This is a genomic window from Falsirhodobacter sp. alg1 (assembly GCF_000739715.2).
In the GTDB taxonomy this organism is placed as follows: Bacteria; Pseudomonadota; Alphaproteobacteria; order Rhodobacterales; family Rhodobacteraceae; genus Falsirhodobacter.
In genome coordinates this window covers 111,762-224,836 of the sequence record NZ_BBJC02000004.1, presented here as the reverse complement: position 1 = coordinate 224,836, position 113,075 = coordinate 111,762, and the positions used below count along the sequence as shown (strand labels likewise).

Sequence of the window (113,075 nt, the reverse complement as noted above, 5' to 3'; positions counted from 1 at the left end):
CGCGGCATCGCCGATGCCCGACAGCATCAACAGCTTGGGCGAATTGATCGAAGAGGCCGCAAGAATCACTTCCTTCGCCGCGCGGATCACCTCTATCGCGCCGCGCCGGGCGATCTCGACCCCCACGGCCCGGCCATCCTCGATCACCACGCGGCGCGCCATGCCGCGGATCAGCCGCACCCGACCCGTCTTCAGGGCCGGACGCAGATATGCATTGGCTGCGGACCAGCGCCGCCCCTGCCAGATGGTCGCCTCCATCGGGCCGAAGCCTTCCTGCTGCTTGCCGTTGTAATCCTCGGTCAACGGATAGCCGGCCTGTACGCCGGCCTGAATGAAGGCGTCGAACAGTGGGTTCGATCGCGGCCCCCGCGTAATATGCATCGGCCCTGCATCACCGCGCCATTCATCCCCGTCGGGATTCGGGCCGTGCCATGTTTCCATCCGCCGGAAATAGGGCAGAACATCGGCAAAGGACCACCCCTCGGCCCCCGTTTCCGCCCAATGGTCGAAATCGCGGGCATGGCCACGGACATAGACCATGCCGTTGATAGAAGAAGAGCCCCCCAGAACCTTCCCGCGCGGGGTCACAAGTTCCCGCCCGCCAAGGTGCGGTTCGGGCTGCGACTTCAATCCCCAGTCATACATCGGCATGTTCATGGGAAACGACAGTGCGCCCGGCATCTGGATCAATGGTCCGGCATCTGAACCGCCGTATTCGATCACCGTTACCGTCCGGCCCGCCTCGGCCAGCCGGTAGGCCATGACGCAGCCAGCAGAACCGGCACCGACGATAACGTAATCAGTAGGGTGCATCGACTGGCCCCATTCCGACATATACCGATTTCAGCTGTGTATAATGCTCGATCGCGGCCTTGCCGTTCTCCCGCCCGACCCCTGACAGTTTGACCCCCCCGAACGAGGATTCAACCGGTGTCAGATTATAGGCGTTGATCCAGCAGGTTCCCGCCTGCAAGGCGGCGACCACCCGGTGCGCCCGCGTCAGATCGGCCGTGAACACGCCCGCTGCAAGGCCGAATTCCGTGGCATTGGCACGTGCCACGACCTCGTCTTCATCCTCGAAATCCAGCACGGCCATGACGGGGCCGAACACCTCTTCGCACGCAAGGGTCATGCCGTCCGTCACATCGGCGAACACCGTCGGCTGCACGAATGCCCCCGAAGCCCCGCCACCGGTAATCAGGCGGGCACCATCGGCCTTGGCCTGCTCCACATAGGCCATGACCTTAGCGTGCTGTTCGGGGCTGACAAGCGGCCCCATCTGGGTGGCGGGATCCAGCGGATCGCCCATGATGATCGCCTCGGCGCGGGTTTTCAGCCGGGCCAGAAACGCCTCCTTGATGCTGCGGTGCACAAACACCCGCGTTCCGTTGGAACAGATCTGGCCCGCGGAATAGAAATTGCCCAGCATCGCCGCACCCACCGCGGAATCGATATCCGCATCCCCGAATACGATCAGCGGGGATTTCCCCCCAAGCTCCATCGTCACGTGGCGAATGCCCTCGGCAGCGGCGGCATAAACCTTGCGCCCCGTCGGGACCGATCCCGTCAGCGATACCTTGGCCACACGCGCATCGGTCACCAGTTGCGCGCCCACGCCACCCCGCCCCTGAACCACGTTGAACAGCCCCGCAGGGGCCCCGGCCTCCATCAGGATCTCTGCCAGTTTCAGCGCGCCCAAAGGGGTGACCTCTGACGGTTTGAACACCATGGCGTTGCCCATGGCCAAGGCAGGGGCCGCCTTCCAGCAGGCAATCTGGCTGGGATAGTTCCACGCACCGATCCCGACGCAAACCCCCAGAGGCTCGCGCAGCGAATAGGCGAAATCCGCCCCCAGCGGTACGGTCTCTCCTGTTACGGTCGGGGCAAGGCCCGCAAAATACTCCAGCGCATCAGCGCCCGATGGCCAATCCGCAACCTCTGTTTCCTGTATGGGTTTACCGGTATCCAACGTCTCCAGTCGGGATAGCTCGGCATTGCGGTCACGGATCATGTCCGATGCGCGACGCAGGACACGAGCACGCTCCACCGGCATCAATCGCGCCCATGCCTTCTGCGCGACAGTGGCCGCTGCAAGGGCGGCATCCACGATTGCGGGCGTTGCCTCATGCAATGTGGCGATCACCGCGCCGGTGGCCGGATTCAATACATCCAGCGGTACGCCCGCCTCGTCCTCGACATAGGCACCATTGATGAAATGGCTGGCACGGGGCTGCGTATTCATTGCAAATCTCCTTCAAGCTCGGACTGGATCAGCACAAAGACCATGTTGACGGATGCGGCCGGATTGGGGATAACGTCGCTCAACGCATGACGCAGATACACGCCGTCAATCAACGCGCCCGCACTGGCCGCAATGGCCGTCGCGCGATGGCCCGCACGGGGGCGCAGACAATCAACAAGGTTCGAATGCAGGCGCCGCTGATAAATCACGAGCAAGCGTTTTGCTTCGGGCACCGTCTGGGCCAGAACGTAGAAATTCAGCCATGCGCTGATCGTTTCATGGCTGAAATTCTCGGGCGAAAAGGATGCGTTCAGAATGGCCTGCAACCGCGCCACAGGATCAGGCCCCGCATCACGCAAGGCTATCCGGACACCGGCCCCGTAGGTCGCCAGAACATTGCGCATCGCAGCAAGGAACAGATCCTCTTTGCCCCCGAAATAGTGATGCGCCAGCGCAGAGGAAACGCCCGCGCGTTTCGCAATGCGCCCGACCGTGACATCCAGCGTTCCGGCGACTCCGATTTCCTCGATCGTCGCCCTTATCAATGCGGCCCGTCGAACAGGCTCCATTCCGGTTTTTGGCATGGTCATATCCTGTTTGCGGGGCACGCCCCGATATTACCGAACCCTTGATTGACTCATCAGTCAATAAAAANCAACCCCTCGGGAGATCACATATGCCCACTATCAAATCCGCATTTCTGGCCTCGGTAACGGCGCTCGCCCTGGCGGGTCCGGCACTGGCACAATCGCAATGCACCTCGGTTCGCATGTCGGATGTGGGCTGGACGGACATCACCGCCACCACCTCGTTGACGCGCCAGATGCTGGAGGCGTTGGGCTATGACGTGGATGTCGACGTTCTGGGCGTTCCGGTCACCTTTGCATCGGTTGCCGCAGGCGATCTGGACGTGTTTCTGGGCAACTGGATGCCATCGCAGGATTCGGCCATTTCCGGTTATCTGGCCGCAGGCACGATCGAAACGGTAAAGACCAATCTGCAAGGTACGAAGTTCAATCTTGCCGTGCCGAAATACCTGTCGGCGCAGGGCCTCAGGACATATGAGGATCTGCCGAAGTTCGCGGATCAGCTGGACAGCACGATCTACGGAATCGAACCGGGCAACGAAAGCAACGAATACATCATCAGCCTGACCCAGCCCGGAAAATTGCTGGAAGGCTGGACGCTTGTCCAATCGTCCGAACAGGGGATGCTGGCGCAGGTTTCACGGTTCTACCCACGTGAAAAACCGGTCGTGTTCATCGGTTGGGCGCCGCATCCGATGAACACCACGTTCGACATCGACTATCTTCAGGGCGGAGCAGAATTCTTTGGCGAAGAGGGCGTGGTGAACACCATCGTCCGCAAGGGTTTCCAGCAGGAATGCCCCAATGTGATCAGGCTCCTGTCCCAGCAGGAATTCACCCTGCCCATGGAAAACGAAATGATGGCCTATATCCTTGATGACGGAATGGACGCCGATGATGCCACGGTGAAATGGGTTTCCGAACATCCCGAAGTGATCGAACCATGGCTGGCCGGCGTGACCACCGTTGACGGCCAGGACGGTCTGGCGGTCGTGAAAGAGGCTTTCGGCCTTTAAACCTGACGGCCCCGCATCAGGCGGGGCCCTTCTGACCGCAACAACTCTGGATACCGGATGCTCGACTGGCTGACTGATTATAAAATCCCCGTAGGAAAATTCGCCAAGACATTGTTCGACTGGCTGACCGCGAATGGCGGCCCGGTTTTCGACGTTATTTCCGACGTGATGGATGCGCTGATCGAAGCTGTCCTGTTTGCCCTGCAATGGCCGCATCCGCTGGTCGTGATCGGAATACTGGTGGCCATCACATGGGGTATCCAGCACAACTGGAAAACCTGCCTTCTGGTATCGCTTGGATTTCTGTTCGTTCTGAACCAGGGCTATTGGGAGGCGATGACCGAAAGCCTGGCGCTGATCGTGATCGCCTGTGCGACCTGCATGCTGATCGGCGTTCCCATCGGCATCGCCGCCGCGCATCGCCCGCGGCTGCAACAAGCGCTGACACCCGTTCTGGATCTGATGCAGACCTTGCCCACCTTTGTGTACCTGATCCCGGCAATCGTCTTCTTCGGTCTGGGAATGGTGCCCGGATTGCTGGCCACGGTCATCTTCGTGCTGCCGGCCCCGATCCGGCTGACGGCTCTCGGCATCGCTTCTACTCCCGTTGCCCTGATGGAAGCGGCGGAAAGTTTCGGGGCCACCAACAGCCAGAGGCTCTGGAAAGTGGAGCTGCCGTGGGCCCTGCCCCAGATCATGGCCGGGCTGACGCAGGCAATCATGCTGTCCCTGTCGATGGTGGTGATCGCGGCACTGGTCGGGGCAGATGGCCTTGGCGTGCCGGTGGTCCGTGCGCTGAATACGGTCAATACCTCCCTCGGGTTTGAATCAGGCATCATCATTGTTGTGGTGGCCATCATTCTGGACCGCATGCTGAAGGTGACCCGCACATGACATCGGTTGTTTTCGATAACGTTTCGGTTGTTTTCGGCACGGCCCCCGAAACCGCCCTGCCCCTGATGGATGCCGGCAAATCCCGCACGGAAATAGAAGCGGCGACAGGCCAGATCCTTGGCGTCCACAACTGTTCCTTGACGGTGGAGGAGGGGGAGATCCTCGTGCTGATGGGGCTGTCCGGCTCCGGGAAATCCACTTTGCTGCGGGGGGTAAACGGTTTGAACCCCGTCGTGCGCGGAGAAGTGCGGATCAATGACGGGAACAGGATGGTTTCCGTTACCAATGCCACATCACGCGATCTGCGGCAGCTGCGCCTGTCCCGCGTGGCCATGGTCTTTCAAGGTTTCGGCCTGCTGCCATGGCGGACCGTCCGGGAAAATGTCGGGCTGGGGCTGGAACTGGCCGGCATTTCTGCCAAGGAACGCCGCAAACGGGTGGATGAACAGCTTCGGCTGGTGAACCTGACGCAATGGGCGGACCGGCGGGTTGAGGAGCTTTCGGGCGGAATGCGGCAGCGCGTGGGTCTGGCCCGCGCCTTTGTCACCGAAGCACCGATCCTGCTGATGGACGAACCCTTTTCGGCGCTGGACCCGCTGATCCGTGCGCGCCTTCAGGATGAATTGCTGGAACTGCAATCGGACCTCAAGCGCACCATCATATTCGTCAGCCATGATCTGGACGAAGCGTTCAAGATCGGCAACCGGATTGCCCTGATGGACGGCGGGCGGATCGTGCAATGCGGCACGGCCCGCGAGATCATCGCCAACCCAGTGTCGGATTATGTTGCCGATTTCGTGGCCCATATGAACCCACTGTCGGTGCTGCGGGCGCGTGATGTGATGACCGCAGGAACGGCAGAGAGCGCCCCCACGGTCGACGCCGAGCAGCCCGTTAAACAGGTCATGCAACTGCTGCGGGATGGTGTGGAAACACTTTCCGTCCTTGATCAGGGCCAGCCTATCGGCGTGATCCGTGCCAGCACGGTCATGGCGCGGCTTCTGGATCCGCGCAGCTGACGGTAACCGGAAAATGAAGACGGGGGCCTGATTGGCCCCCGTTCTTAGTCTTCGGACGGTTTTTCTGCCTTCGGCTTGGCAGGCGCCTTCTTTGCCGCGGGTTTCTTCGCGGCAGGGGCCTTTTCAGCAGCCGTTTTCGTCGTAGCCGCCTTTTTCGCGGCCGTTTTCTTGGCTGCAGGCTTCTTGGCAGCAGGCTTTTTCGCTGCCGCCTTCTTGGGTGCCGCCTTTTTCTTGCCACCCTTCGCGGCCTTCTCGTTCACCAGAACAAGCGCCTCTTCCAGAGTGATGGTCTCTGGTGCCAACTCCTTCGGCAGGGTCGCGTTCACCTTTTCCCATTTGACATAGGGGCCATAGCGACCGGCCATGACGCTAAGCGCGCCCCCGTCCGGGTGGTCCCCCAGCTGGCGCAATGGCTCTGCTGCTGCGGCGCGCCCCCGCACCACTTTCTGGGCCAGAACCTCGACTGCACGGTTCATCCCGATCTCGAACACTTCCTCCACATCAGGCAGGTTCGCATATTTGGAGCCATGCTTGACATAGGGGCCGAAGCGGCCAATCCCCGCCTCGACCAGTTCACCATCCTCGGGGTGCGGGCCGATCGGGCGCGGCAGATCCAGCAGACGAAGCGCCCTTTCCAGATCCATATTCGCGGGCGACCACCCTTTGGGCAGGCTGGCACGCGGGGGTTTCGGCACGTCCTCGGTCGCCTCGCCCTTCTGGACATAGGGGCCGAAGCGGCCCGTTTTCAGCCAGACCGGCACGCCGGCAGGGTCCTCTCCCAGCACACGTTCCCCGACCGCCTCACCATCGCCCGCCACGGAAATCGGGCGCGTGTAGCGGCATTCGGGGTAATTGCCGCAACCGATGAATGCCCCGCCACCGCGAGAGGTTTTCAGGTTCAGCCGCCCTTCGTGGCAAACGGGGCAGACACGAGGGTCCGATCCGTCTTCGCGCGCGGGGTACAGGTGCGGCGCAAGAAAATCATCGATCGTGGTCAGAACCTCACCGATCCGAAGGTCGGCTGTTTCCGCGATCGCTGCCGAGAAATCCCGCCAGAAACGTGCCAGAACCTCCTTGTAGTTCCTGTCACCGGCCGACACATCGTCCAGCTCGGCCTCAAGATCGGCGGTGAAATCATATTCCACATACCGCTTGAAGTAATTGGTCAGAAAGGCCGTGACCAACCGCCCCTTGTCCTCGGGGAACAGACGGTTCTTGTCCTTGCGAACGTATTCACGGTCCTGAATCGTGGTCAGCACGCTGGCATAGGTAGACGGACGGCCGATCCCCAGCTCTTCCATGCGCTTGACCAGGGTCGCCTCGGTATACCGGGGCGGCGGCTGGGTGAAATGCTGCTCTGGCGTAACGGATTGCTTCTTGGCCGCTTCCCCTTGGGTGATCTGCGGCAGACGGCCGTCATCCTCTCCGTCATCATCGCGTCCCTCTTCATAGATCGCGATGAAACCGTCAAACACCACAACCTGCCCGGTCGCGCGCAACACCACCTGCCCGTCATCACTGCCGACATCAACGGTCGTCCGTTCGAACCGGGCGGCCGCCATCTGGCTGGCCAATGTCCGCTTCCAGATCAGGTCATAAAGCTTGCGCTGATCCGCCTCCAGCCGCAGCTTTTCAGGAGAGGCGGCCATATCCGTGGGGCGGATACATTCATGCGCTTCCTGTGCGTTCTTGGCCTTGTTCTTGTACATGCGCGGCGAGGGTGGAACATAATCATTCCCGAAGCGGCGCTTGATCTCGTCCCGCGCCTCCATCACGGCTTCGGGGGCCATGTCGATGCCGTCGGTCCGCATATAGGTGATATGCCCCGCCTCGTACAAACGCTGGGCTGTGGACATGCAGACCTTCGCCCCCATGCCGAACTTGCGGCTGGCCTCCTGCTGCAGGGTCGACGTCATGAACGGCGCCGAGGGGTTCCGCGTGGCGGGCTTCGCCTCTACCGACTGCACCTTCAGATCGCGCGAGGTGACCGCCTGCACGGCCAGCTCTGCCGCTTCGGCTGTCGCAATATCGTAACGATCCAGCTTCTTGCCGCCCAGAACCGTCAGGCGCGCGTCGAATTCCGCCCCGCGCGGTGTCAGCAGCCCTGCCTTCACACTCCAGTATTCGCGGGCGCGAAAGGCTTCGATCTCCATCTCCCGCTCAACGATCAATCGCAGGCAGACCGACTGCACACGACCTGCGGATTTGGCCCCCGGCAGCTTGCGCCACAATACGGGTGAAAGGTTGAAACCCACCAGATAATCCAGCGCGCGGCGGGCCAAGTAGGCCTCTACCAATGGCGCGTCGATATCACGCGGGTTCGCCATGGCCTCCAGCACAGCAGCCTTGGTGATGGCGTTGAAGGTGACGCGACGAATCGTCTTGCCCTTCTTCAACGAAGACGCAAGCGCCTCCTGCAGGTGCCATGAAATCGCCTCCCCTTCCCTGTCGGGGTCGGTCGCAAGGATCAATGTGTCGTCGGTCTTGAGGGCATCGGTAATGGCACGGATATGTTTCTTGCTATCCGCGGCCACCTCCCATTTCATGGCGAATTCATCATCGGTATCCACCGATCCGTCCTTGGGCGGCAGATCGCGGACGTGACCGTAGGAGGCCAGAACCGTGTAGTCCGACCCCAGATATTTGTTGATCGTCTTGGCCTTGGCCGGTGATTCAACGACAACGACAGCCATGTATAATTCCCTTCGACAGCGGGCTTAGATGTGGGCGATTGCCCACCATTGTCAATGCATGAGCCGCGCAAGCATGCCGCCGGGCTGTCTTTCCACCCTTCCTTCCAGCTCCAGTTGCAGCAATTCCGCCGCAACCGCACTGGCAGGGGCGGCCACATCCCGGATCAGCTGATCCTCGGGGATCGGGCTGGCCCCAAGCCTGTCAAGAATACGCGCCGCAAGCCCACCGGCAGCAACCGGCATAGCCTGCGGCAGGGTGCGGGCAGGCCTGGCTGTCGCAGGTACCATCCGCCGCGGGGCGGGCACATGCTCCAGAATGTCGCGCGTCTCGGCAATCAATGTCGCGCCCTCGCGGATTAGGCGGTTGCACCCGGCCGCCCGCGCATCAAAGGGATGACCCGGAACGGCAAAGACCTCTCGCCCCTGCTCCAGCGCCATTCTGGCTGTCAGCAAGCTGCCGGACCGCGCCGCCGCCTCCACCACCACAACAGCGCGGGACAGCCCCGAGACGATCCGGTTGCGCAGCGGGAAATGGCGGGCCTGCGGCTCTACCCCCGGGGGCTGCTCGCTGATCAGGCAGCCGTGGCGGGCAATGCGCATGGCCAATTCGGCGTTTTCCGATGGATAGATCACATCGATCCCACCCGCCATGACCGCCACCGTGCCGTGATCCAGCGCTACGGAATGCGCCTCGGAATCAATCCCACGCGCCAGCCCCGACACCACCACATGGCCCGCCTCCCCCAACCCGAACGCCAGCTTCCGTGCCATCCTCACCCCGAGGCTGGAGGCATTTCGCGCCCCCACGAGGGCCACCATGGACCGCGCCAGCAGATCCGTATCCCCCATGGCCCATAGCACCGGCGGCGCATCTGGAATGGCCGACAGCCCGGCAGGGTAATCCGCATCCCCCCACACGATCAGGCGGGCGCCGGCAGCCTCTCCCTTGCGGATCTCGGCCTCGGCCACGGCAAGGGGGCAGGCCTCATAGGCCTCCACCCCCGATGAACGGGCAATCTGCGGCAAAGCGGCAAGGGCAGCCCGTGCAGAACCATGCTCTTCCATCAGCCGATGGAATGTCACGGGCCCCACCCTGCGGGACCGGATCAGGCGAAGGGCATCACGGGTTGCATCCATTCCGGCCTTTTGCCGCCAAATGGTTAATGTGTATTTAACCTGCTACGGACTAGACAATCGCGCCACACAGGGCCGGAGGAACATGAACGGCATAAAGATCACCGATGCGGAATTTGCCGTTCAGGGACGCACGATCCTGCACGGCATAAACCTGCATCTGACCGAACAGCGGATCGCCATTCTGGGCCGGAACGGCTCTGGCAAGACAACACTGCTGCGGCTGATGGCAGGGCTGATCGCACCTACTGCGGGCAAGGTCACCGTCGATGGCATCGACCCCGAGAACCGCCGCAAGATCCTGCCCCACATCGGAATCCTGTTTCAGAACCCCGAACACCAGATCATCTTCCCCACGGTAGAGGAGGAGCTGGCCTTCGGCTTGCGGCAGATGGGGCAAAGCACCGCCGAGGCAAATCGTGCCGCCCTTGCCATGCTGCAGCAAGAGGGGCGGTCCGATTGGGCAGGCAGGCTGGTCCACACCCTGTCGCAGGGGCAGAAACAATTGCTGTGCCTGATGGCCGTCACGATGATGGCCCCGCGAACATTGCTTCTGGACGAACCTTTTGCCGCGCTGGACCTGCCCACCCGCCTGCGCCTGCAACGGCGTCTGGCCACCCTGCCGCAGCGGCTGATCACGATTACCCATGATCCAGCTTCGGCCCAGGGGTGCGCCCGCGTCTTATGGCTGGAGGACGGGCAGATCCACGACGACGGCCCGCCCGAACGTGTGGTCCCTGCCTTCACCCGCGCCATGGAACAGATCGCCGAAAGGGAAGATCCGTGATTTCCCTGACCTATCCGCTGCCCACCCCCCTGCACGGCTTTCGCGCGGGGCCGAAGCTGTTGGCCCTGATGGGGCTGACGGCGGTCGTGCTGGTCATGGACCGTGCGGGGCCGCTGGCGCTGATGCTGCTGGCCGTCGGCACAGCCTATGCCTCAGGGGGGCGCGCATTCACCATTGCCGGGGTACGGGTGCTGCGGCCCCTTTGGCCGCTGATCGTTGTGGTTTGCCTGTGGCACCTGTGGCTGGGGGCACCGCGCGAAGGGCTGGTCATGGCCCTGCGGCTGACGGTGGCCATGGCGGCGGCCAATCTGGTCACCATGACAACGCGGCTGGATGCATTGATTGCCGTGCTGACGCGGGTCACCTTTCCCCTGCGCCATATCGGCATTCCGCCCCATGCGCTTGCGTTGGCGGTGGCGTTGACACTGCGGACGGTACCCGTCCTTGCCCTGCGTTATGCCCGCGCGGGCGATGCGTGGCGGGCACGGTCCCCCCGTCGTGCCGGATGGCGCACGGTCAACCCTACCCTGCTGGCTGTTCTGGATGAATCCGAGCATGTTGCAGATGCCTTGCGCGCGCGCGGCGGTCTGTCATAAGCGTGATCTTACCGGAGGAGAAACCATGGAACGCAACGTTACTCTGATTGCCCTGTTTGCCGCCTTGATCGCTGCACTCAGCACTGTCCCGCAGATCCATTTGCCACTGGGCATTCCGATCACGGCTCAGAGCCTCGGGATCATGTTGTGCGGAACCGTTCTGGGTGCCCGTCGCGGCGCGCTGGCCGTGCTGCTGTATCTGGCCGTGGCCGCAATGGGCCTGCCGATTCTTGCCGGTGGCCGGGGCGGACTGGCTCCCTTCGTCGGCCCGAGCGCGGGCTTCCTTCTGGGCTTTCCGGTTGCGGCCTTCGTGATCGGGGCCATCATGCGCGCATGGAAGGGGCAGGTTCTGCTGGTATCAGCCTTTGCTGGCGTTATCGGCGGGATCGTCGTGCTTTATGCCTGCGGAATTTTCGGCCTGTGGCTCTATTCCCCCGAAGAAACCGCGATGGCGACGATTGCCGCCTCCATGGCTGTCTTCTTGCCCGGTGATCTGATCAAGGTCGGTCTGGCCGCGTTGATCACCCAAAGCCTTGCGCGGGCGCGTCCGCACGTCCTGCTTTCCCGCAACTGAAGACGGCAGTTCCCCGCCCACAAAATTAATTGCATTACGCGCGCCCTCTCCACCCGCTACACTCAGGAAAAAACGAGGGCAGATTTTATGGGCAGGAAATTTCTGGCAGTGGCATCACTGCTGTTTCTGGCATCATGCGCGGGGAACGTCTCGCAACCAAGCAATACAGACAACGCCTGCAGCATCCTGAGCGAACGTCGCGACTACGCCCATGCCATGGAGGCATCCGAACGGAAATGGGGGGTGCCGATCTACGTCCAGATGGCCGTGATCTATCAGGAATCCGCCTTTGTCGGGGATGCCCGCCCGCCCCGTAAATGGTTTCTGGGCATCTTTCCCGCCGGGCGTGTCAGCTCGTCCTATGGCTACACGCAGGCGCTGGACGGTACGTGGGAAGAGTATCAGGCCAAAGAAGGCGGAAGCTGGTCGCGGCGTGACCGTATCTATGCATCGGCCGATTTCGTCGGCTGGTACGCGGATGGCACGACACGCGCGCTTGGCATTTCCAAAACCGACGTGAAGAACCAGTATCTTGCATATCATGAGGGGCGCACCGGCTACAGCCGGGGCACCTATCGCAACAAGGCATGGTTGATAAACGTGGCCCAGCGGGTGGCAGCGCGGGCAGACCGCTACCGCACCCAACTGGCCAGCTGCCGCTGATTACTCGGCGGCGCGGATGCGCTGCAACAGGGGCATGACATCGCCCATGTCGGGGCCATGCGCCTGCCCCGTCAGGGCCTTGCGCAGGGGCATGAACAGGCCCTTGCCCTTGCGGCCCGTTGCTTCCTTCACCTTTGCCGTCCACTCGGACCATGTGGCCGATGTATGGGGCGCAGGAGGCAGCAGGGTCAGCGCCTCGGCCACGAACTCCGCATCCTCGGGGTCGATCAGCGGCTCGGCGCCATCACGAAACAGTACCCACCACCCCTCCAGATCATCCAGAACGGTGATGTTGTCCTTCGCCACGCGCCAGAAGCCTTCGGCCAGATGGTCCGGCACACCAAGCGCTGCGATCCGCGCGGCTACGGCATCGAACGGACGCCCCTGCACCCATTGCTTGGTCAGCGGGAACAGATCCTCGGCGTCGAACTTGGTCGGTGCGGCCCCGAAGCTGCCAATGTCGAACCCGTCCATCAGCTCTGTCAGATCCTCGACCACCTCAATCGGCTTGGACGATCCCAGCCGGGCCATCAACGACAACAGCGCCATCGGCTCCACGCCCCGCGCCCGCAGATCACGCAAGGACAGCACGCCGAAACGCTTGGACAGCGCCTCGCCCTGCGGGCCGGTCAGCAGCGAGTGGTGCGCAAAATCGGGAACCTTGCCGCCCATCGCCTCCATGATCTGGATCTGCGTGGCGGTATTGGTCACATGGTCCGCACCGCGCACAATAAAGCTGACGCCCATGTCGATGTCATCGACCGAAGAGGCGAAGGTATAAAGCACCTGCCCGTCCTGCCGGATCAGGACCGGGTCCGAAACGCTGGCCGCATCAATGGAGATGTCGCCAAGGATGCCGTCTTTCCATTCGATACGCTGCTGGTCCAGCTGGAAACGCCAATAGCCCCCACGCTCTGCCCGCAGGCGATCCGCCTCCTTGGGCGAAAGGGCCAGCGCCGCACGGTCATAGACCGGCGGACGGCCCATGTTCAGCTGTTTCTTGCGCTTCAGGTCCAGTTCGGTGGGCGTTTCGAAGCATTCGTAGAACTTCCCCTTTTCGCGCAGGTCGGCGGCAGCCTCGGCATAACGCTCAAGACGCAGGGACTGGCGTTCCTCGACATCCCATGTCAGGCCCAGCCATTCCAGATCTTCTTTGAGCGCGTCCACATACTCCTGCTTGGACCTTTCCTGGTCGGTATCGTCCAGTCGCAGAATGAACTTGCCGCCCGCCTTACGGGCGATCATCCAGTTCATCAGCGCGGTACGCAGGTTGCCCACATGGATATAACCTGTGGGGGAAGGGGCAAAACGGGTGACGACGGGCATCAGGAAAACCTCCGGTTCTGTGGCGAACCTGTTTCATGAAAGCAGCACCTTGTCCATATCGTGTGGCCCGGCATTGCAAGGCACGGGGTGCCGGATATACTCCTGCAAAAGAACAAGAGAGAGCAGCATGCAACCCACAGAATGGCGCGCACATATCCTGTCGCAGCCCGAACTTGTGCTTGAAGACGCAGATGTGATGCGCGCCCTGATCGCCGCAGGTGATGCACAGCGTGGCCATAATGTCATCGATCTGCGGGGCGCCGCGATGCAGCGGCTGACGTCGGAACTGGACACGCTGCAAGACACCCACCGCCATGTGATCGCGGCCGCCTATGAAAACGTGGCAGGCACGGCCCAGATCCACAGGGCCATTCTGCAACTGCTGGACCCGCCATCCTTTCCCGCGCTGCTGACCACGCTGGAACATGACATGGCGCAGACCCTGCGGGTCGACAGCCTGCGTCTTGTACTGGAAACCAGCGAGGATGAGCCTGATCCTGCGCTGGACAAATTCGACAATGTGCTGTGCACCGCCCCCGCCGGCTTCATTGCCGATTACGCGGGTCGGGAGGGGCCGGTCATCCTGCGTCCTGCATCCGGCGGGGTCGAAACGATCTATGGTGACCGCACTCGCTGGATCAAATCCGAGGCGCTGCTGCTTCTGGATCTGGGTCAGGGCCGCCTGCCGGGTATGCTTGCCCTCGGGGCCGCGGACGAAGGGCAGTTCCATTCCGGACAGGGGTCGGAGCTGCTGACGTTCTTCACCGGCGTTTTCCAGCGTGTGATGCGCCGCTGGCTGTCATGACCCTTGCCATACCGCCGGCTGCCCGCGATGCTCTGACACGCTGGCTGTCGCATCTGTCCGCAATCGACAATGCATCTCCGGCAACGGTTACGGCCTATCGCACCGATGTGGCGTGCTGGATGAATTTTCTGGCGCGGCATCGGGCCGAAGGCTACGGGCTGGCGGATCTGGTCACCGTACCGCAGACGGATCTGCGGGCCTTCATGGCGGCCGAGCGTGGCAAGGGACTGGCGTCGCGGTCGCTGGCGCGGCGGTTATCGGCCATCAAATCCTTTACCCACTGGCTGAATGATCGTGAGGGGGGGGATGCAACCGTCATCCTCTCGGCGCGTGCCCCGCGTTACAAACGCTCCCTGCCCCGCCCGATCCCCGAAGCTCCTGCCCGGGCCATGCTGACCGAGGTCGCGGTCCACCCCGAAGCCTGGATCGCCGCCCGCGATCAGGCCGTCATCACCCTTCTGTACGGTTGCGGCCTGCGGATATCCGAAGCACTCGGGCTGACCGCCGAGGCCTCCCCCCTGCCCGATGTGTTGCGGGTAACGGGCAAGGGCGGCAAGGAACGCCTGATCCCCACGCTGCCGGTCGCACAACAGGCGGTGGCGCATTACGTCGCACTCTGCCCCCATGATCTGGCGGGTGGCGTGCTGTTTCGCGGGGCTCGCGGCGGCCCGCTCAACCCGCGGATCGTGGCAAAAACGGTCGAACTCGCACGAGAACGCCTCGGCCTGCCGTCTTCCGCCACGCCGCATGCGTTCCGCCACTCCTTTGCCACGCACTTGCTGGGCAAAGGCGGCGATCTACGTACCATCCAGACATTGCTGGGCCATGGGTCGCTTTCCTCTACCCAGGTCTATACGGGGGTGGATACAGCACGGATCATGGAGGTCTATGCCCGCGCCCACCCACGCGCATAACCGATCCCGGTTATACCACGATTGCCGAAAGGACCGATCCCGCCCATGGATCTTCGACTAAAAGCTTTATCCGTTCACCTGCTGACCGCCACGGGCGCCATCCTGTCGATGCTGGCCATGCTGGCCGCCGTCGAGGAAAAATGGGGCCTGATGTTCTCGTGGCTGGTGGTGGCCCTGATCGTGGACGGTATCGATGGACCGCTGGCCCGCCGCTATGACGTAAAAAAGAACTGGCCCACATATGACGGGGTGATGATGGATATGATCATCGACTACCTGACCTATGTGTTCATCCCGGCCTATGCCCTGTTCAAGTCGGGGCTTCTGGATGGATGGGAAGGGTGGCTCACCCTGCTGGTGATCGTCTATGCCTCGGTCATCTATTTCGTCGATACGCGGATGAAGACGAAGGATAATTCCTTTGCGGGCTTTCCCGGATGCTGGAACATGTACATTCTGGTGGTTTTCGCCGCGCGCCCGCATGAAACCCTGATCCTGATCATGACGCTGATGCTGGCCATCGCGATGTTCACCAACCTCAAGTTCATCCATCCCGTCCGGACCGAACGTTGGCGGGTACTGTCCCTGCCCGTTGCAATCGCATGGATCGTTTTTGCCGGATGGGCGGCCATGGTGTCCTTCGATCCACAAAGTCTGGCACATTGGGGGCTGATCGCCACATCGCTATACCTTCTGCTGGCGGGCATCGCGCAGCAGCTTGTGCCGCAGCGGCGCTGACCCCATCCGCCGGAATGCAAAAAAGGCGCCCTTTGCAGGGCGCCTTTTCCGTTGGCCTTCTGGCACAATCACCCCAGTACGGAGTTGCAGCGGGCACAGGTTGCCGGATGTGCATGGGTTCCGACATCGGGCAGGATCTGCCAGCAACGGGCACATTTCTCACCCTCGGCCTCGTGGAACACGACGGCGACGCCCGGCACCTCGGGCAGAGTGAACGCACCTTCCGGAGCGGTGTCACCGCTTAGCGTCAACGCCGAGGTGATGCACAGTTCGGCAAAATCCACCGACCGGAGCGAGGCCAGCAGGGCCGCATCCGCGACATAAACCGTCGGGGCGGCCTCGAGGCTGGCACCGATGACCTTGGCCGTGCGCTGCACCTCCAGCGCTGCCGTCACCGCGCGGCGGGCCGAACGGATGCCCTGCCATTTCGCCGCCAGATCGGCATCCGCCCAGGCGGCGGGCGTTTCCGGCATGTCCTGCAGGTGCACCGAGGAATCATCCCCCGGATAGCGCGACAGCCACACATCCTCGGTCGTGAACACGAGGATAGGGGCCAGCCATGTCACCAGACGGTGGAACACGATGTCCAGCACGCTGCGCGCAGCCCGGCGGCGCAAGCTGTCGGCGGCATCGCAATACAGCGCATCCTTGCGGATGTCGAAATAGATCGCCGACAGATCGGTGGTGCAGAAGGTGAACAACTTCTGGAACACACCCTGGAAATCGAACGCGGCATAACCGCGACGGACCTCGCCATCCAGCTCCGACAGGCGGTGCAGTACCCAGCGCTCCAGCTCGGGCATTTCGGCAGGTGCCACCCGCTCGATCTCCTCGAACCCCTTCAGCGCGCCCAGAAGGAACCGCAAGGTGTTGCGCAGACGGCGATAGCTGTCGGCGGTGCCCTTCAGGATCTCTTTTCCGATCCGCTGGTCGGCGGTGTAATCGGCCTGCGCCACCCACAACCGCAGGATATCCGCGCCGTATTCCTTGACGATCTTTTCCGGCACCACGGTATTGCCGACCGATTTGGACATTTTCATGCCCTTTTCGTCCAGCGTGAAGCCGTGGGTGACGACGTTGCGATAGGGCGCGCGCCCCATCGTACCGCAGCCCTGCAACAGCGAGGAATGGAACCAGCCACGGTGCTGGTCCGTCCCTTCCATATAGACGTCCGCAATACCGTCCTCGGAGCCATCGGCCCGGTCACGCAATACGAACGCATGGGTGGATCCGGAATCGAACCAGACGTCCAGCACGTCGAACACCTGCTCGTAGCTCTCGGCCAGATCGCCCAGCATCTCGGCCTTGAAGCCGTCCTTGTACCAGACATCGGCACCTTCGGCCTCGAACGCCGCCACGATTCGGGCATTGATGGCCGCATCGCGCAGCAAGAAGTCGTCATCCTCGGGCTTTGCACCCTTCTTGACGAAACAGGTCAGCGGAACGCCCCATGCCCGCTGGCGCGACAGCACCCAGTCCGGGCGCGCCTCGATCATCGAATGCAGACGGTTGCGGCCCGATTGCGGCGTGAATTTCACCAGCCGTTCAATGGAGGCAAGCGCACGTTCCCGGATGGTATTGCCGTAATCGCCCGTGCCGTCGTTCAACGGGCGGTCGATCCCTGCGAACCATTGCGGGGTGTTGCGATAGATGACCGGGGCCTTCGACCGCCACGAGTGCGGATAGGAGTGCTTCAGCTTGCCCTTGGCCAGCAACGCCCCCGCCCCCGCAAGAGCCTTGATGTTGGAAACATTGGCCGGTCCTTCCTTGCCATCGGCAAGAATGATGTGCTGGCCTGCGAACAACGGCAGATCCGCCCGGTAGGATCCGTCCGGCTCCACGTTGTAGGTCATCTTCAGGTTGAACTTGAGGCCGACCTGATAGTCGTCATCACCATGGCTGGGTGCCGTATGGACAAAGCCCGTTCCCGCATCATCGGTCACATGGTCACCCGGCAGCAGCGGAACATCGTAATCCCATTCACCCGCCCCGCCCTCGATACCGGCATAGGGGTGCGCCAGAGTGACGCCTTCCAGCTCGGAGGCAGCCACGTCGCGCAGGCGGGTAAAGCCCTGCACCTTCGCCTGCGCCATCACGGCTTCGGCCAGCGCATCTGCCAGCAGAAGATGTTCCCCCGCCCGGGCCATCGCGTTTTCCGCAACTTCATCCACGCGGTAGAGGCCGTAGGCGACCGTGGGGTTATAGGCCACGGCACGGTTCTGCGGAATGGTCCAGGGCGTCGTGGTCCAGATGACGACGGAGGCATCGCGCAGATCCTCGGCAACATCGCCGGCCACGCTGCCGGACCGGCGCTTGAACCGCACCCAGATCGTATGGCTCGTGTGGTCGTGATATTCCACTTCGGCCTCGGCAAGGGCCGTCTTTTCAACGGGCGACCACATGACAGGCTTCGATCCGCGATACAGCGTGCCGTTCATCAGGAACTTCATGAATTCGTCGGCGATCACCGCTTCGGCATGGAAATCCATGGTCAGATAGGGATCGGCCCAATTCCCGGTAACACCAAGGCGCTTGAACTCCTCGCGTTGGATATCGACCCAGCCCTTGGCAAACGCGCGGCATTCCTGACGGAAATCGACGATATCGACATCGTCCTTGTTCAGACCCTTGGCGCGATACTGCTCCTCGATCTTCCATTCGATCGGCAGGCCGTGGCAATCCCACCCCGGAATATAGCGCGCGTCAAAGCCCATCATCTGGTGGCTGCGCACGATCATGTCCTTGATCGTCTTGTTCAGCGCGTGGCCGATATGCAAATTGCCGTTCGCATAGGGAGGGCCGTCATGCAGGGTAAAGGGCGTGCGCCCCGCCTTTTCACGCAGGCGGTCATAGATCCCGATCCGCGCCCAATGATCCAGCCAGCCCTGTTCACGCGTGGGCAGGCCACCGCGCATCGGGAAGTCTGTTTCGGGCAGGAATACGGTATCGCGGTAGTCGGGGGTCGTATCGGCGCTCATGGAGGCGCTCCTCATCTTCATCAGGGCAGGAAAAGGCCGTGCGGGGTCATCCCGGTACGCTGCGGGCAGTCAGCGCACCGGGCCGCTAATTCGACGAAGGGGGGGTATGGTATGAAACATGGCGCGGGTTATACGATTGACCGCGCCATGGGTCCAGAGCGAGTTGCACTATGCCCCTAAGGGATCAGCCACGTATTTTGCCGCTGATTTCCACCAGCCGGCGTGCCTGATGGCCGATCGCGGCCGTCACATCCGCCGTGAACTCCGCACCTTGGGTATGGGCATAGCCATAGGGATTGCCACCTGCCTTTGCCACCGATTCGTCGGTAAAGCCCGGCGCCACGATGATGCACCCCCAATGCATGAAGGTGGTATAAAGCCCGAGGGTCGTCGCCTCCTGCCCCGCATGGGGGGACTGGGATGATGTCATGACGCTGACGCCCTTGTTCGCCAGCTTGCCCGCAAACCACAATCCGCCCAGCGTATCGATGAAGGCGCGCATCTGGCTGGGGGCACCCCCGAAACGCGTGGGCGCCGAAAAGAGATAGGCATCCGCCCATTCCATATCTTCGGGCGTCGCTACGGGGATATGTGCCGTTTTCTCGACCAGGGCCTTCCAGGCATCCTGACTGTTCACGACGGCTTCGGGCGCGGTTTCCGCCACCTTCAAGAGGCGCACCTCAGCCCCCGCCGCGCGGGCGGCATCGGCTGCAATTTCGGCCATCTGGTAGTTGGTGCCATAGGTCGAATAATAAATCACGGCAAGTTTGGTCATCATCACTCCTTCACAGGTTTTGACAGACAATAGCCTGTCCGGCGGGGCGGGAAATTACGCATGATGCGCCGGATGGCTGTGCATCTGCGCACGAAATCCTTCCACGCTTGCGACAGGCTCGCCGGATTACTAAGGTTCGCGAAACGCGGAGGGATATTGCGATGGTCAAACAACTGTGGATCGGCGGAGCGATCGTGCTGGCAATGGCCGGGGCGGGGCTGGCGCAGGATGGCCGGCAAACCATGCAATATGATGACGGTTCTTCGTACGAGGGGGATTTCCGCAACGGCCTGCAGCATGGCACCGGCACATACCGGATGCCGAACGGCTATGAATACACCGGCAACTGGGTGGATGGCACGATCGAAGGGGCCGGTGTTGCCCGCTATCCCAATGGCTCGGTCTATGAAGGGATGTTCGTGGCCGGACGCCCCGATGGCGAAGGCAAGATCACCTTTGCAGATGGCTCGACCTATGTCGGGGACTGGAAGGAAGGGCAGCGCACCGGACAGGGCGAGGCAACCTATGCCAACGGTTCGCGGTATTCCGGCGGCTTCCTGAACGGCCAACCCAGCGGTGATGGCCAGATCGTGGCGGCGGATGGCTACAAATACGAAGGCCAATGGGCCAACGGGGAAAAGGAAGGCGAAGGTGTAATCACCTATGCCAACGGTTCGGAATATCGCGGAACGCTCGTTGCCGGGAAACCGTCGGGCAAAGGGACCCTGCAGACGGCCGAAGGGCTGACCTATACCGGCGAATGGGTCGAAGGCCGGATCGAAGGATCCGGGACCCTGACCCAGAGCAATGGCGATATCTATGAAGGCGGCTTCATTGCCGGGCGTCGCACCGGCGAGGGCCGCGTGACCTACGCCAGTGGCGAAGTCTATGAGGGCGGCTTTGTCGATGATCAGCGCGAAGGCCATGGCACGCTGACCCGCCCCGACGGATACCGGTACGAGGGCGAATGGAAGGCCGGCCAGATGGAGGGGGCGGGAACCGCAACCTATGCCGATGGTGCGGTCTACGAAGGCGCCTTTGCCGCCGGCCGTCCCGATGGGCAGGGAACGATCACCTATGCCGACAGCTCCACCTATCAGGGCGGCTGGTCCGCTGGCGAGATCGAAGGTCAGGGGCAGGCCCGGCAGGCCGATGGCACGACATATGAAGGTGGCTTCAAGGCAGGCCGCTATCATGGTTCGGGCACGCTGGTCCGCCCCGACGGCTACCGTTACGAAGGCGAATGGGCCGAGGGCGAACGCAACGGACGGGGCACCGCAACCTATGCCGATGGCACGGTCTATGAGGGCAGCTTCGTGAATGGCCAGCGGGAGGGCGAGGGTGAGCTGAGCCGCGCCGACGGCTATGAATACACCGGCAGTTGGGCCGCGGGCGCATTTTCCGGGCAAGGCAGCCTGACATATGCATCGGGTGACAAATACGAAGGCGGTTTCCAGAACAACCTGCCGCATGGGACCGGCACAATGACATATGCTTCCGGCCAGGTGGCCAGCGGCACGTGGGAAGAAGGGCGGCTGGTCGGCCCCGCAAACTGATCTGCGACAATTCGCGCGTTGAACCCGCGGGGGGCGCGGGGCGTTTCTTTCGGTACCCAGCACCCGGAGGACCGTCATGACACGTACCCCGCTTCGCCTCGCCACCACCACAGTTGCCGCACTTCTGCTGCCCTTGCCGTTGATGGCGCAGGATCTGCGCCCTCCGGTCCAGACCGCACCGCCGAATGCAACGGATCAGACCCCGGCGTTTGAGGGGCAGACCCGTGCGAACCAGCCCGCCACGCCAACTGCCGTGACCACTAGCGTGGTGGCCGAGGGGCTGCCGCAGCTATGGGCGATGGAATTCCTGCCGGATGGCCGAATGCTGGTCACCGCCAAAGAGGGCACCATGCATATCCTGACAGATGGCACCCCCGGCCCTGCCATTGCCGGCGTCCCCGAGGTGGATGCCAGCGGCCAGGGCGGCCTTTTGGATGTGGCCCTGGCCAATGATTTCGCAACCAGCGGCACGATCTTCTTCTCCTTTGCCGAACCACGCGCGGATGGCAACGGAACCGCCCTTGCCCGCGCCACACTGGTCGAAGACGGCGATGCCCCCCGGCTGGAAGATGTGGAAGTGATCTTCAGCCAGCGCCCCACCTATGATGGCAACAAGCACTTCGGCTCGCGCATCGTTCAGGATGCGGATGACATCATCTGGCTGACCGTGGGTGAGCGGTCCGACGATGAACCGCGGGTACAGGCTCAGGATCCGGCCAGCCATTTCGGCAAGGTGATCCGGCTGAACGCCGATGGCACCCCTCCCGATGACAACCCGTTCATCGGTATGGAAGGCGCGGCCCCCGAGGTCTGGAGCCTGGGCCACAGGAACGCGCAATCCGCAGCCCTCGGCCCCGATGGTCATGTCTGGGTCATCGAACACGGTCCCAAGGGCGGGGATGAACTGAACCGCCCCGAGGCCGGGCGGAACTATGGCTGGCCCGAGGTGACCTATGGCATCGAATACAGCGGGGACGCGGTGGGCGACGGAATCACCCAGAGCGCGCAAACGCAGCAGCCGCTGTATTACTGGGATCCCGTCATCGCCCCGTCCGGCATGGATTTCTACAGGGGCGACATGTTTCCCGAACTGGATGGCGCGATCCTTGTCGGGGGACTGGTGGTGCAAAGCGTCGTCGTGCTGACGATGGACGGGGAAAGGGTCGCAACCGAGGAACACATCCCGCTGAATGCGCGGGTCCGCGATGTTCGCGTCGGGCCGGAAGGCGCAATCTACGCCATTACCGAGGACCGGGGCGCCGGCACATCCGAGATCGTGCGGATCACACCTTCGGAAGGCTGAAGGATCATGCTTGCCTGCGGCTACGGCTGCGGGCACATCATCCTGTATGATAGAGCATCACATCCTTCGCGACGGACAGCTTCATATCGGCAATGGCGTGCCTTCTTCGTTGCAGGGGGTGCTCTGGGTCGATCTGTGCAACCCGACCACCGAGGAAGAGGGCCGGATCGAAGCCTCGCTTGGCGTCAAGGTGCCCAGCCTCGACGAGATGACGGATATCGAGGATTCGTCGCGCATGTATATCGAGGGGCAGGCCATGGTGATGACCGTGGCTGTGATCGAAGGGGCAACGGCGGGACGCCCCCGCCGCGCCCAGATCACATTCGTGCTTCTTCCTGACCGGCTGATCACCGTGCGCTATGCCAACCCCCTGCCCCTTCGGACCATTGCGCAGCGCGTGGCCCGCCATCCGGGCGAATCCGACACTGCCCCGCGCCTGATGGCCACAATGATCGAGGCAATTGTCGAACGCATCGCCGATGTGCTTGAACGCAGCGCGGCCGATCTGGGAGAGATTTCGGAAGAGGTGTTCTTTGCCCCCGATCAGGCAGCAGGGACCGCGGAACACGACCTGCAAAAACTGCTGCGCCGGCTTGGCCGCATCAACCGGACCCTGTCCATCCTGAGGGAAAGCGTGCTGAGCCTTGGCCGCATGATCCCGTTCCTGCGCGATGCCACCAGCGGCAAAGCCGCCCGGACCGAAGATGAAACCCTGCCCCCTCTCGCCCGCCTGTCGCCCAAGGGCACCGCGCGGCTAAAGGCGATCGAACGGGATCTCGGCTCGCTTTCAGCCTTTCAGGGGCAGGTGGAGCAGGAACTGTCGTTTCTGCATTCCGCAACGATCGGCCTGATCGGGATCGAGCAGAGCCAGATCATCAAGGTTCTGTCCGTGGCCACGGCGCTGTTCCTGCCGCCGACACTGGTCGGAACGATCTACGGCATGAACTTTGCCCATATGCCGGAACTGCAGTGGTTCATCGGCTATCCGCTGGCCTTGGCGGCAATGGCGGTTTCGGCCGTGCTTCCGTATCTATGGTTCCGCCGGAAAAAATGGCTTTAGGACAGCTTTTCTGCCATTTATTAGGGGTTGTCAGCGCGTTAACCGTCCTTATAGTCCGCAATATGGTACGGGAAACACATATCACATCGCAGGGCATCGCCCTGATCCGCCCCCGCGGCCTGCTTCTTCTTAGCTGCCTCTGAGCGTGCCCTAGGGCGCGACCGCTCAGAGGTGACCAGCGCCCGCCCCCAAGCAAACCGCAAAGAAGAAGCACATGGCACAAGACAAAGTATTCATTTTCGACACAACCCTGCGTGACGGCGAGCAATCGCCCGGCGCGACGATGACCCACACCGAAAAGCTGGAGATCGCCTCCATGCTGGACGAAATGGGCGTGGACATCATCGAAGCCGGTTTTCCCATCGCGTCCGAAGGGGATTTCGAGGCGGTAAGCGCCATCGCCAAGGCATCCCGCAATTCCGTGATCTGCGGTCTGTCACGCGCCAATTTCCGTGATATCGACCGCGCGTGGGAGGCCGTTAAACATGCCGCCCGCCCGCGGATCCATACCTTTATCGGCACATCGCCCCTGCACCGGGCCATTCCCAATTTGGACATGGACCAGATGGCCGAACGCATCCACGACACCGTCACGCATGCGCGCAATCTGTGCGGCGATGTGCAATGGTCCCCCATGGATGCCACGCGGACCGAGCATGATTACCTGTGCCGCGTGATCGAAATCGCGATCAAGGCCGGCGCCACGACGATCAACATTCCTGATACGGTGGGTTACACCGCCCCACGCGAATCCGCCGACCTGATCCGCATGCTGCTGGAACGCGTACCCGGCGCGGATGAGATCATTTTCGCAACGCACTGCCATAACGATCTGGGCATGGCGACGGCAAACTCGCTGGCCGCGGTGGAGGCTGGCGCCCGCCAGATCGAATGCACGATCAACGGGCTGGGCGAACGCGCAGGCAATACCGCGCTGGAAGAAGTCGTGATGGCCATGAAGGTCCGCAACGACATCATGCCCTATACGACCGGCATCGATTCCACCAAGCTGACGGCGATCAGCCGCAAGGTGGCGACCGTGTCCGGCTTTGCCGTGCAGTTCAACAAGGCCATCGTGGGCAAGAACGCCTTTGCACATGAATCCGGCATCCATCAGGACGGCATGCTGAAGAATGCCGAGACCTTCGAAATCATGCGTCCGACCGATGTGGGCCTGTCGGAAACCAGCCTCGTTCTGGGCAAACACTCGGGCCGTGCGGCCCTGCGCTCCAAGCTGAAGGATCTGGGCTTCGATGTGGCCGACAACCAGCTGGCCGATGTTTTCGTGCGGTTCAAAACGCTCGCCGACCGCAAGAAAGAGGTCTACGACGAGGATCTGCTGGCTCTGATGCAGGATGTCGATACGACAGCGGCCTATGACAAGCTGGTGATCCGCCGCCTGCGTGTGGTGTGCGGGACCGATGGCCCCCAGGAGGCACAGCTGACCCTGTCGATCGACGGCACCGACCATATGGCCGAGGCCACCGGCGACGGCCCCGTGGATGCGGCCTTCAACGCCATCAATTCGCTGGTCGAGCACAAGGCGCGTCTGGCGCTGTATCAGGTGCATGCGATCACCGAAGGTACGGATGCGCAGGCCACCGTCAGCGTCCGGCTGGAAGAGGACGGCAAGATCGCCACCGGACAGGCTGCCGATACCGATACCGTGGTCGCCTCGGCCCGCGCCTATGTGAACGCGCTGAACCGTCTGATCCTGCGCCGCGAGAAGAACGCGCCGGATCACGACAAGAAGGCCGTGAACTACCGCGACGCCAGCTGAACTCACATAATTGTGCGGGGGCAATCGGCCTGTCCCCGCGCAAGACCCCGCGCATTCTGCGGATTGATGCTTTATTGCCGTTAACCCGCACTTTCCCTTCGAATCCGGCCTTTCTATAAGAGGCCGCGCGTCCTCCATCGAATCGGGGGGCAATCAGCGGCACGGGACAGGGACGGACCAGAATGGCATTCGCGGGTATCTTTTCGTCGGACATGGCTATCGACCTCGGCACGGCGAATACACTCGTCTATGTCAAAGGGCGCGGGATCATTTTGAATGAACCCTCGGTGGTGGCCTATCATGTGAAAGACGGCAAACGGCAGGTTCTGGCCGTAGGTGAGGATGCAAAGCTGATGCTGGGCCGGACACCGGGCAGCATCGAGGCAATCCGCCCGCTGCGCGACGGCGTCATCGCCGATTTCGACACCGCCGAGGAAATGATCAAGCATTTCATCCGCAAGGTGCACAAGCGTACGACCTTCTCGAAGCCCAAGATCATCGTCTGCGTTCCCTATGGGGCGACGCCGGTTGAAAAGCGGGCCATCCGCCAATCCGTCCTTTCGGCCGGCGCACGCCGCGCGGGCCTGATCGCGGAACCGATCGCGGCGGCCATCGGTGCCGGCCTGCCCATCACCGAGCCGACCGGCAACATGGTGGTGGATATCGGGGGCGGCACCACAGAGGTGGCTGTCCTGTCCTTGGGCGATATCGTCTATGCCCGCTCCATCCGTGTGGGTGGTGACCGGATGGATGAGGCGATCGTATCCTACCTGCGCCGCCAGCAGAACCTGCTGATCGGTGAGGCGACCGCCGAACGCATCAAGACCTCCATCGGGACCGCGCGCATGCCCGACGACGGACGCGGCACCTCGATGCTGATCCGTGGGCGTGACCTGCTGAACGGCGTCCCCAAGGAGGTGGAGATCAATCAGGCACAGGTCGCCGAGGCATTGGCCGAGCCCGTGCAATCCATTTGCGATGCCGTGATGCAGGCACTGGAAACGACACCGCCCGATCTGGCCGCCGATATCGTGGACCGGGGCGTGATGCTGACCGGCGGCGGTGCATTGCTTGGCGATCTGGATCTGGCGCTGCGCGAACAGACCGGCCTTTCGATTTCGGTCGCGAACGAGCCGCTGAACTGCGTTGCCCTGGGCACCGGCAAGGCGCTGGAATACCAGAAGCAGCTGCGCCACGTTATCGATTACGACACCTGATCTACCCTGAGAGGCCATAGTGGCACGCGACCGCAACGGACCGGACCAGTTTACCCGCCCCCTGCGCCGCTTGCTGGCAGCAGGCGTGATTCTGGTGCTCATGGCGATCTTCCTGATCTGGCGGATCGACAGCGTCAGGGTCGAACAATTGCGCGCTGCGATGATGGACCGCTTTGTGCCCAGCTTCGGCTGGGCCATGGCCCCCGTCACCAAGGCTGCCGATATGATCGACAACGCCCAATCCTATGTTCGCATCTACGAACAGAACCAGGATCTGCGGCGCGAACTGCAGCAGATGCGGGCGTGGAAAGAGGCGGCAATGCAGCTGGCGCAGCAGAATGCCAAGCTGCTGGGGCTGAACCAGGTCCGGCTGGACCCGCAGCTGACCCATGTGACCGGCGTCGTTCTGGCCGACAGCGGATCGCCATTTCGCCAATCCGTGCTTTTGAACGTGGGCCGGCGCGACGGCATCCGCACGGGCTGGGCCACGATGGACGGCGTGGGTCTTGTGGGCCGCATCGCAGGAGTGGGTGAAGAGACCAGCCGTGTCATTCTGCTGAGCGATTCCAACAGCCGCATTCCCGTCATCGTGCAGCCATCGGGTCAGCGTGCCATCCTGACCGGTGACAACACCATGATGCCTACACTGGAGTTTCTGGACAAGCCGGACCTGATCCGCCCCGGTGACCGGGTCGTCACCTCAGGTGACGGCGCCGTGTTTCCCGCCGACCTGCTGGTGGGCGAGGTCGCCCAGAGCCCCGATCGCCGCCTGCGGGTGCGGCTGGCGGCCGATTACGGACGGTTGGAGTATCTGCGCGTCCTGCGGGCCACCGAGCGGCCGGTTCCCACCGATCCGGGCGATCTGATCACCCCGGCCTTGCCGCCCTCCCCCGAGATTCCGCCCCTGCCCTCACAGGCCCCGGAATGAGCCAGGCCTTGCGGGCGCGGCGCTGGATCTACCGCGCAGCCTATGTCGTTCTGGCGCTGGTCATCGTGCTGTTGCACCTGATGCCCCTTGGAGGGCAGGCAGGGGATTGGCCCGGCCCGGATGTGCTGCTGTGCATCACCCTGGCCTGGACGTTGCGCCGGCCGCAGGCCATGGCCCTCTGGCTGATCGTGATCGTCCTGTTCGCCGAAGACCTGCTGCTGATGCGCCCCCCCGGCCTGTGGACCGCCGTGGTCATTGCCGGAACGGAATTCCTGCGCACACGCATGGCATTCACACGAGAGTTGAACCTTTTCAGCGAATGGCTGATGATGGCCGGACTGATCGTGACCATGAAGCTTGTTTACCGTTTCGTGTTCGGCATAGCCCTTCTGCCGCAGGTGCCTTTGGGGTATTCCATGATCGAAGCCCTGGCCACGATCTTGTGCTATCCTGTGGTCGTGCTGGCATCGGCCATCATCATGGGGCTGCATAAGCCCGCCACCGGCGAAATCGACGCCTATGGGAGACGGATGTGAGACGGATCGTCCATCGTGACCGCGACGAAAGCACACGCAAGATCACGCGCCGCGCCCTGTTCATGGGCGGTGCGATGTCGGCTGTGGTGGCGGTACTGGGCGCGCGCCTGCGGTACATGCAGGTGGATGAGGCTGATCAGTATCGCACATTGGCCGAAGAGAACCGCATCTCCATCCGGCTGATTCCCCCGAACCGGGGCCAGATATTCGATCGGAACGGGCGGCTGATCGCGGGGAACGAACAGAACTACCGCGTCACGATCACCCGCGAGGATGCTGGCGATGTGCCCGAGATCCTGCACCGCCTACAGCGTGTCATACCCCTGACCGATGCGGAACTGGCCCGTACCGCCGAAGAAGTCCGCAAACGGTCCGCCTTCGTGTCCGTGGTCGTGGCCGACCGCATTTCCTGGGATGAAATGTCACGCGTGGCGGTCAACGCCCCGTCCCTGCCCGGTGTCACGCCCGAGGTGGGACTGTCGCGCATCTATCCGCTGGATACCGACTTTGCCCATATCGTGGGTTATGTCGGCCCCGTTTCCGAACGCGACCTTGCCGCCCAGAAAAACCCTGATCCGCTGCTTCAGATTCCGCAATTCCAGATCGGCAAGATCGGGGTCGAAACGTGGATGGAAGACGAGCTGCGCGGCCAGGCCGGCAGCAAACGGATCGAGGTGAATGCGGTCGGGCGCGTCATGCGGGAGCTGGACCGTGTCGAGGGCCAGCCCGGCGCCGACCTGCATCTGACGATCGATGCAGAGGTACAGAATTTCGCGCAGGCCCGGCTGGGCGGCGAAAGTGCATCCGTCGTCGCCATCGATGTGAATACCGGTGATATCCTCGCCGCCGCTTCGGCCCCCAGCTTCGATCCGAACCTGTTCGTCCGCGGCATTTCCTATACCGATTATGCCAAGCTGACCGAAAACGACCATCGCCCCCTGTCGAACAAGGCGGTTCAGGGCACATATCCGCCCGGATCGACCTTCAAGATCATCACCGCTCTTGCCGCCCTAGAGGCAGGGGTGATCGACAGCGAATCCACCGTCTATTGCCCCGGATATTACGAGATCGGCGGACGGCGTTTCCACTGCTGGTCCCGCTGGGGGCATGGCCACATGAACCTTGACGGGGCCATGGGCAAAAGCTGCGACGTTTATTTCTACGATGTCTCGCAGCGTGTCGGGATCGACAAGATTGCCGAGATGGGCCGCCGGATGGGCCTTGGCCAGCGGCATGATCTGCCCATGTCGGCCATTGCCGAAGGTGTGATGCCCGACAAGGACTGGAAGCGCCGCAGCTATGATCAGGAATGGCGGATCGGCGATACGATCAACGCCTCGATCGGACAGGGCTATGTTCTGGCCTCACCGTTGCAGCTTGCGCTCATGACGGCGCGGCTTGCCTCGGGCCGTGCGGTTACCCCGCGTCTCGTGAAATCGATCGGGGGTGTGGAAGATACCCCGCCCGAGCCGCCCATGATGGATGTGAACCCGGCCCTGCTACGGATGGTGCGTCATGGCATGTACACAGTGTCGAACAAGCTGGGAATGACAGGCTACAACAGCCGCATCGTGGATCCGGCAATGACGATGGCGGGGAAATCCGGCACATCGCAGGTGCGGAACATCAGCGCCGCCGAACGGGCCCGTGGTGTGATCGGCAACGATGATCTGCCCTGGAACCGGCGGGACCATGCCCTGTTCGTGGGCTTTGCCCCCTATGATGCCCCGAAGGTGGCGGTGGCCTGCGTCGTCGAACATGGCGGCGGCGGATCCACGGTGGCCGCTCCGATCGTGCGGGATCTTCTGCTGCGCATCCTGACGGGAAAGATGCCACCGCTTGCCGCCTATCCCGAAAGCCAGCGCGCGCGCATCCAGACCGCCCTTTCCGAAATGAGCCTGCGTGATTTCAGCGCGCTGGCCTCCGCAACCGGTGTACAGGGCCGCGCATGAGCTTTCTCGAATACCGCATCCAGACTGTCCCCACCGGGTTACGCAAGGCGCTTTATCTGAACTGGCCCCTGGTACTGCTGCTGACCTCGGTCTGCGCTGTGGGCTGGCTGATGCTGTATTCGGTGGCGGGCGGGGATATCACCGTCTGGGCCGAACCGCAGATGAAGCGCTTCGTGGCCGGCCTGTCCATCATGCTGGTGATGGCGTTCATTCCCATCTGGTTCTGGCGCAATATTTCGGGCGTCATCTATCTGGGGGCGGTCGGGCTTCTGGTGGCCGTGGATGTGATGGGCCATGTGGGCATGGGCGCGCAGCGCTGGCTGAACCTGGGGTTCATCATGCTGCAACCGTCCGAGGTGATGAAGATCGCCCTCGTGATGATGTTGGCCGCCTATTATGACTGGCTCCCCCCGAATAAGGTGTCCCATCCGCTTTGGGTGGCCGTACCGCTGGTCCTGATCCTGCTGCCGGTTTTTCTTGTGATGGTGCAACCGGATCTGGGCACCGCGATCCTGCTGATGGGCGGCGGGGCCGTGGTGATGTTCTGCGCCGGTGTCAGCCTGTGGTATTTCGCAGTGGTACTGGGCGCGGGCGTAGGCCTTGTAACCGTGGTGCTGGCAAGCCGCGGGAAAAGCTGGCAGTTGCTGCGCGATTACCAGTTCAAACGGATCGACACCTTTCTGGACCCGTCCACCGATCCACTGGGGGCCGGCTATCACATCACGCAGGCCAAGATCGCGCTCGGCTCGGGCGGCTGGACGGGGCGCGGCTTCATGCAGGGTACGCAAAGCCGGCTCAACTTCCTGCCCGAAAAACATACCGATTTCATCTTTACCGTCATCGCCGAAGAACTGGGCTTCATCGGGGCCTGTTCCCTGCTGATCCTCTATGTGCTGATCATCGCGTTCTGCATTGCATCGGCGGTGCAGATGAAGGACCGGTTTGCCGCCCTTGTGACCTTGGGCATTGCCGCCAGCTTCTTCTTCCTGTTCGCCGTGAACATGCTGATGGTGATGGGCCTTGCGCCGGTTGTGGGTGTTCCGCTGCCATTGGTCAGCTATGGTGGATCGGCAATGATGGTCTTGCTGACCGCATTCGGAATCGTGCAAAGCGCGCATGTCCACCGCGCAAGGGACAGATAGATGACCGTCGTATTCTTTGCCGCAGGGCCCCGCGCGTGGGAACAATACCGGGACTGTCTACCCGAGGCGCTGGCGGCCGCGGGCGTGGACGCGCGGATCGTGACCGAGGTCGAGGCTGCGGATCGGGCGGCGGTGGATTACATCGTCTTTGCCCCCGGGGGCGTGATCGAGGATTTCGGCCGCTATCCCAACGCCAAGGCCGTGCTGAACCTGTGGGCGGGCGTCGAGCGGCTGGTCGGCAATGATACCCTGACCCAACCGCTGTGCCGCATGGTCGATCCCAGCCTGACCGAAGGCATGGTCGAATGGGCCACAGGGCATGTCCTGCGCCATCACCTTGGCATGGATCGATATATCACAGCGGATGCACCGCATTGGGATCAGGCATTCGCACCACTGGCACGCGAACGGCGTGTCACGATTCTGGGAACGGGCGCATTGGGGGCGGCCTGCGGCCAGGCCCTTGCCCGGCTGAACTTTCCGGTAACGGGATGGAGCAGGACCGCCAAACAGATCGAGGGGCTGACCTGTGTTACCTCCTTGGAACAGGCGCTGGACGGGGCCGAAATTGTCGTGGCCCTGCTTCCCGATACGCCCGATACGACCAATTTGCTGGATGCACCGGCCTTGGCACGGCTGGCTTCGGGGGCGGTGGTGATCAATCCGGGCCGTGGTCCGCTGATCGATGACGAGGCGCTGCTGGATGCATTGGACAGCGGCCGGATCAGCCATGCCACGCTGGATGTCTTCCGGACCGAACCCCTGCCCCCCGAACATGCGTTCTGGGCCCATCCGCGCATTACCGTCACGCCGCATGTGGCGGCAGCCACCCGCCCCCGGACGGCCTCCGTGCAGGTTGCCGAGAATATCCGCAGGGGTGAGGCCGGTTTGCCGTTCATCAACCTTGTTGACCGGACGCGGGGCTACTGACACATGGGCAGCTTGTCTGGATACAACGGCAACGAAGGATGCTCGCCATGAAGGGATTGATCCGCGCCATTCTGGTGGCAGGGCTGCTTGCAGGCGGCATGGCCAGCGCACAGGAACTGGGGGCTGATGACAGCCCGCAGGAAACAACCGCGCAATCGGCCGACCCGAATGTCGGCGCTGTGACCCATCTGCCGCTGCCCCGTTACGTTACCCTGAAAACGCGCGAGGGGAATGCCCGGCGCGGACCCAGCCTGACCCACCGGATCGACTGGGTATTCGCGCGGGATGGAATGCCGCTGAAGATCACGGCCGAATACGGCCACTGGCGCCGGGTCGAGGATTCCGAGGGCATGGGCGGATGGATGCACTATGCCCTGCTGTCCGGCACCCGCAGCGTCATGATAACCGCCGATATCGCCGACCTTCATACAAGCCCCAGCGATGATGCCGCGATCGTTGTCCGCGCGGAAAAGGACGTGATTGCCCGTCTGATGCAATGCACCCCCAATTGGTGCCGTGTCCGCATAGGTGACCAGAACGGCTGGGTCAGCAAGACCGAAATCTGGGGGGTGGACCCCGGCGAGACGGTGGAATGAGCGGGGGCCACCCCTCTCGTGACAGGCTGACGCTTCAGGCCGGGCTGGCCTCCATAACCGTGGCCACCATTCTTGTCGCGCTGAAGCTGTGGGCCGTGGCCGCTACCAGCGCGCTGTCGGTTGCAGCCTCCCTTGCAGATAGCGCGATGGACCTGATCGTGTCGCTGGGAGCGATGGCAGCCATCGTCTATGCGCAGCGACCCGCGGATGAGGACCATGCCTTCGGCCATACCTCTGCCGAGGATATCGCAGCCCTGGGGCAATCGTTCTTCATCATGCTGTCTGCCATCATTATTGGCGGTGCCTCTGTTCTGCGGTTGCTGTCGAATGCCCCCAGCCCGCTGCGGGATGAGACGGGCGGTATGGTGGTGATGGTCATTTCCATCGTGCTGACCTTGCTCTTGGTGTGGTGGCAGGGCCGGATTGCCCGCATGACAGGCAGCCGCGTGGTTTCGGCCGACAGGTTGCACTATCTCGGGGATCTGATTCCCAATTTCGGGGCGCTGATTTCCCTGCTTGCGGCGGGTCGCCTGAATCTGCCGCAGGTGGACAGCCTTGTTGCGCTGTTCGCCGCCGCGATCATGGCGCGGGGTGCGCTGAAGATCGGGCGCGGCGCCTTCGATGCCCTGATGGACCGGCAAGCCGATCCCGAAGTACTGCGCGGCATTGCAACGCTCAGCCAGAATTGGCCGGGGGTGCAGGGGCATCACGACCTCAAGAGCCGCGTTGCCGGCAGCCGTGTATTCATCCACCTGCATATCGAACTGGATGGCGACCTTTCCCTGCGCGACGCACATGAGATCGGCGCTGGTCTGAAGCGCACAATCATGCTTGCCTATCCCCAAGTGGATATCATCATTCATAAGGACGTTGCATGATTGCCCCATCCGGTGCCTGCCCGACCGAGGCCGAGACTTTTCTTGCGGCCCATCCCCATATCAATGCCATCGATCTGGTCCTGTCGGACGTAAACGGCATTGCCCGGGGAAAGATCATCCGGCGGCACGAACTGATGGCCCTGTATCGCGACGGTCGTCTGCTTCCTGCCTCGATCCTGGGGCTGGATATCTGCGGCGAGGATGTGCACGAAACCGGACTCGTCTGGGAATGCGGCGATGGTGATGTGCGCGCGTGGCCCGTGGCAGGATCGCTGGTGCCGCTGCATGGCACCACGCGGGCCGAGGTGCTGCTGCAGGTGCATCATCTGGACGGATCGCCGATGCTGGCTGATCCTCGGCATGCATTGCAACGGCAGGTCGATCTTCTGGCAGCCGATGGCCTGCATCCCGCCGCCGCATTCGAGCTGGAGTTCTTTCTTCTGGATCCGAACCGTGGCCCGGATGGGGCCCTGCGCCCAGCCCCGGCAGTGCTGGACGGGCGCACCAGCCACCGGACCGAAGTCTATTCCGTCGATCACCTGCAAGGCATGATCCCGCTGTTCGACGACATCTATGCCGGTGCCGAACTGGCGGGGATCAAGGCTGAAACCATGATCTCGGAGTTCGCGCCGGGACAATACGAGCTGACGCTGGCCTATCGCACCTCGGTCGTGAAGGCTGCGGATGATCTGGCGCGGATGAAACGGATCGTGCGGGCACAGGCACGGGCACATGGCGTGGTCGCCTGCTTCATGGCCAAGCCCTTTGCCGGTGTCTCCGGTTCAGGCATGCACCTGCACATCTCGTTGAACGATGACGAGGGGCGCAACATGTTTGCCGAAACGGCGGAGGGCGAATGGTCTGACCGTATCCGCCATGCCATCGGGGGGTTGCAGGCAACGATGGATGAATCGATGCTGGTCTTTGCCCCGCACGCCAATTCATGGCGCAGGTTCACCGCCGAAAGCTATGCCCCTATCGCGCCGACTTGGGGGGTGAACAACCGGTCGGTTGCCTTCCGCATTCCGGCAGGGGGCAAGAACGCACGGCGGATCGAACATCGCCCCTCGGGGGTGGATGCCCAACCCACGCTGGTGGCCGCCACCGTGCTTGCGGCCATGCGTCATGGGATGACAGCGCACATCGATCCGGGGCCGGAAGTGACGGGCAACGGCTATGCCAATCCGCCATCGCCGACCATGCCCGCCGACTGGCGAGAGGCGATCGGCGCGGCGCAACGCTCCGCCTTTCTGCGCGATGCCTTGGGGCACGAGCTGCATCGCGTGTTCTGCGCAATCAAATCGGCTGAACTGGCACGGGTATCCGCGATCATTCCTGATGTCGATCTGGACCTTTACATGCACTCTGTCTGACGCAGGGCACGGGCGATCAGCGCAGGCACAGCCGGATCCAGACCGATCGGGGAAAGGCGCGGGCCTGCAAAGCCAGCAGCATCCAGTGCCTGTGGCAGATCATCTATCACATGCCCCCCGCGTGCTGCAAAGAACGGCAGGCAGGCGGCATCCGGCATGTCCTGCGCGATATCGGCGATCTGCGGCGATTGATCGATGAACCCCGCACGGCAAGGCATGCCCGTTGCCGCAACGATCCGTGCAGCCATATCATCCGCGATCTGCGCCGGAACCGGGCTTCGGAACGATCCGTGGGCTGCCAGCAGGATCGGGCGGTTCTGGGCTGCCGCGACCGCCAGTGTCAGATCGATCAGGGCCGGATCGGACCCGAACGGCGGCAGGATACGCCACCCCTCGCCCCCGGATTGGGCCAACCGTTCAGGCAGATGCACGCGGGTGAACCAGCCCTCCGCCATGAATAGCGGATAGATGACGCCCGTGCGCCCCGCCACCCCTCGGGCCAGGGCATCCTGTTCGGCCAATGTGGCGCTTTGAACATCCCAATCGGGCAAATGCGCCTGAACGCGGGCGGCAAGGGCCGCAATTTCTGCGGCGGCGGGTTCGGGGTCGGAGGGTTGGCCATGAGCCACGATCAGGGCGTGATATGTCATATACGGCAATCTGGTGCGGTTGGGCAGGATGACCACCTGTCATCAATGCGTCACAGATTATTTTTCTTTATGACAAGACGCCACGTAATTGTAACAGCAACATGTCAAATGGTCGCATAAAATCCTAGGTCAGCCCATTGCCGATTCAAAGGACTGCGTCATGCCCACCCCCAATTTCAGCGTTATCGCCCGAACCATCGCCATTCTGACGCTTGGGTATCTGGTGATCTCGGCGGCTGAGGTCTCGGATCTCCACCTGTTCTTCAAAGAGGGGCACGGCGTGGAAGAGGCATCGCTGGGCATGCTGGTAGGCTCGATCTGCCTGTGGTTCTGGCTGGCAGGTCCCTATCGCTGGTCGGAATGGCAGATCCCCGCAGTGATGCTGCTGATGCTGGCACGCGAAATGGATGCCGACAAGCGGTTCACCGAACACGGGCTGCTGAAGCTGACAACCTACACACATCCGGCCCCCCTTGCGGATAAGCTGATTGGCGGCGCAGCCATCCTGTTCGTGCTGTATGTTTCCTATCGCCTGATCCGCCGCAATGGCCCCTTGTGGTGGGCGCGCCTGCGGATGATGCGGCTGGATGCTGTGCTGATCACGATCGCCTTCATCTGCGGCGTATTTGCTAAGACATTCGATGGCCTTGGCCGCAAGCTGGCCCCCATGGGCATCGACATATCCGTGCAACTGAACGATCTGGCGGGGCAAGGCGAAGAAGTGCTGGAGCTGGCCTGCTACTGGCTGATCGCCGTGGCCATTGCCCGCCTGGCCACGCCGGAGTTCCGGCGCAATGTAGTCATGGATCACGTACCAGCCGAATAAGAGATTCAAACAATACCCGGGTGCCCCTGCGGGCACCCTTTGGTCATTCCGGCTGGCGCGCCGCGATATCGCCCAATGCCTCGATGATACGGCTTGTCGGATAGGGCTTGGGAAAGAATGCCACCCCTTCCGGCAGGTTGCGGTCATTCGCGTTCACGATACCCGATGCCACGATGATCCCGACCGCAGGCCAACGCCCCTGCACATAGGCCGCCAGTTTCAACCCATCCATCGATCCGGGCATATCCACATCCGTAAACAGGATGCCGATATCGTCATGGCTTTCCAGAATGGTGATCGCCGCATCGGCGGATTTGGCACTATAGGTGCTGAATCCGGCGTCCTCGATCATGTCCACCGCTTCCATACGGATCAGGGGTTCGTCCTCGACCACAAGAACTGCGGGAGGAGATTTGGGAATACTGGTCATTCTTGCTTCTATTCACACATAGGGTTGATAGCCTATTCGCCGGTCGTCAGGCCCGTGACCGGAGCTATCAGGTTGAATCGCAAACCCCCGACATCGTAGTCGAGTTCCGCCGACCCATCGAAATATCCTGCCAGTGCCTGTTCGATCATGCGGCTGCCGAACCCCTTGCGCGCGGGCGGGGCCACCGGCGGGCCACCCGTTTCGATCCATGAAAGGTGGAATTGTGCGTCGGCCATTTCCCATTTCAGATGCACATGCCCCCCTGCAACCGATAATGCGCCATATTTGACGGCATTGGTTGCCAATTCGTGAAGCGCCATCGTCAGGGCCAGTGCCTGCTTGGACCCGACAGGAAGGTTCGGCCCTTTCACGATGAACCGCGCCTCGCCGTTGCGATGGGGGGCCAGCGCTGCATCGATGACATCAAGAATATGCGCCTCGGTCCAGCTGGACTGCACCAGCCGATCATGTGCCTGCGACAGCATTCCGATCCGCGACTGGATTGCCGCCCGCGCATCCTCCAGATTCTCGGCCTGACGCAGGGTCTGCGAGACGATTGCATGCACCATCGCCAAGGAGTTCTTCACCCGGTGGTTCATCTCGGCCAGCATCAGCTGCCGCTGCTCTTCGGCGGTTTTCATGCGGTGGATATCGGTGCAGCTCCCATACCAGCGGATGATCCTGCCATCCACGTTCCGCACGGGCTGCGCGCGGCCCAGCACCCATCGGTAATCGCCGCTGCGGTGCTTCAGCCGATACTCAATCTCATAATGATCGCCGGTGCCGAGGCTGTGGCGCCAGCGCCGCCAAATGTTATCCTGATCGTCAGGGTGGAACAGTTCGGCCCATGCCTCCCCATCCGTGGAGCCATAGGGAACACCGGTAAATTCATACCAGCGACGGTTGAAATAGTCATGAAAGCCTGTTGGGGTGGTGGACCAGATCATCTGGTCCACGGAATCCGCAATGGCGTGAAACTGCGCTTCGCTCTCGAAAAGCTGCTTTTCCCGAAGCCGCAGCTCTTCCATCCGTTTGCGGGCATCGTGCTGACGGCCGCGGGCCGTCAGTGCAGAGCGGACGGAGCGGACCAGTTCCTCTGCATGCAGCGGACGTGACAGCAGAACGGCATTTCGCAAGGAATCCATCCGGCGGATCGCCCTGTCCGACCGGTTGCTGACCGTGCCGTTCGCCAGCACGACAAAGGGCACATCCGACCAGGCAGGCTGATCCTGCAAAACCCGCAGCAAGCGCTCTTCGTCCGGGCCTGCCAATGCTTCTTCGGTGATCAGAACCGCGCCGACACGCTGCTCGATCAGCGCGGCCAGCCGGTCCAATCCGGAAACAATGATCGTCCCGATACCTTCCTTGTGCAGAAGCTGCGCAGCCACCACCGCATCCCGCCCGCGGGGGGCCAGGATCGCGACGGCGCCGGTCGGATCGGACCCTGCCCCCGTCACCGCAGCGGGGGGCCATTCCGGCGTCATTGCGAATTACCCTCCAGCGGCAGGAGCGCGCCCTGCTCTGGATGATAGATCGGCACGCCGGACAGGATGCCCCTGAAGTTGCGCAGGGGCTGGCCCACCAGAAGGCCGCCCTGGTCGATGCGGAATTCGCGGATGCTGCGTTCATGATCCGAGGTCCGCGTCTTGATGACGGAGATGGATTTGCGAACCTCCCCTTCCGCCTCGAAAAAGCGCAGCATCATGACCGTATCAGCAAGATAGCTGATGTCGATGTCGGACCGCAGATCCCCTGTCACGCCATGCTGGCCAAGGATCATCATCGATACGACACCCTGCTGCGCCAGATAGCTGAGCAATTCGTGCATCTGCAGGACAAGGTAGTTATCGCTTGGCATGGCGTGCAGATAGGCATTCAGGCTGTCGATCACGACAATCCCGACATCCCCCTCTTCCACCGCTGACCGGACCGCGCTGGCGAACTGCCCCGGCGACAGTTCCGCCGGATCGATCTGGCGGATCTGCAGCAGGCCCGAATCCAGATAGGGCTGCAAATCCATGTTCAGGGCCCTAGACCGGATCAGTAGGGTAGACAGACGTTCGTCGAACAGGAAATACGCCGCCTTCTGCCCGCGTTGCAGCGCTGCAATCATGCATCGCACCGCCGTGGTGGTTTTTCCCACGCCCGCAGGTCCGGCCAGCAGCGTGTTCGTACCGGGGAACAGTCCCTCTCCCAGCAGGGCATCCAGTCCCTCAAGCCCCGTTGTGACAGGCAGGCTGGAGAATGTGCGATGGTGATGGGCTGCTATCAGGCGCGGGTACACACGGATACCGCCGCGCTCGATGGTCAGATCGTGGAACCCGCCATGATACTGCAACCCCCGCATCTTTATCACCCGCAGGCGGCGACGCTCGGCCCCGAAATCGCTTGCGGAATGCTCCAGAGAGATGACGCCATGCGCAATGGAGTGCAGCTGCAGATCGCCCGGCTCGGCGGTCCGGTCATCCAGCATCCAGACGGTACAGTTCCGGCGGGCGAAGAAATGCTTCAATGCCAGTATCTGGCGGCGGTACCGCAGCGGATTCTGCGCCAGAAGCCGCAGCTCCGAAAGGCTGTCCAGCACAACCCGCCGGGGATTGATCCGTTCGACCAGATCAATGATGCCGCGCACGGTTTCGCCCAGCTCCACCTCGCTGGGATGCAGCAGCGTCTGTTCATGTGCCGCGCTGAATTCATCCTCGGCCACCATCTCGAACAGGGTAACCCCGTCAAGCGACCACCCGTGGGAAAGCGCCACCGCCTGCAGTTCGTTTTCCGTTTCGGAAAGGGTGATATACAGCGCCCGATCCCCCGCCTGACGCCCCTCCAGCAAAAAGCGCAGCGCCAGCGTCGTCTTGCCCGATCCGGGCGTTCCTTCTACCAGATACAGCCGCGAAGGCGTCAGCCCACCCCGCAACACATCATCAAGGCCAGGTGTACCGGTCAGAATTCTGGTTTGGGGATCGCTCCCGGTTGTGCCGTGCATATTGTCACTTCTCCGAGCAGCAACCCAACGCGATCCAGCACGCGACAGGTGTTCTTGTATGGTTCATGCTGTAATATGACTCACGCCCCCAAGCAATTCGCTTTGATAGTTCTTCGGGTCCAAATCCCGGCGGTCATATTGATTGCACGGGGCTTTGGTCCAGTTATGGGGGATGAACGCCATTTCCCCCCTTCCCCACAGCTGGTTCGACAGGCCGGCCCCTTTGGTCGCCCATGATCTGATAGGGGCGCGGCTGATGCTGCGCGGCGCGGGGGGGACGATCGTCGAAACCGAGGCCTATACCCTCGATGATCCGGCATCGCACAGCTTTTCAGGAATAAGGCCGCGAAATCGGGCTATGTTCGGCCCTGCCGGAATGGCCTATGTCTACCGATCCTACGGGATACACTGGTGCCTGAATGTGGTGTGCCGCCCGGGTGACGCTGTTTTGTTCCGCGCGCTGGAACCCCTGTGCGGCATCGGGCAGATGGCAACCCGGCGGGGCCTTGATGATCCAAGGCGCCTATGTGCCGGTCCGGGGCGTCTGGGTCAGGCACTGGGGATCGGGCCCGCGGACGATGGAACCGACATCCTTCGCATAGAGCGTGGGGGCGATGTACAGGTCATGAGCGGCCCGCGGATCGGAATATCGCGGGCGGTGGATCAGCCATGGCGGTTCGGGTTGGCAGGATCACGCTTCCTGTCGCGGCGGTTTGCGGGAACTTGAACACGGGTTGCATGGTTGCCTTCACAGAATGAAGGAGGATGTTATGACCGACCTGACCCAGATGATTGGCGTACCGAACCCCGGCGACACCCCGCCAGACATGCCACCACCGGCCCCCGGCCCCGACACCACCCCGGATCCGATGCCGGACCCTGCCCCCATCCCGCCGGCCGAGGATCCGATCCCACCGCAGCCGGGCGAGATCACGCCGCCGATCCACAGCTGATCCCGGCGGAATGGCTGTGCGTCTAAGCCCTCAGCAGCCCCAGCATCCGGCGTTCATCCGCCCGCAGGGCGCTGTCACCCTCGGTTGGCAGCGCCTGCATCATTTCGTGGCGCACATCCGCATCCATTTCCGCCAGTTCCAGAACCTTCGGGTGGATATAGGATTTTCTGGCGATGCTTGGGGTATTTGCCAGCGTTTCGGCAGCAGCCTCGGCCATGGATCTGATAGACAGACAAGCGTCACCGGCAGCTCTTGCCTCGGTAAAGGCGGCGAGCGAACCGCCCCATGTCCGGAATGTCTTGGCCGAAGCCCCCTCAACCCCTGAAGCCTCGGCAATGTATTCATTCAGATTGTTAGAAGATACCGGATGCGAAACTCCCGCATCATCAAGCCAGGTGAACAACTGGCGACCGGGCAGATCGCCGATCACATGCATGATCTTGTGCAGCCGCTTGTCATGCAGGGTACGGTTGACGGTCTTGCCCCCCTTCGCCCGGAACTTCAGGCGTACACGTCCGTCCGACAGGCTCAGGTGGCGGGCCAGCAGGGTGGTAGCACCAAAAGTGCGGTTCTCCAGCGCGTAGGACGGATTTCCGGCCCGCAGATGTGTCCGGTCGATCAGCAGGACCATTGCGGCAAGGCTGAAGGTCATATCCCCCGCCTCGCCCTTCAGGTCGCGATCAACCCGGCGCCGTAAACGGCCAAGTCCTTCGCCGAATTCCGGAAGATGGCCATATTTCGCCTCGGACCGCCAAAGCGCCCAATCAGCGTGGTAACGGTACTGTTTCCGCCCGCGCGCATCAAAACCGGTGGCTTGCAAATGCCCATTGGGCAACGCGCAAATCCACACATTTTCGTATGCAGGAGGAACGGCGAGTTTCAGGCACCGGGCACGCATTTCCCCTTTCAGCGTCAGACCGTCGGGGCCAACGAAGCGGAACCCCCTGCCGGATTTGTGCCGCCGGATTCCCGGCATCCTGTCATCCACATAAACCAGCCCTTCGGGGACCTGTACGTCATTCGGCATTTCCAACGCTCCTTTGGCGCGGATCAACCTGTGGCAGGTCAGAGCGGTTCCGTACCGCAGTCGGGGCACCCTGCCTTGCGGGTGACAGAGATGGTGCGTGCATCCATATGCAGGGCATCAAACAGGAACAGCCGGTTCCGCAGGGGCGTGCCTGCCCCTGACAGATATTTCACTGCCTCTGCCGCCATCATGGTTCCGATAATGCCCGGTAGTGGGCCCAGAACCCCCGCCTCGGCGCAGGTAGGGGCATCGCCCGCTTTGGGGGGATTCGGAAACACGCAACGATAGCAGGCCGAGCCATCTGCATGATACAGCCCGATCTGCCCGTCCCATTGCGCGATGGAGGCTGCAAGCAATGGACGATCCGCTGCCACGCAAAGTGCATTCAGCAGGTATCGTGTAGAAACGGAATCCGTACCATCAATCACAAGATCATGCGCCGCGACCAAGGGCGCATCCGCATCCTCAAAATGGTGGGAACAGGCGGTATATGCCGGTAGCGGATTGAGGGCCGCCAGCTGCGCGATGGCGGATTCCGCCTTGTTTTGTCCGATTGCGGCAGTGGTATGAATGATCTGCCGCTGCAGATTGGACAGATCCACCACATCCCCGTCAAACACGGTAATCGCCCCGACACCTGCGGCCGCCAGATAGGGTAACAGACCCGACCCCAGCCCGCCCGCACCGATGACCAGCACCTTGGCAGCCAAGAGACGCATCTGCCCGGCCCCGCCGATATCATGCAGCAGCATGTGGCGCGAATATCGCTCCAAGGCGTCAGGTGTCATCCGGTTGATCCGAACCCACCTGCCCCGCGTTCGGTCTGCGCAGAAAATTCCGCGACCACGTGCAGGTCCGGGCGCAGAACGGGAACAAACATCAGTTGGGCCACGCGCTCCCCCGGCTCGATCACGATGGGGGGTGAACCTGCCGCATTGCGGTTCCAGACGCTCATCTGGATGCCACCGGTATAGTCGGGATCGATCAGACCGACGAGATTGCCCAGAACCAGCCCCTTCTTATGGCCAGCGCCCGAGCGAGGCAGCACAAGGGCCGCCATTTCATTCGTATTCATGAACAGCGCGATACCTGATGGAACCAGAACCGCCTTGTCTCCAGGCTCAATCGTCAGCGGGGCATCCAGGCAGGCAAACAGGTCAAGCGCGGCCGAGCCTTCGGTCTGATATGCGGGCAGCCCCCATTCATGGATACGTTCGTCAAGAATCTTTACTTCGACCGTCATGCCCATTGCCGCTTCCTTCTATATTCCACCCGCAAAGGTAACGGAGCAGACCCGCACCGGCAACTAGTTGGCAGGCAGGACAGGCGCGCCTTCGACTGCATCATTCGTAGCGGATATGACAAGGGAATATGCCGCAGCCTCGATGCCGGGGGCAGCCGCAACGGCAACGGTGTAATCGCCCGTCTCGCTCAGCATCGCGGAAAAGGATTGGCCGTTGCACCCGCCGGTAAAGGTCGGAGCGGCTTTATCTGCACTGTCAGGGGTATAAAGCGTAAAGCATGCCCCCATATCCGGCGAAACCAGATTGATATCAAGGATCTGCCCCTCACCGGCATTCACCACATAGCGGACGGCCTCGGGCGCGGCCTGCCCTTCAAGCGTCACATGGGTGGCACCTTCGGGAAAATTGACACGCTGCGGCACCGCTTGGGCGAAGGCAGCGGATCCGGCCATCAAGGCCATGCTCAGCGTCAGCAGCGTGATACGGGGCATAGGAAACCCTCCTTTACAGAACACCCTGCCAACGCCCGAACGTAAATCAAGGTTCCCCGGCCAGCGTATCCGCAATGGAGCGGGCCAGACGGCTGGCTACCATATCCTTGGTCATGCGCGGCCACACTTCGGCCCCGTCCGGCCTGATGACCGTCACCTCATTTTCCGTGCCCCCCATAATTCCGGTGGCAGGCGATACATCATTGGCCACGATCCAGTCACACCCTTTGCGAAGCCGTTTTGCGGTGGCATGGGCGATCACATCATCCGTTTCCGCAGCAAACCCGACAACCAACGCCGGCCGGTCTGCGCCTTTTGATACGGTTGCCAGAATATCCGGGTTTTCGATCAGGGACAGCACAGGCAAGGTGCCGTTCTTCTTTATCTTGTGGTCCGTTGCATCTGCGGTGCGCCAATCGGCAACCGCAGCGGCAAAGACGGCAGCATCGGCAGGAAGTGCCGATTGGACCGCATCCAGCATCTGTCGCGCCGTTTCGACACGGATCACCCTTGTCCCTTCGGGTGCCGCCACATCGGCAGGACCGGTGATGAATGTCACATCCGCGCCCAGCGCGGCCAATGCACGGCCGATCGCGCTTCCCTGTGCCCCCGAAGACCGGTTGGCGATATATCTCACCGGATCGATGGGTTCATGGGTGGGGCCGGATGTGACGATGATGTGGCGCCCCTTTAGCGGACCGTCGGCCAAGGCAGCCTCGATCGCCGCAACAATCGCAAGCGGTTCGGCCAGCCGGCCCGGCCCGAATTCACCACAAGCCATCGACCCTTCGTCCGGGCCCACGAACCGGATGCCATCCTGTTGCAGAACCGCCAGATTACGCCGCGTGGCAGGGTGATCCCACATCCGCATATTCATGGCTGGCGCAACGAGAACCGGTGTATCCGTTGCCAGCAACAGGGTAGACGCTAGATCATCCGCCCGCCCCTGCGCCATTTTCGCCATCAGATCCGCGGTGGCAGGCGCCACGACGACAAGATCGGCCGAGCGCGAGAGCTGGATATGCCCCATCTCGGCCTCATCGGTCAGATCGAACAATTCCCGATGGACCTTGTGGCCGGATAGTGCCGCTACGGACATCGGGGTCACGAATTCCGCACCCGCGCGGGTCAGGACCGGCACCACCTGTGCCCCACGTTCGCGAAGGCGCCGGATCAGATCCAGCGCCTTGTATGCGGCTATTCCGCCACCGATAATCAGAAGAAGCCGTTTTCCGTGAAGCATGGTACCCTCCTGCTCGGGGTAACCTTAACTCTACGGCAGCACCCCCTCAAGCAGATCAGAGGAAGTGATGCACTTCGCGGTTCTGCGTTTCCAGATTCCGGCGCATCTTGTTGAAGGCAGCAGCCTCCAACTGGCGAACGCGCTCTTTCGACAACCCCAGTTCTTCACCCAGGGATTCCAGCGTGCGGGGAGATTCGCGCAACTTGCGCTCCGTCACGATGAAACGCTCACGCGGGTTCAGATTTTGAATAGCTGAAATCAGCCAAGTGCGCAGATGTGCCGCATCATGCGACCCTTCGACCTGTTCGGCAGCCTGAATGGTGTCGTCTTCCAGTGCATCGATCCATTCACGACCATCTTCGTCGGCAGACTGCGTCGAATTCAACGAGAAATCGGACCCGGACAACCGGCCTTCCATCATTTCCACATCTGCCAACGGCACACCCACTTCGGTGGCGATCATGTGGCGCAGTTGATAACCGTCCAGCTTTTCGCCGCGGGCTTCGGCCTCACGCTCCAGCTTGGCTTGCACACGGCGGAGATTAAAAAACAGGGCTTTCTGCGAAGATGTCGATCCGGTGCGGACCATCGACCAGTTGCGCATGACATAATCCTGAATCGACGCCTTGATCCACCAGACGGCATAGGTGGAAAAACGGACGCCGCGATCAGGATCGAACTTCTCGGCAGCTTTCATCAGACCGAGGCTGGCCTCTTGGATCAGGTCGTTCATAGGCGCGCCATACCGGCGAAACTTGGCGGCCATCGAAATTGCCAGACGCATATATGCAGTGATCAGCCGATGCAGGGCCTGTTCGTCCCGGTTATCCCGCCAAGCATAGGCAAGGCGCAATTCCGTATCCGCATCAAGAAGTTCGGCCTTCATAGCGCGGCGCGACATCATCTGATCGCTGGACATATCAAGTGGCATGATCCGAACCCTCTCTTTTTTGTGGTCCCGATCCAAGGGCGCACCCCCTTGACCCGGGAAGTTTCCGCCACAGATTATAAATCACATGCGGCAGGACCTGTTTTCTGAGGGGTTAACGACGCGTGCGGGCTTTAGTTCCGCAAAAACTTTCGGCAAGATCTATTTTTTCAACAATTGCTTCAGGCAAGGATCTTGGTGATGGCGCCCTATACGCTAGCCATTGGCGACAAAAGCTTTTCCAGCTGGAGCCTTCGGGCATGGCTGGCCTTTGACAAGGCGGGAATTCCGGTATCCACCCTTCAGGCTCCGCTTTATCAAGACGCCTTTGCCGAAGTGCTGAAGGCTTTTGCCCCGGCCCGGACGGTTCCCGCCCTGCGCCTGCCCGACGGCACAGTGATCTGGGACAGTATCGCCATTGCCGAAGAATTGCACAGCCGCCATCCTGAGGCAGGTCTCTGGCCGACCGATGCTGCGTTGCGCGCCACAGGCCGGGCCTTGGTTGCCGAAATGCATTCAGGCTTTGCGGCATTGCGCAGCCATTGCCCCATGAACCTGCGAATTGCCTATCGCGACGTGCCGGTGCCCGATGCCGCAGCACAGGATCTGGCGCGGGTCGAACGGCTCTGGTCGCATGCGCTCGATATCTCGGGAGGGCCATGGCTGCTGGGAGAATGGTCGCTGGCCGATGCCGCCTATGCGCCGCTTGCCATGCGGGTCGCAGGCTATGACCTGCCCGTCGGCAAGGTTGCACATGCCTATGTCGCGCAACATCTGGCAGATAACAGCATTCGTCGCTGGCGGGCCATGGGATTGGTGCGGGACAGTGATCTTGTGCAATACCACAAGGATTGGCCACGCCGTACCTGGCCATTCCCCACGCCACTGGCCGCACGCGCAGTGGATGGAACCGAGGCCGAGAATGACACCTGCCCCTACTCAGGGGATCCCGTGACCCATGTTCTGGAAATGGACGGGCGGCGGTGGGGGTTCTGCAATCCCACATGCCGTGACAAGACCGTTGCCGATCCTGCCGCCTGGCCTGCCTTCATGGCGATGATCGGGCGTTAATCATCCGCTAACCATGCGCGGCTAGGGCTGGCACATCGTCAGTCGGGGAAGACCATGGTCGCGCGTGTATATACGGTTGCTTTTGACGGCATAGAGGCGCGGCTGGTAGAGGTGCAATGCGCCCTTTCCCCCGGCCTGCCCGCCTTTACGATTGTCGGCCTTCCCGACAAGGCAGTGTCCGAGGCGAAGGAACGCATTCGCGCCGCGCTTGATGCCATGTCTATTGCCCTGCCATCGCGGCGCATCGCCATCAACCTTGCGCCTGCCGATCTGCCGAAAGAGGGAGCGCATTTCGATCTGCCCATCGCGCTGGCACTGCTGACCGCCATGCAGATCCTGCCGGCCGAAGATGTGGAACGGACGGTTTCCCTCGGGGAGCTGTCGCTGGACGGGCGGTTGATGCCCGTCATAGGCGCCCTGCCCGCCGCAATGACCGCCGCCGCAGAGGATCGCGCGCTGATCTGCCCCAAGGATTGCGGCCCCGAAGCGGCTTGGGTAGGTGCAACGCAAGTTCTTGCCGCCCGTACGCTGACCGAGGTACTGCGGCATTTCACCGGCCAATCCCCCATTACCCCCGCCGAGGCCTCAATTCCGGCAAACACCACCGCAGTGCCGGACCTGCGGGACGTGCGCGGCCACGAACGCGCCAAGCGGGCGCTGGAAATTGCTGCCGCCGGTCGGCACCATCTGCTGATGGTCGGGCAACCGGGATCGGGGAAATCCATGCTGGCCGCGCGGCTGCCCGGCATTCTTCCCCCGCTCAGCCCGCTCGAGGCGCTGGAGACATCGACCATCCATTCGGTTGCAGGGTTGCTGAAGGACGGATTCTGCCGTGACCGCCCGTTCCGCACCCCGCACCATTCGGCCAGCCCGCCTGCCATCACCGGCGGAGGGCGCAGCGCCAAACCCGGTGAACTGAGCCTTGCCCATAACGGCGTGCTGTTTCTGGACGAACTGCCCGAGTTTTCACGCATCGTACTTGAAACCCTGCGCCAGCCGCTGGAAACGGGTGATATCGTCGTGGCCCGGGCCAATGCCCATGTCCGCTATCCCTGCCGCTTTCTGCTGGTTGCTGCTGCGAACCCCTGTCGTTGCGGCCATATGGCCGATGCAGCGCGGGCCTGCGCAAGGGCGCCGATATGCGGTACGGATTACATGGGTAAAATATCGGGCCCGCTTCTGGACAGGTTCGATCTGCGGATCGACATGCCCGCCGTGAACTGGACCGAACTGGACGGCGCCCCCAACGGTGAACATTCTGCCACCATCGCCGCGCGCGTGGCGGCAGCGCGGCAGGTACAGACCCGCCGGTTTGACGGCCTTCCCGTCCGCACGAATGCCGAGGCCGACGGGGCGCTGCTGGATGATATCGCAACCCCGGACGCCGAGGGGCGCGCCCTTCTGGGCCGCGTGGCCGAACGGTTCGGCCTGTCGGCGCGCGGTTATCACCGTATACGGCGCGTGGCCCGGACCATCGCCGATCTGGATGGCAGCGATCAGGTCCGCCTGCCACATATTGCCGAGGCCGTCGGCTATCGCCTGAATACCGCCTGACCCTTTTTCCCCGACCGGCAACGCCCTAGGTTGCACATGAACAAGAAAGGGCGTTCGATGTTTATCCCGCTGATCATAGGCCTGATCGCGTTCTTCATCCTGTCATGGATATGGAAACGGTCCCGCACCCTGACCCGCGATTGCCGCTGGCGCGAGGACCGGCAGCAGGCCGGTCCTGACGAATCCTTCTTTCACTGCGTTACCTGCGGGGCAGAGACCCGTCTCCCCAAGGGGGATGAACCGCGCCATTGCCTCAGAGGTCAGCAGTAACGTTCCACATTCTGCATCTGATGGTCGCCATAACGATCACCCCATGCAAAGCCGGCAGGCAGGATCGCCTCTATGGCTGCCAGATCATCCGCCTCCAGCCTTGGCGGACCCAGCCATTCCCGCAGGTGGTCGGCGGTCCGGGTTCCCGGAATGGCCACGATGTTCTCCCCCTGCGCCAGCACCCATGCCAGCGCCGTACCGGCCACGGTCCACCCGCGTTCGGCACAGAAGCTGCGGAACGGTGCAATGGCTGCAAGGTTGGCCGCAAAGTTCGGCTCGCAGAACCGCGGGTTGGTATGGCGGAAATCAATGCCCGAGCGGAAATCCTCGCGCCGCAAAGGCAGTTCACCGAACATGCCCCGCGCCAAGGGCGAAAACGCCACGAATGTCGTACCCAGCTCTGCACATGTGCGGATCAGTCCCAGTTCGGGCTGACGGGTCCAAAGCGAATATTCATTCTGCACTGCCATGACCGGATGTACGGCATGGGCGCGTCGCAGGGTGGCGGGCGCAATCTCGGACAGGCCGTAACCACCGATCTTCCCCTCTGCCACCAGTCGCGCCATGGTCTCGGCAAGCTCCTCGACCGGAACACCCGGATCGCGGCGGTGGATATAATAGAGGTCGATGTGGTCCACCTTCAGCCGCCGAAGCGATTCTTCCAGGCAGGTCCGGATATATGGTTCGGAATTATCCACGCTGCGGGGGGGACCGCTGACGATGCCGCATTTCGTGGCGATGCGCATGCCATGGCGCCCTTGCCATCCGCCGATGATCTGCTCCGATACGCCAAGGCCGTAGATATTGGCCGTATCGATGAAATTCATTCCCCCTTCGGCTGCGGCACCCAGACAGGCCAGGGATGTCGCCTCGTCCGTTGCCCCGAACATGCCGCCAAAGCTCATCGCGCCAAGGCCGATCGCGCTGATCATAGGGCCATCGGCCCCCAGTTTCCGCATTTCCATCGCGCGCTCCTTTGTTTCTGACATCTCGCCGCACCCCTACAAGAAATGCGGCGTCAGGTTCGTTCCCAGCCTGCAAGATGGCGCAATCCTTGGGTAACATCCGTGCGGATGGCAAGGCGCAAGCCCGGCTCGTCCCCCGCACGCAGGGCCGCCAGAATATGGCGGTGATGGATCGGCGGCTCGTTCCGCCGCAAATGGCTGTAAAGTGCGCGCATCGTCGGCCCCAATTGCAGCCAGACCGTTTCGGTCAGGGCCAGCATTGCAGGGGCCTGTGCCCGCAGATACAGGGTCCGGTGGAATTCGAGGTTCGTCCGGATGTAGCCGACCGCATCCCCCTTCACCACGGCCTCTGCATTCGCGGCGTTGATCGCGGTCAACCGATCGATCAGGGCGAAATGCGCACGCGGCAGGGCACGACTGGCCAGATCCGGCTCCAGCAGCGCCCGAATGGACGCCAGCTCCTCGATCCGTTCGGGCGTCAGCTCGGGGGTGGCCACCCGCCCCGAGGAGGAAAGCGTCAGCGCTCCCTCTGCCACCAAGCGGCGAACAGCCTCTCTGGCCGGGGTCATGGATACATTCTGGTCCCGCCCGATTCCGCGCAACGTCAGCGCCTGCCCAGGCGCCACCTCACCATGCATGATGCGCGTTCGCAGCGCACGGTACACGCGTTCATGCGCAGGAGTGGTATCGATACGGGGCCGGATCATGCGAATCTCCAGGATTGCAGCGCCTGCCCGTCCGGGCCGCGAAGCCATGCACGACAGGTTCTGTACTCGGGACATAACCCCTCGACAACATTCCAGAAAGCCTGCGAATGGTTCATTTCTGCGAGATGCGCCACTTCATGCGCCGCAACGTAATCCAGAATGCGTGGCGGGGCCATGATCAGCCGCCAGCTGAACATGAGGGCCCCGTTGGCAGTGCAGCTTCCCCATCGGCTGCGGGTATCGCGCAGCGTCAGGCGGGAATAGGGCAGCCCCAATGCCGCCGAATGGCGGTCACATGCCTCGGCCAACCGCCCCCGCGCCAATGTGCGCAACCAGCCCGCCGCACGGGCCGCCGGGGCCGAGACGGGCAGGATCAACGATTCGCCTTCTATCCGTACAGGCCCCTTGCCCGGGCAAAGGGTAAGGCTTCGCCCTTCCACCGGCAGGACAGTGCCGAACCCCACCAGTGTCGGCGGTGCAATATCCGCCAGAACTTCCTGCAGCCAATCTTTGTGCCTGACGGCAAAAGCCATCCCGTCGGCCAGAGGCGCCCGCAACGGCATCGAAAGCGTCACACGCCCGTCAAGCTGCGAGACACGCAATGAAAACCGGCGGCTGCGGGCCGATCGGCGGATCACCAGCACGACATCCGGCAGCCCGGGCAGGGAAGGAACGGCAACATCCATCATCAACCGCCACTCTATTCTTGCAATTCCACGGCGTAACCCCCAATTGGGTGTATCCGAAAGCCTTTGACACCCGCACCGCCCTGTGGCAAGCGACTGCGACTCTGGACCCGCCAGCCTTTGAAGGAATTTGACATGCCCAAAGAGGATTGGGGCACGAAGCGCCTTTGCCCCACCACCGGCAAACGCTTTTACGACCTGAATCAAAACCCGATCGTCAGCCCCTACACGGGTGAGATCGTGGATATCGAATCCGCCCGCCGCAAGGCGGCCTCTGTCGTGATCTCTCGCGCCAAAGAGGAAAAGGATGACCAAACCGTGGTCGAGGATCTGGACGGCGACGATCTGCTGGATGACGACACCGGCAACGACACCGATGATGATCTGCTTGAAGACGACAACGACGACAACGTCTCGTTGGACGAACTGGCCGATGTGGCCGGCGACGACGACGAAAGCTGATTTTTTTAAAACTGGTCCCGGCGGGAATGCTTTTTTCTCTTGCACCCCGCCGCGCCCTCTTCTAGAAGGCCCAAACGAACCGGAAACGGAACGTACCCGGTGGGGTCATAGCTCAGTTGGGAGAGCGCTTGAATGGCATTCAAGAGGTCGGCGGTTCGATCCCGCCTGGCTCCACCAAATTAAACTATTGAAAAACGGTAAGTAATTCCGATCTTTTCTTTAGCTTAATTTACTCTGCCATGCAGAGATACATTCCCCCATTTGAAATTATCATGCGCTAATGCGCGATCATTGCATGCTGATCGCTGTGTGGCCTTCTCTCTCAACGCACTCGGCGGTGCATGAGCGACCATTTCTTCGCCCCAATGAGTGACCCCAGGTTCAGGTTCTGCGACTGCTACTTCATTCCGAAGCCGGGCGCGCCACCAACCGCCAAAGGGGAAGCGCGGATACCAAGGGACGGTGATAGGCACGCGACATCCGTATGCCCGGACGAATGAAGGCTGGCTGTAATCGACTATGATCCCAGCCACGCATTCTTGATGCTTGATCGGCATAAACCAATGGCATTGGCCAAAAATGCGAGCCGACATTTGCAATCAGCCTCCATACAATGGCTGCATCCATCACTCGGATGAACGCAGCCCGATATTGTTGTCCCAGCTACCCGAAAACTTGCGACAGCGATGCCAGTACATTCCCGTCGCCTGACGACAGGAATTTGCTGTCGACACGTTCATCGGCGCCTTCGGGACCGGACTGATCTTTTGGGGATTACGGGAAACGCAGACGTTGATCCCCATCTACACCACACCCCGCAAAACCTGCGCCGCGCCCCCCGGATCAACGTCAAATGGAAAATACCCTCAATCGGCGCTGATGCGCGACAGCTCGCGGCTCATTTCATTCCCGGATTACCGACATCACGGCGCTGCCGATCTGCTGAAGGGCGGCGTTGCGTGTGCTTGAATCCGCATCGACGTCCGAAATGAAGATCGTAACAATCCATGGAGAGCCGCCTTCGGGAATGACCACCGCAACGATGTTGCGCGTGTGGCTTCCACCACCCGACTTGTCCAGAATAATCCACCCTTCAGGCGCGTCGGCGCGCAGCAGGTTGCCTGTCACCCCGCCAATGCTCATCCATTCCGCAAGTTGCTTACCCGATTCCGATGACAGTGCGTTCCCTAGCAGCAGCCGACGCAGTGTTTCGGTCATGGCAGCGGGAGTTGTCGTATCGCGCGGATCCCCGGACAGAAAATTATTCAACTCCGGCTCGCGCCGGTCAAGCCGACTTAGTTCATCTCCCGTGCCTCGTAGAAAATCTGTCACCGCCTGCGGCCCGCCAATATGATCGACCAGCATGTTCGCGGCCGTATTATCGCTCATATCGATCGCGGCCAGGCAAAGGTCTGCAAGGCTCATCCCTGCCCCGACCGTTTTTTCGGTAACGGGTGCATAGGACAGGATATCCTCTTGGTTAACGCGCAGAATATCCGACAGCGACAACTTCCCCGCATCGCGACGGGCAAGCACAGTGGCACAGATCGGAACTTTCACCGTGCTGTTCATCGGAAATCGTTCGTCTTTGCGATAGGTCCACGACCGCCCCGAACCGGTTTCGATGAGTGACAGGCCGATACGGCCGTCAAGACGCGCTTCGATCTGCGCCACGGTGGGCAACAGCGTATCGGCAGATGGCTGGGCGAATGATGTCGGGGCTAATAACAGACCAAAAGCAAAAGCTGCCGCCACGCGCGACAGGATGGAGGTGTAAAACCGCACAGGATCATCCTTTTGTAACGAAAGATGCCCGAGGCACCGGATCGGCAATATCAATTCACATAACGGGCTTTGTGTAAGATGCCTTGGAGGAAAGCCTCAAACGGCAAATACCGTTCCCTGCCAGCACCCGGGCTAATGCGATGAATGCCCGGCCTGCCGCGCACCGCCCTGCGGGCCTTCGATATGGCCATGTTCAGAAACCGGATTGTGCCGGGTCGTTTGTGCAGTCTTTCAGGATCACAGCGTCGGCGGGCGCATGGGCCGAAGCGGTGCGGCGGCAGATACGGCAAAGCTGACCGAAAAAGACAACTGGCTCCGGTATGGCAAGCGATGCGTTGACAAGGATGCGCCACGAATCCCGAGGCGCAGCCGCCCTAACGCATTCCGGGCGAAAGCGCCTTGCGCATCTGCGTCCGCTCCAACCCCAGCCGCTGCTCTCGCCAGATGATGAAGCAGCCGGACCCGATCACGATGGCCGCCCCCAGCAGCATCGTATGCGTCGGCGTTTCATCAAAGATGAAATAGCCGATTCCCAGGGCGAACAGCATGGATGCATAATCGAATGGCGCAATCACGGAGGCATCCGCCTCCCGGAATGCCTGCGTCAGAAATATCTGTGCGATTCCCCCCAGAATACCGGCGATAATCAGCAGCCCCACGTACTCCCAGCCGGGCCATACCCAGCCGAAGGGAATGGTGGCCAGCGACAATACGGTAGAGGTAAGCGAGAAATAAAAGACGATGGAGGCCGTACTCTCGATCGCGACCATCTTGCGGATGAACACGGATGCCATTGCCGCGAATGTTGCCCCGATCAGGGCCAGCATCGCCCCCAGTGTGGCGGCGTTGCCGATTCCGTCGGCGCCGATGGTCATTCGCGGCCACAGGATGACCATGACACCGGTCAACCCCAGGCCGACGGCTGTCAGGCGGAAGGCGCGAACCTCCTCTCCCAGAAACATCGCGGCAAAGATGACCGTCAGCAACGGTGTGGCATAGGCCAGGGCCGTTACTTCGGGAAGCGGCAGATAGCCAAGAGCCGAAAACCCGCACCCCATGGCCATCGTCCCCACCACGCCGCGCCAGACATGGCCCATGATGTTATTGGCGCGCAACCCTGTCCGCAGTTCCTGACGCATGGCAAGCCACACCAGAATGACCGGAATTGCAAAGGCGGAACGGAAGAACACGGCCTCCCCCGCAGGCACCACATCGGAGGTGACCTTGATCAACGAGGACATAACCACGAATATAAGAACCGAGCACGTTTTTAGCGTGATACCGCGCAAAGGACGTTCAGATACCGGGGGCATAACAATAACCTTGGGAACAGGGTACGTCCCAGTCACCATTGTTTGCCCGCCAAGGCAAGGCAGAGAGGCCGAAATGAGTAAATTGACCAATCGCATCGATCAGGGGCGCGGGCTGGAACCGGCCGATCTGGTGCTGAAGAACGGCCGCATCCTCGATCTGGTCACCGGTGAACTGATCGAGGGCGACGTGGCGATCTGCGGTGATACCATCGTCGGCGTCTATGACACTTATGAAGGCAAGCGCGAGATCGACTGCACGGGCCGCATTCTCGTTCCCGGTTTCATCGACACGCATCTGCACATCGAATCCTCGCTGGTGACGCCGTTCGAATTCGACCGCTGCGTCACTCCGCGCGGCATCACCACGGCCATATGCGATCCGCACGAACTGGCGAATGTCTGCGGCACGACGGGGATCAGATACTTCCTCGATGCGTCTCCGCATCTGGTGATGGACCTGCGGGTGAACCTGTCTTCATGCGTGCCATCCACCCATATGGAAACTGCGGGGGCCGTGCTGGAGGCTGCGGATCTGGCGCCGATGGCCGATCACCCGCGCGTTCTGGGTCTGGCGGAATTCATGAATTTCCCCGGCGTTCTGTTCAAGGACCCCGGCTGCATGGCCAAGCTTGAGGCCTTCGAGGGGCGGCACATCGACGGGCATGCCCCCCTGTTGGGCGGGCGTGACCTGAACGCCTATATCGCCGCCGGTATCCGGACGGAGCATGAGGCGACTACGGCCACCGAAGCCACGGAGAAACTGCGCAAGGGGATGCGCGTGCTGATCCGCGAAGGGTCGGTTTCCCGGGACATGGCGGCCTTGGCACCGGTTCTGACCGAACGCACCTCTCCCTACATGTGTCTTTGTACGGATGACAGGAATCCGCTGGATATCCATGAGCATGGTCATCTGGATTACATGATCCGCAGCCTGATCGCCTCGGGTTGCCCCCCGCTGGCCGTGTATCGCGCTGCAAGCCTTTCCGCCGCCGAGGCGTTCGGCCTGAAGGACCGCGGCCAGATCACCCCCGGCAAACGGGCCGACATCGTCGTGCTGGACAGCCTTGAAAGATGCCACGCGCAGATCGTGCTGGCAGGCGGCGTGATCGTGGACGAAACGGCCTTTGCCGCGCGCACCACCATTCCAGCGGTAGCCCGCAATTCGGTACATGCCCGCACCGTCACCGCGGATTCTTTCCGCTGGGAGCGGGCTTCAGGGGTCGAAACACCTGTAATCGGCGTGCTGCCGGGCAAGATCATCACCGAATATTTGCGCGAAGATGTGCCCTTGGTGGCAGGGGATGCAGCCCCGGCAAACGGGTTGGCCCGCGTATCGGTGATCGAGCGTCACGGCGTAAACGGAAACATCTCCCGCGGGTTGGTGCGCGGCTTCGGCATGACATCAGGGGCCATCGCCTCGACCGTCAGCCATGACCATCACAACATCGGCGTGGTCGGCATCGATTATGACGACATGGCGTTGGCCGTGAACCGTCTGGGTGAAATCGAGGGCGGCTTTGTCGTAGTCGAAGGCGGCAAGGTTCTGGCAGAACTGGCGTTGCCATTGGGCGGCCTGATGAGTCTGGAACCCTTCGAGACGGTCCAGAGCGATCTTGTCGCCCTGCGCGCTGCCGCCCGCAGCCTCGGGGTGACGCTGGAAGAGCCATTCCTGCAACTGGCCTTCCTTGCGCTGCCCGTGATCCCGCATCTCAAGATCACCGATCACGGGCTGGTCGACGTGGATCGCTTTGCCCTTCTGGACTAGGCCCGCCCCGCCGCAGGGGACAGCAGCACCGGATCGATGCCAAGGGCGCGAAGGTGCTGCGTCCATTTCTGCCCATCCTCGGCCGCGAATATCAGATCGGCCGAGGCATTGGGCAGAACCAGCCAGTCATTCCGCGCAAGCTCGTCCTCCAGCTGCCCGGGCCCCNAACCCGAATAGCCCAGGGCCAGCAGGGCCTGCGCCGGCCCCTGCCCTTCGGCCATGGCCTGCAGGATATCGCGCGTAGCCGTCATGCCGAACCCTCCGCCGATCGGCATGGTTGACCCATCCATGTCGTAATCCGGGGAATGCAGCACGAATCCACGCCCCCGCTCTACCGGGCCGCCCATATGCACACGGATATCGCGGCCTGCCTCGCTTGCCTCTATGTCCAGCTGCTCCAACAACGACGACAGATGCAGATCATCGGCCGGCTTGTTGATGACAAGGCCCATGGCCCCCTCATCGGAATGGGAACAGATAAAGACGACCGAATGGTCGAACCTGTCATCCCCGAGGTTCGGCATGGCAATCAGCACGGCGCCGGTGAAATTCATCTCTTGATCCATAACAGGGATATGTAATCCGCAGGCGCCCCTCTCAAGGGGCAGGCTTGTTGCATAAACGCCACTGTCTCCTGAATGTGATTTTCAATCAAGGGTCCGATGCCCGTAACCTTTTCATATGTTCAGATCCCTTTTCCTCACCCTTGGCCTTGCGTGCCTGCCAGCTGTGGTCGGCGCGCAACCCATACCGGACAACCTTGTAAGAGCAGAGGTTTTGCCCGGCTGGCAGGACCGTGACGGAACACGGATGACTGCATTGCACGTCACGCTGGCTGACGGGTGGAAGACCTACTGGCGTAGTCCGGGCGATGCCGGCATCCCGCCAGAGTTCGATTGGGCAAATTCACAAAATGTTGCCTCGGTTCAGTTCATCTGGCCGACACCTGATGTTTTCAGCACCAATGGCATGCGGACGATCGGCTATCATAAAGAGCTGGTCCTGCCGATCAGGGTCACGCCGCGCGATCCCTCACGCCCCGTGGTACTGAACGCACATATCGAAATGGGCGTCTGCAGCGACATCTGCGTGCCGACCTTTGTGGATATCAACAACACCCTGCAAGGGACCGGAAGCCATGACCCCCGGATCACCGATGCCCTGGCCCATGGCCCTGTCTCTGGCCGCACCGGTGGGATAAGCCGGCTGTCCTGTTCGGTCACACCGATTGCGGACGGCATGCGCGTTACCGCCCGGTTCGACATGCCACCGCAAGGCCGCCACGAAATTGTGGTGATGGAGCCTGGAAACGCCGACATATGGGCATCCGAGGCAAGGGTGGCCCGTCATGGGCGAAGCATCATCGCAACCTCGGATATGGTCGGCCCCTCGGGTGCGCCCTTTGCCCTTGATCGCGGGGCAATCAACCTGACAGTTCTGGGCGGGCCGCGCGCGGTGGAATTGCAGGGCTGCCCCGCCGGCTGACCCTGCACCAGGGCAGGAACAGGCGGCGCGGCCTCTTAGCCGTTACCGTTCTGTCAGGCGTGGCATGATTTCAACCAGATTGCAGGGCGCGTTCCGGCTATCCAGCTGCTGGACCAGAATTTCATCCCATGCATCCTTGCACGCGCCCGAGCTGCCGGGCAGCGCGAACAGGAATGTACCGTTCCGGATTCCGCCTGTCGCACGGCTCTGGATGGCCGATGTTCCGACCGTGCGCGTGGACACCATCGCAAACACGGATGCAAAGGCCTCGATTTCCTTTTCGTACACGTCGCGATGCGCCTCAACGGTAACATCCCGCCCCGTCAGCCCCGTGCCACCGGTCGAGATGATGACCTGAACCAGCGGATCATCGCTCCAGCGGCGCAGCTGTTCCGAAATGGCTGCACGATCATCGCGCAGGATCATCCGGTCAGCCACCCCATGTCCGGCTTTGGCAATACGCTCCGCCAGAACGTCACCCGATTTGTCGGTCTCAAGGGTGCGTGTGTCCGATACCGTCAGCACGGCAATTCGGACGGGTTGAAAACTGCGTTCGGTCATTGGGAAAGCCTTGCCTGAATGTCCAATAGGTCGGCCCAAGCCTCTCGCTTGGCGGCCGGATTGCGTAAGAGATAGGCCGGATGGCACATCGGCATAACCGGCAGACCGAAACCTTGCCCCCAGGTTCCACGCAGGCGGGTGATTCCCGTCTGGCCCAGCACTGCCTTGGCCGAGGTATTGCCCATCACCACCAGAATGTCCGGGGCCACCAGTTCCACATGCCGGGTCAGGAACGGCAGCATCATCTCCACCTCCTGCGGCAGCGGATCGCGGTTCTGCGGGGGGCGCCATGGAAGCACGTTGGTGATATAGACCGCGCGGGCCGGATCGGGGGTGTCACGCGACAATCCGATGGCCGCCAGCATCCGGTCCAGAAGCGCACCCGCGCGACCGATGAACGGACGACCCGCCTGATCCTCCTCGCGGCCCGGTGCCTCACCGATCACCATGATGCGCGCACCGGCGTGCCCGTCGGAAAACACGGTATTGCGCGCGCCCCGGCGCAATTCGCAGTGGGGAAAGGCATCGACAGCCGCTCGCAGTGCTGCCAGATCGGGAGATGCCGCCGCCATAGCCGCGGCTTCGGCCACAGGATCGGGGGCCGCAGGCGCGGCGGGCGCCGATACCACGGGGGATGCGGGCCGTACAACAGCCGCCGGCAGATCATATCTGTTCAGCGGCTCGTCCCCGATCACCTCGGTCGCGCCCAGATCGACCTGCCATGCCAGCATGGCCGTCGCCGTTTCCCAATCCAGATCCGCTACATCAATGCCCATCCGGCAAAGGTATCCCCCTGCCCCCGCCTGAACAAGGGCCGAACAGTGCTTGCCCGATCCACTGCCCTTTCCTATAAGCAGCCCCAACCCCGATCCGAGAGGAGCCGCCGATGAGTTTTCGCGCACGTCACCTTCTGGGGATCGAGCATTTGGCGCCGGACGAAATCCGCACCATTCTTGATCTTGCCGATCGTTATGTCGAATTTTCCCGTCGCACGGTGAAAAAATCCGACGCATTGGCGGGGATGACCCAGATCAACATGTTCTTCGAGAATTCCACCCGCACGCAAGCCAGCTTTGAACTGGCGGGCAAACGCCTGGGCGCGGATGTGATGAACATGTCCGTCGCCCAATCCAGCGTAAAAAAGGGTGAGACGCTGATCGACACCGCCCTGACGCTGAATGCGATGCACCCGGATCTGCTGGTGGTCCGGCACCATGCCTCGGGGGCGGTGAACCTGCTGGCGGAAAAGGTGAATTGCGCCGTCCTGAACGCCGGTGACGGCCGCCACGAACATCCGACACAGGCCCTGCTGGACGCGCTAACGATCCGTCGCGCCAAAGGCCGCATCCAGGGGCTGACCGTGGCCATCTGCGGCGACATCCAGCACAGCCGGGTCGCCCGTTCGAACCTGCTGCTTCTGGGCAAGATGGACAACCGCGTGCGCCTGATCGGCCCACCCACCCTGATGCCATCGGGCGTGGCCGAATTCGGCTGCGAAGTGTTCGACGACATGAAGGCGGGCCTTGCGGGTGTGGATGTGGTGATGATGCTGCGCCTCCAGAAGGAACGCATGGATGGCGGCTTCATCCCGTCCGAACGCGAATATTTCCATCGTTTCGGTCTGGATGCCGACAAGCTGGCCCATGCCAAGGAGGATGCGATCGTCATGCACCCCGGCCCCATGAACCGGGGCGTGGAAATCGACGGGACCATCGCCGATGACATCCAGCGCTCGGTCATTCAGGAACAGGTTGAAATGGGCGTGGCCGTCCGCATGGCCTGCATCGACCTGCTGGCCCAGAACCTGCGCGCCGAACGCGGGCGTGCCGCCGTTGAGGCGGATGTATGAATGACGCCTACACCTATGCGGTGATTGCGGGCTTTGCGGGGCTGATGCTGGGCTGGCTGCTGCGCCGCCCCGATACCGCAAGGGCCGAATCATTGGCAGCCGACCTTGCGCGGGCGCAGTCCGATCTGGACCACGTCACCCGCGCGCGGGACGAAGGGTTGCAGACCCTGTCCGACGAGCGGCGGCAGGTATCGGCCCTGCGCGACCATGGCAACAAGCTGGCCGCGCAAACCGCCGCATTGGAATCCGACCTGAGGGCCGCCGAAAGGCGCGCCGGTGAGATCGATCACCGTTACCGCGCCCTCCTGGAAGACTTTGCGGATGCGCGCGACGAGGTTGCGGATGCCCGCGCCCAGCTTTCGCATCTGAACGCCACACTGGAAAACGAACGTATCGCGGCGCAGGAAAAGATCGAGCTGCTGTCGGCTGTCCGTGAGGACATGGAAACGCGGTTCAAGCAGCTTGCTGCCGAAAGCCTGCGGCTGAACGGCGAAGAGAGCAGGCAGCGCCTTGATGCCGCCCTGGCCCCGCTGAAGCAGCATGTAGAGCATTTCCAGCTGGAACTGCGCAATGTCCATGACGGGGCGCTCAAGGATCGTGCGGCACTCAAGGCCGAGATCGACACATTGACCCGCCGTTCGGAACAGGTCAGCCGCGAAGCCATCAACCTGACCCGCGCCCTGAAGGGTGACAAGCAGCGGCAAGGGGCCTGGGGCGAGATGATCCTCGAATCCCTGCTGGAGAAATCCGGCCTCCGCAAGGGAGAGGAATATCACGTCCAGCAGCACCGTGTGGATGATGACGGTGCCCGATATCGCCCGGATGTCGTGGTGCATATGCCCGATGGCAAACGGCTGGTCATCGACAGCAAGGTTTCGCTGGTGGATTATGAAACCTGCGTCAATTCCGATGATGAGACCGAAAGCGCGCTGGCCCGCGCCCGCCACGTGCGCGCCCTGAAGACCCATATCAATACCCTGTCGGACAAGGCCTATCACCGGATGGAGGATGGCTCTGTCGATTATGTGGTGATGTTCATCCCGATCGAGGGGGCCCTGTCCGAAGCCCTGCGCGAAGTGGGCGATCTGACCACGCTGGCCTTCGAGAAATCCGTCACCATCGCCACGCCCACCACGCTGATGATGGCGCTGCGCACGATCTCCAACGTCTGGACCATCGAGCGTCGCAACCAGAATGCCGAAAACATCGCCAGCCGGGCGGGCCTGCTGTATGATAAGGTGGCAGGCTTCGTGGATGATATGGAAAAGGTCGGCAAATCGCTGGACACCGCCAGCCAGACCTATGGCGAAGCGATGGGCAAACTGGCGAACGGACGCGGCAATGTTCTGTCGCAGATCGAAACGCTGAAAAACCTGGGTGCGCGAACGCAAAAGACGTTCCGCACCGACTTTGACCACGATGCGGCCCTCCCCCAACCCCAAGACGCGGCGGAATGACATGACCCTGTTCCTGACCAACGCACGGTTGATCGACCCCGAGGCGATGACTGTTACCGAAGGCTCCCTTCTCATCGAAGACGGCCGGATCACCGGGCGCGATGTTGCCCCCCCCGAAGGGGCCGAGGTGATAGATTGCGGAGGCAAATATCTTGCCCCCGGCATCGTCGATCTGGGCGTCAGCCTTGGCGAACCCGGGGCGCGCCACAAGGAAAGCTTCCGCAGCGCGGGCCTTGCAGCGGCAGCGGGCGGTGTCACCACGCTTGTGGCCCGCCCGGATACCACGCCCCCGCTCGACACCCCGGAAATGCTGGAATTCGTAACCCGCCGCGCCCGCGATGCCGCCCCCGTGCGCATCCTGCACATGGCCGCGCTCACCAAGAACAGCGACGGGCGCGAGATGACGGAAATCGGCTTTCTGCTGGATGCGGGGGCCGTCGCCTTCACCGATGCAGAGCGGGTCTGCACCGATACGAAGGTGATGAACCGTGCGCTGACCTATGCCCGCAGCCTTGGCGCACTGGTGATCGGCCACCCACAGGATCCGGGCCTGTCCAAGGGCGCCGCTGTGACCAAGGGAAAATTTGCCAGCCTTCGCGGCCTGCCCGATGTGCATGTCATGGCCGAACGGATGGCGTTCGACCGGGATATGGCCTTGGTCGAAATGACCGGCGCCCGTTATCATGCCGACCAGATCACCTGCGCGCGCACCCTGCCCGCGCTGGAACGCGCAAAATCCAACGGCCTTGATGTGACGGCGGGTGTCTCGATCCACCACCTGACATTGAACGAACTGGATGTAGGCGATTACCGCACCTTCTTCAAACTGGTGCCGCCATTGCGGTCCGAAGATGATCGCATGGCGATGATCGAAGCGGTGGCGACGGGCGTGATCGATATCATCGGCTCCATGCACCTACCGCAAGATGAGGAATCCAAGCGCCTGCCCTTCGAAGAGGCCGCTGCGGGGGCTGTCGGCCTTGAAACCCTGCTACCTGCCGCGATGCGTCTGTATCACGCCGGTATGCTGGATCTGCCGCAGCTGTTCCGCGCCATGTCGCTGAACCCGGCCAGACGCCTAGGGTTGCCGCAAGGGCGGCTGTCCGATGGCGCCCCCGCGGATCTGGTGCTATTCGATCCGGATGCGCCCTTCGTGCTGGATCGCTTTGCCCTGCGATCGAAATCCAAGAATACCCCGTTCGACGGCCAACGGATGGAGGGGCGCGTTCTGGCGACCTTTGTCGACGGGCGGAGGATCTATGATGCCGGTCTTTGAAACAGCCCTGCCCCTTCTGATCGTTGCGGCGGTATTCGGCTATCTTCTGGGTTCCGTCCCCTTCGGGCTGGTGATTACCCGCGCCATGGGGCTGGGGGATCTGCGCCAGATCGGATCCGGCAATATCGGGGCCACCAATGTCCTGCGTACGGGTAACAAGCCTGCGGCTGCTGCGACATTGATCCTGGATGCAGCCAAAGGCGGGATCGCTGTGCTGGTCATCCGGGCGCTGGTCGGACCGGATGCGGCCCAGATTGCGGGATTTGCGGCCTTTCTGGGCCATCTATTTCCCGTCTGGCTGGGCTTTCGCGGGGGCAAGGGGGTCGCGACATTTCTGGGGACGGTGCTTGCGCTGGCATGGCCTGTCGGGCTGCTTTGCTGCCTTACATGGCTGGTCACGGCAAAACTGTTCCGCATCTCCTCGCTTGCCGCCCTGGTGGCCGCTGCCAGCGCCCCGTTATGGATGCTGGCCCTGGGTCAGACACAGATGGTTTTGCTGGGCGGGCTGCTAGCGGCGCTGGTATTCATCCGGCACCGCAGCAATATTGCCCGTCTGCGGGCAGGCACCGAACCCCTGATCGGCAAGAAGGCCTAAAGCGCCGCCGCCTCGTAGACGCGGGACAAATCCCCCGCCCATTCGCCGTTATAGGCGGCAATCAGATCGTCAGCGGGTACACGACCGGTGGCGATGCTGTCTTCCAGAACATCCAGATAGCCGCCTTCATCCAGCCCCCGCGCGGCAAGCCCGCCGCGCGACAGGCGCAGCGCCTCACGCGCCAGATCATGCAGCTTCACGCCCCCGGCCTCACCCTGCAGGGCCGAGACCGACGCCGCCACGCGTAGCCCTTCGCGGGTTTCCGCATCGAAGTGTTTCACCAGATCCCAGGCCGCATCCAGGGCCGCACCATCATACATCAGCCCGACCCAGAATGCCGGCAGCGCCGTCATATGGGTTTCGGGGCCGCAATCGGCTCCGCGCATCTCGATGTATTTCTTGACCCGTGCTTCGGGGAAGACGGTTGTCATGTGATCTGCCCAATCGGACAGGGTCGGTTTCTCTCCAGGCAGGGCCGGCAGTTCACCCTTCAGAAAATCACGGAACGACTGGCCAAGCGCATCGATATACTGGCCGTCGCGGTACACGAAGTACATCGGCACATCAAGAACCCAATCGACATACCGTTCAAACCCCATACCGTCCTCGAACACGAACGGCAGCATACCCGTCCGGCTGTCATCCAGCCCGCGCCAGATGCGCGACCGCCAGCTTTTGTGGCCGTTCAGCGCACCGTCAAAGAAAGGAGAGGACGCGAACAAGGCCGTCGCCACAGGTTGCAGGGCCAGCCCCACACGCAACTTCTTCACCATGTCCGCTTCGGATGCGAAATCGAGGTTCACCTGCACGGTAGAGGTGCGATACATCATCTGCGTACCATGGGTGCCGACGCGCCCCATGTAATCCGTCATCAACCGGTACCTGCCCTTCGGCATCACCGGCATATCCTGATGGTGCCATTCCGGTGCGGCCCCGATCCCCATGAAGCGGCCCGTGCCATCCAGAACCTGCGCCACCTCGGACAGGTGCTGGTGGATTTCATCACGGGTCTGATGGAGCGTTTCCAGAGGCGCTCCCGACAGCTCGAACTGACCGCCCGGCTCCAAGGACACATTTGCGCCATCGCGGGTCAGGCCGATCAGTTTTCCGGCCTCGGTGACAGGTGTCCAGCCAAAGCGGGTCATGCCCTGCATCAGATCATGGATGGCCTGATAGGACATCGGGCGATGATCGGCCGTAAAGCCGAATTTCTCATGCTCTGTGCCAATGCGCCATTGGTCTGCAGGCTTGGACCCTTCGGCCATATAAGCGGCAAGTTGGGAATAATCTTCAATCGGGCCGCCGCCCTGTTGGGGAATGGACATATACGCCTCGGCCAAATCATCGGAGTTGGAGACGTGTCCCTTCACATCCCCCAAGTCAAGCCCGCGGGGGATATTTACCAGTCGCCCAGTGTCGATTGCCACAGTGTAAGTGCCGAAACTGCCGCAGTATCCGCCCTCAGAATGCGCGGGCCAAGGCTGATCGGCAGAACCTGCGGCATCGCCCGCAGACGCTCCCGCTCCGGTTCGGAAAAGCCCCCCTCCGGCCCGATCAGAATGGCCCAGGGCCCCGGCGCAGCGGTTTCCAGCGAGGCCCGCGCACCGACAAGGCTTTCGTCCGCCCAAAGGATACGGCGGTCGGCAGGCCAGTTCGCAAGAACCTTTTCCAGTGGGGCCAGTTCGGCCACCTCGGGCACGAAGGTTCCGCCGCATTGCTCCGCAGCCTCCAGCGCATGGGCGCACAGCTTGTCATGGCGAATACGATCGGCGTTGGTGAATCGCGTCTGCACGGGCATGATCCGCGCCGCGCCCAACTCGGTCGCCTTTTCCACGATGAAATCGGTACGCGCCTTCTTGATCGGCGCAAACAGCAGCCAGAGGTCGGGGGGCAGTTGCAGCGGACGGGTCTGCGCGGTGCAGACGAGCATCCCCGCCTTCTTGGCCGCATGCGCCACCTCGGCCCGCCATTCACCGTCCCGACCGTTGAAAAGCAGCACGGCTGCCCCCACCGTCAACCGCATGACGGCGAACAGGTAATGCGCCTGATCGGGTGTCAGTGGCACCGCGGCATCAGGGGTCAGGTGGGCATCGACGAAAAGGCGTATCTTGGCATCACTCATACCGCCCAGCCTATCGGGTTGGCGGGCGGCGCGCCATAGCCTAGAAACACCTCCAAACGGGGAGGCAGGTCTATGCAAACACCATTGTCCGGCGAAGTGGCCGATGCGGTTTCAGGCAATTGGGTGGACCGTCTGGCCCCTGCCCGCTGGCGCCCCTATCTGCGTCTGTCGCGTGCGGATCGCCCTGCCGGAACATGGCTGCTTCTGATCCCGTGCTGGTGGGCGCTGGCGATGGCCGCTGCCGCCGATCCTGCGGGGTCGGGCCTGTTCGATCTGTGGATTCTGGTGGGAAGCGCCGTCGGTGCGTTTCTGATGCGCGGCGCAGGCTGTACATGGAATGACCTGACAGACCGCAAGATCGACGCAAGCGTGGCACGTACACGGTCGCGACCACTGCCCTCGGGGCAGGTTACCCCACGGCAGGCCGTGATCTGGATGGCTGCGCAAATGGCCGTCGCGGCCCTGATACTGCTAACCCTGGGCCCGGTCGCAATTGTTCTGGGCCTCGTTTCCCTGGGGCCGGTCGCCATTTATCCCTTTGCCAAGCGCTTCACATGGTGGCCGCAGGTGTTCCTGGGAATCGCGTTCAACTGGGGGGTCTGGGTCATCTGGGCCGCCCATGGCAGTCCGCTTGGCTGGGGGACAGCCATGCTGTATCTTTCGGGCCTGGTCTGGACGTTGTTCTACGACACCATCTATGCCCATCAGGACAAGGAGGATGACGCCCTCATCGGCGTGAAATCCACGGCACGGCTGTTCGGCCGGGCAACCGCCCATTGGCTGCTCGCCTTCCTGATCCTTTCGGCAGGGCTGATGGCCGCTGCGGCATTGGCGGTCTTGTCGGGCGCCTCGCTTGTGCTGGGCCTTCTGGCCGCGGCGGTATTCGCGGGCCATATGGCCTGGCAGATGCATGCGCTGGATATCGATGATCCGGATCGCTGCCTCACGCTATTTCGATCAAATCGTGATGCCGGATTGTTGGCTGCGCTGTTTCTTGCCGGTGCGGCATTGGTGTAATTGATGCGCTGCACGCAGGGGCGTAAATCTCCCCCCTGCTCCGCGAAAGGATCCGCCTGATGCGTCTCTCACGCAAAATCGTCATCCCTGCCATGTTCGTCAGCGCTGCGGCCCTTGCCGCAGGCGGTGCCGCCCTGACGGCCGAGGTGATCGAGACACGCTCCACCGCCGCGGTCGAATCGCGGCTGGCCGAGGCGGGCATCACCTTTGCCACCGTGACCGCCGATGGCCTGAACGTCCACCTGTCGGGAACGGCCCCGGACGAAGCAACGCATTTCCGGGTCATCAATCTTGCCGGTGGTGTGATCGATCCGTCGCGGATCCGCGATGATCTGACGGTTTTGCCAACCCGCGCCATCGAGGCCCCCGCCTTCGAGATGGAGCTGCTGCGCAATGATGATGGTGTTTCGCTGATCGGGCTGATCCCGAAAAGTTCTGAGGGGATGATGGCCGATACCGCAGGGCTGGTGGGCGGCGGCGTGCAGGTATCCGATATGCTTGAAACCGCTGATTATCCCGCGCCCGATACATGGCATGCGGCCATGAACTTCGGAATAGAGGCGCTGAAGCTGCTGCCGCGTTCCAAGATCTCGGTCTCGGCGGATACGGTCACGATCAACGCCATTGCCGACAGTGCTGACGAAAAGGCCTCGCTTGAAGGGCGATTGGCCCGGTTGCAGACCGAGGGTGTGCAGGCGGATATCACCATTACCGCGCCGCGCCCTGTCCTGACGCCCTTTGTGTTCCGCGCCGTTCGGACAGATGCGGGCACGACACTGGAAGCCTGTTCGTCCACGACGGATGAGGAGCGGACCCAACTGCTGCAGGCTGCCACAGCCGTTGGCGTGCCCGATGGTGCCGAATGCACCGTGGGTCTTGGCGCGCCATCTCCAGAATGGGGTCAGGCAGCCGAAGCGGGCTTGCAGGCGCTGGCCGCATTGCCAGCAGGAAGCATTTCGATATCCGACGCCGATATCCTGCTGACAGGTGCACCGGGCATGGACAGTGCCGTCTTCGAAACCGCCGCAGGCACGTTGAAAACCGCCCTGCCGGCCGGGTTCTCGCTGACCGCGTCCCTGCCCCCTGCCCCGGTCGCCCCCGAAGAAGGCCCCCTGACCTTCACCACCGAAATCACCGATATGGGAGAGGCGCGGATCGACGGACGGGTACGGGACGCGCTTGGTCAGGATGCCATCACCTCCTTTGCCCGTGCCCAGTTTGGCGCGGATTCCGTGACCGGCAGCCCTATCGTGGACGACAGCGTTCCGACAGGCTGGACCACCCGCGTACTGACCGGCCTGCGTGGCCTGTCCCAACTGGAACAGGGCAAGCTGGAGGTTACGGCCGAGACCATCAGTATCGAGGGCCGGACCGGATCGCGTGCTGCGGAAACCGAAATTGCGCAGATGATGACCGCCGAACTTGGCGCGGATGCGGCGGTCGATCTGAACGTGACCTATGATGAGGATCTGGACCCTTATGCCGCCCTGCCCGCCCCCGAGGTCTGCACGGCGCGGATCAACAAGGCGATGGAAACGCAAAAGATCAACTTCGCCCCCGGTTCGGCCGAAATCGACGGCTCCGCTCGCGCGACACTGGACGAGCTGACGGATACACTGCTGGATTGCAGCAACCTCAGCTTCGAGATCCAGGGCTATACCGACAGCCAGGGCAGCGAAGGGGGCAACCAGGCGCTGAGCCAGGCCCGGGCCGAGGCCGTCATGGTCACCCTGCAGGGCCGCCGCGTGCCCGCCGCACGCCTGACCGCCGTTGGCTATGGTGAGGCTGACCCCATTGCGGACAACAGCACCGAGGAAGGCCGCGAGGCCAATCGCCGGATCGAATTCAAGCTGACAAACGTCGCCCCCGATCCGAATGCCCCCGTCGAACCGGAGGTAGCCACCCCCGAGGTTGCGGCCACCGCAGCCGTGGCGGACGTTCTGGGCGAGGATGACAGCTACTACGAAACGGTCGAAGTGCCCGATGATCTGCCCGAAGGTTCGGGCGATGGCGATCCGGAGGACGGCGAATATGACGAGGATGGCGACATGGACACGGAAGAGGTTGACGACAGCCCCTCTTTCGCGCCAACAGATCCTACGGTCCGGCCGGAAACACGCCCGGATGACCTGAACTAAGACCGGAGCGCCCCTTGGATCGCAGCACGCTCATCCTTGTCACGACACTGATCCTGTTCGTGGCCTTTGCCCTTGGCTGGTTTGCCCGCTGGCTGATGACGCGCCTGTCGCCCATCGAGAACGGAAACATGACCGAAGTGGACCGGCTTGCACAGGCGCTGCATGACGCCGAGGAAACCCGCGATCAGGCCATCGTCTATGGCGAGGAACGGGAGCGTCAGTTGATGAATCAGCTGACCCAGACCGATGCCGAATTGCGCGCGATCATGGAAAGTCTGGGCGAGGCCCGCGCCGAAGTGGAGATGATGCAGGCAGAGATCGAACGCCTGCAGGCCTGAGGCCCGAAATTTTCCCTCGACGTGGCGCGGTATCAAACCTACTCTTGACTGACCGCTGCAAGGCTGCGGTTCTTCGGGGTACGCCCCGATGACCACCACCCATAGGGAACACAGTGTACCTCGAAATCCTGATCGTCGCCGTTTTGATCATCATTAACGGCGCTTTGGCTATGTCGGAAATGGCCGTCGTATCTTCTCGCCCCGCGCGTCTTCGCACATTGGCAGAGGGGGGCAGCAAAGGTGCCGAAATTGCGCTGCGCCTTTCACAGGATCCCGGCCGCTTCCTGTCCACAGTCCAGATCGGCATTACCTTGGTCGGCGTTCTGTCCGGTGCCTTTTCGGGGGCAACCCTTGGTGCGCGTTTTGCCGGCTATCTGGCCGAACGCAACGTACCTGCCGCCGATACGATCGGTGTCGGTTCGGTCGTCATCCTGCTGACCTATCTGTCGCTGATCGTCGGAGAGCTGGTTCCCAAGCAGATCGCCCTGAAGAATTCCGAGGGCGTGGCGGCCAAGGTCGCCCCCGCGATGTTCATCCTGTCGCGCGTTGCGGCACCGGTGGTGTTCATCCTCGATCTGTCCGGCCGTGCGCTGCTGAAGCTGCTGCGGATGGAGAACGAGGAGAAAAGCCGCGTCACCGACGAGGAGGTTCGCACCATCCTCGCCGAGGCGCATGGAGACGGCACCATCGAAACCGGTGAGCGCCACATGCTGACCAGTGTCATGCGCCTTGCCGACCGCTCTGCGTCACAGCTGATGACCCAACGGCGTGATGTGGTTTCGATCGATCTGGGGGCCAGCGCCGAAGAGGTGATGGAGATCATCCGCACATCTGGCCGCGCCCGCCTGCCCGTCCATCGCCATGATACCGAGGAATATGTGGGCGTGCTGTATGTCACCGACGCATTTTCCGCCCTGTCGCGCGGCGAGGCGCTGGATATTACGGCGTTGATGCGCGAGGTTCCCGTGGTTTCCGATGCTGCCGATGCGCTGCAGGTCATCGAGATCCTGCGCGCCTCTCCGAACCACATGGCGCTGGTCTATGATGAATACGGCAGCTTCGAAGGGATCATCACCACCGGTGATATTCTGGAGGCCATTACTGGAACATTCCGCGAGCATGTCTCCGAAGAGCCTGCGATCGTGGAACGCGAGGATGGCTCCTATCTCGTATCGGGCTGGATGCCGGTGGATGAATTCTGCGAGATGCTGAAGATTCCGCAGGCCTTGGCAGGTGATTATGAAACCGTGGCCGGCCTGATGCTCAATCAACTGCGGCGAATGCCCGATCTGGGCGATACGTTCATGCGCGATGGCTGGGTGTTCGAGGTGATCGATCTGGACGACCGCCGGATCGACAAGATCCTTGTCAGCCGGTTGGCCGAAAAGACCGAATGATGAAAAGGGCGCGCCACCACGGCGCGCCCTTTTCAAGTCATGCAGGCTCTGCCTTCAATGCAGCCGGCTTGGCCCCGCCGATCTGGATACGGCGCGGCTTCAGCGCCTCGGGGGTTTCGCGGGTCAGATCGATATGCAGCATCCCGTTTTCATGGGTTGCACCTGTCACACGCACATGGTCGGCCAAGGCAAAGCGCCGCTCGAACGCGCGGGTGGCGATACCGCGATGAAGGAAGGTCCGTTCCTCGTCATCCGCGGCCTTGTTGGCCGAGATGTAAAGGGCGTTTTCCTTTACCTCCACGCTCAGGTCATCGGGGGCAAACCCGGCAACCGCTACCGAGATGCGATAGGACGCATCTGCGGTTTTCTCGATGTTGTAAGGGGGGTAGCCGGGCTGGGGCACATCGGCGCTCAGGACACGGTCCATAAGGTCGGCAATGCGGTCAAAGCCGACGGTTGCACGGTAAAGTGGCGCGAAATCATAACCACGCATATCATCCTCCAAGAGCGATGTTCGGGTACCTCCCAGAAAACTGGCAAGGCACAGGGGACTGCGCCGACCCGACGATGCGGCACCGGCGCCTTGGCAGATGTGGGAAGCGATGCATAGCCGTTCAAGTGGTGCTTGCCGCAGCATCCACCGCTTGGTAGCAGCATGAAAAAGCCGTCGTCCCCTGCAGCAACCGGATGCTAGATTGGTCGTCATGGAATTGATCCCACGCCTTGCCCCCCTTGGAATTTCGGATGCATTCGCGCTTGGCATCCTGATCATCGCGTTCTTTTCCATCGGCTGGCTGGTGGAAAACCCGCCCAAGGATCGGCCGTCGATGTCGATCCTCCTCGCATCCTACAGGCGTGACTGGATGCGCGAATTCGTGACGCGCCAACAGAAGATCTTCGATGCCACCGTCATCACCAGCCTGCGTCAGGCAACATCCTTCTTCATCTCGGGCACCATGCTGTCGATTGGCGGCTGTATCGCGCTGGTCGGCAATCCGGACAGGCTGGTGCTGGTGGCTGAGGATCTGACGGTCAGCGCGCAGGCCGTGGTGGTGGAGGTCAAGGTGATCCTCGTGATCCTGTTCCTTGCCAACGCGTTTTTGAAATTCATCTGGTCGCACCGCCTGTTCGGCTATTGCGCCGTCCTTATGGGATCGGTGCCGAATGACGATTCTCCGCTGGCCTTTCACCGGGCCTCGCAGGCAGCGGATGTGAACGTAACCGCAGCCCGCAGCTACAACCGCGGGCTGCGGTCGATCTATTTCGCGCTGGCGTCGCTGGGCTGGCTGCTGGGACCATGGACATTGATCATCGCCACGATCGTTACATCGATCACCCTGCTGCGGCGGGAATTCATGTCCCATTCCCGCGTGGCAGTTCTGGACCGTGAGGGCGTCTGAAACGCCCCTCGCGCAGCCATGCCAGAACGATCAACCCTGCCGCGAGGACCAACCAGAGCCATCCCGGCAGCAGCGGTGCCACAGTTACCCCTTGGGTTGAAAAAGCACCCCGCGGGGTGATCCCCAACCAGCCCCGCCCTTCGGCGGTCCGTCCTTCGCCAATGCGCCGCACATCGAAATCCGCATCGGCCGCCAGCCTCAGGACCCCACCACCCGAAGCATCGATAGCCCCTGACATGGGCTGCCCCGAGGCAATCGTCGTCTCGAATTCCCTGGGGGCCGAGGGACCGACCGCGAATACCGAGGCCAGATCGCCCTGCGCCACCCGGTACAGCCCCAATTCCGTAGCCTCGAATTCGGCGCGATACCGTCCGGGCTGCACTTCGGTCAGGGGAACGGTCGCCTCGCTTCCATCGGGGCCTGTGACAAGGGCATCGCCCGGCGGGGTTTCGGACACCGTGCGCCGTTCCAGCGTGACATGCGATCCATCAGCCTGTCCGGTCAGCGCCTCTTCTTCCAGTTCCGGCTCTTTCAGCATCCAATGTGCCAACCGGCGCGTCAATTCCAGCTGCGGGCCACCCCCTTCGTAACCACGCCCCCACAGCCAAAGCTGATCCGTACCCAATACGGCGATACGCCCTTCGCCCACGCGGTCCAGCACCAAGAGCGGCCTGCCCCCGATGCCGTTCATCAACACCTCTCCCTCGGTCGGCAACAGTTCTACCTGACGCAGAAAGCTGCCCCAACCGCCTTCGACAGGTCCGTCATCCAGACCTTCGGTAACGGGATGGCGTCGCCCCGTTTCGGTCAGCGTGGCGCGATAGGGTTCCTCCAGCACACGGCCCGTTGCAGTTACGGGCATGATTTCCCCCAAGGGGGATCGTGCAAGGCTTTCGACACCGGCAAACTCCGGCCCGGCCGCCACCAGAACCGTCCCGCCGCGCCGGACGTAATCGCGCACATTCTCCAGATACAGGCCGGGCAGAATGCCCCGCAGACGATACCGGTCAAAGATGATCAGATCGAAATCGTCGATCTTCTCCATGAACAGCTCGCGCGTGGGAAAGGCGATCAGCGACATTTCTTCAACCGGTGTGCCATCCAGCTTTTCCGGAGGGCGCAAAATGGTGAAATGCACCAGATCCACCGAAGGATCGGATTTCAGCAGGTTACGCCAGACACGTTCGCCTGCATGCGGCTCTCCGGACACCAGCAGCACCCGAAGGCGGTCGCGGACGCCGTTGATCTGCACGATCTGGGCGTTGTTCCGGTCCGTCAGCTCTCCCTCGGCGGGGGCTACGGCAATCTGTACCACGTTCATGCCGCCATGGCTCAGCTTCAGCGGCAGCTCCAGATTCTGGTTGATGGGCACCTGAACCGTCAGCGAGGTATCGGCCCCCAGTGTCAGCGTTACGGCAGCAGTGGCGCCCGCATCGGCTGGAACAGCGCCCTGATCCTCGATCCGCAGGGTCAGCCGGACTTCTTCCCCGATAATCCCGAAAGCCGGCGCGTTTTTCACGATCAGGCGTCGGTCCCAGTCCTGCGGATGCCCCGTCTGCAGCAAATGCATCGGGGCCGGCATGTCGGGGGCCGCTGCCATGTCATGCACCTGCCCATCCGAAATCACAAAAGCACCGGCAATCCGTGCCCGCGGCTCTTCGGCCATTGCCTGGGCCAAAGCCTCCATCAGGCGGGTGCCGCCGTTGTCGGGCGCATCCCCCACGCGGATCACACGCAGGTCTGTATCGGGCATGGCCGCCACCTCGGCAGTCAGACGGTCCAATGCGGCGGAGGTCTGATCGGCCCGATCCGCGATCCGCTGGCTGGCACTGGCATCCACCACCGCCAGCACGATATCCGACAACGGGGCCCGATCCTCCCGCTCGACCGAGGGGTTGGCAAGCGCCACCAGCAACACCACGAGGGACAAACCGCGCAGCCACCAGCCCCCCAACCCGCGCATCAGGGCAAACAGGATGATCAGCGCGGCCAGAACGGCCAGAACAATCAGCGCGATATCCGGCAGGAACGGATCAAACACGATAGAGCGGGTCAATTTCCCAGCCTTTCCAGCAGCGCAGGCACATGGACCTGATCGCTTTTGTAATTTCCCGTCAGCACATACATGATCAGATTGATGCCGAAGCGTGTCGCGATTTCGCGCTGGCGTTCACCGCCAAATCCCCGACCGACCGGCAGACTGGAAAAGCCCTGTTTGTCCACGGCCCAGGCGGCGGCCCAATCGTTGCTGCCGATCACCACGGGTGTCACCCCGTCATTCAGATGGCGGAATGGCTGGCCCTCAGCCAGTGCGGCATCGGGGGGGGCGGCCTCTACCCATAGGGCAGGATTGTTGTAACGGCCCGGAAAATCCTGCAGCAGATAGAATGTCCGGGTCAGCACGTGATCCGGAGGGATCCGTTCCAGCGGAGGTATATCAAGGCCGGCCGTGATGCGCTGCAAGGCACGCCCCTCGGGGGTGCCCCCCGATATGCCGGAAACGTCGCCGTCGCGCGTATCGAACAGGATCAGCCCGCCCGTACGCAGATAATCGTTCAATCGAGCAAAGGTGTCACCGGACGGTGTGGCCATATCTGCGGTCACAGGCCAATAGAGGAACGGATAGAATGCCAGCTCGTCGTTCCGGATATCGACCCCGGCGGGGGCCCCCGGTTCGATCGTCGTCCGCTCTGTCAGGCGGGCAGACAATCCCCGCAATCCGGCCTCTGACAAATCGTCTACCGCCGCATCCCCGGTCAGCACATAGGCCAGACGCAGGGTACTTGTGGCCTCTACCGCATTCTGCGCCTGCGCCTTTGGCGAGGGGACAAGCGCCAGTGCCAGAACCACGGCAACCGCAGCCCCCTTCAGCCGCCCCGACAGGGCCAGCGCCGCCAGAACATCCAGCATCAACGCCATCATGGCCAGCGCCAGCACGATCCCCCGCAGCGGGCGTTCGGGGCTTGTGTCCAACCCTTCCACCTGCAGGCCGTCCGGCCAGACGGCTGGCTGCAGCTCTGTTGCGGGGCCGATCACGTTCATCGCAACACGCGAGGCCCCTTCGGCATAAATTCCGGGCGGAACATCTGATGAAATCACCCCCGCGGCAAGATCGCTGCCAGCCACACCGGCCCGTGTTCCGGCATCTGACATACCGCCGAACGCATCCATCACCCGGTCTGGTGACCATATCCGGCCTGTCAGGTCGGTACGGTCCGCCGTGGCGCGGCTGGAAATGGCCAGCCGGTCCAGCATCTGAACGAACAGCCCCGAAAGCGGCAGGTCCGACCATTCGGCATTGGCGGTCACATGGAACAGAACCACCTGCCCCTGCCCGACCACCCTGCGTGTGACAAGGGGTGTCCCGTCTTCCAGCGCGGCAATTGTGCGCGCCGTCAGGTCGGGTCCGGGCTGTGCCAATACCTGCTCACGCACAGTTACCTCCGGTGGGATGACCAGCCCGGCAAAGGGGGACGCCTCGGGGAATGGCGCAAGCTGCTGCGGTTCCCCCCAGCTGAGCTGGCCACCGATCGCCCGTCCGCCATCCCGCAGGGGCACAGGCAGCAAGGGATCTTCAGCCGAGGGGGCCGCCGCCAGTCGTGGCCCGGCAAACCGCAGCAACAAGCCGCCGTTCTGGACCCATTCCATCAGCCCCGCCATATCCGAAGGCCCAAGGCGGGCCACATCGGCCAGAACAATCACATCGGGGTTTGCCGGCAGAACATCCCCCAGCGATCCATCGATCAGATCCACCGTAGGGGACAGGGCCTGACGCAAATAGAACAGCGGGTCCAGCAGCGTGGCCCCTTCGGCCTGCGCATCGGCCCCGATCAGCGCAACCTCCCGCCGCCGCAGGCTATCATCCGCAAGGCTGATCGCCCCGGCTGACCGGACCCCATCGATCTGGAAACGGGTGATGCGATTTCGCAATTCCGGCGGCAGATCCAGCGTCGCCTCGGCCTCGGTTCCATTTGCGGCAAAATCCAGATCGGCACGGCCCAGTTCCTGTTCGCCGCCCGAGGGGTCGGTGCCGATAGCCTGCACAGCAATGCTCCGCCCGTCAAACGCGGGCAAGCGGCTGGCATGCAGAACTATCTCCGTTCCCGTGGCGACGGGCGGGCGCAGCGCGACGACACTTCCCGCGGGCTCCACCACTGTCACCTTGCCCCGCTGTTCCAATGCGGCCACCAGATCGGCACGGCCCTCATGATCCAGACCGTCCGATACCCATAGGGTCGCGAAATCCCCCTCTGGCAGATCAGCAGCCCAATCGATGTAACGGGGGGACCATGGCGAGGGCGTCATCCCCTCTAGCCGTGGCAGAACGCCCGCTGCCGCCTGGAAGCCAAGGGGTTCAGGATCATCGGTCAGGGCGGCAAGCGCCACAGGGCGACCTGCACGGGAGGCGGCCTCCACAGCCTCGGATGCGCGGGCTATACGGCGCGGCCAATCGCGCGCATCGGCCCATGTGGCATCCAGCACCACCAGAAGCGGGCCAGTGGCCGCAGTGGGCGCGCGCGGGTTCAGAACCGGCCCCGCAAAGGCAACGATGGCCGCCGCAACCGCAGCCATGCGCAGCACCATCAGCCACCAAGGGGTCCGGTCGGTTTCAGCATCGGCATCCTTCAGCCCCAGAAGCAGGGCCACACCCGGAAATCGGCGGCGCACAGGCGCGGGCGGCACCGCCCGCAGCAAAAGCCACAGAACCGGCAGCAGAACCAGCCCCAGCAACAGCAAGGGTGCGGTGAATCCGATCGGTCCCAAGGTCCACATCATACCCCCCGCTCCAACGCCCGATAAAGCCATAACAGGGCGGATTGCGGCATGTCGCCGGTACTATGGCTATGGAATTGCCACCCCGATGCGCGGGCCAGCGCAGCAAGCTCTGCCCGTCGCTCTGCCAGCCGGGTGATGTATTGCTCGCGCAAACCGCCAGCGCGCAATGTTTCCATCTGGGTGCCCCCGCCCATGGACGTGAAGATCGTGCGCCCGTCATAGGGGAAGACTTCCTCGGCGGGATCAAGCACCTGCAACAGGACCCCCCGCGCATTCAGTTCCGATGCGCGGGTCAGGGCCGCACGCAGCGGCTCTATCGGCCCGAGCATGTCCGAAACCAGCACCGCCCGCCCGTGTCGGGGCAGATGCCCCAGATCCGGCGGGCCGTGTTCGGCAGCAACCGCCGTGTCCTCCATGGCCATGGCCAGACGAAGGATCTGCGACCGCCCCGGCCGCGGCGGCAATGTCCCGAACCCTACCCGTTCCCCCCCACGCAACAGCAGGATGCCCAAGGCCAGGGCCAGAAGCCGTGCACGATCCGATTTCGACGAACGGCTGGCGTCCCCCGAAAATTCCATCGAGGCGCCGTTATCGACCCAGATCGCTACGGTTTGCGCGGCCTGCCATTCACGCTCCCGCACATAATGCGTGTCGGACCGGGCCGAGCGGCGCCAATCCATCAGGCGTACCGGATCCCCCGGCTGGGCGGGGCGGTATTGCCAGAATTCATCCCCCGTTCCTGCCCTGCGGCGACCGTGTTCGCCCAGCATCACGGTATGGGCCATCTGCTCGGCCCCCGCCAGAAGCGGAGGGAGCGCGCGGCCCAGTGCCTCGGCACGCGGGCGTAGGGGGCCGGACAAGCTCACGCTGCGCGTACCTCGGCCGTCAACCGCTGCACGACACCATCGATTACCCCTGCCAGCGTTTCCCCCCGCGCGCGGGCCGCGAAGCCAAGCGCCATGCGGTGGATCAGGACCGGCTGCGCCATTGCAGCAACATCGGCAATCGATGGAACCAGGCGTCCGTCCAGCAGTGCCCGCGCCCGGACCATCAACATCAGTGCCTGCGCGGCCCGGGGGCCCGGCCCCCAGGCCAAGGTACCGGCAAGCGCCTCACCCTCGGGCTGATCGGGGCGACAGGCACGGACCAGATCCAGAATGGCCTCCACCACGGCATCCCCCACGGGCATGCGACGCACCAATGCCTGCGCCGCAAGCAGCCCCTCCGAGGTAAAGACGGCATGCGCCTCCCCCTCCTCGGCGCCGGTGGTGGCGATCAGGATATCGCGTTCGGTGGCGCGATCGGGATAGCCGACGTCGACCTGTACCAGAAAACGGTCCAGTTGCGCCTCGGGCAAGGGATAGGTGCCCTCCTGCTCGATCGGGTTCTGCGTGGCCAGAACATGGAACGGGCGGCCCAACGCGCGATGCTCTCCGGCGACGGTCACCTCACGCTCCTGCATTGCCTGCAACAGGGCCGATTGGGTTCGCGGGCTGGCACGGTTGATTTCATCTGCCAGCAGCAACTGGCAGAAGATCGGGCCTTCGATGAAACGGAAGGCCCGTGTGCCATCCGCCCGCACATCAAGCACTTCGGACCCCAGAATATCGGCAGGCATCAGGTCGGGTGTGAATTGGATGCGATTTCCCTGCAGCCCCATCACCGTGGCCAGCGTATCCACCAGCCGCGTCTTGCCCAGCCCCGGCAGGCCCACCAGCAACGCATGACCGCCACAGAGCATTGCCCCCATGACCAGATCGACCACCCGCTCCTGCCCCAGAAAACGGCGGTTGATGCTGGCCTTTGCGCGGGCCAGCGTTTCGCCAAGCGCCTCGATCTCCATGATCAGGGTATCCGGGTCGGCCATGACATTCCTTTCGCGGGCAACTATATTCACCGCCATACAAACGGTTTTGTGAGGCAGGCTCAAATGGCAAACGACGCGAACGGACAAAAAGCCGTGAAATCGCTGGTTTCCCATGCCAACCCGCGCGGACCTGCGCCGGTCCACCTGTGGAACCCGGAATATTGCGGGGAAATTGACATCCGCATCGCACGGGATGGCACCTGGTTTCACGAAGGCGGCCCGATCACGCGCCCGCAGATGGTGCAGCTGTTCTCCTCCGTCCTGAAACGGGAGGGGGACGCCTATTTTCTGGTTACCCCCGCAGAAAAACTGAAGATCGTCGTGGAGGATGCGCCTTTTGTCGTGACCGGCCTTGATGCGGCCGGGGGTGTCATAGTGCTGCACACCGCAACCGGAGAGATGCTGCCCCTTGGCCCGGACCATGCGCTGCGGGTCGAGGATCCGCAGGGAACCCCGGCGCCCTATGTCCATGTCCGGGGCGGGATGGAAGCCCTGATCGACCGCAAGACGTTCTATCTCCTGATCGACATGGCGGTGGACGAGGCCGGTGAACTGGTGCTGCACAGCGGCGGGCACCGGATGTCCTTGGGTTTTTATTGACGGAATTTCTCCTAGATCCTGCCGGGCCAGACTGTACGGAGCCAAGCAATGATCCCCGAACGCTATTTCTCCACGATCTATGGGCTGATCCTGTCGGGATTGATGTCATTCATCCTGTCGGCAGCCACTGTGGTCCGTCTGGACGGGATAACGAACAGCTTCGTTCCGGAATGGCTGGTCGGTTCGGTCTGTTCCTGGTCTCTCGCCTTCCCCTCGGTCCTGATGCTGGCGCCGGTGGTCCGCAGGCTGGTCAGGTGGCTGACCGCTTGAAGCTGCGGCAACAGGGGATAGAATAGGCTTCATTGCATATCAAAGGTGCGCGCCCATGACCATCGAACCACCGGAAACCCAGATCGTTACCACACGGACCATCGCGTGCGATGGCGGCGCCGGCGGCCACCCGCGCGTCTGGTTGACCATTCCGCACGACAAGGGATTTGTCGAATGCGGCTATTGCGACAAGCGCTACGTTCTGGACACCGACCATATCGACGGCGGCCACTGAACCACCGCGAACCGATCCCACACGAGCAAAAACTGAAGGGGGCATCATGTCCTTTGGCACGGGCCACCATCTGCATCTGATCGACGGATCGGCATTCATCTTTCGCGCATACCACGCGCTTCCCCCGCTGACGCGGAAATCGGACGGAACGCCCATCGGGGCCGTGGCCGGTTTCTGCAACATGCTGTTCCGCTATGTCGAAGATGCCAAGGGGGGCGATGCGCCCACCCATGTCGCCGTCATCTTCGACCATTCGTCCAAGACATTCCGCAACGAGATCTATCCGCAGTACAAGGCCAACCGCCCCGAACTGCCCGAGGATCTGCGGCCGCAATTCCCGCTGACGCGGGATGCGACGCGCGCGTTCAACATCGCCTGCATCGAAACCGAGGGATACGAGGCCGATGATATTATCGCCGCCCTGTCCTGCAAGGCGCGGGATGCCGGCGGTCGGGTCACCATCATCTCTTCCGACAAGGATCTGATGCAGCTGGTGGGCGGCGGCGTGGAAATGCTGGACCCGATGAAGAATCGCCGCATTGGCCGGGACGAGGTGATCGAGAAATTCGGCGTCGCCCCCGACCGTGTGGTGGATGTGCAGGCGCTGGCCGGTGATTCGGTGGATAACGTGCCCGGCGCACCGGGTATCGGCATCAAGACGGCAGCACTGCTTATCCAGGAATACGGTGATCTGGAAACGCTGTTGGCCCGCGCGGGAGAGATCAAGCAGCCCAAGCGCCGTCAGGTCCTGATCGAACACGCGGAGCAGATCCGTATTTCCCAGCGTCTCGTGCAGCTGGATTGCGACACTCCGCTGGATTTCACGCTCGAAAGCCTTGAGGTACGTGACCCGGACGATGCCGTTCTGCTGGATTTCCTCAACAGGATGGAATTCCGCACATTGACCCGTCGCGTGGCCGAAAAGCGTGGCGTGGAGCCGCCGGAAGCCCCCCCGGTGGCCGAGGTAGAAGCCCTTGAGGCGCCCGAGGCGGCCCCCTTTGATACGACGGCCTATCAGGCAGTTACCGATGCGGCACAGCTGGATAGCTGGATTGCCGAGATCTACGAGGCAGGCCATGTCGCTTTCGACACGGAGACAACCGGCCTTGACGAAATGCAGGCCGATCTGGTCGGCATCTCGCTTTGCATCACGGCGGGAAAAGCCTGTTATATTCCTGTAGGGCACCGCAAGGGTGGTGACGATCTGTTCGGCAGCCCCGACCTGCTGGAGGGCCAGATCCCGCTTCAGACGGTTCTGTCGGCCCTGAAGCCGGTATTGGAAGATCCGTCGATCATGAAGATCGCGCATAACGCTAAGTACGATTGCAAGATGCTGGCCCGCTACGGCATCCAGGTGGCGCCTGTCGATGATACGATGCTGATCTCCTACGCCCTGCACGCAGGGCTGCACAATCACGGCATGGACGCGCTGAGCGATCAGTACCTTGGCCACACCCCCATTCCGATCAAGGGGCTGATCGGGACGGGAAAAAGCCAGATCACCTTCGACCACGTCCCTCTTGAAACTGCCACTCCCTATGCTGCTGAGGATGCCGATGTCACGCTGCGGTTGTGGCAGCTGCTGAAACCGCGTCTGCACCGCGCACAGGTCACCACGGTTTATGAAACCCTGGAGCGCCCGCTGGTGCCTGTTCTTGCGTCTATGGAAATGGCGGGCGTACGGGTGGACCGCGATACCCTGTCGCGCATGTCAAACGCCTTTGCCCAGAAGATGGCGATGCTGGAGGAGGAGATCCACGCTCTTGCCGGTCGTCCCTTCAACGTCGGATCGCCCAAACAGCTGGGTGAGGTGATGTTCGACGAGCTGGGATTACAAGGCGGCACCAAGGGCAAGAATGGCGCCTACAGCACGGGTGCCGATATTCTTGAGGATCTGGCCGCCGAGGGGAACGACCTTCCGGCACGGGTGCTGGACTGGCGTCAGGTGTCGAAGCTGAAATCGACCTATACCGATGCGCTTCAGGATCATATCCACCCTGATACCGGCCGGGTTCACACCTCCTATTCCATTGCTGGGGCAATCACCGGGCGGCTCGCCTCGACCGATCCGAACCTGCAGAATATTCCCGTCCGCTCGGAAGAGGGGCGCCGCATCCGCGAAGCCTTCATTGCGGGCGAAGGCAAGGTTCTGGTCAGTCTGGATTACAGCCAGATCGAGTTGCGTATCCTGGCGCATATCGCTGATATACCCGCGTTGAAAGACGCCTTCCGGGAGGGGCATGACATCCACGCCATGACGGCATCCGAGATGTTCAATGTGCCACTGGAAGGTATGGACCCGATGATCCGCCGGCAGGCCAAGGCCATCAACTTCGGTGTGATCTATGGCATTTCCGGCTTCGGTCTGGCGCGCAACCTGCGCATTCCGCGGGCGGATGCGCAGGGGTTCATCGACCGGTATTTTGAGCGTTTTCCGGGAATCCGCACGTATATGGATGAAACGATCGCCTTTGCCAAAGCCAACGGCCATGTCGCCACCCTGTTCGGTCGCAAGATCAACACGCCGGAGATCAATGCAAAGGGCCCCGGTGCAGGCTTTGCCCGTCGTGCCGCGATCAACGCCCCCATTCAGGGCACGGCAGCCGACGTCATCCGCCGCGCGATGATCCGGATGCCGGAGGCCATTGCAGACCTGCCAGCAACGATGTTGCTGCAGGTGCATGACGAATTGCTGTTCGAGGTGGAAGAGGCCGCCGCCGACGAGCTGATCGCGCGCGCCCGCGATGTGATGGAAAACGCCAGCGATCCGGCTGTGAAGCTGTCCGTTCCGCTGGTCGTCGAGGCAGGACGCGGCCCGAACTGGGCCGCGGCGCATTAACGCTGGATCATCGGGCCAAGGGGGCGGCCTGCCAGCAGGTGCAGGTGGTAATGCGGCACCTCTTGGCCCCCATGCGTGCCCGAATTGGAAATGACGCGGTATCCGTCAGCCCAATCTGCGCAGAGCTTTGCCGCAACGCGATGGAAGTCCGTGATTTCCTCTGCCGTGGCATGTGCGGCGAAATCCGCAAAATCGACATATGCCCCTTTGGGAATGACCAGGATATGGTTCGGGGTATGGGGGGCTATGTCGTGAAACGCCAGCGTATGCTCGGTTTCAGCCACCGTTTTGTTCGGAATCTCTCCGCGCAGGATGCGCGCGAAGATGTTCTGGTCGTCATAGGCCTTGGTCATCATCAATCCATGAACAGATAGTGGGTCGAGGTGATTTCATGGGCCTTCCCTTCGGGAATTCCCAGGAATTCGGACAGGACGCGGGCGTTCTGCTCGGGGGAATGTTTTTGCCGGATACGGCGATACCGGGCAAAGCCGGCATCTCGGATACGGTCGCTTTCGAAACGGATGTCGTAGCGGATGGTCGGCAGGATCCGCTGCATCGTTTCGGGCGGTGTTTCCTCTCCCGCAAGTCCGACGCGCAGCGCGTGGCCGATCAGATAATCGTCGTCATACTCGCAGTCGATTTCCACGAGGCGGACCAACGCCTTGTCCGTCACGAAATCTTCCATCAGTTCTAGGTTCGAAGGGTCCATGCAGACCACCATACGGTCGGTACCCCAATAGTCGAACAGCATCCGCATCAGCGCCCGGCGGTGCCGTGTACGCTTGGCCAGCGTCGTCTCGATCCCACCCAGGGCAGGAAGCGGTGTAGACGCCTCGTTGAACAGATAATGCACACCGCGAATATCCAGAACATCCGCCATCCGGTCCACCAGCCGTTTGGCAACGTGCCATTTCTTGCAGATGATGATCGTCAGCTGCCGTTCACGTCCGATGCTGGATTCTGTTTCCCAGAAGCGTGGAGCAAACCGCCGTCCGATCCGGCCCCTTTGCCGCATGAAGGTCAGCAATGTCCGGCCTTCATTCGAAATCGGGAACTGGCGCCCCTCTTCGGCCCAGAGATCACCCAGCCGCTTTTTCAACTCCAGCGCCTGCGGAGAGATCTTGCGGGCGAACAGGTAATCCTGCGAGGCAAGAAGCTCGAAATGGTCATTGTAGAACGTCAGCGGAAGCCCGTAATCCGAGAACATCAGGAACGTCAGCGTTCGCGTCTTGATCTCCTTGTCCGGAACCAGATGGCGAACCAGCGTCTGGAACATCGTCTCGTCCGGGATCCAGGTGGTGGCAAAGAATTTCAGCACCTCGGGGTGGCTGTTGCAGTAATTCAGTACCGATTCGACGGTGCTGCGACGCAGACACCACCACTGGCTGCCGATCTGTATTTCAAGCCCGCCGGGAATGGACCGGCTCAACCCCAGTTTCTGCTGCAGGGCCAATGACGCATAGAAGAACGGCTTGTGACGACGCTCGTTGAAGTAATGGCGGTAGATCAGCCGCTCTTCCTTGATGCCGGTCTTGATCCAGTCGGATTTGAAGAAATCGAACGATTCGATATAATCGACATCATCCCGATCCAGAAAATCCTTGGCATATTCCGCCGATTTGACCGGCATGCAATCGCCCGAAAGCATGTAGAAATGCGTTGCCTCGGGAAAAGCATGAAATGCGGTCCGGGTCGTCAATAGCGTGGCATCGACCAGCGAATATTCACCCCATCCGCATTTAACCCGGCGTTTGGTAAATGCCACATTGGGATTACTGGCCAATTCGGTACGAATACGGTCGAAATCGGCACTATTGGCATTGCGATCGAAATGGATCGCGATGAAATCGCCAGAGGCCGTCAGCCGTCGTGCCTGTGCGATGATCCCTGCCGGATCTTTGTGACAGAGCAGAATGAAGGCAATCTTGGCCATGCATGCGCCTTTTGGTAGCCTTGGTGCGATAGAATGATTAAATTGCTTCAACAGTGATTGAAATGTCCAGCGCCCTCTGCTTCTTCTTGCAAGGTAAGGATCTTAGCAGGAGACGGCGATGGGATTTCCCGGAACATGGATGACCGAAAGTGAGAGCGTCGTCTATCGTGTTGTGCCCAAATGCGCATGTTCGACCATCGGGCAGATCATGTTCTATTCGGATCATGGCAAGTTCTTTGACGGCGATATTCACGATTCAACAAGCGGCCTCCATAAATGGTCGCAATCAGAAAGCCAGCCGCTGATCGAGGCGAATGTCCTGCGGCATGGCAGCCCGACGTTTACCTGCGTCCGGAACCCCTATACGCGCATTCTGTCGTCCTTTTTCGACAAGATCTGCGGTATTCAGCGGAATGGACGCCGTTACCGCGGCAATATGGTGCCGCTTCTGATCCAGAAATACGGGATCGAAGTCGGTGGTCCTGACGGCACCGAGGAATTCGACCAGATCAAGAGCTTCCGCCGTTTCCTCCTGTTTGCGCGGGACACCATCCGCTGGAAAAAGCCGATGGATCCTGACATCCACTGGTCGGCAATGTCGGGGCATGTTGCCACTTTTATCGCCAATGGCGGAAAATACGACCACATCTTCTTTACCGAATCGTTCAACGACGGCATGGGCAAAGTGCTCGATTCGATGGACAGCAAACATAAGGTGGACCTGAAGAAGATCCCCCGTTTCAATGAATCGGAAGGCCATGGCCCCAAACGGGCGCATCCGGTCGAAGATTATTTTGATGATATGTCGATGCATCTGATGTGGGAAATCTACAAAAAGGATTTCCAGCTGTTCAAATACGACTTCGAAAATCCGGGCAACAAGATGCCAAAATCCGAAGTTGACCTGAAAGAGGTCCACCGGCGCCTGGGCGACTGACCACGCCCCTATCCGGATAAACGCCCCGTGACCTTCAGGTCGCGGGGCGTTCTTCGTTTCAGGCAATCAAACCTGTGCGAAAAGCTCTTTCAGGTCTACCTCGGGACGTGCGCCGATATGCGAAATGGCCTCGGATGCCGCAAGGCAGCCCATGGTGCCACATGCCTCCATCGACTTGCCTTCGATCAGCCCCCAAAGAAAGCCTGCAGCAAACAGATCACCTGCGCCGGTCGCATCGACAATCTCGGTAGGAACTGCCGGAATATGCCAGCGCTCGCCCCCGGACAGGATATGCGCGCCGTTTTCACCGTCCGTACAGGCCACGATGCTCACCTCGGCCGCTGCAGATTTCAACGCGTCATCCAGAGTGTCCGCCTCATAGAGCGAAATCATCTCAACCCGATTCGCGAACAGCAGATCCACATCCTCTGCTACCAGCTTGCGAAAGGCATCGCGGTGACGATCCACGCAGAAAGGATCCGACAGGGTCAGCGAGACGCGACCCTCGGCCTTGCGGCAGGCGCGGATTGCTTTGGCAAAGGCACTGTGGCTATCGGGGCCGTCAAAACGGTAGCCTTCCAGATAGATCCAGTCCGAATCCTCGATCTGGGCTGCGTCGATGTCGTCCGGGCCAAGGAATTCCGACACGCCCAGATAGGTGCTCATCGACCGCTCGCCGTCGGGGGTGACGCAAACCAGACAACGACCGGTTTCCTGCACGACATCGGGACCCGACATCGGTGTATCGAACACAGCCCCTTGGGCGCGCAGATCATGGGCGAAAATAGCCCCAAGCTGATCGTCCCGCACCTTCCCCACATAGGCGGTACGTGCCCCCAGACCGGCAAGGCCGGCAATGGTGTTGGCAGCCGACCCCCCCGAAATCTGACGTGCCGGCCCGAGGCCTGCATAAAGCTCCGTCGCGCGGGCCTTGTCGATCAGCTGCATGACACCTTTGCCGATGCCGTGTTCCGTCAGAAATTCGTCCGGCGTACGGGCCAGAACGTCAACCATCGCGTTGCCGATGCCGATGACCTGAAATTGCTTCATGCGGTCTTTTCCTCGTAAGAGCAGTGTTCATAAATGGGGCAGATCCCGCATCGGGGCTTCCGCGCAAGGCAGATATAACGCCCGTGGAGAATCAGCCAGTGATGGGCATGAAGCGAGAACTGGGCCGGAAGCTGGTCTTCCAGAACCCGCTCCACGGTTTCAACATCACGCCCGGGTGCGAGGCCGGTCCGGTTGCCTACGCGAAATACATGGGTATCGACCGCCATGGCCGGCTGGTGGAACCACATGTTCAGCACCACATTCGCCGTTTTGCGCCCCACCCCCGGCAGCGATTGCAGCGCAGCACGGGATGACGGAACCTCTCCGCCGAAACTGTCCACCAGAATGCGGCTCATCTTCATAACATTCTTGGCTTTCTGGCGGAACAGGCCGATCGTCTTGATCGCGTCCAGCAACCGCTCTTCGCCGAATTCAAGCATCTGGGCCGGGGTGGTCACCCGCGCGAACAGGCCCCTTGTAGCCTTGTTCACCCCCACATCCGTTGCCTGCGCCGAAAGCGCAACCGCCACCAGCAGGGTATAGGCGTTCACATAGTCCAGTTCCCCCTTCGGTTCGGGGTCAATCTCGTGGAACCGCGAGAAGATTGCGTGGACATCGGAATAGGGAAGCTGTTTTGCCATACGCCCCATATGCCAGCGCCCCCGCCCCATCGCAAGCGCGGCAGTGCTGGCGTGAACCCGCCGACCCTGCACGGGAACTGTCCATAGCCAGATGACGTTGATATATACACGACGCGGGCAATCGGCCCGTCCTTGAATTACGAGGCGACAGAATGAAATTCAAAGCACCACTCCTTCTCTCGACCGTGGCGCTTGTCGCGCTTGCGGCCTGTCAGGACCCCTACGGAACGGGCGTCGGCACCAGCGCAAGCGCCAATCAGCGTACGAACATGGGTACTGCCGTGGGCGCTGTAATCGGCGGTGCATTGGGCGCGCAATCAGGCAGCGACCGCGGCGCCAAGATTGCCGCCGGTGCAGTCGTAGGCGGAATCCTGGGCAGCGCAGTCGGCGCCCAGATGGACAAACAGGCAGCAGCCCTCCGGGCTTCCACATCATCCAACATCGGCATCACGAATAACGGCAATGAGCTGGTTGTGACGATGCCGCAGGACATCCTGTTCGCCACCGACAGCGCATCCTTGCGCCCGGATCTGCTCTCGGACCTGCGTGCGGTTTCGCAAAACCTGATGCAGTACCCCAATTCCACGATCCAGATTGTCGGTCACACCGACAATACCGGCAGCGCGTCCTACAACCAGTCCCTGTCGGAACGCCGCGCAGGTGCGGTCGCCTCCACGCTGATCAGCAATGGTGTGCCGTCGAACCGCGTCTCGTCCTATGGCGTAGGGCTGAGCCAGCCAATCGCCTCGAACGATACAGCCGCAGGCCGGGCGCAAAACCGCCGCGTGGATATCGTGATCCGCCCGATCCAGTAACAAACGAAAAAGGCCGGCCCCGAGGGACCGGCCTTTTTTAAATCATCTACAGCAATCAGTGCAGTTTTGCCTGAACCTGATCCAGCGACGTGTCGATCGAAGCCGAACGCGCATCTGGGGTCATCTGACGGGCCAGCACATCCCGTGCGGCCGCAACAGCAACCTCGATTGCCTGCTCCCGGATCTCGTTGACAGCAGATTTCTCTGCAGCAGCGATCTGGTCTTCGGCAGACTTTACACGACGTGTAATCGTCTCTTCCAAGGACACCTTGGCCTGCTCTGCGGCATAGGTCGCATCCTGGCGGGCTTTGGCAACAATCCGTTCGGATTGCTCCATAACCTCTTTCTGCTTGCGCTCATACGAAGCAAGCAGGGTCTTGGCCTCTTCGCGCAGCGCGCGCGCTTCATCCAGTTCCGAGCGGATATCACCGGCGCGCTTGTCCAGCATGCCAGCAATACGGTGCGGAACCTTGGCCCAGACCAGAATGGCCAGAAACAGCAGAAACGCGATGCCGACGATCAGGTTGGTGTTGTACAACGAGAAGAACGGATGCGGGCCCGCGGCCAGCGCCGGCGTTGCCAGAAGGGAAAGACCGATGGACAGCTTTTTCATCCTCTTACCCTTTCACATGGGCAGCGACAGCGGCCTTGACGGAGTCGTCCGCCTGCCCGCCAAGCGCTGCAACCAATGCGGATGCGGTGTCGGTCGCGACTTCTGTCACGCTTTCACGCATACCTGCATGGATCTCGTTGATACGTGCCTCGGATGCTGCGGTGCGCTTGCTGATTTCACGATCGGCTTCTGCAATCGCAGCCGCCAGATCCGCATCCATAGCACGCTTTGCCGCTGCAATGATTTCCGCTGCCTCTTCGCGCGCTTTGGCAAGCGCCGCGTTATAGGCCGCTTCGGCAGATTTTGCTTTCAGCTTCAGTTCTTCCGCGGCCAACAGGTCGTTGGTGATCGCACCGCGACGTTCGGCCAGAACCGAGGCCACACGCGGCAACGCGATACGCGTCAGGATAAGGTAGATCGCGACAAGAGCCACCAGCAACCAGAAGATCTGGTTCGGCCAGCTTTCAAAATTCAGCTGCGGCATGCCCTGCGTATAGGGGGCGTCACCAGCAGCGGCCTCTGTCACGGTTTCGACTTCGTGTTCCATGATTATCCTCCGCGGCGGCAAGGATCAGGCCGGAGGGGCACAATCACCCCTCCGGCCCAAAGATCGTATGCGTCGTGGATTAAACCGCGAACATCAGCAGCAGCGCGATAAGGAACGCGAAGATGCCCAGAGCTTCGGCAAACGCGATGCCGACGAAGAGGTTCGCCATTTGCGAAGCAGCTGCCGACGGGTTACGCAGAGCGCCCGACAGGAAGTTGCCTGCGATGTGGCCCACACCGATACCTGCTGCGCCACAGCCGATAGCGGCCAGACCAGCACCGATGTATGCGCCCATTAGTGCGATATCGCCTTCCATGATCGTTCTCCTTGAGATTTTGGAATAGGGGTTAAGAAAGGACCGGCGTTAGTGGTGGTTTTCACCCACTGCATCACGCAGATAAACACAGGTCAGAATGGTAAAGACATAGGCCTGGACAACAGCCACAAGCGTTTCAAGCCCGTAGATTGCTGTCACGGCGCCGACGGCCACGGGCGAAATGATCGCCATGGAGGCAAAGCCGGCAAACACCTTGAGAACCGCGTGGCCCGCCATCAGGTTGCCCGCCAGACGAATGGAATGGCTGACAGGGCGCACGAAGTAGGAAATCAGCTCGATCACGGCCAGAACCGGACGGACTGGCAGCGGCGCCGATTCAACCCAGAACATCTTCAGGAAGCCCGGCCCCTTGTTGACGAAACCGAGAATGGTCACGCTCAGAAACACGATCAGGGCCAGCGTTGCGGTCACGGCCACATGGCTGGTGGTGGTGAAGGACGCCGGGATCAGGCCAAGAAGGTTCGCGAACAGAACGAAGAGGAACAATGTCATGACATAGGGGAAGTACTTGATGCCTTCGCGGCCCGTCACTTCCTCAACCATGTTGTACACCATCCCATAGGCCAGTTCGGCCAGGGACTGGCTGCGGCAAGGAATCATGGCGCGGCGGTTGGTGCCGAACACCATCAGCGCCAGAACACACAAGACGGCGATCGCCAGCCACAGCGTGACGTTCGTCACCGTGTACCATTGGATCGGGGCATCGCTGAACAGCGGACGAACCACGAATTGGTCCATCGGATGAATTGCGAACCCTGTGCTCTCCGTTCCCGTCGCCACGCTTCAGTTTCCTTCCTTCGGGGCGGACGCATCCGCCGTCTGACTGGCCTGCACAGCGCTGGCAGTCCGCATCATGGTCCGCACCCCGGCAACAAAGCCAAGCAGCGTGAAGATCACCAGGAACAGCGGCAATGTACCGAACAGCACATCAAGGCCATATCCGATCCCGAACCCGATCAGCAATCCGGCGACAAGCTCTGTCACCATGCGCCAACCGACCTCACCCGCCGATAGTGCCTCACCCGTTGCACCGGATCGCTTCGGCTCTGTCGACTTCCTTACCTTCGCAAGGCGGGCCTCAAAGGCCCGCATACGCTCGGTGTCGGGTTCGTCGGCCATGAGCACGTCCCTTTCACAGTTACGAGAGTGCTACTTGCGCGCGCCTATTAAGTCAAGCAACGCGAGAAATCGTGCAAAACTATGTAAAGTATACATATTTATACATAAGCGCCCTCACGCGCCGCTTTGTCGCAGGGCATGAACAGTGGCGATGCTAAACCCCTTGGTTGACCAAGAGGGTATCCACAGCGCAAATACGGGCATGATCCCCTCGCTTGACCATGTCTTTGCCGCCCTTGCCGATCCGACACGTCGGGCGATTCTGGCGATGCTGCTGGAGGATGACATGGCCGTCACAGATGTGGCGGCGCCCTTTTCCATGTCGCTGGCGGCAATCTCGAAGCACCTTGCCGTACTGGCAGAGGCAGGTCTGATCAGCCAGGAAAAACGCGGACGTCTGCGATGGTGCAAGCTGGAGCCGGATGCGTTGCGGGCGGCCTCGGTCTGGATGCAGGGCTTCGGGCAGTTCGAGCCGGTCGATCTGGACGACTTTGAACGCTTCCTTGCCCAGGCATTGTCTAGAACGTAACGGTCACACCCGGAAGCTGCAATTCCCCGACCAGATCGCGGACCTCCTGACGGGCGGCGAGGTTGGACATATTAAGGTTCTCCACCCCCATATCCTTCAGATCCAGCAGCGTCAGACCGCGTGGAAACAGCTCGCGGAAAATTACCCGCTCGGAAAAGCCGGGGGCTACGCGAAAGCCGATGCGGCGGGCCAGATCCTCCAGCGCGGCGCCGACCTTTTTCTTGTTATGCATCTGCTGCGCCCCCAGGCGGTTGCGCAAGACGATCCAGTCGATGGGCTTCAACCCCGCCTGCGCCCGCATCTGCCGCGCATTCCACACCATCTCGGAATAGATCGACGGACCGATCACCTTACCGGTTTCCGTATCGATCCGCGCCAGAAGGTCGAAATCGACAAAACTGTCATTCAGGGGGGTAATCAGCGTATCGGCCAGCGTATGCGCCACCTGGCTCAGCCGTGTATGCGATCCGGGGCAGTCGATCAGGATGAAATCCGAAACCGGTTCCAGTTGCGCCACACCCTCGGCCAGCCGGCGATCCATGACATTCTCGCCCGGAGCCAATGCCGCCTCGTCCACTTCGGGCAGGACAAGGTAATGCGGGCTGGGCAGATCGATCTCGGCCCGCTTCAGAAAGGCGGCGCGGTTCTCGGTATAGCGGCCAAAGCTGCGCTGGCGGACATCCAGATCCAGTGCGCCGACACGATGGCCCATACGCACCAATGCGGTTGCCACATGCATGCAGGTGGTCGATTTGCCCGACCCGCCCTTTTCGTTGCCCACGACAATGATATGCGCCACGCAACCGCCCCCTCTGCCATCACATTTTCGCTAACGGCTGACGCACCATCACGCAAGAGGCATGGGAAAGAACTGTACCCGGCAATGCAAAAGGGGCGCGGTTTCCCGCGCCCCCTTCCCGATCCGGAGATCGGCAGTCTCAGAAACCGAGACCGGAGTATTTGTTTTTGAACTTCGACACACGGCCGCCGGTGTCCATCAGACGGGCGTTGCCGCCGGTCCATGCCGGGTGCGCAAGCGGGTCGATGTCCAGCGCCATCTGGTCGCCGTCTTTGCCCCAGGTGGAGTGGACCTGGTAAACGGTACCGTCGGTCATCTTCACGCTGATCATGTGGTAGTCGGGATGGGTCTCTTTTTTCATCGGTCCAATCCTCAGGCTTTGGCTTTGTAATTGGTGTCTTCGGCAATACGTGCCGATTTACCACGACGCGAGCGGAGGTAGTACAGTTTGGCGCGGCGAACACGGCCACGACGAACAACCTCGATCGTCTCGATGTTCGTCGAGTAAAGGGGGAATACACGTTCCACGCCTTCACCGAACGAAATCTTGCGTACGGTAAACGATGCAGCAACCGTAGCGCCGCCCTTGCGCGAGATGCAAACGCCTTCGTAGGCCTGCACACGCGAGCGGGTGCCCTCGGTTACCTTGTAGCCAACACGGATGGTGTCACCCGCTTTGAAATCCGGAATGGTCTTGCCGAGTTCGGCGATCTGTTCCGCCTCGATCTGCGCGATAAGGTTCATCGCATATCCTTTCTGTGCCCGTGGTTTGTTCCACGAAGTTGGTGCCGCCTCATTGCTCTCAGTCTTCGCCCGGGTCCCTACCATGCGCCGCACAGTAAGCCCGCCAGAGATCAGGCCTGCGTTCCTTTGTCAGCCTTTCGGCCGCGTCCTTCCGCCAACGGGATATATTCGCGTGATGTCCGGACAGAAGCACTTCCGGTATCTCGCGGCCCTGCCAGACCGAAGGTTTGGTATAGTGTGGAAACTCAAGAAGACCGTCCGAAAAGGACTCCTCTTCGGTCGACGCATGATTCCCGATGACGCGCGGTATAAGACGAACCGTCGCATCGATCAAGGCCTGCGCAGCAATCTCGCCACCCGTCAAGACGAAATCACCCAGCGACACCTCTTCGATGCCGTAATGGTCGATCACCCGCTGGTCCACGCCCTCGAACCGGCCGCACAGCAGGGTGATGCCCGGCCCTTCTGACCAGCGCTGTGCCATGGCCTGATCGAACCGCTTGCCGCGGGGTGACAGATAGACAAGCGGCGCGCCCTTCGGGGCCCCCTCGATCGCCGCGTCCAAAGCGCGAGAGACGACATCGGGGCGCAGAACCATCCCTGCCCCGCCCCCTGCAGGTGTGTCATCCACATTGCGGTGACGCCCCTCACCGAAGGTCCGCAGATCCACCGTGTCCAGCGCCCAAAGGCCCAGCTCCAGCGCCTTTCCGGTCAGCGAAAGGCCCAGTATTCCTGGAAACGCCTCTGGGAACAGGGTCACCAGCGTGGCACGCCAAGCCCCCACGACGCGCATGTCCGCCATCAGATCCCGCGGCTTTGCCGAGGCGCTGATGGATAAACGGCCGTGGGATTTGAGGGGGGGTGTATCGGTCACGATCAGGACTCCAGCCGTTTTTCTTCTACAGCGGCCGTCAGCGCCCGAGAGAAGATGGACGATATTTCATCCACATCATTCGTCTTGCGCAAGGCTTTGACCGCATCCTCCTGCCGGAACACGCGTGCCGCCATGGAAAGGACCGGCAGATGTTGCGCCGGGTTTTCCGTCGGCAGGATGATCATCAGAACCAGATCCACCTTCTTGCCATCGACGGCCTGAAAATCGATCGCAGGCTTCAGCCGGGCAAAAACGATTGCAGGTGTCTGCACCCCCGGACAGGGACAATGCGGCAGGGCAACACCGCCGCCGATTCCCGTGGAGCCCAGCTTCTCTCGTTTGGCCAGCTTCTTGAACAACTGTTCCGCATCCACGCCCCGCGCCTCGGCCACGCGGTCGGCAAGATGGCGCAACAAAGCGTCCTTGCTGTCCGCTGCAAAATCAAGGATCAGCCCGTCTGGTTGGATGAAGTCAGCTCGTTGCATGAAAAACCTGCTTTGAAATGAAAGCAGGACCGGTATCCCCGGTCCTGCACCACGCCCCCGAAGGTTCGTGCTTTTTACAATGCCGCAGCCAGCGCCTTTGCCAGGTCGGTCCGTTCCCAGCTGAAGCCGCCATCGGCTTCGGGGGCACGGCCGAAGTGGCCATAGGCCGCCGTACGCGCATAGATCGGACGGTTCAGTTCCAGATGCTCACGGATGCCGCGGGGCGACAGATCCATCACACGCGGAATGGCCGCCTCGATTGCCGCCGGATCGACACTGCCGGTGCCATAGGTATCCACATAGACCGAAAGCGGCTTTGCCACACCGATCGCATAGGAAATCTGGATCGTGCACCGCTCGGCCAAGCCTGCCGCAACGACGTTCTTCGCAAGATAGCGTGCCGCATAAGCGGCCGACCGGTCAACCTTGGTCGGATCCTTGCCCGAGAATGCGCCGCCGCCATGCGGTGCCGCACCGCCATAGGTATCCACGATGATCTTGCGGCCAGTCAGCCCCGCATCGCCATCCGGTCCGCCGATGACGAACGTACCCGTGGGGTTCACCCACCATTCGGTCTTGTCGGTCAGCCAGCCTGCGGGCAGCACTTCGCGGATATAGGGTTCGATGATGCCGCGAATATCGTCCGACGTCTGGTGTTCATGCAGATGCTGGGTCGAAAGCACCAGCGACGTGACCTCGACCGGTTTGCCATTCTCGTAGCGCAACGAAAGCTGCGATTTTGCATCCGGCCCCAGCGTCGGCTCGGCCCCCGATTTCCGCGCTTCGGCCAGGCGGCGAAGGATGGCATGGGAATAATGGATCGGCGCGGGCATAAGCGCGTCCGTCTCGTTGATCGCATGGCCGAACATGATGCCCTGATCGCCCGCACCGTCCCGGTCGACCCCTTGGGAGATATGGGCGGATTGCGGGTGCAGCAGGTTCAGGACATTCAGGGTGTTCCAGTGGAACTTGTCCTGTTCGTACCCGATATCCTTGACGCAGTCGCGGACAATGCCCTCGATACGGCCCATATATTCATCCAGAAGAACCGGATCGGACAGGCCGACCTCACCCCCCACGACCACCTGATTGGTGGTGGCAAAGGTTTCGCAGGCAACGCGTGCCATCGGCTCCTGCGTCAGGAAGGCATCGAGGATCGCATCGGAAATGCGGTCGCAAACCTTATCGGGGTGGCCCTCCGACACAGATTCGGATGTAAAAATGTAGTCTTTACGCGACATGGGGAAGTGCTCCGTTGGGTATCCCCGTCACGCCAGGAAGCCGTTGTGACGGTTCTATGAAGCAGCATCGCTATCCCGCCCGCCATGGGCCGTCAACAGCCCCTTTTGCGCAGACGGACCAACAGCAGCCCCAGAAGTGCTGCCAGAACCACCAGAACCGGCACCTCACCATAACGTGCATAGAGGGTCGGCGGCAGAGGGGCGGGAAGCGGCGCATCCAGATATCCGGCCTGCCCCAGCGGCAGCGCATGCAGGATCCGCCCCTTGGCATCAATCACCGCCGACACGCCGGTATTCGCCGCGCGCAGCAGCGGCAGCCCCTGTTCGATGGCCCGCAGGCGACCCTGTGCCAGATGCTGATAAGGGCCTGTCAGCGTGCCGAACCACGCATCGTTGGTGATCTGCAGCAGCCAGTCCGGCCGCGAAGGGGCCGCAGCCACATCCTGCGGAAACACCGCCTCATAGCAGATCAGCGGCAAAACATTGCCCGCAGCCCCAAGATTGACCAGCCGCGCCCCAGGCCCTGCGGAATATCCATTACCCAATTGGGAGGCAAAGGCCGTAATGCCGATCCTGGCCATCAGATCGCCCAGGGGAACATATTCTCCGAACGGCACAAGGTGATGCTTGTCGTAAACATCCGTCACGTTTCCATCGGGTGATATCACGGCCATGGAATTATACCCGCGCTCCCCCTCCAGCCGCTGGATGCCGACGGCCGAGGTTGCCCCTTTGGCTGCAATGGCAATCTCGGCCGCTACCGTGGGATCAAGCAGATACGGCACTGCCGTTTCCGGCCAGACGACCAGATCGGGCGCCTCACCGGCCGCGCTCAGATCAAGACCGTTCTGGAACAGGATCGCGGCACGATCCGGGTCCCATTTCATTTCCTGCACCGCATTCGGCTGGATCAGACGCACAATGGTCGCCGAATCCTCGGGCATCGGCTGCGCCAATCGCCACATTCCCCCGCCGAACGCTGCCCCCAGCAACAAGGCAGAAACAATCAGCCCCCGCCAGCGCGACATGACGGGCAGCATGGCGATGGCCAATGTCAGCAATGTCAGTCCGTTCGGGCCGGCCCATGCCGCAAGCTGCGCAGGTGCCCACCCCACCCAGACATGCCCGATCAGCGCCCATGGAAAACCTGTCAGCACATGGCCGCGCAGGAATTCCGCACATGTAAGGGTCACGATCAAGGCGGCTGCGCGCAATGTCGCAGGAAAAAATGCAGCCAAGGCCGCAGCCCCGGCCCAGAAAAGCGCCAGCCCGAATGACAGGAATACAACGGCGAAGGGAGCAGCCCACCCCCATGCCACAGGATCAACCAGAAACGGATCGATGATCCAGTTCATCGCCAGCGCGAAATACCCCGCGCCGGCGAAAAGCCCCGTCCAGGCGGCGGTACGAGGGCATGCCACCCGCACCACCATGACAGCAAGGGCTGCAAGCCCCAGAAGCGTCATCCACCAGAAACCCAAGGGTGCCTGACCACAGGCCGCAACGGCCCCGACACCAAAGGCCGCACCCGCTTTGGGCCAGCCGGGGAAACGCCACATACGGGGCCTCATTCGTCACTGCCGGCGGTCAGGCCGCCGCTTCTTTGGGAAGATGGACACGCAACCGTTTGATCCGGCGGGGATCGCCGTCCAGAACCTCGAAGGTGGCACCGCTTTCATGCTCGATCACCTCCCCCTTACGGGGAACGCGGCCCGCGCGGACAAACACAAGGCCGCCGATCGTATCGACATCCTCATCCTCGTTGTCCCGCCGCAGATCAAGGCCGGTCGCCCGTTCGAACGCCTCCAGCGAGGCGCGGGACTGGACAATGAAATGGCCGTCCTTGTCCTGTACCCAGAGCGCGCCGGCAACCTCGTCATGCTCGTCATCGATCTCGCCGATGATGGTTTCAATCAGATCCTCGATCGTGACCAGACCATCCACACCACCGTATTCGTCGATCACCAGCGCAAGGTGCATCCGGTCGCGCTGCATCTTGTGCAACAGCGTTCCCACAGTCATCGACGGTGGCGCGAACATGACAGGGCGCAGCAATGCGCGCAGGTCGAACGCCTCGGTGCTGTAAAAATCATGCTTGAGCGCAAGATCCTTCAGGAGAATCATCCCCAGCGGATTATCCAGCGAGCCGTCATAGACCGGCAGGCGCGAATACCCCTGATTCCGGAATACCGAGACGAGATCCGTCAGGCTGATTTCAATCGAAACGGCCGTGATTTCCGCTTTGGGAACGGCCACATCGTCCACGCGCAAACGGCGCAAATTGGCGATGCCCGTCAGATCGGCACGGTCCTGATCAGAAAGATCTTCCCGTTCGTCTGCCGCGAACGCGCTGAAAAGGCGGCCGAAAAATCCACGCCCTTCGCGTTCGGAGGTGTCGTTTTCATTTTGAAAGAGGTCAGCAAAGTTTCTTCGCTGATCATCTTCTGCGGTGTCCTGCGCGCCTTGCGCTGCGGGAGAGCCGTCGATGCTGGTTGCCATCGGTCCTTCTATCAAAAGCGACGCCTCAAAGCGGGCGCCAACGTGCAATATGAGGGAGGAGGCCCTGCCCTGACAAGGTCTTGTGTTACGAATGGCGGAAAAGTTCAGGCATAGGGATCGGAAAGCCCCATGGCGGCAAGAATGCGTGTTTCCGTCGCTTCCATCAGCTCGGCATCGGCATCCTCTATGTGATCATAGCCCAGCAGGTGCAGAATACCGTGTACAATCAGATGCGTCACATGATCCTGGGGGGCTTTGCCCTGATCCGCCGCCTCGGCCATGCAGGTTTCCCAGGCAATCGCGATGTCACCCAACTCGTCTGGATCATCGTCATCCCCACCGGACAGATCCGGCAGGCCGCCCGGTTCCCCTGCCGCCCGATCCTCGGAAGGCCATGACAGCACATTCGTGGGGGTGCCCTTCTGGCGGAACTGGGCATTCAGTTCGGCAATTTCGGCATCGTCACAGCCCATCAGGGCCAATGTCACGCCGTGTACGCCCAGATGTGCAAAGGTTGCCTCTGCAGCACGGGTCGCAAGGGCCGGAAGGCCGAAGGCCTCCCAGCGTTCATCTTCGATTACGGTATCAACCAGCTGTTCCATCGGCGGCGTCATACGCCTCGATGATGCGGGCCACAAGCGGGTGACGCACGACATCCTTGGAATTGAAGTAGTTGAACGACACGCCCCGCACATCCTTCAGGATACGTTCGGCATCCGTCAGCCCCGAAGCGGTGCCACGCGGCAGATCGACCTGTGTCCGGTCGCCCGTGATGACCATGCGGCTTCCCTCTCCCAGACGGGTCAGGAACATCTTCATCTGCATGGTCGTGGCGTTCTGCGCCTCGTCCAGCACGACAAAGGCGTTGGCCAATGTCCGGCCACGCATGAAGGCCAGCGGGGCAATCTCGATCCGCTTGTCCTCCATCAGCTTGGCAAGCTGCTTTTGCGGCAGGAAATCATTCAGCGCGTCATAAAGCGGCTGCATGTAGGGATCGATCTTTTCCTTCATATCCCCGGGCAGAAAGCCCAGACGTTCCCCGGCCTCGACCGCAGGGCGCGACAGGATGATCTTTTCCACTGCGCCGCCCAGCAGCATGGTTACCCCGACAGCCACGGCCAGATAGGTCTTGCCCGTTCCGGCAGGCCCGATGCCGAACCCCAGTTCATTATCGAACAGGTTGCGGACGTAGGCCTTCTGCGCCTCGGTCCGCGGCTCCACCGGTTTCTTGCGCGTGCGGATCTCATATTTTCCGGGCTGGAACATCTCGATCTGTTCGGCCGTATCGCCAAAGATCGGAACACTCATCCGGAGCGCTGCCTCCACATCGCCTGTTTCCACGTTACGACCGGATTCCAGACGGGCATACAGGCCGCGAAGCACTGCCGCCCCCGTATCCCTCGGTATCTTGTCACCCACCACTGCCACACGATTGCCGCGTCGCATGATATGCACGCCTAGGTGCTGCTCGATCTGCGCAAGATTGCGGTCAAACTCGCCGCACAGCTCGATCAACAAACGGTTGTCGGGGAATTCCAGAAGCGTTTCTGTCACGTCTTCGGGGCGTTTCGGGGGGGTCAGTGCGCTGATGCCCAAGGAGATCTCCCTCTGTTCAGGCGTTGCCGTACCTTGAATGTGGGTGGCGATGCCGAATGTGGCAAGTGATTTTTTTATGATCACATCTGCACGCAGGGCCTGCCCAACAACCGGGCAGACCCTGCATAATCCATCCCAAATCGAAGGCGGCCTGAAAAATTCTCAGCCCAAACGGACGCCTGACAGCGAATTCGTCGATGACGCCGTGATCCGCACCCGTACCAGCTCGCCCACCTGCCCCGCCGCATCCTCGACATGGACGGCATGAAGGTGATCGGATTTACCGACCATCTGGTTCTCGAGGCGCCCTGCCTTTTCATACAGCACGCCCACCTCGCGGCCCACCATAGCCTCTTGCGTGGCGCGCTGCTGGGTCGTGATCAGGGCCTGCAGTTCCTGCAACCGGGCATCGCCGATCTCGGGCGCCAGTTCCGGTTTTTCGGCGGCGGGCGTTCCCGGACGGGCCGAATACTTGAAGCTGTAGGCCGCGCCATAATGCACCTCCCGGATCAGATCCATCGTCGCGCGGTGATCCTCATCCGTTTCGCCGGGAAAGGCGACGATGAAATCGGATGTCAGCAGGATATCGGGGCGCGCCGTACGGAACCGCTCGATCAGTCGCAGATACTGCTCGGCGGTATGCTTGCGGTTCATCGCCTTCAGGATGCGGTCCGATCCGGATTGCACGGGCAGATGCAGATAGGGCATCAGCTTGGCCTCATCCCCATGGGCGGCGATCAGATCGTCCTCCATGTCGTTGGGATGGCTTGTGGTATAGCGAATCCGTTCCAGCCCGTCCACGCGGGCCAGTTCGCGTACCAGCCTGGCCAGCGTCCAGTCCCCCCCGTGATAGGCATTCACGTTCTGACCCAACAGGGTAATGTCCTTCACCCCGCGTTCCACCAGATCACGGGCCTCGGCAATCAGGCGTTCGGGCGGGCGGCTCACTTCGGCCCCGCGGGTATAAGGCACCACACAGAACGCGCAGAACTTGTCACACCCCTCCTGCACGGTCAGAAAGGCGGTCGGGCCGCGCAGGGCCTTGCGCTTGGGCAGGTGGTCGAATTTGTCCTCGGCAGGGAAATCCGTATCCACGACCGCGCCCTTGGATTTTACCATGTCCGGCAAACGATGATAGCTTTGCGGGCCGACCACCAGATCCACCAGCGGCATGCGGCGGATAATCTCCGCGCCCTCGGCTTGCGCCACGCAGCCTGCCACGCCGATCTTCAGATCAGGGCGCGCATTTTTCAGCGGACGCAAACGGCCCAGATCGGAATACAGCTTTTCAGAGGCCTTCTCGCGGATGTGGCAGGTGTTCAGAAGCACCATATCCGCATCCTCGGGCCGGTCGGTGGTGACGTAGCCTTCGGCGCCCATGGCCTCGGCCATACGCTCGCTGTCATAGACGTTCATCTGACAGCCATAGGTTTTGATGAAGAGTTTCTTGGCGCTGGACATGATATATTCCCCGGATCGCCGTCTTTTACAGAAAAACGACCCGATGGGCAATCGAACCTCTTGCTCTTGTGCCTTTCCTGCATTCATCTGGCAAACAAGGCGAATATGATGGATGGGGCATGCGATACCGATCACTCGACGAGGCGATTAGCGCCAATGCGGTCGGCAAAGGCCCGGTTGCCGTAGTCATGGCAGAGGATCCGGTCGAGGTAGCCTCGACCCTTCGCCATGTCCGTGGGCAGGGCTTTGCCAGTGTCCTGCTGCTGACCCATGACGAAATTGAGGTCCCTGCCGAGGATGAGGCACAGGTTCACCGGATCACCTTCAACGTACATGCCGAAAACGCGATGATGATCGCGATGAACCAGTTGATCGCCTCATCGCCGGGGCTGTGGTTCCATTACTGCTACAACGGCGAGTATCTGTTCTTTCCGTTCTGCGAATCGCGCGACGTACGTGAATTGATCAGCTTTCACGTCGAGGAACGGCGGTATGCATTCCTGACCTACGTCGTCGATCTCTACGCCGGGGATCTGGAAAAATACCCCTTGGCCGTTTCGACCGAGGAGGCGTTTCTTGACCGGTCGGGCTATTACGCGCTTGGACGGCCGGACCCGGCAAACCACGGGCATCCCAAGGACCGGCAGCTTGATTTCTATGGCGGAATCCGCTGGCGGTTCGAGGAGCATATTCCCGTAGACAAACGCCGGATTGACCGGATCGGCCTGTTCCAGGCCAAGGCCGGCCTGCAGATGCTGCCCGATTATACCTTCAACGACGAAGAGTATAACACTTACTCCTGCCCGTGGCACCATAACGCGACAACGGCGATCTGCTCTTTCCGCGCGGCCAAGGCCCTGCGGTCCAACCCCGGATCGCGTTATGACATCAATGAATTCCGCTGGCATTATTCCATGCCGTTCGAGTGGCATTCGCAGCAGTTGATGGACCTCGGACTGATCGAACCCGGCCAATGGGTGTGATCCTAGGGTAGGGCATGCGCCAGAAAGGCCTCCGCCGCGCGGCTGACGTGGCGCAATGTGGGCCGTACGGCAAAGAAATGGCGGGATGGCAGTGCGAACGGCAGCGCAACCAGCCTCCCGTCGGCCAGGGATGCATCGACCACCACATGTGACAGGGCCGTTATCCCCGCCCCCGCCTCAACAGCGGCACGCACAGCCTCGTTCGACGGCAGTTCCAATCCGACATTCAGCGCGCGACTGTCCAGCCCTGCGGCATCCAGCGCCTGCTCCAGAATGGCCCGTGTGCCTGATCCCTCTTCCCGCATGATCCAGCGCGCGCCTTGAAGGTCCGGAATATCGGCTTCGGCGGCGGCCACCAGCAACAGGTGATCCTCGGCAGCGGGAATCAGGGTAAAGGCGGCAGAGCGGACCTCATCCTCGACGAACCCGAGATCTGCCTCCCCCTCGGCCACGGCCTCGCACACCTCGCGGGTGTTCAGGATACGCAAGGTCAGATCAATTCCCGGATGCCGCGTATGGAACCTGTTCATGATGGGCGGCAACCAGTAGTGCCCCACGGTCTGGCTGGCGACCAGCCGCAACCGGCCTCGCCGCAAACCTGACGTCATGTCCAGAAAGCTTGCCGCTTCCTCCGCCCGGGCCAGCACCCCCCGCGCTTCGGCCACAAAGCTGCGGCCAAGATCGGTCAGTGCGATGCCCCGGCCCACGCGATCGAACAAGCGTACATCGTGACGTTCCTCCAATGCCGCAATTGCCGCGCTGACGGCGGATTGCGTCAGGTTCAGCGCGCGCGCCGCCTCGGTCATATGCTGGCGCTCGGCCACTGCCAGAAAGATCCGAAGCTGCTCCAATGTCATGGCAAACGTCCCTTTTTCCCTGATCCTGACCGCCCCGCAGGCATGGGCCTTGCCGCATCCGATCCCCACCGGAACATAATCAATCAATTATATCGATCATTCAAATAATTCTAATCTGTTGGATGAATGATCACGGTTTTGCTATCCCTTGTTTATCAGGAGGCGCATATGTCCGATCAGAACACCCAAGCCGTTATCACCGGCCGCCGCCCTTTATCGCGGCTGGATAGCCCACGCGAGGTTATCCGACAGTTCACCCCCAACTGGTTTGCCGCGACGATGGGCACGGGTATCCTGTCCATCGCCCTGTCGCAGATGCCCGGCCCGCTTCATATCGTTGCCGAGGCGCTGTGGATCCTGAACATGGGGCTGTTTACGCTGTTCAGCGCGCTTTATGCCGCGCGGTGGATCTTCTTTTACGAAGAGGCAAAGCGTGTTTTTGGCCATTCTGTCGTGTCGATGTTCTTCGGCTGCATTCCGATGGGCCTTGCCACGATCATCAACGGCTTCCTGATCTTCGGATTGCCCCAGATGGGTACGGTTGCAATCGAGATCGCTACGGTTCTGTGGTGGCTTGACGTGGTGATGGCCGTGGCCTGCGGAATTGCCATTCCCTACCTGATGTTCACCCGCCAGACCCACTCGATCGACCAGATGACGGCGGTCTGGCTGCTGCCGATGGTTGCCGCCGAGGTTGCTGCAGTTTCGGGTGGATTGCTGGCCCCCCATCTGGCGGATGCGCATATGCAGCTGGTGGTCCTTTGGATGTCATATGTGCTATGGGCCCTGTCCGTTCCCATCGCGATGAGCGTTATCGTGGTGCTGGTCCTGCGTCTTGCCGTACACAAGCTGCCCCATGTTTCCATGGCCGCCACAAGCTGGCTCGCACTTGGTCCGATCGGCACGGGGGCATTGGGCCTGATGACACTGGGCCAGGCCGCGCCGGACATCCTGACAGCGAATGACCTCGGACAATATGCGGCCGCAGCAGCAGCCATCGGCTTCATCGGCGGATTGCTCATGTGGGGTTACGGCCTGTGGTGGATGGCAATGGCAACGCTGATCACCTTGCGCTATGCGCGCGAAGGACTGCCGTTCAACTTGGGTTGGTGGGGTTATACCTTCCCGCTGGGTGTGTTCACCGTCGCCACCTTGAAACTGGCCTCCATTCTGCCCATCGGGGTGATCGGCGTCTTCGGCCATGTTCTGGTTGCGGCGCTGGCGGTGGTGTGGATGATCGTGGCCTTCCGCACCTGCAAAGGCGCATGGCACGGAGAGCTGTTCGTGGCCCCCTGCCTCAAATCGAATTGAGCCTTGTATTCCGCATCGACCACAAATGACCCTTCGGGGTCACTTGCAATTTCAGGGGTCCGCTCAGAATTTCCACCCTACCAGAAGCTGTGCGTAATCGGATTCAAAGCGGTTTGTCGCCTCGATATCCGTCATGTACCGCCCCGCGATCGACAGTTTTGACGACGCCGCTGCCGGCAGCCAGACGAACCCCGCCCCAAGGCCCAGCGCCGAGGATTTGAAATCCCCGAGGGTTGCCCCCTCTCCGCTGTCGGCTGAAACCTGATCGTAGTAATACCCCCGAACACCATAGGAGAATGTCGGCAGGACCATGTGGTTCACCGCGAAATCCATATGGAATTCGTTGCCGGTCCTGTAGTCGGTATCGTTGTTTTCCGTATTGATCATAAGGCCGGCCGCCACGGAAACCTCCAGCGCGGTGGCAGGGTCCAGCCATGTAACAGCGCCTGCAGTATCAAAGCTGGTATAGTTGCGGCCCAGATTGACCTTGTCATCGACATCATATTCCCCGCTGGCCACGATAACAGCCTGCGAAAGCTCAAACGCCCAACGGCCCGTTGCCCAGTTCAACTGGATCGGGGTGATGGCGGCATCACTCAATGCAAAGGAGCTTTGGCTGGCCCCGAACCGCCCGCCATTCGGGCCAAGGATATCCGCATCCAGCGAGGCACTGCCGAACGGCAGACTGGCCCCGAACGTATAGGTGGCCCCCCAGACAGGGTTTGCCAGCGTATAGGTCAACGCAAGGATATCCAGCGTGACATTCACATCCAGATCCAGATTGACGTTTCCCTGCACGACCGCCTTTTGTGCTGCACCGGATTGCGACCACAGGATATTGGCAAACTGGAAGCCCGCCGCCGGGGGCAGCGCAAAGCCGAGATCGCCCGCCGTGCCGGGCAGGTAATGGCTGGATGCCCCTTCGGCCCCGAATGCGATACCGGGCACCAGAACGGAGACAGAGGCAGCCAGAACACCGGCATAGGTCGAATTGCGTAGCATCATCGGCGGGGTATCCTTTTGCAAACCGGTCTCGCGCGCTGTGGAACAGGGCGGCTGGAACCGCCCATGATCACAGTCAATCACGTTTACGTTTACCTCGCAGAGGCGAAAAGGACGTTTCCCTATTAGAAATTCCGACTGGTGCAAAAACGGAACAATCGCGGCCATTGCCGATGGCAGGCCGGATTACGGCAAAACAGGCCGGGAAATATCACGCTTTGCGGCGTTGCCCATCAACCGTGTACCGGTCGTAATCGCGCAAAAGAAACAGCGAAATCGCCGCCCCCAGAGTCGGCACACCCGCCCACATAAGGTTATTCGGATAGGTGGTGTATTCCATCAGCGAAGGAATGGAACCGACAACGCCTGCGCAAAGCATCAAGGCAATCGCACCATAGGTATAGGTCCGCAAAAACCCGATAACGAACAGAAGAACCAGTAGCATCTGGATCAGGCCGACGACCCACGACATGTTCTGCGACGCGAATTCCAGACCGTAGACGTTCTTGAAGACATTTTCGAACCATTCGGGTCGATAGAATTTCAGCGAGCTCCACGCGGCAAAAAACGCGGCGATTGTCAGACGCATGATAAGCAGCGCCACCGGGATTCTGGTATCGGGCATCAATCCATCCAATCATTGGCAAAAGACCGCAAGGCAAGACCATGCGAAGACATTACGAGATATACAGAACCATCAGTCTTTAACGGAATGGATCGCCCGGCCATAAACAATTCCCCCGAAACCGGACAAGTTTCTGTCATGGCAAATGACCCGTGCAGTTCCGTATCCGCCTTGCCGCTTGCACCTCTGGACGGGGGCAATCCACTTCCCCCGGCACCCCGCACACCCGCCCTTTCTGGATCACGGCAGGAGTGGGCGTTGCGCTTGGGTGACGCTGCAAAATAATCCGCGGCAACCTCTTGCGAGAATTCATTTATTAGCGCTGTGCTGCGGCTGAAAGGCGCACGGCCTGCGCCCACTGAGATCTCGGAGAAACCGTCTTGCCCACCACCCGATTCACCGCCAGCGGTGTCTTCTTTTCACTTGCGATGCTTGCATCTCCGGCCCTTGCCGATGGCGAGTTCGTGCAATCGGATATTGCCAAGGACACGCGCAGCTTTGTCGGCGCGGTGTCGCGCGATGCATGGAGCTTTGGCGGCAATGCCACCCGATATGATGGCGGGCGGTCAGGGGGCGTACAGGTCACCTATGGCGTTCCGCTGGCAGGGATCGTTACGGCACATGTCGGGCCGACCATCGGCTTCGAGAACCCCGATGATGATGACACCGAATATGACATCGGTGCCCTTGCCTCTCTGGATCGCTATGTGACCACCGGATTCGGCGGCGTATACGGGCTGGCGCAGGTCAGCACGATCTATGACGCATGGTTCGTTCTGGGCCAGATCAGCTTTGCCGACAGCGGATTCGGGATCGAACTGTCCAGCGGGGGCAGCGAAAGCTACAGCGAGACCACGATCGCCCTGCAGAAGCGGTTCACCGGCACCCCTGTAAGCCTGCGCACAGGCTACAAGACGGATGCCAAAGAATACTTCATCGGTTTTTCCTTCAACACTTTCTGAGGCACCATGGAAGTCCTTCCCAAAACAACCCTGCGAAGCGCGATCCAGGCGCTTATCCTGATCGTGCTGCTGATCATCACCGCCACTTTCGGCGCATTCGCCTGGCTGAAAAGCGACCGGATCACCGACAGTACGCTGGATTATGCAGTCCGCTTCCGCACTGCAGCCATCGCGCAGGATCTGGCACGATCCCTGAACCGCGACTGGAGCAACCTTGTGGCCCTGTCCGGCAAGCTTGATGGCATGACGCAGGATGAGATGAGCTATTTCCTTAGCGGTGCCTCGGGAAATGGCCAGCGTGTATCATGGATCGGCTTTGCCGATCTGAGCGGTGAGGTTGTTGCCGCCACCGACAAGATGCTGATCGGCCAGAACGTGGGCGAACGGCCGTGGTTCAAGAATGGTCTGGCAAACGGTTATGCCGGCGATGTTCATGATGCCAAGCTGCTGGCGCAACTGCTGGCCACGGATGGCGCCCCCCCGCGCTTCTTCGATCTGGCCCGCCCTGTCACCAATGCCAAGGGTGATCTGATCGGCGTGCTTGGCATGCATATCAATGCGTCCTGGCTGAACCGCTATCTGGCCGAGGCTTCCGATACTTTCGGGATCGACCTGTTCCTGCTGAACCAGAACGGCGAAGTATCGGCCTCGACGACCGAGGACATGCCCGATCAGGCAGAGCTGAAGATCGTGCGTGCGGCACAGGCCGGGGTGCAGACCGCCGGGCGCGAGATATGGCCCGATGGTCAGGAATATTTCTCGTCGCTGGTGCCAGAAGTGACCTATGGCGAACTGCCCGATTTCGGCTGGCGCATGGTCGGCAGGCTGGATGCGGACAAGCTAACGATCGGTCTGGATCTGGCGCGGAACGGGGCGTGGTACGCATTGGCGATCTGCCTTGCGCTGATCGCGGCGGTTACCCTGCTGTTCCTGAAATTCGTGATCGACCCGCTGACACGCCTGTCGGTGCTGGCCTCACGCGTGGCCAATGGTTCGCAGGAATACCCTGAAAACTCATCAACCACCCGCGAAGCGGCACTGCTGTCGGTCGCATTGCTGCACCTCCAGCAGGACCGGGTCAGTGATGACCACCAGCCGAGAGACGACGACTGAGCCCGGCCAGAACCGACCAGAACTGCGCGCGTCCCGTTCCCGGGGCCGCGCCCTCGGCATAGAAGCGGATCATCAGCGCCTCGCGCTGTGCCGCGTTGGGCAACAGCTCCACGATATTGCCGTCAGGTGTCAGCGTCGTTACCCGTACAGGCACATCCCCCACATCCTTCAGACGCAGTGTGCCTTCGGTACCGACGGGGTAGATCTTGCCACGCAGACGGGCCTGATCGATTGACAAGGAGCTGATCCACTGCCGGCGGATATCGCCATCCGTGATGAACGCGCCGCGGTCAGGCATATCGGCGATGTGGCTTTCACGACGCGGCAGCTCGATGCAGGCCAATACCGTGATCGACAGCACAACGACGTTGTAGATCGTCCAGAAAATCACGACCCACTTGCCATCCCCTGCGTCGTTATAGGCAAAACCGTCAAGGAATATGCCCAATGACAGGCCGACGACCGTCAGGATCAGAAGTATCAGGAAGGGCGCCATCAGGCTCCATTGCACCACGACCTTGCTGCGATCCCCGCCCTTGGCCGTAACCGAGAACGGATGCCCCTTTGGCCGGAACAGGCCGGTAAAGGCCGCCCGCGTGATGGGAACCGCCCCGATCAGCTGTGTCACATCATGCAGGACCGGCATCAGCAAGCCGGGCATGATCGCCCGATAGACCATGATCGACCAGATGAAGAACATCCCGAAATAGACCAGGACATCCGTCAGCTGGGCATCCACCACCACGATGTTGAAGAACCAGTACAGCAGCGGATAGACGATGACCGCCAGACGAAAGGTGAAGCTGGTCATCCAGAACAGAACGGAATCCGCCACGCCCCAGCGATCGCGAAAGCGCAGGTTGTTCTTGCCGAATGGCCCCAGACGGGACCGTGCGATCTGCATCAGCCCCAGGCACCACCGCGCCCGCTGCGTCACGTATTCCTGCAACCCCTCGGGTGCGAGACCCTCGGTCAGCGGTTCTGCAAGATAGGCGGTTTGCAGACCCCGCTCCTGCAAGGCCAGTGTCAGCAGGAAATCCTCGGTCACGCTTTCGGTGGGCAGCCCCCCCAGTTCGCGCAGGGCGGACCAGCGCGCGATAGAGGATGTGCCGCAGCAGATGGCCATTCCCCAACCATCCCGCGAGGGCTGCATCTGATCGAAGAAGAACCGCTGTTCATCAGGATAGGACGAGGCGATGCCCAGATTGTGCTGGATCGGATCCGCATTGAAGAAATGCTGCGGTGTCTGCACCAGTCCGATCTTGGGATCGTGGAACAGCGCCAAGGTGCGGGACAGGAAGCCGCGATGCGGCACGAAATCCGCATCCAGCACAGCCACGAAATCCGGCGGCACGGCTTCTTCGGCCAGGCGGTCCAGCGCATGGTTGATGTTGCCGGCCTTGGACCCCTTGTTGTCGGGGCGCCGCATGTAACGGACGCCCTGCTCTGCGCAGTAATCGCGCAGCCAGTCACGGCGGCTGTCATCCAGAACGATGACTTCCTTGTTGGTATGCCGCAGAGAGCGGGCACCAACGATACTACGCTCCAGGATATCCAGCTCTTCGTTGTAGGTGGCAATCAAAATGGCCACCCGGGGCTCCTTGTCGCCCCACCAGCCTGCATGTTCGTCCGCCTCGGCGCTGCGCAGACGGATACGGGACATGATCATGAACGAGCTGATCGAGCCGATCATCGCCAGCACTTCCAGGGCATAGAGCGACCAGCTTGCCAGCATGTCCATGGTCAATCCGGCCGGGGCAAGCGTATCGGTGCCCCGCCACCAGATATATCTGACGGCCAGCAGGAAGGTGATCGTCAGCAGAAAGGCGCGATGGCGGTTATCTTCGGGCCGCACCCAGTATGGCAGGGTAAGGCCAACGCCGAACACCAACAAAAGGTGGACGACGCTGGACCCCAATGATCCCTGATAGAAGATATCCGGCATTCTAGTGGAACAGGTTCCGCAACCCGTCCAGCGGGCGCGTATCGAAGAAGGCGCGGCCCGTACGGCCGATCAGACAACCGTCTGTGCCCTTGTCCCGCAGACCGGGCACGATCAGCGTGACGTCATACCGCTCCAGATGCCGCTTGCTGGGGGCCACGGCCAGATTGCGATACACGGTTTCCGCGCCGCTGCCTGCCAGACGGCTGACCGTGGCGTCATAGACATCCGATGCCCCGCCCAGACGGAACTTGGCGCTCTGGCCGATGGTCAATCCGTTATACACACGCTCGGTCACCGACAGTGTCACGACCGTCGCGCTGCAATCGACCAGACGCAGCAACGGGTCGCCGCGCTGCACATTCGTGCCGCTTGCTTCCAGAATTTCCCAGTAGGTGCCGGTCACCGGAGAGCGCAACTCTCCTCCGGTCAGGGCGTTCACGCTGACACGGGCACGGTCCACACGCTCCTCCACGGCGGCGACGCGGGCATCCGCCTCGGCCTTGCGGCTCACCATATCGGCAATTTCGCCGTCCAGCTGCACCATGTGCTGTTCGGCATTCGGCGCATCATTGTAACCGTCGCCCAGAAACACGTTCTGTTCGGCGGCATCCAGAGCAATCTGCAGAACGGCCACACGCTCACGCGCATGTTCCAGCACCAGAGAGGCGATGCGCGGCTCTGCCGGCAGGGCATCCGAATCCTCGGCAACGGCATCCACAGCGCGTTGCTCCGCATCGGTCTGTGGCACGCCGCCGTTTTCCAGGATGTGCAGACGCGCTTCCGCGCGGGACAGACGCTCCCGCAGTTCGTCCAGCCGGTGGGCGCGATAGGTGTCGGTACGCTGTTGCATGCTGTCACGGATCGCACGCGTTTCGGTAAGCAAGGCATCGATCTGGTCACGGCCCGCTTTTTCCAGCTGGACCTCCATCAGAAGGTCATCCAGATGGACGCGGTCAACGATGGGATCGGCGATGGTGGCCAGCACCTCGCCCTGGCGTACATATACGCCCAACTGCCGTGTCGGCAGTTCGAGATTTCCCGCCACGGGGGCGCGGACGGTCACGACCGGAGCGTTCACAACGGCATCGGCGCTGGCGCCGGACATTTGCTCTCCGATGATGACCCATAGTGCAAAAATGACCGCGGCGATGCCGATGATCAGTCTACTGTATTTCATGATGGCCTGCTGAAAAAACGGTTCAGGTGAACGATTTTCGGACCAGTAGTTTTTTTATTTTTTTAAGCAACTTACGCTGTATTTTATTTTTCGCACTGTGCTTCCCGTGCCGCAACTTTGGCCATCAGAAGCAGGCTGTCGGCATAGTAATCACCGCAAATCGCCCCCGACACGGTTCTGCAGGATGCAAAAGACCGGATTGCCCGGAATCCGGCCCCGTCGTTCGCCTCCAGCACCCTCCCGTCAGGGGTTGATTCGACCGTGACCCGATCCGGATCGGTGCCCATCAGACGGAGCGCCACGGCGACCGCAGGATGGGCCGCCCGCCCCGACCAGCACAGATACAGCGGGATACGCAAAGCATCATATCCCCACTTCAGATCGTGATCCCGTGGTGGCTCATACCCCTCTGGCGTCACATCCACCCAGTTCGGCAAAAGACCCGTTGCTGCCAGTTCGGCCAGCATCGTCTCTCCGTGGTCTGCGGCCTGCAGCAGACGCGGTTCCCCAGCGGCCTCCCCCAGCTCTCGCAGTGCGCGGGACATGACATAGGAGGGGTTGAAGATGACTTTTGCCGGATCGCCGGCAGCCTCGGCCCCCGGCAGGATCAGCGGCTGGTCGGCTGCCCGCGGATCCGCAGCCAGGCAAAGCGCGGCGATGTCGCGGGCGATCTCGATGGCTTTCTGGCGATATCCCTGCCAGCCGGAATCACGCTCTGCCCGCAGCAGGGCCCATGCGCGGAACAGGTCGCCATCCGTTGCATTGTGCCAGTCAACCCAGACCGGATCGTCGCCAGGTGCCCACTTCCAGCTCATCAATGCATCCTGACGGGTAGCCAGATGCGTACGGGTCCATGCCTCCATCGCCTCGAAGGCGGCACGATCCCCATGGGCCTGAGCCAGCAGCAGGCCGTATCCCTGCCCCTCGGAATGGCTGATATGCCCCTGCGGCCCATCCACGACCCGCCCGCTGTCCTGCAGATGGGCCGCGCACCATGCACCCCAATCCCCATCCGTGGGCACGGCGGCATGGACTGCGCCGGGGGCAGCAGACAGGGCCGCAGCCCCTGCCAGAAAATTCCGCCGCTTGATCATGAGGCACCCCTTGCAGACATCTGACCGAGAGCAGCCTCCTGCCGAAGCAGGACAAGGTCCGCTTGTGGTTCAGATAGCCGATACCATCCGCAACGCAAGCCAGTCCTGATGGGACAAGGGCACAGGCGTCCTGCCCCCCCTCGCCGTCAGATCATCGCAGGATCGGCACGGCAGCGGTGTCCTCCGCGCTGCGCCATTCACATGTTGCATCCCGCAGGATGGTGGCCGCCCCCTGCAGGGCCAATCCGGCCATCAGGCTGGCGACGATGAAATCCGGCCAGCCCGTTCCCGTACCGAACACGCCCAGCGCCGCCAGCAGAACGGCGACATTCGCGATTACGTCATTCCGCGAACAGATCCAGACCGACCGCATATTGGCATCACCATCGCGGAACGCCATCAGCAACAACAGGCAGATCAGGTTCATGACCAGTGCAAGTGTTCCGATCATCCCCATCGTCGGCGCATCGGGAACCGAGCCATGGGCAATATGCCAGACGACCGTGGCCAGCACCCACAGCCCGAACAATCCCATGGAGGCCCCCTTGATCCATGCAGCGCCCGCCCGCCACCGCAACGTCATGCCCAGCACGAACAGGCTGATTGCATAGTTGCTGGCATCGGCAAGGAAATCGAGCGCATCGGCCTGAAGTGCCGCCGACCCCGACAGCAAGCCCGCCGCAATTTCGGCCACGAACATTCCGCCATTGATCACCAAGGCAATCCACAACACACGGCGGAACCGGCCAGATGTTCCGGCAGAGGAGGCACAGCTATCAGAAGAGCAACAGGGCATGGGGGACTCGCTTTGTATTCCAGTTGCTCCCATATCTAAGGGCTATAGCAACTATAGGGTCAACCATGTCCAAGACGATTTTTCGCATTGGCGATCTTGCCCGGCTGACAGGGACAAAGGTGGTCACCATCCGCTACTATGAAAGCATCGGCCTGATGCCCCCGCCCGAGCGGAGTGCTGCCAATTACCGTGTCTACGGGCAGGCGCAGCTGGACAGGCTCCGTTTCATCCGGCGGTGCCGCGATCTGGGCTTTGCGCTGGACCAGATTACCGAGCTGGCCGCACTGTCGTCGGACCGCCAGCGTTGCTGCGACGAGGTTGATACCCTGACCCGTACCCATCTTGCGGCCGTGGAAGAGAAGATTGCCGATCTCAACGCCCTTGCCGACGAATTGCGGCGGATCGGGGACCAGTGTCATG

113 protein-coding genes, 1 tRNA gene and 1 riboswitch (2 of these 115 cut by a window edge) are annotated in these 113,075 nt (G+C 61.7%); of the genes, 54 read left to right on the top strand and 60 right to left on the bottom strand.

Translation table 11 applies throughout. From position 1 onward, the window contains the following. The 3 genes in view from betA to betI are tightly spaced (each overlapping or abutting the next) and all read right to left on the bottom strand, a layout consistent with a single transcriptional unit that may run on beyond the window. On the bottom strand, positions 1-813 hold the start of the coding sequence (gene betA / locus TR36_RS09530) for a choline dehydrogenase (RefSeq protein ID WP_045392000.1). 846 nt of this gene lie to the left of the window's left edge; only the first 813 of its 1,659 coding nucleotides appear in the window; the start codon lies at positions 811-813; its stop codon lies off the left edge, out of view. Beyond that, entirely contained in the window at positions 800-2,242 is a 1,443-nt protein-coding gene (betB, locus tag TR36_RS09525; RefSeq protein ID WP_062763091.1) for a betaine-aldehyde dehydrogenase, read from the bottom strand. Before betB ends, betA begins: the two co-directional genes overlap by 14 nt. Then, the gene (betI, locus tag TR36_RS09520) at positions 2,239-2,826 is read right to left on the bottom strand and encodes a transcriptional regulator BetI (protein WP_153010536.1); all 588 of its coding nucleotides are present in this window, start codon (positions 2,824-2,826) and stop codon (positions 2,239-2,241) included. The genes betB and betI overlap by 4 nt, the downstream gene beginning before the upstream one ends. A 92-nt stretch (positions 2,827-2,918) precedes the next feature. Here betI and choX point away from each other — a divergent pair, with 92 nt between their 5' ends. The 3 genes from choX to choV are packed head-to-tail and all read left to right on the top strand — an operon-like array spanning position 2,919 to position 5,758. Next, positions 2,919-3,845, top strand: coding sequence for a choline ABC transporter substrate-binding protein (choX, locus tag TR36_RS09515; protein ID WP_045391370.1), 927 nt, complete (start codon positions 2,919-2,921; stop codon positions 3,843-3,845). Between the two features lie 57 nt (positions 3,846-3,902). Next, the gene (choW, locus tag TR36_RS09510) at positions 3,903-4,739 is read left to right on the top strand and encodes a choline ABC transporter permease subunit (RefSeq protein ID WP_045391373.1); all 837 of its coding nucleotides are present in this window, start codon (positions 3,903-3,905) and stop codon (positions 4,737-4,739) included. After that, positions 4,736-5,758, top strand: a complete 1,023-nt coding sequence (choV, locus tag TR36_RS09505) for a choline ABC transporter ATP-binding protein (protein ID WP_062763089.1) — start codon at positions 4,736-4,738, stop codon at positions 5,756-5,758. The genes choW and choV overlap by 4 nt, the downstream gene beginning before the upstream one ends. A gap of 44 nt (positions 5,759-5,802) precedes the next feature. On the opposite strand, the gene topA is transcribed toward choV, so the two are convergent. After that, positions 5,803-8,451, bottom strand: a complete 2,649-nt coding sequence (topA, locus tag TR36_RS09500; protein ID WP_045391379.1) for a type I DNA topoisomerase — start codon at positions 8,449-8,451, stop codon at positions 5,803-5,805. Positions 8,452-8,502: 51 nt separating this feature from the next. Further along, positions 8,503-9,588 carry a DNA-processing protein DprA gene (gene dprA / locus TR36_RS09495; protein ID WP_045391381.1) on the bottom strand — a complete coding sequence of 362 codons (1,086 nt, stop codon included), beginning with the start codon at positions 9,586-9,588 and terminating at the stop codon, positions 8,503-8,505. Positions 9,589-9,670: 82 nt separating this feature from the next. Between dprA and TR36_RS09490 the strand changes: the two genes are divergently transcribed. From TR36_RS09490 to TR36_RS09475, 4 genes are all read left to right on the top strand, one after another. Then, positions 9,671-10,372, top strand: coding sequence for an energy-coupling factor ABC transporter ATP-binding protein (locus tag TR36_RS09490; protein ID WP_045391383.1), 702 nt, complete (start codon positions 9,671-9,673; stop codon positions 10,370-10,372). Further along, complete coding sequence (locus TR36_RS09485) at positions 10,369-10,968, top strand: energy-coupling factor transporter transmembrane component T (RefSeq protein WP_062763087.1); 600 nt, start codon at positions 10,369-10,371, stop codon at positions 10,966-10,968. Before TR36_RS09490 ends, TR36_RS09485 begins: the two co-directional genes overlap by 4 nt. 25 nt (positions 10,969-10,993) lie before the next feature. Further along, the gene (locus TR36_RS09480) at positions 10,994-11,542 is read left to right on the top strand and encodes a biotin transporter BioY (protein WP_045391385.1); all 549 of its coding nucleotides are present in this window, start codon (positions 10,994-10,996) and stop codon (positions 11,540-11,542) included. Positions 11,543-11,629: 87 nt separating this feature from the next. Then, the gene (locus tag TR36_RS09475; protein ID WP_062763084.1) at positions 11,630-12,205 is read left to right on the top strand and encodes a hypothetical protein; all 576 of its coding nucleotides are present in this window, start codon (positions 11,630-11,632) and stop codon (positions 12,203-12,205) included. Here the strand turns inward: TR36_RS09475 and gltX are convergent, their stop codons facing one another. Then, the gene (gene gltX / locus TR36_RS09470) at positions 12,206-13,531 is read right to left on the bottom strand and encodes a glutamate--tRNA ligase (RefSeq protein ID WP_062763082.1); all 1,326 of its coding nucleotides are present in this window, start codon (positions 13,529-13,531) and stop codon (positions 12,206-12,208) included. A 127-nt stretch (positions 13,532-13,658) separates the two neighbouring features. On the opposite strand from gltX, the gene TR36_RS09465 reads away from it, so the two are divergent. Genes TR36_RS09465 through TR36_RS09455 form a run of 3 tightly spaced genes read left to right on the top strand, consistent with a single transcriptional unit; the run spans position 13,659 to position 15,988 of the window. Then, positions 13,659-14,336, top strand: a complete 678-nt coding sequence (locus TR36_RS09465) for a DUF484 family protein (protein WP_045391391.1) — start codon at positions 13,659-13,661, stop codon at positions 14,334-14,336. Continuing rightward, a complete protein-coding gene (locus TR36_RS09460) occupies positions 14,333-15,250 on the top strand; it encodes a tyrosine recombinase XerC (protein ID WP_062763079.1) in 918 nt (305 codons plus the stop codon). Before TR36_RS09465 ends, TR36_RS09460 begins: the two co-directional genes overlap by 4 nt. A gap of 45 nt (positions 15,251-15,295) precedes the next feature. Then, entirely contained in the window at positions 15,296-15,988 is a 693-nt protein-coding gene (locus tag TR36_RS09455) for a phosphatidylcholine/phosphatidylserine synthase (protein WP_045391395.1), read from the top strand. A 68-nt stretch (positions 15,989-16,056) separates the two neighbouring features. Here the strand turns inward: TR36_RS09455 and ileS are convergent, their stop codons facing one another. Both ileS and wrbA read right to left on the bottom strand, forming a co-directional pair. Next, complete coding sequence (gene ileS, locus TR36_RS09450; protein WP_045391397.1) at positions 16,057-18,966, bottom strand: isoleucine--tRNA ligase; 2,910 nt, start codon at positions 18,964-18,966, stop codon at positions 16,057-16,059. A gap of 184 nt (positions 18,967-19,150) precedes the next feature. After that, complete coding sequence (gene wrbA, locus TR36_RS09445; protein ID WP_045391400.1) at positions 19,151-19,744, bottom strand: NAD(P)H:quinone oxidoreductase type IV; 594 nt, start codon at positions 19,742-19,744, stop codon at positions 19,151-19,153. 158 nt (positions 19,745-19,902) lie between these two features. Here wrbA and TR36_RS09440 point away from each other — a divergent pair, with 158 nt between their 5' ends. The 13 genes from TR36_RS09440 to TR36_RS09380 all read left to right on the top strand — a co-directional run bounded on the left by TR36_RS09440 (position 19,903) and on the right by TR36_RS09380 (position 34,992). Next, the gene (locus TR36_RS09440) at positions 19,903-21,297 is read left to right on the top strand and encodes an MORN repeat-containing protein (RefSeq protein WP_062763077.1); all 1,395 of its coding nucleotides are present in this window, start codon (positions 19,903-19,905) and stop codon (positions 21,295-21,297) included. A 76-nt stretch (positions 21,298-21,373) separates the two neighbouring features. Beyond that, positions 21,374-22,600 (top strand): PQQ-dependent sugar dehydrogenase, encoded by a 1,227-nt coding sequence (locus tag TR36_RS09435; protein ID WP_045391404.1) that lies wholly within the window; start codon positions 21,374-21,376, stop codon positions 22,598-22,600. 10 nt (positions 22,601-22,610) lie between these two features. Then, positions 22,611-23,660 (top strand): magnesium transporter CorA family protein, encoded by a 1,050-nt coding sequence (locus TR36_RS09430; RefSeq protein ID WP_052362617.1) that lies wholly within the window; start codon positions 22,611-22,613, stop codon positions 23,658-23,660. Positions 23,661-23,874: 214 nt separating this feature from the next. Further along, entirely contained in the window at positions 23,875-25,440 is a 1,566-nt protein-coding gene (locus TR36_RS09425) for a 2-isopropylmalate synthase (RefSeq protein ID WP_062763074.1), read from the top strand. A 182-nt stretch (positions 25,441-25,622) separates the two neighbouring features. Then, positions 25,623-26,657 carry a rod shape-determining protein gene (locus TR36_RS09420; protein WP_045391408.1) on the top strand — a complete coding sequence of 345 codons (1,035 nt, stop codon included), beginning with the start codon at positions 25,623-25,625 and terminating at the stop codon, positions 26,655-26,657. Between the two features lie 19 nt (positions 26,658-26,676). Beyond that, a complete protein-coding gene (gene mreC, locus TR36_RS09415; RefSeq protein ID WP_062763072.1) occupies positions 26,677-27,585 on the top strand; it encodes a rod shape-determining protein MreC in 909 nt (302 codons plus the stop codon). Continuing rightward, entirely contained in the window at positions 27,582-28,121 is a 540-nt protein-coding gene (locus TR36_RS09410) for a hypothetical protein (RefSeq protein ID WP_062763069.1), read from the top strand. Before mreC ends, TR36_RS09410 begins: the two co-directional genes overlap by 4 nt. Then, on the top strand, positions 28,118-30,073 hold the full coding sequence (gene mrdA, locus TR36_RS09405; RefSeq protein ID WP_045391416.1) for a penicillin-binding protein 2: 1,956 nt from the start codon (positions 28,118-28,120) through the stop codon (positions 30,071-30,073). The genes TR36_RS09410 and mrdA overlap by 4 nt, the downstream gene beginning before the upstream one ends. After that, entirely contained in the window at positions 30,070-31,215 is a 1,146-nt protein-coding gene (gene rodA, locus TR36_RS09400) for a rod shape-determining protein RodA (RefSeq protein ID WP_045391418.1), read from the top strand. The genes mrdA and rodA overlap by 4 nt, the downstream gene beginning before the upstream one ends. After that, entirely contained in the window at positions 31,216-32,145 is a 930-nt protein-coding gene (locus tag TR36_RS09395) for a glyoxylate/hydroxypyruvate reductase A (protein WP_045391421.1), read from the top strand. A 47-nt stretch (positions 32,146-32,192) separates the two neighbouring features. Continuing rightward, positions 32,193-32,741 carry an SH3 domain-containing protein gene (locus TR36_RS09390; RefSeq protein ID WP_237763549.1) on the top strand — a complete coding sequence of 183 codons (549 nt, stop codon included), beginning with the start codon at positions 32,193-32,195 and terminating at the stop codon, positions 32,739-32,741. Next, positions 32,738-33,619: a cation diffusion facilitator family transporter gene (locus tag TR36_RS09385; protein ID WP_045391427.1), complete on the top strand. Its 882-nt coding sequence runs from the start codon at positions 32,738-32,740 to the stop codon at positions 33,617-33,619. The genes TR36_RS09390 and TR36_RS09385 overlap by 4 nt, the downstream gene beginning before the upstream one ends. Then, positions 33,616-34,992 carry a glutamine synthetase family protein gene (locus TR36_RS09380; protein WP_045391431.1) on the top strand — a complete coding sequence of 459 codons (1,377 nt, stop codon included), beginning with the start codon at positions 33,616-33,618 and terminating at the stop codon, positions 34,990-34,992. The genes TR36_RS09385 and TR36_RS09380 overlap by 4 nt, the downstream gene beginning before the upstream one ends. Here the strand turns inward: TR36_RS09380 and TR36_RS09375 are convergent. Continuing rightward, the gene (locus TR36_RS09375; protein WP_045391434.1) at positions 34,974-35,642 is read right to left on the bottom strand and encodes a CbiX/SirB N-terminal domain-containing protein; all 669 of its coding nucleotides are present in this window, start codon (positions 35,640-35,642) and stop codon (positions 34,974-34,976) included. The genes TR36_RS09380 and TR36_RS09375 overlap by 19 nt on opposite strands. 160 nt (positions 35,643-35,802) lie before the next feature. Here TR36_RS09375 and TR36_RS09370 point away from each other — a divergent pair, with 160 nt between their 5' ends. Then, positions 35,803-36,468 (top strand): hypothetical protein, encoded by a 666-nt coding sequence (locus TR36_RS09370; RefSeq protein WP_045391437.1) that lies wholly within the window; start codon positions 35,803-35,805, stop codon positions 36,466-36,468. 43 nt (positions 36,469-36,511) lie between these two features. On the opposite strand, the gene TR36_RS09365 is transcribed toward TR36_RS09370, so the two are convergent. Genes TR36_RS09365 through TR36_RS09355 form a run of 3 tightly spaced genes read right to left on the bottom strand, consistent with a single transcriptional unit; the run spans position 36,512 to position 39,884 of the window. Next, entirely contained in the window at positions 36,512-36,898 is a 387-nt protein-coding gene (locus TR36_RS09365; protein ID WP_045391440.1) for a response regulator, read from the bottom strand. 32 nt (positions 36,899-36,930) lie between these two features. Then, positions 36,931-38,382 (bottom strand): sensor histidine kinase, encoded by a 1,452-nt coding sequence (locus TR36_RS09360; RefSeq protein ID WP_045391443.1) that lies wholly within the window; start codon positions 38,380-38,382, stop codon positions 36,931-36,933. Next, a complete protein-coding gene (locus TR36_RS09355) occupies positions 38,379-39,884 on the bottom strand; it encodes an ATPase domain-containing protein (protein WP_045391446.1) in 1,506 nt (501 codons plus the stop codon). The genes TR36_RS09360 and TR36_RS09355 overlap by 4 nt, the downstream gene beginning before the upstream one ends. Positions 39,885-40,056: 172 nt before the next feature. On the opposite strand from TR36_RS09355, the gene TR36_RS09350 reads away from it, so the two are divergent. Both TR36_RS09350 and TR36_RS09345 read left to right on the top strand, forming a co-directional pair. Beyond that, positions 40,057-40,611, top strand: a complete 555-nt coding sequence (locus tag TR36_RS09350) for a DNA-3-methyladenine glycosylase (protein WP_045391449.1) — start codon at positions 40,057-40,059, stop codon at positions 40,609-40,611. A 43-nt stretch (positions 40,612-40,654) separates the two neighbouring features. Next, on the top strand, positions 40,655-40,837 hold the full coding sequence (locus TR36_RS09345; protein WP_045391452.1) for a hypothetical protein: 183 nt from the start codon (positions 40,655-40,657) through the stop codon (positions 40,835-40,837). Positions 40,838-40,859: 22 nt separating this feature from the next. Here the strand turns inward: TR36_RS09345 and TR36_RS09340 are convergent, their stop codons facing one another. From TR36_RS09340 to TR36_RS09315, 6 genes are all read right to left on the bottom strand, one after another. Beyond that, positions 40,860-41,864, bottom strand: coding sequence for a DNA topoisomerase IB (locus TR36_RS09340; RefSeq protein WP_045391455.1), 1,005 nt, complete (start codon positions 41,862-41,864; stop codon positions 40,860-40,862). A 38-nt stretch (positions 41,865-41,902) separates the two neighbouring features. Continuing rightward, positions 41,903-42,652: a HesA/MoeB/ThiF family protein gene (locus TR36_RS09335; RefSeq protein ID WP_052362618.1), complete on the bottom strand. Its 750-nt coding sequence runs from the start codon at positions 42,650-42,652 to the stop codon at positions 41,903-41,905. Continuing rightward, positions 42,649-43,107: a dUTP diphosphatase gene (gene dut, locus TR36_RS09330; RefSeq protein ID WP_370553398.1), complete on the bottom strand. Its 459-nt coding sequence runs from the start codon at positions 43,105-43,107 to the stop codon at positions 42,649-42,651. Before dut ends, TR36_RS09335 begins: the two co-directional genes overlap by 4 nt. A 63-nt stretch (positions 43,108-43,170) precedes the next feature. After that, positions 43,171-43,599, bottom strand: a complete 429-nt coding sequence (locus TR36_RS09325; protein ID WP_045391462.1) for a hypothetical protein — start codon at positions 43,597-43,599, stop codon at positions 43,171-43,173. Positions 43,600-43,645: 46 nt separating this feature from the next. Further along, the gene (gene coaBC / locus TR36_RS09320; protein ID WP_045391465.1) at positions 43,646-44,842 is read right to left on the bottom strand and encodes a bifunctional phosphopantothenoylcysteine decarboxylase/phosphopantothenate--cysteine ligase CoaBC; all 1,197 of its coding nucleotides are present in this window, start codon (positions 44,840-44,842) and stop codon (positions 43,646-43,648) included. Positions 44,843-44,897: 55 nt separating this feature from the next. Continuing rightward, positions 44,898-45,773 carry an RNA polymerase factor sigma-32 gene (locus TR36_RS09315; protein ID WP_045391468.1) on the bottom strand — a complete coding sequence of 292 codons (876 nt, stop codon included), beginning with the start codon at positions 45,771-45,773 and terminating at the stop codon, positions 44,898-44,900. Between the two features lie 198 nt (positions 45,774-45,971). On the opposite strand from TR36_RS09315, the gene TR36_RS09310 reads away from it, so the two are divergent. From TR36_RS09310 to TR36_RS09300, 3 genes are read left to right on the top strand one after another with little or no spacing between them, the layout of a single operon-like run. Further along, a complete protein-coding gene (locus TR36_RS09310) occupies positions 45,972-46,841 on the top strand; it encodes a glutathione S-transferase (protein ID WP_045391471.1) in 870 nt (289 codons plus the stop codon). 54 nt (positions 46,842-46,895) lie between these two features. Next, entirely contained in the window at positions 46,896-48,395 is a 1,500-nt protein-coding gene (locus TR36_RS09305; RefSeq protein ID WP_045391474.1) for a YifB family Mg chelatase-like AAA ATPase, read from the top strand. Between the two features lie 57 nt (positions 48,396-48,452). Next, positions 48,453-48,665 (top strand): hypothetical protein, encoded by a 213-nt coding sequence (locus TR36_RS09300; RefSeq protein WP_052362619.1) that lies wholly within the window; start codon positions 48,453-48,455, stop codon positions 48,663-48,665. Here TR36_RS09300 and TR36_RS09295 read toward each other — a convergent pair. Genes TR36_RS09295 through TR36_RS09285 form a run of 3 tightly spaced genes read right to left on the bottom strand, consistent with a single transcriptional unit; the run spans position 48,656 to position 51,026 of the window. After that, complete coding sequence (locus TR36_RS09295) at positions 48,656-49,630, bottom strand: aldo/keto reductase (protein WP_045391477.1); 975 nt, start codon at positions 49,628-49,630, stop codon at positions 48,656-48,658. The two genes, TR36_RS09300 and TR36_RS09295, sit on opposite strands and share 10 nt — an antisense overlap. 53 nt (positions 49,631-49,683) lie before the next feature. Then, the gene (locus tag TR36_RS09290) at positions 49,684-50,337 is read right to left on the bottom strand and encodes a GntR family transcriptional regulator (RefSeq protein ID WP_045391480.1); all 654 of its coding nucleotides are present in this window, start codon (positions 50,335-50,337) and stop codon (positions 49,684-49,686) included. Beyond that, a complete protein-coding gene (locus tag TR36_RS09285; protein ID WP_237763548.1) occupies positions 50,334-51,026 on the bottom strand; it encodes a M48 family metallopeptidase in 693 nt (230 codons plus the stop codon). Before TR36_RS09285 ends, TR36_RS09290 begins: the two co-directional genes overlap by 4 nt. A gap of 132 nt (positions 51,027-51,158) precedes the next feature. Here TR36_RS09285 and TR36_RS09280 point away from each other — a divergent pair, with 132 nt between their 5' ends. Both TR36_RS09280 and TR36_RS09275 read left to right on the top strand, forming a co-directional pair. Further along, positions 51,159-51,485: a TIGR02300 family protein gene (locus tag TR36_RS09280; RefSeq protein ID WP_045391483.1), complete on the top strand. Its 327-nt coding sequence runs from the start codon at positions 51,159-51,161 to the stop codon at positions 51,483-51,485. Between the two features lie 101 nt (positions 51,486-51,586). Then, a tRNA-Ala gene (locus TR36_RS09275) sits at positions 51,587-51,662 on the top strand. Between the two features lie 726 nt (positions 51,663-52,388). Here the strand turns inward: TR36_RS09275 and bla are convergent. Both bla and TR36_RS09265 read right to left on the bottom strand, forming a co-directional pair. Further along, positions 52,389-53,270 (bottom strand): class A beta-lactamase, encoded by an 882-nt coding sequence (gene bla, locus TR36_RS09270; RefSeq protein ID WP_062763067.1) that lies wholly within the window; start codon positions 53,268-53,270, stop codon positions 52,389-52,391. A gap of 374 nt (positions 53,271-53,644) precedes the next feature. Then, a complete protein-coding gene (locus TR36_RS09265; protein ID WP_045391487.1) occupies positions 53,645-54,583 on the bottom strand; it encodes a DMT family transporter in 939 nt (312 codons plus the stop codon). A 73-nt stretch (positions 54,584-54,656) separates the two neighbouring features. On the opposite strand from TR36_RS09265, the gene ade reads away from it, so the two are divergent. After that, positions 54,657-56,348, top strand: coding sequence for an adenine deaminase (gene ade / locus TR36_RS09260; RefSeq protein WP_045391490.1), 1,692 nt, complete (start codon positions 54,657-54,659; stop codon positions 56,346-56,348). On the opposite strand, the gene TR36_RS09255 is transcribed toward ade, so the two are convergent. Next, on the bottom strand, positions 56,345-56,902 hold the full coding sequence (locus TR36_RS09255; RefSeq protein ID WP_062763160.1) for a YqgE/AlgH family protein: 558 nt from the start codon (positions 56,900-56,902) through the stop codon (positions 56,345-56,347). The two genes, ade and TR36_RS09255, sit on opposite strands and share 4 nt — an antisense overlap. A 127-nt stretch (positions 56,903-57,029) precedes the next feature. Here TR36_RS09255 and TR36_RS09250 point away from each other — a divergent pair, with 127 nt between their 5' ends. Beyond that, a complete protein-coding gene (locus TR36_RS09250; protein ID WP_045391492.1) occupies positions 57,030-57,833 on the top strand; it encodes a protein-disulfide reductase DsbD domain-containing protein in 804 nt (267 codons plus the stop codon). A gap of 42 nt (positions 57,834-57,875) precedes the next feature. Here TR36_RS09250 and moaB read toward each other — a convergent pair whose 3' ends face one another. Next, positions 57,876-58,394 carry a molybdenum cofactor biosynthesis protein B gene (moaB, locus tag TR36_RS09245; protein ID WP_045391494.1) on the bottom strand — a complete coding sequence of 173 codons (519 nt, stop codon included), beginning with the start codon at positions 58,392-58,394 and terminating at the stop codon, positions 57,876-57,878. Continuing rightward, the gene (locus TR36_RS09240; protein WP_045391497.1) at positions 58,391-59,170 is read right to left on the bottom strand and encodes a uracil-DNA glycosylase family protein; all 780 of its coding nucleotides are present in this window, start codon (positions 59,168-59,170) and stop codon (positions 58,391-58,393) included. Before TR36_RS09240 ends, moaB begins: the two co-directional genes overlap by 4 nt. 110 nt (positions 59,171-59,280) lie before the next feature. Between TR36_RS09240 and TR36_RS09235 the strand changes: the two genes are divergently transcribed. Genes TR36_RS09235 through plsY form a run of 4 tightly spaced genes read left to right on the top strand, consistent with a single transcriptional unit; the run spans position 59,281 to position 63,571 of the window. Continuing rightward, positions 59,281-60,243: an aspartate carbamoyltransferase catalytic subunit gene (locus TR36_RS09235; protein ID WP_045391499.1), complete on the top strand. Its 963-nt coding sequence runs from the start codon at positions 59,281-59,283 to the stop codon at positions 60,241-60,243. After that, on the top strand, positions 60,240-61,700 hold the full coding sequence (gene rmuC / locus TR36_RS09230) for a DNA recombination protein RmuC (protein WP_062763064.1): 1,461 nt from the start codon (positions 60,240-60,242) through the stop codon (positions 61,698-61,700). Before TR36_RS09235 ends, rmuC begins: the two co-directional genes overlap by 4 nt. Before the next feature lies 1 nt (position 61,701). Further along, the gene (pyrC, locus tag TR36_RS09225; protein ID WP_045392019.1) at positions 61,702-62,976 is read left to right on the top strand and encodes a dihydroorotase; all 1,275 of its coding nucleotides are present in this window, start codon (positions 61,702-61,704) and stop codon (positions 62,974-62,976) included. Further along, on the top strand, positions 62,963-63,571 hold the full coding sequence (gene plsY / locus TR36_RS09220; RefSeq protein WP_045391502.1) for a glycerol-3-phosphate 1-O-acyltransferase PlsY: 609 nt from the start codon (positions 62,963-62,965) through the stop codon (positions 63,569-63,571). The genes pyrC and plsY overlap by 14 nt, the downstream gene beginning before the upstream one ends. Here the strand turns inward: plsY and TR36_RS09215 are convergent. Then, positions 63,568-64,896, bottom strand: a complete 1,329-nt coding sequence (locus TR36_RS09215; protein WP_045392021.1) for a glutamate--cysteine ligase — start codon at positions 64,894-64,896, stop codon at positions 63,568-63,570. The genes plsY and TR36_RS09215 overlap by 4 nt on opposite strands. Positions 64,897-64,970: 74 nt before the next feature. Beyond that, the gene (locus TR36_RS09210; RefSeq protein ID WP_062763062.1) at positions 64,971-65,693 is read right to left on the bottom strand and encodes a 16S rRNA (uracil(1498)-N(3))-methyltransferase; all 723 of its coding nucleotides are present in this window, start codon (positions 65,691-65,693) and stop codon (positions 64,971-64,973) included. Between the two features lie 72 nt (positions 65,694-65,765). On the opposite strand from TR36_RS09210, the gene ubiA reads away from it, so the two are divergent. The 4 genes from ubiA to TR36_RS09190 all read left to right on the top strand — a co-directional run bounded on the left by ubiA (position 65,766) and on the right by TR36_RS09190 (position 70,583). After that, positions 65,766-66,710, top strand: a complete 945-nt coding sequence (ubiA, locus tag TR36_RS09205; protein WP_153010535.1) for a 4-hydroxybenzoate octaprenyltransferase — start codon at positions 65,766-65,768, stop codon at positions 66,708-66,710. A 59-nt stretch (positions 66,711-66,769) separates the two neighbouring features. Continuing rightward, positions 66,770-68,848, top strand: a complete 2,079-nt coding sequence (locus TR36_RS09200) for an OmpA family protein (RefSeq protein WP_045391506.1) — start codon at positions 66,770-66,772, stop codon at positions 68,846-68,848. Positions 68,849-68,862: 14 nt separating this feature from the next. Next, positions 68,863-69,186 carry a hypothetical protein gene (locus TR36_RS09195; protein WP_045391508.1) on the top strand — a complete coding sequence of 108 codons (324 nt, stop codon included), beginning with the start codon at positions 68,863-68,865 and terminating at the stop codon, positions 69,184-69,186. A gap of 113 nt (positions 69,187-69,299) precedes the next feature. Beyond that, positions 69,300-70,583, top strand: coding sequence for a hemolysin family protein (locus TR36_RS09190; protein ID WP_045391510.1), 1,284 nt, complete (start codon positions 69,300-69,302; stop codon positions 70,581-70,583). Between the two features lie 37 nt (positions 70,584-70,620). On the opposite strand, the gene TR36_RS09185 is transcribed toward TR36_RS09190, so the two are convergent. After that, positions 70,621-71,076, bottom strand: a complete 456-nt coding sequence (locus tag TR36_RS09185; protein WP_045391513.1) for an Hsp20 family protein — start codon at positions 71,074-71,076, stop codon at positions 70,621-70,623. A gap of 211 nt (positions 71,077-71,287) precedes the next feature. On the opposite strand from TR36_RS09185, the gene TR36_RS09180 reads away from it, so the two are divergent. Further along, a complete protein-coding gene (locus TR36_RS09180; protein ID WP_045391515.1) occupies positions 71,288-71,983 on the top strand; it encodes a DUF599 domain-containing protein in 696 nt (231 codons plus the stop codon). Here TR36_RS09180 and TR36_RS09175 read toward each other — a convergent pair. From TR36_RS09175 to TR36_RS09160, 4 genes are read right to left on the bottom strand one after another with little or no spacing between them, the layout of a single operon-like run. Further along, the gene (locus TR36_RS09175; protein ID WP_045391517.1) at positions 71,937-74,039 is read right to left on the bottom strand and encodes a membrane protein; all 2,103 of its coding nucleotides are present in this window, start codon (positions 74,037-74,039) and stop codon (positions 71,937-71,939) included. The two genes, TR36_RS09180 and TR36_RS09175, sit on opposite strands and share 47 nt — an antisense overlap. Further along, positions 74,036-76,756: a DUF4159 domain-containing protein gene (locus TR36_RS09170; protein WP_062763060.1), complete on the bottom strand. Its 2,721-nt coding sequence runs from the start codon at positions 76,754-76,756 to the stop codon at positions 74,036-74,038. Before TR36_RS09170 ends, TR36_RS09175 begins: the two co-directional genes overlap by 4 nt. Then, a complete protein-coding gene (locus tag TR36_RS09165; RefSeq protein ID WP_062763058.1) occupies positions 76,756-77,625 on the bottom strand; it encodes a DUF58 domain-containing protein in 870 nt (289 codons plus the stop codon). Before TR36_RS09165 ends, TR36_RS09170 begins: the two co-directional genes overlap by 1 nt. Continuing rightward, entirely contained in the window at positions 77,622-78,626 is a 1,005-nt protein-coding gene (locus TR36_RS09160) for a MoxR family ATPase (protein ID WP_045391521.1), read from the bottom strand. Before TR36_RS09160 ends, TR36_RS09165 begins: the two co-directional genes overlap by 4 nt. A gap of 63 nt (positions 78,627-78,689) precedes the next feature. On the opposite strand from TR36_RS09160, the gene TR36_RS09155 reads away from it, so the two are divergent. The 4 genes from TR36_RS09155 to polA are packed head-to-tail and all read left to right on the top strand — an operon-like array spanning position 78,690 to position 82,570. Then, on the top strand, positions 78,690-79,226 hold the full coding sequence (locus tag TR36_RS09155) for a DUF1285 domain-containing protein (protein ID WP_062763056.1): 537 nt from the start codon (positions 78,690-78,692) through the stop codon (positions 79,224-79,226). A gap of 48 nt (positions 79,227-79,274) precedes the next feature. Further along, entirely contained in the window at positions 79,275-79,496 is a 222-nt protein-coding gene (locus tag TR36_RS09150; RefSeq protein ID WP_045391525.1) for a DUF2798 domain-containing protein, read from the top strand. A 55-nt stretch (positions 79,497-79,551) separates the two neighbouring features. Beyond that, entirely contained in the window at positions 79,552-79,731 is a 180-nt protein-coding gene (locus tag TR36_RS09145; RefSeq protein WP_045391528.1) for a zinc-finger domain-containing protein, read from the top strand. A 46-nt stretch (positions 79,732-79,777) separates the two neighbouring features. Continuing rightward, positions 79,778-82,570 carry a DNA polymerase I gene (gene polA / locus TR36_RS09140; RefSeq protein ID WP_045391531.1) on the top strand — a complete coding sequence of 931 codons (2,793 nt, stop codon included), beginning with the start codon at positions 79,778-79,780 and terminating at the stop codon, positions 82,568-82,570. Here the strand turns inward: polA and TR36_RS09135 are convergent. After that, positions 82,567-82,923 (bottom strand): HIT domain-containing protein, encoded by a 357-nt coding sequence (locus TR36_RS09135; RefSeq protein ID WP_045391534.1) that lies wholly within the window; start codon positions 82,921-82,923, stop codon positions 82,567-82,569. The two genes, polA and TR36_RS09135, sit on opposite strands and share 4 nt — an antisense overlap. A 2-nt stretch (positions 82,924-82,925) precedes the next feature. Beyond that, entirely contained in the window at positions 82,926-84,503 is a 1,578-nt protein-coding gene (locus tag TR36_RS09130) for a DUF5928 domain-containing protein (protein WP_045391537.1), read from the bottom strand. A 118-nt stretch (positions 84,504-84,621) separates the two neighbouring features. Here TR36_RS09130 and TR36_RS09125 point away from each other — a divergent pair, with 118 nt between their 5' ends. After that, positions 84,622-85,440, top strand: coding sequence for a sulfotransferase family protein (locus TR36_RS09125; RefSeq protein WP_045391540.1), 819 nt, complete (start codon positions 84,622-84,624; stop codon positions 85,438-85,440). 66 nt (positions 85,441-85,506) lie between these two features. Here TR36_RS09125 and TR36_RS09120 read toward each other — a convergent pair whose 3' ends face one another. Further along, complete coding sequence (locus tag TR36_RS09120; RefSeq protein ID WP_045391543.1) at positions 85,507-86,490, bottom strand: adenosine kinase; 984 nt, start codon at positions 86,488-86,490, stop codon at positions 85,507-85,509. Continuing rightward, complete coding sequence (gene nth / locus TR36_RS09115) at positions 86,487-87,131, bottom strand: endonuclease III (protein WP_045392026.1); 645 nt, start codon at positions 87,129-87,131, stop codon at positions 86,487-86,489. The genes TR36_RS09120 and nth overlap by 4 nt, the downstream gene beginning before the upstream one ends. A 152-nt stretch (positions 87,132-87,283) precedes the next feature. On the opposite strand from nth, the gene TR36_RS09110 reads away from it, so the two are divergent. Continuing rightward, positions 87,284-87,946 carry an OmpA family protein gene (locus TR36_RS09110; protein WP_045391546.1) on the top strand — a complete coding sequence of 221 codons (663 nt, stop codon included), beginning with the start codon at positions 87,284-87,286 and terminating at the stop codon, positions 87,944-87,946. Between the two features lie 55 nt (positions 87,947-88,001). Here TR36_RS09110 and TR36_RS09105 read toward each other — a convergent pair whose 3' ends face one another. From TR36_RS09105 to TR36_RS09085, 5 genes are all read right to left on the bottom strand, one after another. Beyond that, positions 88,002-88,559 carry a F0F1 ATP synthase subunit B gene (locus tag TR36_RS09105; protein ID WP_045391554.1) on the bottom strand — a complete coding sequence of 186 codons (558 nt, stop codon included), beginning with the start codon at positions 88,557-88,559 and terminating at the stop codon, positions 88,002-88,004. Between the two features lie 4 nt (positions 88,560-88,563). Further along, positions 88,564-89,106, bottom strand: a complete 543-nt coding sequence (locus TR36_RS09100) for a F0F1 ATP synthase subunit B' (RefSeq protein ID WP_045391557.1) — start codon at positions 89,104-89,106, stop codon at positions 88,564-88,566. Positions 89,107-89,185: 79 nt separating this feature from the next. Beyond that, a complete protein-coding gene (locus TR36_RS09095) occupies positions 89,186-89,422 on the bottom strand; it encodes a F0F1 ATP synthase subunit C (RefSeq protein WP_045391560.1) in 237 nt (78 codons plus the stop codon). 48 nt (positions 89,423-89,470) lie between these two features. Beyond that, entirely contained in the window at positions 89,471-90,223 is a 753-nt protein-coding gene (locus TR36_RS09090; protein ID WP_045391563.1) for a F0F1 ATP synthase subunit A, read from the bottom strand. A gap of 3 nt (positions 90,224-90,226) precedes the next feature. Next, positions 90,227-90,562 (bottom strand): AtpZ/AtpI family protein, encoded by a 336-nt coding sequence (locus TR36_RS09085; RefSeq protein ID WP_045391566.1) that lies wholly within the window; start codon positions 90,560-90,562, stop codon positions 90,227-90,229. A 202-nt stretch (positions 90,563-90,764) separates the two neighbouring features. Between TR36_RS09085 and TR36_RS09080 the strand changes: the two genes are divergently transcribed. Continuing rightward, positions 90,765-91,091 carry a helix-turn-helix transcriptional regulator gene (locus TR36_RS09080; RefSeq protein WP_045392029.1) on the top strand — a complete coding sequence of 109 codons (327 nt, stop codon included), beginning with the start codon at positions 90,765-90,767 and terminating at the stop codon, positions 91,089-91,091. Here TR36_RS09080 and TR36_RS09075 read toward each other — a convergent pair. The 11 genes from TR36_RS09075 to miaB form a co-directional block, all read right to left on the bottom strand. Further along, positions 91,081-91,890, bottom strand: coding sequence for a division plane positioning ATPase MipZ (locus TR36_RS09075; protein ID WP_045391569.1), 810 nt, complete (start codon positions 91,888-91,890; stop codon positions 91,081-91,083). The two genes, TR36_RS09080 and TR36_RS09075, sit on opposite strands and share 11 nt — an antisense overlap. A gap of 139 nt (positions 91,891-92,029) precedes the next feature. Beyond that, on the bottom strand, positions 92,030-92,251 hold the full coding sequence (gene rpmE, locus TR36_RS09070; RefSeq protein WP_045391572.1) for a 50S ribosomal protein L31: 222 nt from the start codon (positions 92,249-92,251) through the stop codon (positions 92,030-92,032). Positions 92,252-92,262: 11 nt separating this feature from the next. Next, positions 92,263-92,634: a 50S ribosomal protein L19 gene (rplS, locus tag TR36_RS09065; protein WP_045391575.1), complete on the bottom strand. Its 372-nt coding sequence runs from the start codon at positions 92,632-92,634 to the stop codon at positions 92,263-92,265. Between the two features lie 58 nt (positions 92,635-92,692). Next, positions 92,693-93,508: a tRNA (guanosine(37)-N1)-methyltransferase TrmD gene (gene trmD / locus TR36_RS09060; RefSeq protein ID WP_192841338.1), complete on the bottom strand. Its 816-nt coding sequence runs from the start codon at positions 93,506-93,508 to the stop codon at positions 92,693-92,695. Positions 93,509-93,510: 2 nt separating this feature from the next. Continuing rightward, positions 93,511-93,993, bottom strand: a complete 483-nt coding sequence (locus tag TR36_RS09055) for a PTS sugar transporter subunit IIA (protein WP_045391578.1) — start codon at positions 93,991-93,993, stop codon at positions 93,511-93,513. A 74-nt stretch (positions 93,994-94,067) separates the two neighbouring features. Next, positions 94,068-95,234, bottom strand: coding sequence for a methionine adenosyltransferase (gene metK / locus TR36_RS09050; protein WP_045391581.1), 1,167 nt, complete (start codon positions 95,232-95,234; stop codon positions 94,068-94,070). 7 nt (positions 95,235-95,241) lie between these two features. Further along, a riboswitch (SAM-SAH riboswitch) is annotated at positions 95,242-95,289 on the bottom strand. A gap of 37 nt (positions 95,290-95,326) precedes the next feature. Beyond that, entirely contained in the window at positions 95,327-96,793 is a 1,467-nt protein-coding gene (lnt, locus tag TR36_RS09045; RefSeq protein WP_237763546.1) for an apolipoprotein N-acyltransferase, read from the bottom strand. Between the two features lie 28 nt (positions 96,794-96,821). After that, positions 96,822-97,733: a hemolysin family protein gene (locus TR36_RS09040; protein WP_045391584.1), complete on the bottom strand. Its 912-nt coding sequence runs from the start codon at positions 97,731-97,733 to the stop codon at positions 96,822-96,824. A 104-nt stretch (positions 97,734-97,837) separates the two neighbouring features. Next, a complete protein-coding gene (ybeY, locus tag TR36_RS09035; protein WP_045391587.1) occupies positions 97,838-98,335 on the bottom strand; it encodes an rRNA maturation RNase YbeY in 498 nt (165 codons plus the stop codon). Further along, entirely contained in the window at positions 98,319-99,329 is a 1,011-nt protein-coding gene (locus TR36_RS09030; protein ID WP_045391590.1) for a PhoH family protein, read from the bottom strand. Before TR36_RS09030 ends, ybeY begins: the two co-directional genes overlap by 17 nt. Positions 99,330-99,491: 162 nt before the next feature. Next, positions 99,492-100,790, bottom strand: a complete 1,299-nt coding sequence (miaB, locus tag TR36_RS09025; RefSeq protein ID WP_045391593.1) for a tRNA (N6-isopentenyl adenosine(37)-C2)-methylthiotransferase MiaB — start codon at positions 100,788-100,790, stop codon at positions 99,492-99,494. A gap of 119 nt (positions 100,791-100,909) precedes the next feature. Between miaB and TR36_RS09020 the strand changes: the two genes are divergently transcribed. After that, positions 100,910-101,773, top strand: coding sequence for a hypothetical protein (locus TR36_RS09020; protein ID WP_045391596.1), 864 nt, complete (start codon positions 100,910-100,912; stop codon positions 101,771-101,773). Between the two features lie 2 nt (positions 101,774-101,775). Here TR36_RS09020 and TR36_RS09015 read toward each other — a convergent pair whose 3' ends face one another. Beyond that, the gene (locus TR36_RS09015; RefSeq protein ID WP_237763545.1) at positions 101,776-102,717 is read right to left on the bottom strand and encodes a LysR family transcriptional regulator; all 942 of its coding nucleotides are present in this window, start codon (positions 102,715-102,717) and stop codon (positions 101,776-101,778) included. A gap of 81 nt (positions 102,718-102,798) precedes the next feature. Between TR36_RS09015 and TR36_RS09010 the strand changes: the two genes are divergently transcribed. Continuing rightward, entirely contained in the window at positions 102,799-103,941 is a 1,143-nt protein-coding gene (locus tag TR36_RS09010; protein WP_045391598.1) for a TDT family transporter, read from the top strand. Between the two features lie 63 nt (positions 103,942-104,004). On the opposite strand, the gene TR36_RS09005 is transcribed toward TR36_RS09010, so the two are convergent. Together TR36_RS09005 and TR36_RS09000 are read right to left on the bottom strand one after the other, a co-directional pair. Beyond that, on the bottom strand, positions 104,005-104,946 hold the full coding sequence (locus TR36_RS09005; RefSeq protein ID WP_052362621.1) for a transporter: 942 nt from the start codon (positions 104,944-104,946) through the stop codon (positions 104,005-104,007). A gap of 208 nt (positions 104,947-105,154) precedes the next feature. Further along, a complete protein-coding gene (locus tag TR36_RS09000; protein ID WP_045391600.1) occupies positions 105,155-105,568 on the bottom strand; it encodes a hypothetical protein in 414 nt (137 codons plus the stop codon). Positions 105,569-105,948: 380 nt separating this feature from the next. On the opposite strand from TR36_RS09000, the gene TR36_RS08995 reads away from it, so the two are divergent. Further along, positions 105,949-106,530 (top strand): hypothetical protein, encoded by a 582-nt coding sequence (locus TR36_RS08995; protein ID WP_052362622.1) that lies wholly within the window; start codon positions 105,949-105,951, stop codon positions 106,528-106,530. A gap of 6 nt (positions 106,531-106,536) precedes the next feature. Continuing rightward, positions 106,537-107,643, top strand: a complete 1,107-nt coding sequence (locus TR36_RS08990) for a cache domain-containing protein (protein WP_062763052.1) — start codon at positions 106,537-106,539, stop codon at positions 107,641-107,643. Here TR36_RS08990 and TR36_RS08985 read toward each other — a convergent pair. The 4 genes from TR36_RS08985 to TR36_RS08970 all read right to left on the bottom strand — a co-directional run bounded on the left by TR36_RS08985 (position 107,609) and on the right by TR36_RS08970 (position 112,655). Continuing rightward, positions 107,609-109,588, bottom strand: coding sequence for a glycosyltransferase (locus TR36_RS08985; RefSeq protein ID WP_045391605.1), 1,980 nt, complete (start codon positions 109,586-109,588; stop codon positions 107,609-107,611). The genes TR36_RS08990 and TR36_RS08985 overlap by 35 nt on opposite strands. Position 109,589: 1 nt before the next feature. Continuing rightward, positions 109,590-110,765 (bottom strand): HlyD family secretion protein, encoded by a 1,176-nt coding sequence (locus TR36_RS08980; RefSeq protein ID WP_045391608.1) that lies wholly within the window; start codon positions 110,763-110,765, stop codon positions 109,590-109,592. 83 nt (positions 110,766-110,848) lie between these two features. Further along, positions 110,849-111,859 carry a glycosyl hydrolase family 8 gene (locus TR36_RS08975; RefSeq protein ID WP_082714906.1) on the bottom strand — a complete coding sequence of 337 codons (1,011 nt, stop codon included), beginning with the start codon at positions 111,857-111,859 and terminating at the stop codon, positions 110,849-110,851. A gap of 151 nt (positions 111,860-112,010) precedes the next feature. Next, on the bottom strand, positions 112,011-112,655 hold the full coding sequence (locus TR36_RS08970; RefSeq protein ID WP_062763050.1) for a cation transporter: 645 nt from the start codon (positions 112,653-112,655) through the stop codon (positions 112,011-112,013). A gap of 65 nt (positions 112,656-112,720) precedes the next feature. Between TR36_RS08970 and TR36_RS08965 the strand changes: the two genes are divergently transcribed. Further along, positions 112,721-113,075 carry the 5' portion of a helix-turn-helix domain-containing protein gene (locus TR36_RS08965; protein ID WP_045391613.1) on the top strand. It continues 56 nt past the right edge of the window, so 355 of the gene's 411 nt are visible here — the first part of the coding sequence; its start codon is at positions 112,721-112,723; its stop codon lies beyond the right edge, outside the window.

Excerpts from the sequence above, each read along its gene's own strand:
- betB (WP_062763091.1), bottom strand. The coding sequence starts at position 2,242 with ATGAATACGCAGCCCCGTGCCAGCCATTTCATCAATGGTGCCTATGTC.
- betI (WP_153010536.1), bottom strand. The coding sequence starts at position 2,826 with ATGCCAAAAACCGGAATGGAGCCTGTTCGACGGGCCGCATTGATAAGG.
- choX (WP_045391370.1), top strand. The coding sequence starts at position 2,919 with ATGCCCACTATCAAATCCGCATTTCTGGCCTCGGTAACGGCGCTCGCC.
- choW (WP_045391373.1), top strand. The coding sequence starts at position 3,903 with ATGCTCGACTGGCTGACTGATTATAAAATCCCCGTAGGAAAATTCGCC.
- choV (WP_062763089.1), top strand. The coding sequence starts at position 4,736 with ATGACATCGGTTGTTTTCGATAACGTTTCGGTTGTTTTCGGCACGGCC.
- topA (WP_045391379.1), bottom strand. The coding sequence starts at position 8,451 with ATGGCTGTCGTTGTCGTTGAATCACCGGCCAAGGCCAAGACGATCAAC.
- dprA (WP_045391381.1), bottom strand. The coding sequence starts at position 9,588 with ATGGATGCAACCCGTGATGCCCTTCGCCTGATCCGGTCCCGCAGGGTG.
- TR36_RS09490 (WP_045391383.1), top strand. The coding sequence starts at position 9,671 with ATGAACGGCATAAAGATCACCGATGCGGAATTTGCCGTTCAGGGACGC.
- TR36_RS09480 (WP_045391385.1), top strand. The coding sequence starts at position 10,994 with ATGGAACGCAACGTTACTCTGATTGCCCTGTTTGCCGCCTTGATCGCT.
- TR36_RS09475 (WP_062763084.1), top strand. The coding sequence starts at position 11,630 with ATGGGCAGGAAATTTCTGGCAGTGGCATCACTGCTGTTTCTGGCATCA.
- gltX (WP_062763082.1), bottom strand. The coding sequence starts at position 13,531 with ATGCCCGTCGTCACCCGTTTTGCCCCTTCCCCCACAGGTTATATCCAT.
- TR36_RS09465 (WP_045391391.1), top strand. The coding sequence starts at position 13,659 with ATGCAACCCACAGAATGGCGCGCACATATCCTGTCGCAGCCCGAACTT.
- TR36_RS09460 (WP_062763079.1), top strand. The coding sequence starts at position 14,333 with ATGACCCTTGCCATACCGCCGGCTGCCCGCGATGCTCTGACACGCTGG.
- TR36_RS09455 (WP_045391395.1), top strand. The coding sequence starts at position 15,296 with ATGGATCTTCGACTAAAAGCTTTATCCGTTCACCTGCTGACCGCCACG.
- ileS (WP_045391397.1), bottom strand. The coding sequence starts at position 18,966 with ATGAGCGCCGATACGACCCCCGACTACCGCGATACCGTATTCCTGCCC.
- wrbA (WP_045391400.1), bottom strand. The coding sequence starts at position 19,744 with ATGATGACCAAACTTGCCGTGATTTATTATTCGACCTATGGCACCAAC.
- TR36_RS09440 (WP_062763077.1), top strand. The coding sequence starts at position 19,903 with ATGGTCAAACAACTGTGGATCGGCGGAGCGATCGTGCTGGCAATGGCC.
- TR36_RS09435 (WP_045391404.1), top strand. The coding sequence starts at position 21,374 with ATGACACGTACCCCGCTTCGCCTCGCCACCACCACAGTTGCCGCACTT.
- TR36_RS09425 (WP_062763074.1), top strand. The coding sequence starts at position 23,875 with ATGGCACAAGACAAAGTATTCATTTTCGACACAACCCTGCGTGACGGC.
- TR36_RS09420 (WP_045391408.1), top strand. The coding sequence starts at position 25,623 with ATGGCATTCGCGGGTATCTTTTCGTCGGACATGGCTATCGACCTCGGC.
- TR36_RS09410 (WP_062763069.1), top strand. The coding sequence starts at position 27,582 with ATGAGCCAGGCCTTGCGGGCGCGGCGCTGGATCTACCGCGCAGCCTAT.
- rodA (WP_045391418.1), top strand. The coding sequence starts at position 30,070 with ATGAGCTTTCTCGAATACCGCATCCAGACTGTCCCCACCGGGTTACGC.
- TR36_RS09395 (WP_045391421.1), top strand. The coding sequence starts at position 31,216 with ATGACCGTCGTATTCTTTGCCGCAGGGCCCCGCGCGTGGGAACAATAC.
- TR36_RS09390 (WP_237763549.1), top strand. The coding sequence starts at position 32,193 with ATGAAGGGATTGATCCGCGCCATTCTGGTGGCAGGGCTGCTTGCAGGC.
- TR36_RS09385 (WP_045391427.1), top strand. The coding sequence starts at position 32,738 with ATGAGCGGGGGCCACCCCTCTCGTGACAGGCTGACGCTTCAGGCCGGG.
- TR36_RS09380 (WP_045391431.1), top strand. The coding sequence starts at position 33,616 with ATGATTGCCCCATCCGGTGCCTGCCCGACCGAGGCCGAGACTTTTCTT.
- TR36_RS09375 (WP_045391434.1), bottom strand. The coding sequence starts at position 35,642 with ATGACATATCACGCCCTGATCGTGGCTCATGGCCAACCCTCCGACCCC.
- TR36_RS09370 (WP_045391437.1), top strand. The coding sequence starts at position 35,803 with ATGCCCACCCCCAATTTCAGCGTTATCGCCCGAACCATCGCCATTCTG.
- TR36_RS09365 (WP_045391440.1), bottom strand. The coding sequence starts at position 36,898 with ATGACCAGTATTCCCAAATCTCCTCCCGCAGTTCTTGTGGTCGAGGAC.
- TR36_RS09360 (WP_045391443.1), bottom strand. The coding sequence starts at position 38,382 with ATGACGCCGGAATGGCCCCCCGCTGCGGTGACGGGGGCAGGGTCCGAT.
- TR36_RS09355 (WP_045391446.1), bottom strand. The coding sequence starts at position 39,884 with ATGCACGGCACAACCGGGAGCGATCCCCAAACCAGAATTCTGACCGGT.
- TR36_RS09350 (WP_045391449.1), top strand. The coding sequence starts at position 40,057 with ATGAACGCCATTTCCCCCCTTCCCCACAGCTGGTTCGACAGGCCGGCC.
- TR36_RS09345 (WP_045391452.1), top strand. The coding sequence starts at position 40,655 with ATGACCGACCTGACCCAGATGATTGGCGTACCGAACCCCGGCGACACC.
- TR36_RS09340 (WP_045391455.1), bottom strand. The coding sequence starts at position 41,864 with ATGCCGAATGACGTACAGGTCCCCGAAGGGCTGGTTTATGTGGATGAC.
- TR36_RS09335 (WP_052362618.1), bottom strand. The coding sequence starts at position 42,652 with ATGACACCTGACGCCTTGGAGCGATATTCGCGCCACATGCTGCTGCAT.
- dut (WP_370553398.1), bottom strand. The coding sequence starts at position 43,107 with ATGACGGTCGAAGTAAAGATTCTTGACGAACGTATCCATGAATGGGGG.
- TR36_RS09325 (WP_045391462.1), bottom strand. The coding sequence starts at position 43,599 with ATGCCCCGTATCACGCTGCTGACGCTGAGCATGGCCTTGATGGCCGGA.
- coaBC (WP_045391465.1), bottom strand. The coding sequence starts at position 44,842 with ATGCTTCACGGAAAACGGCTTCTTCTGATTATCGGTGGCGGAATAGCC.
- TR36_RS09315 (WP_045391468.1), bottom strand. The coding sequence starts at position 45,773 with ATGCCACTTGATATGTCCAGCGATCAGATGATGTCGCGCCGCGCTATG.
- TR36_RS09310 (WP_045391471.1), top strand. The coding sequence starts at position 45,972 with ATGGCGCCCTATACGCTAGCCATTGGCGACAAAAGCTTTTCCAGCTGG.
- TR36_RS09305 (WP_045391474.1), top strand. The coding sequence starts at position 46,896 with ATGGTCGCGCGTGTATATACGGTTGCTTTTGACGGCATAGAGGCGCGG.
- TR36_RS09300 (WP_052362619.1), top strand. The coding sequence starts at position 48,453 with ATGTTTATCCCGCTGATCATAGGCCTGATCGCGTTCTTCATCCTGTCA.
- TR36_RS09295 (WP_045391477.1), bottom strand. The coding sequence starts at position 49,630 with ATGGAAATGCGGAAACTGGGGGCCGATGGCCCTATGATCAGCGCGATC.
- TR36_RS09290 (WP_045391480.1), bottom strand. The coding sequence starts at position 50,337 with ATGATCCGGCCCCGTATCGATACCACTCCTGCGCATGAACGCGTGTAC.
- TR36_RS09285 (WP_237763548.1), bottom strand. The coding sequence starts at position 51,026 with ATGATGGATGTTGCCGTTCCTTCCCTGCCCGGGCTGCCGGATGTCGTG.
- TR36_RS09280 (WP_045391483.1), top strand. The coding sequence starts at position 51,159 with ATGCCCAAAGAGGATTGGGGCACGAAGCGCCTTTGCCCCACCACCGGC.
- TR36_RS09265 (WP_045391487.1), bottom strand. The coding sequence starts at position 54,583 with ATGCCCCCGGTATCTGAACGTCCTTTGCGCGGTATCACGCTAAAAACG.
- ade (WP_045391490.1), top strand. The coding sequence starts at position 54,657 with ATGAGTAAATTGACCAATCGCATCGATCAGGGGCGCGGGCTGGAACCG.
- TR36_RS09250 (WP_045391492.1), top strand. The coding sequence starts at position 57,030 with ATGTTCAGATCCCTTTTCCTCACCCTTGGCCTTGCGTGCCTGCCAGCT.
- moaB (WP_045391494.1), bottom strand. The coding sequence starts at position 58,394 with ATGACCGAACGCAGTTTTCAACCCGTCCGAATTGCCGTGCTGACGGTA.
- TR36_RS09240 (WP_045391497.1), bottom strand. The coding sequence starts at position 59,170 with ATGGGCATTGATGTAGCGGATCTGGATTGGGAAACGGCGACGGCCATG.
- TR36_RS09235 (WP_045391499.1), top strand. The coding sequence starts at position 59,281 with ATGAGTTTTCGCGCACGTCACCTTCTGGGGATCGAGCATTTGGCGCCG.
- rmuC (WP_062763064.1), top strand. The coding sequence starts at position 60,240 with ATGAATGACGCCTACACCTATGCGGTGATTGCGGGCTTTGCGGGGCTG.
- pyrC (WP_045392019.1), top strand. The coding sequence starts at position 61,702 with ATGACCCTGTTCCTGACCAACGCACGGTTGATCGACCCCGAGGCGATG.
- plsY (WP_045391502.1), top strand. The coding sequence starts at position 62,963 with ATGCCGGTCTTTGAAACAGCCCTGCCCCTTCTGATCGTTGCGGCGGTA.
- TR36_RS09215 (WP_045392021.1), bottom strand. The coding sequence starts at position 64,896 with ATGTCCATTCCCCAACAGGGCGGCGGCCCGATTGAAGATTATTCCCAA.
- TR36_RS09210 (WP_062763062.1), bottom strand. The coding sequence starts at position 65,693 with ATGAGTGATGCCAAGATACGCCTTTTCGTCGATGCCCACCTGACCCCT.
- ubiA (WP_153010535.1), top strand. The coding sequence starts at position 65,766 with ATGCAAACACCATTGTCCGGCGAAGTGGCCGATGCGGTTTCAGGCAAT.
- TR36_RS09200 (WP_045391506.1), top strand. The coding sequence starts at position 66,770 with ATGCGTCTCTCACGCAAAATCGTCATCCCTGCCATGTTCGTCAGCGCT.
- TR36_RS09185 (WP_045391513.1), bottom strand. The coding sequence starts at position 71,076 with ATGCGTGGTTATGATTTCGCGCCACTTTACCGTGCAACCGTCGGCTTT.
- TR36_RS09180 (WP_045391515.1), top strand. The coding sequence starts at position 71,288 with ATGGAATTGATCCCACGCCTTGCCCCCCTTGGAATTTCGGATGCATTC.
- TR36_RS09170 (WP_062763060.1), bottom strand. The coding sequence starts at position 76,756 with ATGTGGACCTTGGGACCGATCGGATTCACCGCACCCTTGCTGTTGCTG.
- TR36_RS09160 (WP_045391521.1), bottom strand. The coding sequence starts at position 78,626 with ATGGCCGACCCGGATACCCTGATCATGGAGATCGAGGCGCTTGGCGAA.
- TR36_RS09155 (WP_062763056.1), top strand. The coding sequence starts at position 78,690 with ATGGCAAACGACGCGAACGGACAAAAAGCCGTGAAATCGCTGGTTTCC.
- TR36_RS09150 (WP_045391525.1), top strand. The coding sequence starts at position 79,275 with ATGATCCCCGAACGCTATTTCTCCACGATCTATGGGCTGATCCTGTCG.
- TR36_RS09145 (WP_045391528.1), top strand. The coding sequence starts at position 79,552 with ATGACCATCGAACCACCGGAAACCCAGATCGTTACCACACGGACCATC.
- polA (WP_045391531.1), top strand. The coding sequence starts at position 79,778 with ATGTCCTTTGGCACGGGCCACCATCTGCATCTGATCGACGGATCGGCA.
- TR36_RS09135 (WP_045391534.1), bottom strand. The coding sequence starts at position 82,923 with ATGACCAAGGCCTATGACGACCAGAACATCTTCGCGCGCATCCTGCGC.
- TR36_RS09130 (WP_045391537.1), bottom strand. The coding sequence starts at position 84,503 with ATGGCCAAGATTGCCTTCATTCTGCTCTGTCACAAAGATCCGGCAGGG.
- TR36_RS09125 (WP_045391540.1), top strand. The coding sequence starts at position 84,622 with ATGGGATTTCCCGGAACATGGATGACCGAAAGTGAGAGCGTCGTCTAT.
- TR36_RS09120 (WP_045391543.1), bottom strand. The coding sequence starts at position 86,490 with ATGAAGCAATTTCAGGTCATCGGCATCGGCAACGCGATGGTTGACGTT.
- nth (WP_045392026.1), bottom strand. The coding sequence starts at position 87,131 with ATGGCAAAACAGCTTCCCTATTCCGATGTCCACGCAATCTTCTCGCGG.
- TR36_RS09110 (WP_045391546.1), top strand. The coding sequence starts at position 87,284 with ATGAAATTCAAAGCACCACTCCTTCTCTCGACCGTGGCGCTTGTCGCG.
- TR36_RS09105 (WP_045391554.1), bottom strand. The coding sequence starts at position 88,559 with ATGAAAAAGCTGTCCATCGGTCTTTCCCTTCTGGCAACGCCGGCGCTG.
- TR36_RS09100 (WP_045391557.1), bottom strand. The coding sequence starts at position 89,106 with ATGGAACACGAAGTCGAAACCGTGACAGAGGCCGCTGCTGGTGACGCC.
- TR36_RS09095 (WP_045391560.1), bottom strand. The coding sequence starts at position 89,422 with ATGGAAGGCGATATCGCACTAATGGGCGCATACATCGGTGCTGGTCTG.
- TR36_RS09085 (WP_045391566.1), bottom strand. The coding sequence starts at position 90,562 with ATGGCCGACGAACCCGACACCGAGCGTATGCGGGCCTTTGAGGCCCGC.
- TR36_RS09080 (WP_045392029.1), top strand. The coding sequence starts at position 90,765 with ATGATCCCCTCGCTTGACCATGTCTTTGCCGCCCTTGCCGATCCGACA.
- rpmE (WP_045391572.1), bottom strand. The coding sequence starts at position 92,251 with ATGAAAAAAGAGACCCATCCCGACTACCACATGATCAGCGTGAAGATG.
- rplS (WP_045391575.1), bottom strand. The coding sequence starts at position 92,634 with ATGAACCTTATCGCGCAGATCGAGGCGGAACAGATCGCCGAACTCGGC.
- TR36_RS09055 (WP_045391578.1), bottom strand. The coding sequence starts at position 93,993 with ATGCAACGAGCTGACTTCATCCAACCAGACGGGCTGATCCTTGATTTT.
- metK (WP_045391581.1), bottom strand. The coding sequence starts at position 95,234 with ATGTCGCGTAAAGACTACATTTTTACATCCGAATCTGTGTCGGAGGGC.
- lnt (WP_237763546.1), bottom strand. The coding sequence starts at position 96,793 with ATGTGGCGTTTCCCCGGCTGGCCCAAAGCGGGTGCGGCCTTTGGTGTC.
- TR36_RS09040 (WP_045391584.1), bottom strand. The coding sequence starts at position 97,733 with ATGGCAACCAGCATCGACGGCTCTCCCGCAGCGCAAGGCGCGCAGGAC.
- ybeY (WP_045391587.1), bottom strand. The coding sequence starts at position 98,335 with ATGGAACAGCTGGTTGATACCGTAATCGAAGATGAACGCTGGGAGGCC.
- miaB (WP_045391593.1), bottom strand. The coding sequence starts at position 100,790 with ATGTCCAGCGCCAAGAAACTCTTCATCAAAACCTATGGCTGTCAGATG.
- TR36_RS09020 (WP_045391596.1), top strand. The coding sequence starts at position 100,910 with ATGCGATACCGATCACTCGACGAGGCGATTAGCGCCAATGCGGTCGGC.
- TR36_RS09010 (WP_045391598.1), top strand. The coding sequence starts at position 102,799 with ATGTCCGATCAGAACACCCAAGCCGTTATCACCGGCCGCCGCCCTTTA.
- TR36_RS09005 (WP_052362621.1), bottom strand. The coding sequence starts at position 104,946 with ATGATGCTACGCAATTCGACCTATGCCGGTGTTCTGGCTGCCTCTGTC.
- TR36_RS09000 (WP_045391600.1), bottom strand. The coding sequence starts at position 105,568 with ATGCCCGATACCAGAATCCCGGTGGCGCTGCTTATCATGCGTCTGACA.
- TR36_RS08990 (WP_062763052.1), top strand. The coding sequence starts at position 106,537 with ATGGAAGTCCTTCCCAAAACAACCCTGCGAAGCGCGATCCAGGCGCTT.
- TR36_RS08985 (WP_045391605.1), bottom strand. The coding sequence starts at position 109,588 with ATGCCGGATATCTTCTATCAGGGATCATTGGGGTCCAGCGTCGTCCAC.
- TR36_RS08980 (WP_045391608.1), bottom strand. The coding sequence starts at position 110,765 with ATGAAATACAGTAGACTGATCATCGGCATCGCCGCGGTCATTTTTGCA.
- TR36_RS08975 (WP_082714906.1), bottom strand. The coding sequence starts at position 111,859 with ATGATCAAGCGGCGGAATTTTCTGGCAGGGGCTGCGGCCCTGTCTGCT.
- TR36_RS08970 (WP_062763050.1), bottom strand. The coding sequence starts at position 112,655 with ATGCCCTGTTGCTCTTCTGATAGCTGTGCCTCCTCTGCCGGAACATCT.